Source organism: Bradyrhizobium sp. Ec3.3 (genome assembly GCF_000472925.1).
Classification (GTDB): domain Bacteria; phylum Pseudomonadota; class Alphaproteobacteria; order Rhizobiales; family Xanthobacteraceae; genus Bradyrhizobium.
This window is the reverse complement of the sequence record NZ_KI421477.1, coordinates 25,910-141,252: the sequence shown is the minus strand read 5'-3', so window position 1 is coordinate 141,252 and position 115,343 is coordinate 25,910. Positions and strand designations below refer to the sequence as shown.

The 115,343-nt window shown below is 64.5% G+C and carries 97 protein-coding genes and 2 pseudogenes (1 of these 99 cut by a window edge); 52 read left to right on the top strand and 47 right to left on the bottom strand.

Annotated features, from left to right (window positions below):
* Nucleotides 1–929 carry the 5' portion of a tyrosine-type recombinase/integrase gene (locus tag YUU_RS0146580; RefSeq protein ID WP_371260614.1) on the bottom strand. It extends 412 nt beyond the left edge of the window, so only the first 929 of its 1,341 coding nucleotides appear in the window; its start codon is at nt 927–929; its stop codon lies off the left edge, out of view.
* Nucleotides 930–1,479: 550 nt separating this feature from the next.
* A complete protein-coding gene (locus tag YUU_RS0146575) occupies nt 1,480–2,352 on the bottom strand; it encodes an SDR family oxidoreductase (RefSeq protein WP_027528237.1) in 873 nt (290 codons plus the stop codon).
* A gap of 105 nt (nt 2,353–2,457) precedes the next feature.
* Between YUU_RS0146575 and YUU_RS0146570 the strand changes: the two genes are divergently transcribed.
* Both YUU_RS0146570 and YUU_RS0146565 read left to right on the top strand, forming a co-directional pair.
* On the top strand, nt 2,458–3,270 hold the full coding sequence (locus YUU_RS0146570) for a crotonase/enoyl-CoA hydratase family protein (RefSeq protein ID WP_027528236.1): 813 nt from the start codon (nt 2,458–2,460) through the stop codon (nt 3,268–3,270).
* Between the two features lie 204 nt (nt 3,271–3,474).
* Nucleotides 3,475–5,022, top strand: coding sequence for an acyl-CoA synthetase (locus YUU_RS0146565; protein WP_027528235.1), 1,548 nt, complete (start codon nt 3,475–3,477; stop codon nt 5,020–5,022).
* A gap of 101 nt (nt 5,023–5,123) precedes the next feature.
* Here YUU_RS0146565 and YUU_RS58100 read toward each other — a convergent pair.
* From YUU_RS58100 to YUU_RS0146555, 3 genes and pseudogenes are all read right to left on the bottom strand, one after another.
* Nucleotides 5,124–5,294 (bottom strand): annotated as a pseudogene (locus YUU_RS58100) (arylsulfatase); the annotation flags it as partial.
* Entirely contained in the window at nt 5,295–5,432 is a 138-nt protein-coding gene (locus YUU_RS62225) for a hypothetical protein (RefSeq protein ID WP_245288335.1), read from the bottom strand.
* Between the two features lie 68 nt (nt 5,433–5,500).
* Nucleotides 5,501–5,791 (bottom strand): hypothetical protein, encoded by a 291-nt coding sequence (locus YUU_RS0146555; RefSeq protein ID WP_027528234.1) that lies wholly within the window; start codon nt 5,789–5,791, stop codon nt 5,501–5,503.
* A gap of 220 nt (nt 5,792–6,011) precedes the next feature.
* Here YUU_RS0146555 and YUU_RS0146550 point away from each other — a divergent pair, with 220 nt between their 5' ends.
* Together YUU_RS0146550 and ppc are read left to right on the top strand one after the other, a co-directional pair.
* Nucleotides 6,012–6,416: a YccF domain-containing protein gene (locus YUU_RS0146550; protein WP_027528233.1), complete on the top strand. Its 405-nt coding sequence runs from the start codon at nt 6,012–6,014 to the stop codon at nt 6,414–6,416.
* A 237-nt stretch (nt 6,417–6,653) separates the two neighbouring features.
* Nucleotides 6,654–9,464 carry a phosphoenolpyruvate carboxylase gene (ppc, locus tag YUU_RS0146545; RefSeq protein WP_027528232.1) on the top strand — a complete coding sequence of 937 codons (2,811 nt, stop codon included), beginning with the start codon at nt 6,654–6,656 and terminating at the stop codon, nt 9,462–9,464.
* A 60-nt stretch (nt 9,465–9,524) separates the two neighbouring features.
* Here the strand turns inward: ppc and YUU_RS0146540 are convergent, their stop codons facing one another.
* The 3 genes from YUU_RS0146540 to YUU_RS0146530 all read right to left on the bottom strand — a co-directional run bounded on the left by YUU_RS0146540 (nt 9,525) and on the right by YUU_RS0146530 (nt 12,155).
* Nucleotides 9,525–10,439, bottom strand: coding sequence for an SDR family NAD(P)-dependent oxidoreductase (locus tag YUU_RS0146540; protein WP_027528231.1), 915 nt, complete (start codon nt 10,437–10,439; stop codon nt 9,525–9,527).
* Between the two features lie 159 nt (nt 10,440–10,598).
* Complete coding sequence (locus YUU_RS0146535; protein WP_027528230.1) at nt 10,599–11,738, bottom strand: thiolase; 1,140 nt, start codon at nt 11,736–11,738, stop codon at nt 10,599–10,601.
* A 3-nt stretch (nt 11,739–11,741) separates the two neighbouring features.
* Complete coding sequence (locus tag YUU_RS0146530; protein ID WP_027528229.1) at nt 11,742–12,155, bottom strand: Zn-ribbon domain-containing OB-fold protein; 414 nt, start codon at nt 12,153–12,155, stop codon at nt 11,742–11,744.
* 202 nt (nt 12,156–12,357) lie between these two features.
* Between YUU_RS0146530 and YUU_RS0146525 the strand changes: the two genes are divergently transcribed.
* From YUU_RS0146525 to alkB, 4 genes are all read left to right on the top strand, one after another.
* A complete protein-coding gene (locus YUU_RS0146525) occupies nt 12,358–13,707 on the top strand; it encodes an amidase (RefSeq protein WP_027528228.1) in 1,350 nt (449 codons plus the stop codon).
* Nucleotides 13,700–14,386: a DUF2848 domain-containing protein gene (locus tag YUU_RS0146520; protein ID WP_027528227.1), complete on the top strand. Its 687-nt coding sequence runs from the start codon at nt 13,700–13,702 to the stop codon at nt 14,384–14,386. The genes YUU_RS0146525 and YUU_RS0146520 overlap by 8 nt, the downstream gene beginning before the upstream one ends.
* Before the next feature lie 128 nt (nt 14,387–14,514).
* Nucleotides 14,515–15,261: a 2OG-Fe(II) oxygenase gene (locus YUU_RS0146515; protein WP_027528226.1), complete on the top strand. Its 747-nt coding sequence runs from the start codon at nt 14,515–14,517 to the stop codon at nt 15,259–15,261.
* Between the two features lie 9 nt (nt 15,262–15,270).
* Nucleotides 15,271–15,924: a DNA oxidative demethylase AlkB gene (gene alkB, locus YUU_RS0146510; protein ID WP_027528225.1), complete on the top strand. Its 654-nt coding sequence runs from the start codon at nt 15,271–15,273 to the stop codon at nt 15,922–15,924.
* 111 nt (nt 15,925–16,035) lie between these two features.
* Here the strand turns inward: alkB and YUU_RS0146505 are convergent, their stop codons facing one another.
* The 6 genes from YUU_RS0146505 to hpaH all read right to left on the bottom strand — a co-directional run bounded on the left by YUU_RS0146505 (nt 16,036) and on the right by hpaH (nt 22,437).
* On the bottom strand, nt 16,036–17,661 hold the full coding sequence (locus YUU_RS0146505; protein ID WP_027528224.1) for a thiamine pyrophosphate-dependent enzyme: 1,626 nt from the start codon (nt 17,659–17,661) through the stop codon (nt 16,036–16,038).
* 21 nt (nt 17,662–17,682) lie between these two features.
* A complete protein-coding gene (locus YUU_RS0146500; RefSeq protein ID WP_027528223.1) occupies nt 17,683–18,552 on the bottom strand; it encodes a fumarylacetoacetate hydrolase family protein in 870 nt (289 codons plus the stop codon).
* A gap of 3 nt (nt 18,553–18,555) precedes the next feature.
* On the bottom strand, nt 18,556–19,539 hold the full coding sequence (hpaD, locus tag YUU_RS0146495; protein WP_027528222.1) for a 3,4-dihydroxyphenylacetate 2,3-dioxygenase: 984 nt from the start codon (nt 19,537–19,539) through the stop codon (nt 18,556–18,558).
* 131 nt (nt 19,540–19,670) lie between these two features.
* Nucleotides 19,671–21,209 (bottom strand): 5-carboxymethyl-2-hydroxymuconate semialdehyde dehydrogenase, encoded by a 1,539-nt coding sequence (gene hpaE / locus YUU_RS0146490; RefSeq protein WP_027528221.1) that lies wholly within the window; start codon nt 21,207–21,209, stop codon nt 19,671–19,673.
* On the bottom strand, nt 21,202–21,600 hold the full coding sequence (locus tag YUU_RS0146485) for a 5-carboxymethyl-2-hydroxymuconate Delta-isomerase (protein WP_027528220.1): 399 nt from the start codon (nt 21,598–21,600) through the stop codon (nt 21,202–21,204). The genes hpaE and YUU_RS0146485 overlap by 8 nt, the downstream gene beginning before the upstream one ends.
* 30 nt (nt 21,601–21,630) lie before the next feature.
* Nucleotides 21,631–22,437 carry a 2-oxo-hept-4-ene-1,7-dioate hydratase gene (gene hpaH, locus YUU_RS0146480; RefSeq protein ID WP_027528219.1) on the bottom strand — a complete coding sequence of 269 codons (807 nt, stop codon included), beginning with the start codon at nt 22,435–22,437 and terminating at the stop codon, nt 21,631–21,633.
* Between the two features lie 114 nt (nt 22,438–22,551).
* Between hpaH and hpaR the strand changes: the two genes are divergently transcribed.
* From hpaR to YUU_RS0146415, 13 genes are all read left to right on the top strand, one after another.
* Nucleotides 22,552–23,073: a homoprotocatechuate degradation operon regulator HpaR gene (gene hpaR / locus YUU_RS0146475; RefSeq protein ID WP_027528218.1), complete on the top strand. Its 522-nt coding sequence runs from the start codon at nt 22,552–22,554 to the stop codon at nt 23,071–23,073.
* A 162-nt stretch (nt 23,074–23,235) separates the two neighbouring features.
* Nucleotides 23,236–24,321 carry a malate/lactate/ureidoglycolate dehydrogenase gene (locus YUU_RS0146470; protein ID WP_027528217.1) on the top strand — a complete coding sequence of 362 codons (1,086 nt, stop codon included), beginning with the start codon at nt 23,236–23,238 and terminating at the stop codon, nt 24,319–24,321.
* Between the two features lie 126 nt (nt 24,322–24,447).
* Nucleotides 24,448–25,224, top strand: a complete 777-nt coding sequence (locus tag YUU_RS0146465; protein ID WP_027528216.1) for an HpcH/HpaI aldolase/citrate lyase family protein — start codon at nt 24,448–24,450, stop codon at nt 25,222–25,224.
* Between the two features lie 164 nt (nt 25,225–25,388).
* Complete coding sequence (locus tag YUU_RS0146460; RefSeq protein ID WP_027528215.1) at nt 25,389–26,912, top strand: UxaA family hydrolase; 1,524 nt, start codon at nt 25,389–25,391, stop codon at nt 26,910–26,912.
* Between the two features lie 167 nt (nt 26,913–27,079).
* Nucleotides 27,080–30,349 carry a DUF2126 domain-containing protein gene (locus YUU_RS0146455; protein ID WP_027528214.1) on the top strand — a complete coding sequence of 1,090 codons (3,270 nt, stop codon included), beginning with the start codon at nt 27,080–27,082 and terminating at the stop codon, nt 30,347–30,349.
* Between the two features lie 27 nt (nt 30,350–30,376).
* Entirely contained in the window at nt 30,377–32,896 is a 2,520-nt protein-coding gene (locus tag YUU_RS0146450) for a circularly permuted type 2 ATP-grasp protein (RefSeq protein WP_027528213.1), read from the top strand.
* Nucleotides 32,893–33,771 (top strand): transglutaminase family protein, encoded by an 879-nt coding sequence (locus YUU_RS0146445; protein ID WP_027528212.1) that lies wholly within the window; start codon nt 32,893–32,895, stop codon nt 33,769–33,771. The genes YUU_RS0146450 and YUU_RS0146445 overlap by 4 nt, the downstream gene beginning before the upstream one ends.
* A 181-nt stretch (nt 33,772–33,952) precedes the next feature.
* Complete coding sequence (locus tag YUU_RS0146440; protein WP_027528211.1) at nt 33,953–34,780, top strand: HD domain-containing protein; 828 nt, start codon at nt 33,953–33,955, stop codon at nt 34,778–34,780.
* 130 nt (nt 34,781–34,910) lie between these two features.
* Nucleotides 34,911–35,804, top strand: coding sequence for an alpha/beta fold hydrolase (locus YUU_RS0146435; RefSeq protein ID WP_027528210.1), 894 nt, complete (start codon nt 34,911–34,913; stop codon nt 35,802–35,804).
* Nucleotides 35,805–35,922: 118 nt separating this feature from the next.
* Nucleotides 35,923–36,549, top strand: a complete 627-nt coding sequence (gene folE, locus YUU_RS0146430; RefSeq protein WP_027528209.1) for a GTP cyclohydrolase I FolE — start codon at nt 35,923–35,925, stop codon at nt 36,547–36,549.
* 25 nt (nt 36,550–36,574) lie between these two features.
* Nucleotides 36,575–38,098 (top strand): FAD-dependent oxidoreductase, encoded by a 1,524-nt coding sequence (locus YUU_RS0146425; protein ID WP_027528208.1) that lies wholly within the window; start codon nt 36,575–36,577, stop codon nt 38,096–38,098.
* Nucleotides 38,099–38,228: 130 nt separating this feature from the next.
* Nucleotides 38,229–38,804 (top strand): HdeD family acid-resistance protein, encoded by a 576-nt coding sequence (locus YUU_RS0146420; protein ID WP_027528207.1) that lies wholly within the window; start codon nt 38,229–38,231, stop codon nt 38,802–38,804.
* A gap of 75 nt (nt 38,805–38,879) precedes the next feature.
* Entirely contained in the window at nt 38,880–39,104 is a 225-nt protein-coding gene (locus YUU_RS0146415; protein ID WP_027528206.1) for a lipopolysaccharide assembly protein LapA domain-containing protein, read from the top strand.
* 9 nt (nt 39,105–39,113) lie between these two features.
* On the opposite strand, the gene YUU_RS0146410 is transcribed toward YUU_RS0146415, so the two are convergent.
* Nucleotides 39,114–40,853 carry a methyl-accepting chemotaxis protein gene (locus YUU_RS0146410; protein ID WP_027528205.1) on the bottom strand — a complete coding sequence of 580 codons (1,740 nt, stop codon included), beginning with the start codon at nt 40,851–40,853 and terminating at the stop codon, nt 39,114–39,116.
* A gap of 305 nt (nt 40,854–41,158) precedes the next feature.
* Here YUU_RS0146410 and YUU_RS0146405 point away from each other — a divergent pair, with 305 nt between their 5' ends.
* The 4 genes from YUU_RS0146405 to YUU_RS0146390 all read left to right on the top strand — a co-directional run bounded on the left by YUU_RS0146405 (nt 41,159) and on the right by YUU_RS0146390 (nt 47,663).
* Nucleotides 41,159–42,541, top strand: a complete 1,383-nt coding sequence (locus YUU_RS0146405) for an ethanolamine ammonia-lyase subunit EutB (RefSeq protein ID WP_027528204.1) — start codon at nt 41,159–41,161, stop codon at nt 42,539–42,541.
* A 174-nt stretch (nt 42,542–42,715) separates the two neighbouring features.
* Nucleotides 42,716–44,302 (top strand): B12-binding domain-containing radical SAM protein, encoded by a 1,587-nt coding sequence (locus YUU_RS0146400; protein ID WP_027528203.1) that lies wholly within the window; start codon nt 42,716–42,718, stop codon nt 44,300–44,302.
* A gap of 6 nt (nt 44,303–44,308) precedes the next feature.
* Nucleotides 44,309–45,091, top strand: coding sequence for an ethanolamine ammonia-lyase subunit EutC (gene eutC, locus YUU_RS0146395; protein WP_027528202.1), 783 nt, complete (start codon nt 44,309–44,311; stop codon nt 45,089–45,091).
* A gap of 205 nt (nt 45,092–45,296) precedes the next feature.
* Nucleotides 45,297–47,663, top strand: coding sequence for an RND family transporter (locus YUU_RS0146390; protein WP_027528201.1), 2,367 nt, complete (start codon nt 45,297–45,299; stop codon nt 47,661–47,663).
* Nucleotides 47,664–47,690: 27 nt separating this feature from the next.
* Here the strand turns inward: YUU_RS0146390 and YUU_RS0146385 are convergent, their stop codons facing one another.
* Both YUU_RS0146385 and YUU_RS0146380 read right to left on the bottom strand, forming a co-directional pair.
* A complete protein-coding gene (locus tag YUU_RS0146385) occupies nt 47,691–48,524 on the bottom strand; it encodes a hypothetical protein (protein ID WP_027528200.1) in 834 nt (277 codons plus the stop codon).
* Nucleotides 48,525–48,593: 69 nt separating this feature from the next.
* Nucleotides 48,594–49,091 (bottom strand): hypothetical protein, encoded by a 498-nt coding sequence (locus YUU_RS0146380; protein WP_027528199.1) that lies wholly within the window; start codon nt 49,089–49,091, stop codon nt 48,594–48,596.
* Nucleotides 49,092–49,550: 459 nt separating this feature from the next.
* Here YUU_RS0146380 and YUU_RS0146375 point away from each other — a divergent pair, with 459 nt between their 5' ends.
* From YUU_RS0146375 to YUU_RS0146350, 6 genes are all read left to right on the top strand, one after another.
* Nucleotides 49,551–49,793, top strand: coding sequence for a hypothetical protein (locus tag YUU_RS0146375; protein ID WP_027528198.1), 243 nt, complete (start codon nt 49,551–49,553; stop codon nt 49,791–49,793).
* Between the two features lie 182 nt (nt 49,794–49,975).
* On the top strand, nt 49,976–50,860 hold the full coding sequence (gene hpnC, locus YUU_RS0146370; RefSeq protein ID WP_027528197.1) for a squalene synthase HpnC: 885 nt from the start codon (nt 49,976–49,978) through the stop codon (nt 50,858–50,860).
* Nucleotides 50,850–51,689 (top strand): presqualene diphosphate synthase HpnD, encoded by an 840-nt coding sequence (gene hpnD, locus YUU_RS0146365; protein ID WP_027528196.1) that lies wholly within the window; start codon nt 50,850–50,852, stop codon nt 51,687–51,689. The genes hpnC and hpnD overlap by 11 nt, the downstream gene beginning before the upstream one ends.
* A complete protein-coding gene (gene hpnE, locus YUU_RS0146360) occupies nt 51,689–52,945 on the top strand; it encodes a hydroxysqualene dehydroxylase HpnE (RefSeq protein WP_027528195.1) in 1,257 nt (418 codons plus the stop codon). The genes hpnD and hpnE overlap by 1 nt, the downstream gene beginning before the upstream one ends.
* Before the next feature lie 53 nt (nt 52,946–52,998).
* Nucleotides 52,999–54,957 carry a squalene--hopene cyclase gene (shc, locus tag YUU_RS0146355; protein WP_027528194.1) on the top strand — a complete coding sequence of 653 codons (1,959 nt, stop codon included), beginning with the start codon at nt 52,999–53,001 and terminating at the stop codon, nt 54,955–54,957.
* Nucleotides 54,954–55,688: a phosphorylase gene (locus tag YUU_RS0146350; RefSeq protein ID WP_027528193.1), complete on the top strand. Its 735-nt coding sequence runs from the start codon at nt 54,954–54,956 to the stop codon at nt 55,686–55,688. Before shc ends, YUU_RS0146350 begins: the two co-directional genes overlap by 4 nt.
* A gap of 97 nt (nt 55,689–55,785) precedes the next feature.
* Here the strand turns inward: YUU_RS0146350 and hpnH are convergent, their stop codons facing one another.
* Together hpnH and ispH are read right to left on the bottom strand one after the other, a co-directional pair.
* Nucleotides 55,786–56,934, bottom strand: coding sequence for an adenosyl-hopene transferase HpnH (gene hpnH, locus YUU_RS0146345; protein WP_027528192.1), 1,149 nt, complete (start codon nt 56,932–56,934; stop codon nt 55,786–55,788).
* 35 nt (nt 56,935–56,969) lie between these two features.
* Nucleotides 56,970–57,896 carry a 4-hydroxy-3-methylbut-2-enyl diphosphate reductase gene (gene ispH / locus YUU_RS0146340; RefSeq protein ID WP_027528191.1) on the bottom strand — a complete coding sequence of 309 codons (927 nt, stop codon included), beginning with the start codon at nt 57,894–57,896 and terminating at the stop codon, nt 56,970–56,972.
* A 430-nt stretch (nt 57,897–58,326) separates the two neighbouring features.
* Between ispH and YUU_RS0146335 the strand changes: the two genes are divergently transcribed.
* The gene (locus tag YUU_RS0146335) at nt 58,327–60,915 is read left to right on the top strand and encodes an MMPL family transporter (protein WP_027528190.1); all 2,589 of its coding nucleotides are present in this window, start codon (nt 58,327–58,329) and stop codon (nt 60,913–60,915) included.
* Here the strand turns inward: YUU_RS0146335 and YUU_RS0146330 are convergent.
* Nucleotides 60,883–61,488 carry a DUF2147 domain-containing protein gene (locus YUU_RS0146330; protein WP_027528189.1) on the bottom strand — a complete coding sequence of 202 codons (606 nt, stop codon included), beginning with the start codon at nt 61,486–61,488 and terminating at the stop codon, nt 60,883–60,885. The genes YUU_RS0146335 and YUU_RS0146330 overlap by 33 nt on opposite strands.
* 124 nt (nt 61,489–61,612) lie before the next feature.
* Between YUU_RS0146330 and hpnO the strand changes: the two genes are divergently transcribed.
* Nucleotides 61,613–63,004 (top strand): aminobacteriohopanetriol synthase HpnO, encoded by a 1,392-nt coding sequence (gene hpnO, locus YUU_RS0146325; RefSeq protein ID WP_027528188.1) that lies wholly within the window; start codon nt 61,613–61,615, stop codon nt 63,002–63,004.
* Nucleotides 63,005–63,225: 221 nt separating this feature from the next.
* Here hpnO and YUU_RS0146320 read toward each other — a convergent pair whose 3' ends face one another.
* From YUU_RS0146320 to YUU_RS54605, 5 genes are all read right to left on the bottom strand, one after another.
* Entirely contained in the window at nt 63,226–63,987 is a 762-nt protein-coding gene (locus tag YUU_RS0146320; RefSeq protein WP_027528187.1) for an anti-sigma factor, read from the bottom strand.
* A complete protein-coding gene (locus tag YUU_RS0146315; RefSeq protein WP_027528186.1) occupies nt 63,984–64,535 on the bottom strand; it encodes a sigma-70 family RNA polymerase sigma factor in 552 nt (183 codons plus the stop codon). The genes YUU_RS0146320 and YUU_RS0146315 overlap by 4 nt, the downstream gene beginning before the upstream one ends.
* A 103-nt stretch (nt 64,536–64,638) precedes the next feature.
* Nucleotides 64,639–64,962 (bottom strand): cupredoxin family copper-binding protein, encoded by a 324-nt coding sequence (locus YUU_RS0146310; protein ID WP_027528185.1) that lies wholly within the window; start codon nt 64,960–64,962, stop codon nt 64,639–64,641.
* 24 nt (nt 64,963–64,986) lie between these two features.
* Complete coding sequence (locus YUU_RS0146305) at nt 64,987–65,925, bottom strand: metallophosphoesterase (protein WP_027528184.1); 939 nt, start codon at nt 65,923–65,925, stop codon at nt 64,987–64,989.
* Nucleotides 65,925–66,743 (bottom strand): DUF4336 domain-containing protein, encoded by an 819-nt coding sequence (locus tag YUU_RS54605; RefSeq protein WP_371260613.1) that lies wholly within the window; start codon nt 66,741–66,743, stop codon nt 65,925–65,927. The genes YUU_RS0146305 and YUU_RS54605 overlap by 1 nt, the downstream gene beginning before the upstream one ends.
* A gap of 330 nt (nt 66,744–67,073) precedes the next feature.
* Between YUU_RS54605 and YUU_RS54600 the strand changes: the two genes are divergently transcribed.
* Nucleotides 67,074–67,556: an L-2-amino-thiazoline-4-carboxylic acid hydrolase gene (locus YUU_RS54600; protein ID WP_035665312.1), complete on the top strand. Its 483-nt coding sequence runs from the start codon at nt 67,074–67,076 to the stop codon at nt 67,554–67,556.
* On the opposite strand, the gene YUU_RS0146290 is transcribed toward YUU_RS54600, so the two are convergent.
* On the bottom strand, nt 67,553–68,446 hold the full coding sequence (locus YUU_RS0146290) for an alpha/beta fold hydrolase (RefSeq protein WP_027528183.1): 894 nt from the start codon (nt 68,444–68,446) through the stop codon (nt 67,553–67,555). The two genes, YUU_RS54600 and YUU_RS0146290, sit on opposite strands and share 4 nt — an antisense overlap.
* 12 nt (nt 68,447–68,458) lie before the next feature.
* Complete coding sequence (locus tag YUU_RS0146285) at nt 68,459–70,078, bottom strand: GMC family oxidoreductase (RefSeq protein WP_027528182.1); 1,620 nt, start codon at nt 70,076–70,078, stop codon at nt 68,459–68,461.
* A gap of 209 nt (nt 70,079–70,287) precedes the next feature.
* Here YUU_RS0146285 and YUU_RS0146280 point away from each other — a divergent pair, with 209 nt between their 5' ends.
* A complete protein-coding gene (locus tag YUU_RS0146280) occupies nt 70,288–71,460 on the top strand; it encodes a M20 aminoacylase family protein (protein ID WP_027528181.1) in 1,173 nt (390 codons plus the stop codon).
* A gap of 72 nt (nt 71,461–71,532) precedes the next feature.
* Here YUU_RS0146280 and YUU_RS0146275 read toward each other — a convergent pair whose 3' ends face one another.
* Complete coding sequence (locus YUU_RS0146275; protein ID WP_027528180.1) at nt 71,533–73,155, bottom strand: inorganic phosphate transporter; 1,623 nt, start codon at nt 73,153–73,155, stop codon at nt 71,533–71,535.
* Between the two features lie 108 nt (nt 73,156–73,263).
* Nucleotides 73,264–74,661, bottom strand: coding sequence for a UdgX family uracil-DNA binding protein (locus YUU_RS0146270; protein WP_027528179.1), 1,398 nt, complete (start codon nt 74,659–74,661; stop codon nt 73,264–73,266).
* A gap of 167 nt (nt 74,662–74,828) precedes the next feature.
* Between YUU_RS0146270 and YUU_RS0146265 the strand changes: the two genes are divergently transcribed.
* The 4 genes from YUU_RS0146265 to YUU_RS0146250 all read left to right on the top strand — a co-directional run bounded on the left by YUU_RS0146265 (nt 74,829) and on the right by YUU_RS0146250 (nt 81,435).
* Nucleotides 74,829–75,620 carry an ImuA family protein gene (locus YUU_RS0146265; protein WP_027528178.1) on the top strand — a complete coding sequence of 264 codons (792 nt, stop codon included), beginning with the start codon at nt 74,829–74,831 and terminating at the stop codon, nt 75,618–75,620.
* On the top strand, nt 75,511–77,106 hold the full coding sequence (locus YUU_RS0146260; protein ID WP_035665309.1) for a DNA polymerase Y family protein: 1,596 nt from the start codon (nt 75,511–75,513) through the stop codon (nt 77,104–77,106). Before YUU_RS0146265 ends, YUU_RS0146260 begins: the two co-directional genes overlap by 110 nt.
* Complete coding sequence (locus tag YUU_RS0146255; protein WP_027528176.1) at nt 77,103–80,588, top strand: error-prone DNA polymerase; 3,486 nt, start codon at nt 77,103–77,105, stop codon at nt 80,586–80,588. Before YUU_RS0146260 ends, YUU_RS0146255 begins: the two co-directional genes overlap by 4 nt.
* 139 nt (nt 80,589–80,727) lie before the next feature.
* A complete protein-coding gene (locus tag YUU_RS0146250; RefSeq protein WP_027528175.1) occupies nt 80,728–81,435 on the top strand; it encodes a hypothetical protein in 708 nt (235 codons plus the stop codon).
* Between the two features lie 121 nt (nt 81,436–81,556).
* Here YUU_RS0146250 and YUU_RS0146245 read toward each other — a convergent pair whose 3' ends face one another.
* On the bottom strand, nt 81,557–81,844 hold the full coding sequence (locus tag YUU_RS0146245) for a hypothetical protein (RefSeq protein WP_027528174.1): 288 nt from the start codon (nt 81,842–81,844) through the stop codon (nt 81,557–81,559).
* A 56-nt stretch (nt 81,845–81,900) separates the two neighbouring features.
* On the opposite strand from YUU_RS0146245, the gene YUU_RS0146240 reads away from it, so the two are divergent.
* From YUU_RS0146240 to YUU_RS54595, 5 genes are all read left to right on the top strand, one after another.
* Entirely contained in the window at nt 81,901–83,301 is a 1,401-nt protein-coding gene (locus YUU_RS0146240) for a CoA transferase (protein WP_027528173.1), read from the top strand.
* Nucleotides 83,302–83,456: 155 nt separating this feature from the next.
* Entirely contained in the window at nt 83,457–84,698 is a 1,242-nt protein-coding gene (locus YUU_RS0146235) for an efflux RND transporter periplasmic adaptor subunit (RefSeq protein WP_027528172.1), read from the top strand.
* Between the two features lie 57 nt (nt 84,699–84,755).
* On the top strand, nt 84,756–87,872 hold the full coding sequence (locus YUU_RS0146230) for an efflux RND transporter permease subunit (RefSeq protein WP_027528171.1): 3,117 nt from the start codon (nt 84,756–84,758) through the stop codon (nt 87,870–87,872).
* 113 nt (nt 87,873–87,985) lie between these two features.
* Nucleotides 87,986–89,398 (top strand): hypothetical protein, encoded by a 1,413-nt coding sequence (locus YUU_RS0146225; RefSeq protein ID WP_245288333.1) that lies wholly within the window; start codon nt 87,986–87,988, stop codon nt 89,396–89,398.
* Nucleotides 89,399–89,414: 16 nt separating this feature from the next.
* A complete protein-coding gene (locus YUU_RS54595; RefSeq protein ID WP_051390295.1) occupies nt 89,415–90,299 on the top strand; it encodes a methylenetetrahydrofolate reductase in 885 nt (294 codons plus the stop codon).
* On the opposite strand, the pseudogene YUU_RS0146215 reads toward YUU_RS54595, so the two are convergent.
* Together YUU_RS0146215 and YUU_RS0146210 are read right to left on the bottom strand one after the other, a co-directional pair.
* Nucleotides 90,287–91,242: pseudogene (locus YUU_RS0146215) on the bottom strand (amidohydrolase family protein). The gene YUU_RS54595 and the pseudogene YUU_RS0146215 overlap by 13 nt on opposite strands.
* Before the next feature lie 51 nt (nt 91,243–91,293).
* Nucleotides 91,294–91,851 carry a hypothetical protein gene (locus YUU_RS0146210; protein WP_027528168.1) on the bottom strand — a complete coding sequence of 186 codons (558 nt, stop codon included), beginning with the start codon at nt 91,849–91,851 and terminating at the stop codon, nt 91,294–91,296.
* Between the two features lie 93 nt (nt 91,852–91,944).
* Here YUU_RS0146210 and YUU_RS0146205 point away from each other — a divergent pair, with 93 nt between their 5' ends.
* The gene (locus YUU_RS0146205) at nt 91,945–93,543 is read left to right on the top strand and encodes an FAD-binding oxidoreductase (protein WP_027528167.1); all 1,599 of its coding nucleotides are present in this window, start codon (nt 91,945–91,947) and stop codon (nt 93,541–93,543) included.
* A gap of 95 nt (nt 93,544–93,638) precedes the next feature.
* A complete protein-coding gene (locus tag YUU_RS0146200) occupies nt 93,639–94,418 on the top strand; it encodes a hypothetical protein (protein WP_027528166.1) in 780 nt (259 codons plus the stop codon).
* Nucleotides 94,419–94,425: 7 nt separating this feature from the next.
* On the opposite strand, the gene YUU_RS59935 is transcribed toward YUU_RS0146200, so the two are convergent.
* The 7 genes from YUU_RS59935 to YUU_RS0146165 form a co-directional block, all read right to left on the bottom strand.
* The gene (locus tag YUU_RS59935; RefSeq protein ID WP_156944952.1) at nt 94,426–94,764 is read right to left on the bottom strand and encodes a hypothetical protein; all 339 of its coding nucleotides are present in this window, start codon (nt 94,762–94,764) and stop codon (nt 94,426–94,428) included.
* Nucleotides 94,742–95,842 (bottom strand): hypothetical protein, encoded by a 1,101-nt coding sequence (locus YUU_RS54590; RefSeq protein ID WP_051390294.1) that lies wholly within the window; start codon nt 95,840–95,842, stop codon nt 94,742–94,744. Before YUU_RS54590 ends, YUU_RS59935 begins: the two co-directional genes overlap by 23 nt.
* On the bottom strand, nt 95,835–96,254 hold the full coding sequence (locus YUU_RS0146185; protein ID WP_027528164.1) for a hypothetical protein: 420 nt from the start codon (nt 96,252–96,254) through the stop codon (nt 95,835–95,837). Before YUU_RS0146185 ends, YUU_RS54590 begins: the two co-directional genes overlap by 8 nt.
* A 33-nt stretch (nt 96,255–96,287) precedes the next feature.
* Entirely contained in the window at nt 96,288–97,256 is a 969-nt protein-coding gene (locus YUU_RS0146180) for an alpha/beta fold hydrolase (RefSeq protein WP_198031984.1), read from the bottom strand.
* Between the two features lie 199 nt (nt 97,257–97,455).
* Nucleotides 97,456–98,886 (bottom strand): TolC family outer membrane protein, encoded by a 1,431-nt coding sequence (locus tag YUU_RS0146175; RefSeq protein WP_027528162.1) that lies wholly within the window; start codon nt 98,884–98,886, stop codon nt 97,456–97,458.
* A 174-nt stretch (nt 98,887–99,060) separates the two neighbouring features.
* Nucleotides 99,061–99,840: an enoyl-CoA hydratase gene (locus tag YUU_RS0146170; RefSeq protein WP_027528161.1), complete on the bottom strand. Its 780-nt coding sequence runs from the start codon at nt 99,838–99,840 to the stop codon at nt 99,061–99,063.
* Between the two features lie 149 nt (nt 99,841–99,989).
* Nucleotides 99,990–100,634 (bottom strand): hypothetical protein, encoded by a 645-nt coding sequence (locus YUU_RS0146165; protein WP_027528160.1) that lies wholly within the window; start codon nt 100,632–100,634, stop codon nt 99,990–99,992.
* Nucleotides 100,635–100,921: 287 nt separating this feature from the next.
* Between YUU_RS0146165 and YUU_RS0146160 the strand changes: the two genes are divergently transcribed.
* Nucleotides 100,922–101,467 carry a sigma-70 family RNA polymerase sigma factor gene (locus YUU_RS0146160; protein WP_027528159.1) on the top strand — a complete coding sequence of 182 codons (546 nt, stop codon included), beginning with the start codon at nt 100,922–100,924 and terminating at the stop codon, nt 101,465–101,467.
* Between the two features lies 1 nt (nt 101,468).
* Nucleotides 101,469–102,107, top strand: a complete 639-nt coding sequence (locus tag YUU_RS0146155) for an NrsF family protein (RefSeq protein ID WP_027528158.1) — start codon at nt 101,469–101,471, stop codon at nt 102,105–102,107.
* Between the two features lie 6 nt (nt 102,108–102,113).
* Here the strand turns inward: YUU_RS0146155 and YUU_RS0146150 are convergent, their stop codons facing one another.
* Together YUU_RS0146150 and YUU_RS0146145 are read right to left on the bottom strand one after the other, a co-directional pair.
* Entirely contained in the window at nt 102,114–103,214 is a 1,101-nt protein-coding gene (locus YUU_RS0146150; RefSeq protein ID WP_027528157.1) for a DUF2336 domain-containing protein, read from the bottom strand.
* Between the two features lie 63 nt (nt 103,215–103,277).
* Complete coding sequence (locus YUU_RS0146145) at nt 103,278–104,435, bottom strand: GGDEF domain-containing protein (protein WP_027528156.1); 1,158 nt, start codon at nt 104,433–104,435, stop codon at nt 103,278–103,280.
* Between the two features lie 473 nt (nt 104,436–104,908).
* On the opposite strand from YUU_RS0146145, the gene YUU_RS0146140 reads away from it, so the two are divergent.
* From YUU_RS0146140 to YUU_RS0146125, 4 genes are all read left to right on the top strand, one after another.
* Entirely contained in the window at nt 104,909–105,478 is a 570-nt protein-coding gene (locus YUU_RS0146140) for a sigma-70 family RNA polymerase sigma factor (RefSeq protein ID WP_027528155.1), read from the top strand.
* The gene (locus YUU_RS0146135) at nt 105,475–106,173 is read left to right on the top strand and encodes a hypothetical protein (protein ID WP_027528154.1); all 699 of its coding nucleotides are present in this window, start codon (nt 105,475–105,477) and stop codon (nt 106,171–106,173) included. The genes YUU_RS0146140 and YUU_RS0146135 overlap by 4 nt, the downstream gene beginning before the upstream one ends.
* A 12-nt stretch (nt 106,174–106,185) precedes the next feature.
* The gene (locus YUU_RS0146130; protein WP_027528153.1) at nt 106,186–107,886 is read left to right on the top strand and encodes a S8 family serine peptidase; all 1,701 of its coding nucleotides are present in this window, start codon (nt 106,186–106,188) and stop codon (nt 107,884–107,886) included.
* Nucleotides 107,887–108,369: 483 nt separating this feature from the next.
* The gene (locus YUU_RS0146125) at nt 108,370–108,867 is read left to right on the top strand and encodes a TIGR03809 family protein (RefSeq protein ID WP_156944951.1); all 498 of its coding nucleotides are present in this window, start codon (nt 108,370–108,372) and stop codon (nt 108,865–108,867) included.
* A gap of 138 nt (nt 108,868–109,005) precedes the next feature.
* Here YUU_RS0146125 and YUU_RS0146120 read toward each other — a convergent pair whose 3' ends face one another.
* The 6 genes from YUU_RS0146120 to YUU_RS54585 all read right to left on the bottom strand — a co-directional run.
* Entirely contained in the window at nt 109,006–110,376 is a 1,371-nt protein-coding gene (locus YUU_RS0146120) for a TIGR03808 family TAT-translocated repetitive protein (RefSeq protein ID WP_027528151.1), read from the bottom strand.
* A gap of 216 nt (nt 110,377–110,592) precedes the next feature.
* Entirely contained in the window at nt 110,593–111,240 is a 648-nt protein-coding gene (locus tag YUU_RS0146115) for a pyroglutamyl-peptidase I (protein ID WP_027528150.1), read from the bottom strand.
* Nucleotides 111,237–112,226: a methylmalonyl Co-A mutase-associated GTPase MeaB gene (gene meaB, locus YUU_RS0146110; RefSeq protein WP_027528149.1), complete on the bottom strand. Its 990-nt coding sequence runs from the start codon at nt 112,224–112,226 to the stop codon at nt 111,237–111,239. The genes YUU_RS0146115 and meaB overlap by 4 nt, the downstream gene beginning before the upstream one ends.
* Nucleotides 112,227–112,307: 81 nt before the next feature.
* Nucleotides 112,308–113,291 (bottom strand): tripartite tricarboxylate transporter substrate binding protein, encoded by a 984-nt coding sequence (locus YUU_RS0146105; RefSeq protein WP_027528148.1) that lies wholly within the window; start codon nt 113,289–113,291, stop codon nt 112,308–112,310.
* A 132-nt stretch (nt 113,292–113,423) separates the two neighbouring features.
* Entirely contained in the window at nt 113,424–114,248 is an 825-nt protein-coding gene (locus YUU_RS0146100; protein WP_051390299.1) for an RsiV family protein, read from the bottom strand.
* Nucleotides 114,249–114,410: 162 nt separating this feature from the next.
* Nucleotides 114,411–115,343, bottom strand: a 933-nt coding sequence (locus tag YUU_RS54585; RefSeq protein ID WP_035665304.1) for a methylmalonyl-CoA mutase family protein, incomplete at its 5' end; no start/stop codon positions are given.

Here is a 115,343-nt window from a genome sequence, read left to right as displayed (position 1 = left end):
CTGGTCAGCGCCTCCTTGATGATCTCGACCGCGAGATTTGATAGCGGCTGCTGGATCACGCGGCGCTTCTTGACTCGCTTCAGCGGCACGTCAAAGCGGGGATGCTCGCCCTTGAGATCGAACAGCTCGTTCCGGTGTGCGCCGAGCAGTTCATTCGAGCGCAGCATGGTGACCAACTCGAACTTGAGCGCCAGCCGGGTCCGGCGGTCCCATGGCAAATCCTCGCGGTCGAGGCCGTGCCAGAAAATCCTGATCTCCTCCTCGGACAATACCCGCGTGCGCGGATGCTCCGGGTCAAGCTTCGGCAGGTTGACGCAGGGGCTGGCGGTCACGTAGTCGCGGCCTGCTTCCGCCGCCCAATTGAATAGCGCCGACGCCGCTTTGCGCATCTGCCGCGCATTGCTGGTTGACGGGACGCCGAACTTTCCGGCGACGATGTCGTTCGAGAGCGTGGCGATATTGTGCTTGGTGACCTCGGTGGCGAGTTTCTTTCCCAGCCGGGGGCTTAAAAACCGCCGCAGATTGCTCGCGGTCGTCTCCCAACTCTCCAGCCGGGGCCGCATCTCGCCGTCCGGCTTAATGACCGGCGTTTTCATCCATTCGATCCGCTCGGCGATGATGTCGTCGACGGCCCGGCCGCGCTTGGTCTTCAGGATCTTCTGTTGCCGCAGGCCCTCGGCGATGTTCTCGCCGTTGCCGAGACGGGCCTTGAGCGCATAGACGGCACTGCGGGCGTGCTCGACGGTGAAGGTCTCGGGGTTATAGACGCCCAACACGGTCGAGCGCTGCTTGCCGTCGGCCGGGTCGGTGAACTTGAAATTGAACGTCGTCGTGCCCGCCGGGATGATGCTGCCGTAGAGACCGGGGCATTTGCGGTCGTAGAGCTTGACCCGTTTGGCGACACGCTTCTTGCAGAGGCGGTCGGTCAGAATGAGGCTGCCGTTGCGCGCCCGCTTGCCAGCGGGCCCATTGATGGTGGTAGTTTCATGTGGTTTCGGCTCCTAAGGCTTGAGACCAAAGGGCCCGGCTTTTGGGGTTTCAGTTTGTCGTGCGGACGCTGAAAGCCCTAGGGCCGGGCCCTAGATTTGGCGAAGCCCGCAGAAACAGCCCGCAACAAGCCTAAGCAAAAAGGCCTACTTTCAAAGCGTTTTCTTAGTTTCGGCGGGTTTCACCGAATACCAAAATAATGCCCTGTGGTTATGGGTCCCGGGCTCGCGCTGTGCGCGCCCCGGGACGACGATTGAGATCAATTCACCCGCCGGTCCTTCCCCGCTCTATCCGGCTCGCGCAGTTGGCGCCGGAAAGTCTTCGCGCGAAGACAAGGTAAAGGCTGGATGGTTTCGTGTCCCGGACGCGCTGCAACGCGGAGCGTTGCTGCGCAGAGCCGGGACCCAGACTTGATGTGGCCGAGATGGGCCCCGGCTCAGCAGCGCACCACGCCGCAAGTGCGGCGCGCTGCGCTGCGTCCGGGGCACGAGGTCACCCCCGCGCGGCCCGGTCCTTCTCGTTTTGCGCCTTGATACTCTCGCGGGCGGTGTTCCAGTCGTCGTCGCTCCAGTCGCGGAGCTGGTAGAAATTGCCGCCCATGGCGAGCGCCTGCGCGCCGTCCATGGCGATGGTCTCGCCGTTGATCCAGTCGCAGCCGCCGGAGATCAGGAACACAGCGAGGTTCTGTAGTTCCTCCATGGTGCCGACGCGGCCCATCGGGTTCATCGCCTTGGTGCGCGCGCCGGCCTCATCGCCCGGCTTGATGCGTTTGCTCATGCCCTCGGTTGGAATTTCGCCGGGCGCGATCGTGTTCAGCCGGATGCCGTGGCGGCCCCATTCGGTCGCAAGCGACATCGTCATGGCGTGGATCGCCGACTTGCTCATCGCCGACGGCACGACGTAAGGCGAGCCGTTGCGCACCCAGGTCACGGTGATCGAGACGACGTTGCCCGGCTGCTTCGCGGCGATCCAGCGCTTGCCCACCGCGTGCGTCACGTAGAACGTGCCGTGCATGACGATGTTGGCGACTGCATCGAAGCCGCGCGGCGAGAGCTCTTCCGTGCGCGAGATGAAGTTGCCGGCGGCGTTGTTGATGAGGTCGGTCAGCGCGCCATCGCGAAAGATGTTCTCGATCATCTCCTCGACCGCGAGCGCGTTGCGGATGTCGACCCCGTGGCTGGTGACGCGGCCGCCGTAGAGATCCATCAGCTCGGTCGCGGTCTCGTCGCACACGATCTTGCGCCGGCCACAGATGTGCACCTCGGCGCCGAGCTGGAGAAAGCGCGCCGCCATCGATTTGCCGAGACCGGTGCCGCCGCCGGTCACAAGGATGCGCCGGCCGGCCAGAAGATTTTCCTTGAACATGGCGTTTCCCTCGGTGGATTTATGAGTTAATTGGTCGATTGACTAAATCCGGCCGCCGCCTTTCTGTAAAGCGGCTGCCGTTCAAGATCAGGGGAGAATTCGTCGATGGAAGAGCGCGTCTCGATTTCGATTTCGGAAGGCGTCGCCGACGTGCGCCTTGTGAGGGCGGACAAGATGAATGCGCTGGATCAGACGATGTTTCAGGCATTGGTCGACGCAACCGACCGTCTTTCCAAAGAAAAAGGCGTGCGCGCCGTGGTGCTCTCAGGCGAGGGGCGGGCGTTCTGCGCTGGCCTCGACATGGGTCGTTTTGCCGCCATGAAGGAGAAGGGCGGCAACGGAATTCCGGGTGGCGAAAATCGCGATCTCACCGCGCGCACGCACGGCAAGGCGAATTTTGCGCAGCAGGCGGTGTGGGGCTGGCGTCAGCTCCCGGTGCCTGTCATCGCGGCGGTGCATGGCGTCGCCTTCGGCGGCGGCTTCCAGCTCGCGCTCGGCGCCGACATGCGCTTCGTCGCGCCCGATACGCGGATGTCGATCATGGAGATCAAATGGGGCCTCGTGCCCGACATGGCGGGCACGCCGATCCTGGCTTCGCTCGTGCGAGACGACATTCTGCGCGAGCTCACTTACACGGGGCGCATCTTCTCGGCGCAGGAGGCGATGTCATACGGCCTCGCAACGCGTATTTGCGATGATCCGCGCATCGCGGCGCTCGAAGTCGCGCGCGAGATCGCCGGCAAGAGCCCGGATGCGATCCGCGCGGCAAAGCGCATGCTGAATACTCTTTCGGTCGATCCGGCTCCCGCGCTGCTCGCCGAATCCGTCGAGCAGCAAAAACTGATCGGCAGTGCGAACCAGACCGAAGCCGTTCGGGCCAATATGGAGAAGCGCGCACCGAGGTTTGCTGATGAATAAATTGACTCTGTCATTCCGGGGCGATGCGACGGGACCGCGCGAGCGCGGCCCGGAGCATCGAGCCCGGAATCCATAACCACCATCGGGAGTATGGATTCTCAGATGCGCAATTGCGCATCATAGCTCGCGACTTCGTCGCGCCCCGGAATGACGACCGCATTGTGTCCACGCCCTTAAAACCCGACGAAAGATCGGAAAACAACAATGAGCGAAACGTCCCAACTCTTCCTTGGCCTCGCCTCCGGCGAGCGTCGCCGCAGCAACGCCGCAGTCGCCGACCGCGCGAACCGCATCGCAAGCGGCCTCGCCAAGTTCGGCGTCAGACAAGGCGATTGCGTCTGCATGCTCATGCGCAACGACATCGCCTTCCTGGAAGCCGCCTACGCGGCGATGCGGCTGGGTGCCTACGGCGTTCCGATCAACTGGCATTTCAAACCGGACGAGATCAACTACATCCTGCAAGACTCCGGCACGCGGGTTTTGATCGCGCATGCCGACATGCTGCATAGCCTGCGTGAGGCGATCCCTGAAGGCGTCATCGTGCTCAGCGTGCCGACGCCGCCTGAGATATTGAACACCTACAAGATCGATCCCGGTCATCCGGCAACACCGGATTTTGCGATCGATTTCGAGGCATGGCTTGCGCAATTCCAGCCCTATGACGGTCCCGTCGTGCCGCAGCCGATGAACATGATCTACACGTCGGGCACCACGGGCCATCCGAAGGGCGTGCGCCGGCACGCGCCGACGCCGGAGCAGCAAGCTGCCGGAGAGCGCATGCGCGCGATGATCTATGGCCTGAAGCCCGGATCCCGCGCGCTATTGCCGGGACCGCTCTACCATTCCGCGCCGAACTCGTTCGGCATTCGCGCAGGGCGGCTCGGCGGCGCGCTGGTGCTGATGCCGCGGTTCGAGCCGGAAGAGTTTCTGGCGCTGATCGAGCGCTTTTCGATCGACACCATCTTCATGGTGCCGACCATGTTCATCCGCCTGATGAAGCTGCCCGAGGCGGTGCGCGAAAAATACGACGTCTTCTCGCTGCGCCATGTGATCCACGCCGCCGCGCCGTGCCCGCCCGACGTCAAGCGCGCCATGATCGAATGGTGGGGGCCGGTGATCCACGAATTCTACGGCTCGACCGAATCCGGCGCCGTGACCTTCGCCACGTCAGAGGATGCGTTGAAGAAGCCCGGCACGGTCGGCAAAATCTCACCCGGCGCCGAGCTGCGTTTCATTGGCGAAGATGGCCGCGTGCTCGATGTCGGCGAGATCGGCGAAATCTATTCGCGCATGCGCGAGAGCACGGACTTCACCTATCACAACAAGCCGGACAAGCGCACCGAGATCGACCGCGACGGCTTCATCACCTCGGGCGATGTCGGTTATATCGACGCGGACGGCTACGTCTTCATCTGCGACCGCAAGCGCGACATGGTGATCTCGGGCGGCGTCAACATCTATCCGGCCGAGATCGAAGCCGTGCTGCACGCCATCCCCGGCGTGCACGATTGCGCGGTATTCGGCATCCCCGATGCCGAGTTCGGCGAGGCGCTGATGGCGGTGGTCGAACCGCAAGCCGGCGTGATACTGGATGAGGTTTCCATCCGCGCCAGCCTGAAGGCACACTTGGCCGACTACAAGGTGCCGAAGCACGTGGAGATCCGAGCCCAATTGCCGCGCGAAGATTCCGGAAAAATTTTCAAGCGCCGCCTGCGCGACCCCTATTGGGAGCAGGCGGGCCGGAAGATCTGATAGGACCGAACAGCGGGCGCGGAGTCCTGTGAAAGCCAACGGGGCCGCGCCTCGCGCGGGCCCGCCGGCCAAGGGCGTATTGATTCATCCAGTTGAATGAGCTATTTGGCCATTGCCGTCCTGGCTGCCTCTATCGTGGCTTTCACCGCATCGAGATTGAAGCTCGCACCCCGCTGCATTGGCGGAAACTCGATCGCGGTCTGAGCGAGCTTCTCGACTTGCTGCTGAACGAATACGAACCGCCAGAATTCGTATTTGAACCAGTCGAAATATTATTGTGCCCCGAACTTGGTCCCGCTGTCGGGCCACCCCGTGCGCTCTGCAACGGCGGTGCTGGCCATCAACATATCGCGGCGATTGAGCTTGCTCTTGTCTGAGTTCGAGTTGTTTTCGTTGATCGATTTGGGCATTGCTTTCTCCGGCTGCGGGATGGACCTGAACCCGGCATGGCTTATCGCGCCCTTGATCGACGATGTGGCTATCGCAATTGCTCCACCTTTGCAGCCATGTCGGGATATCGGCTGATCCTGTACGTTGCGTTGTCACACGTCAGAACCCAGACCTCGTGATCCGGCTTTGATCGCGCGGTGTCCCGGTTCGCACGCTGTGGCTTGTTGCAAACGATACCTTGGCTGCGGATTTGAGCTGCCAGCATGTCCTTCGGCGTTTCGTCGGCAGCTTTTGCGATTGAGCGGAAAGGCACGCTGTCCGACAGCGGACCTCCAACGAGCAGAAAAGTTGCGATCGAGAGGTACTTGAACTCGCGCATGGCGAAATCTCCTCACGCGCCAAATTGAAACTAGAAGTCGCATCCTGCGATGTTGATTTAGATCAATCGAGATGTGCTTCGCTTCATTTCCGACGAGCCTCGCCGCCACGAGTGGGTGGCGAAAGTTGCGCGTGGTCAAACGGGAGCCGATCTCGGAGATGTCTTCGCAGCGATAGCTTTCGGGCTTATACAAGCACGATCATTGACCGCGGATTATCCCATGGCTCCGGTTTCTATCCTGCTCAACTTGCTCTGGATTCTCATCGGCGGTGCCTGGATGGCGTTCGGCTGGCTGGTGGCTTCCGTCATCATGGCCATCACCATCGTCGGCCTGCCCTGGGCGCGGGCGGCGTTCAACATCGCCGTCTACACGCTGCTGCCGTTCGGCTCAAAGGCGGTGCGGCGCGACGAGGTCACCGGCGCGAGCGATATCGGCACTGGCCCGCTCGGGTTGCTTGGCAATATCATCTGGTTCCTGCTCGCCGGCTGGTGGCTGGCGCTCGGCCACCTCGTTACCGCCGTGATCCTGGCGGTTACCATCATCGGCATCCCCTTCGCCTGGGCCCATCTGAAGCTCGCGGGCATCGCGCTCTGGCCGATCGGCAAAGCGATCGTACCGGCCTAGCGCCGACGGGCCACAATATCTTGTGTTTCTGGTTGGATACGTCGGGCAAGCCCTACTTTGCATGGGGTTGATTTCGAGGAAATGGAAGTCCGCTTGCACCGTTCGGGCAAACCAATCTGTACGACTTTGCCCGTTTGGCTCCGGTGTGCACCGCCTCCAAGTTTATCTTGCACCGCGGCAAAAAACTTGCACACTCGCTGGGCCGGGAAGCCAAGGGACTTCGAAGGGAATTTAGCCATGTCCCTCCAGACCGTACCATCGGACGCAGCGATCGACCGTTCCAACCGCGCCGAGGAGGCCCAGGCGCTGGAGGCGGATGTCCGGCTGCGGGACGATATCCGCCTGCTCGGGCGCATCCTCGGCGACACGGTACGTGACCAGGAGGGCGCGGACGTGTTCGACCTGGTCGAGCGCATCCGCCAGACCTCGATCCGGTTCCACCGTGACGAGGACCGGCTCGCCCGCCGCGAGCTCGAGCAGATCCTCGACAGCATGTCGATCCCCGATACTCTGCGCATCGTCCGCGCCTTCAGCTATTTCTCGCACCTCGCCAACATCGCCGAGGACCAGAACAACATCCGCCAGATGCGCGCCCGCAGCGCGGCCAAGGAAACTGGATCACGCGGCGGATCGGGCGTACTGGCCGAGACGCTGGGCCATGCCAAGAGCGCGGGCGTGGGCGCCGACGCGTTACGCAACTTTTTCAAGGAGGCCCTCGTCAGCCCGGTGCTGACGGCGCATCCGACCGAGGTCCGCCGCAAGAGCACCATGGACCGCGAGATGGAGATCGCGGCGCTGCTGGACAGCCGCGAGCGCCTTGCCATGACGGCAGACGAGGCCGCGGCCAGCGACGAGCAGTTGCGGCGCGAGGTGCTGACGCTGTGGCAGACCAATCTGTTGCGCCGGACCAAGCTCACCGTGCTCGACGAGGTCGGCAACGGCCTGTCGTTCTATGACTACACCTTCCTTCGCGAGGTCCCGCGCCTCATCAACGCGCTGGAGGACCGGCTGGAGGAGGGCGGCGAGCAGGCGGCCGCCGAGCTCGCCTCGTTCCTGCGCATGGGAAGCTGGATCGGCGGCGACCGCGACGGCAATCCGTTCGTCACCGCCGACGTGATGCGCGGCACGCTGCGGCTGCAATCGAGCCGGGTGATGCAGTTCTATCTCAACGAGCTGCACGTGCTCGGCTCGGAATTGTCGATCGCGGCGCATCTCGCCGACGTTTCCGAGGAGCTGCGCGCGCTCGCCGAGCGCTCGCCCGACACTTCGCCGCACCGGAGCGGCGAGCCCTATCGCCTCGCGGTCTCCGGCATTTATGCCCGTCTGACCGCGACGGCCGAAAAGCTCCAGGTCGAGATCACCCGCAGGCCGGTCGGCAAGGGTGCGCCGTACGAGAGCGTCAGGGAATTGCAGGCCGATCTCGACGTGCTGCACCGCTCGCTGATCTCGAACAATGCCCGCGTCATCGCCCGCGGCCGCTTGCGACTGTTGCGGCGCGCGGTGGATTGCTTCGGCTTCCATCTGGCAAGGCTCGACATCCGCCAGAACTCGGCGGTGCACGAGCGCACCATCGCCGAGCTGATCGATGCGGCAAACCCCGGCATGTCCTATCTCGCGCTCGGCGAGGAGGCGCGCATTGCGCTGCTCACCAACGAATTGCGCAGCACGCGCTCGCTGGTCTCGCAATTCGTCAAATACAGCGACGAGACGATGGGCGAGCTCAACGTCTTCCATGCCGCCGCGGAAGCACATGCGAAGTTCGGCTCGGACGCCATCCCCCAGTGCATCATCTCGATGTGCAAGGGCATGTCGGACATGCTCGAAGTGGCCGTTCTGCTCAAGGAGGTCGGTCTCGTCAATCCGTCGGGGCGCAGCGCCATCAACGTCGTGCCGCTGTTCGAGACCATCGAGGACTTGCAGGCCTCCTCCGGCATCATGGACCGCATGCTCTCGCTGCACGACTACCGCCGTCTGGTCGACAGCCGCGGCAGCGTGCAGGAGGTGATGCTCGGCTATTCCGACAGCAACAAGGATGGCGGCTTCGTCACCTCGGGCTGGGAGCTCTATAAGGCGGAGATCAATCTCGTCGAAGTGTTCGAGCGCCATGGCGTGCGCCTGCGCCTGTTCCACGGCCGCGGCGGCTCGGTTGGCCGTGGTGGCGGACCGAGCTATGACGCCATCATCGCGCAGCCGGGTGGCGCTGTGAACGGCCAGATCCGCATCACCGAGCAGGGCGAGATCATCTCGTCGAAATATTCCAACGCCGAAGTCGGCCGCAACAATCTGGAGATCCTTGCGGCTGCGACGCTGGAGGCGAGCCTGTTGCATCCGCGCCAGAGCGCGCCGCGGCGCGAATATCTGGCCGCGATGGATGAACTGTCGAGCCTCGCATTCAAGGCCTATCGCGGCCTCGTCTACGAGACCGACGGCTTCGTCGATTATTTCTGGTCGTCGACCGTGATCAACGAGATCGCGACGCTCAACATCGGCAGCCGCCCGGCCTCGCGAAAAAAGACCCGCGCGATCGAGGATCTGCGCGCGATCCCCTGGGTGTTCTCGTGGGCGCAGTGCCGCCTGATGCTGCCTGGCTGGTACGGTTTTGGCAGCGCGGTCGAGACCTGGATCGCGGAGCACCCCGACAAGGGCATGCCGTTCCTCAAAGAGCTCTACAAGGAATGGCCGTTCTTCCGCATGCTGCTGTCGAACATGGACATGGTGCTCGCAAAGAGCTCGATCGCGATCGCCTCGCGCTATGCGGAGCTCGTGCCGGACGAAGCCTTGCGCGAGAAGATTTTCGGCCGCATCCGCCGCGAATGGCATTCATGCATCGAGACGCTGCTCGATATCATGGGCCAGGACCGGCTGCTCCAGGGCAACCCTCTGCTCGAGCGCTCCGTGCGCCACCGCTTCCCTTATCTCGACCCGCTCAACCACGTGCAGGTCGAGCTCTTGAAGGAGCACCGCGCGCAGAATCCGGACGAGCAGGTGCTGCGCGGTATTCAGCTCACCATCAACGGCATCTCGGCGGGCTTGCGGAATACGGGCTAGCTTCACCGCCTGTCATTCCGGGTTCGGCTCTGCGAGCCGCCCGGAATGACAGGCGGATGTTCACACCGGATCCCAGGTGAAGATGTCGGCCGAGCGATCGAGCTTGTAGAACGAGCCCTTGAGCGCCGGCATCGCATGCTCGGCGATCGACTGCGGCGTCCAGCCGTCGCTGCTCTGGACCGAGCGGATGGGGCGCGACTGGCTCATCAGGAAGATTTCGTTCATGCGCACGGCAAAGATCTGCCCGGTGACGTCCTTGGCGGCGTCACTGAGGAGATAGGCGACGACCGGCGCGATCAATTCGGGCCCCATCTTCTGGATTTTCGCGACGCGCGCCTTCTCGGCCTCGGTCTCGGTCGGGATGGTGCCGATCATGCGGCTCCAGGCGAACGGCGAGACGCAGTTCGAGCGCACGTTGAAGCGGTTCATGTCGAGCGCGATCGACTTCGACAGGCCGACGATACCGAGCTTGGCGGCGGCATAGTTGGCTTGGCCAAAATTGCCGATCAGACCGGAGGTCGAGGTGAAGTGCACGAAGGAGCCGCTCTCCTGCTCGCGGAACAGCCGTGCGGCGGCGTGGGAGACGTAGAACGAGCCCATCAGGTGCACCTTGATGACGGCCTCGAAGGCTTCCACGCTCATGCGGTGGAAGATCATGTCGCGCAGAATGCCGGCGTTGTTGACGACGCCGTCGAGCCGGCCGAAATGATCGGTCGCGGTCTTGACGATCTTGCTGGCGGGAATGGCTTCCGCGACGCTCTCGAAATTGGCGACCGCCGTGCCACCGCGTTTCTTGATCTCCTCGACCACCTCCTCGGCGGGTGCGGCGCTGGAGCCCGAGCCATCCGATGCGCCGCCGGGATCGTTGACGACGACCTTGGCGCCCTCGGCCGCGCACAGCAGCGCGATCTCGCGTCCGATGCCGCGCCCTGCGCCGGTGACGACGACGACCTTGTCCTGCAGTGAATTCGTCATGTGGGTTCTCCGCTATCGATCCAACTTCCGTCGTCATTCCGGGATGCGCCGCAAGGCGCAGGCCCGGAATCCATACTCCCGATCGTGGTTATGGATTCCGGGCTCGTCACTTACGCGACGCCCCCATTGCGCAATTGCGCAATGTGGAATGACAGATGCCTACCTTTCGTTCGTAAACACGATAGTGCCGCTCGCAGCGAACATGCCGCCGACGCCGTGGCACACCGAAATCTTTGCGTTGGGCACCTGCGCCGGCGCGATGCCGCGCATCTGGCGCACGCTCTCCTGCAGCGCGTACATGCCGTACATGCCCGAATGCATGTAGGAGAGGCCGCCGCCATTGGTGTTGATCGGCAGCTTGCCGCCCGGCCGCGTGTTGCCGTCGGCAATGAAACTGCCGGTCTCCTCATAGGGCATGAAGCCGAGATCGCCGAGGCCGAACAGGGGCAGATGCGCAAAGGCATCGTAGATCATGAGATGGTCGACGTCCCCATGCGCGATGCCGGCTTCCTTGAAGGCAAGGGGCCCCGCGACCTTGAAGGCACGCGAGGAATTAAAGGTCCCCATCTGGCTGACCATCGGCGTCTCGACGCTCTCGCCGGTGCCCATGATGTAGACCGGCTTGCTCGGAAAATCCTTGGCGCGGTCGGCCGAGGTCAGGATCAGCGCGCCGCCGCCGTCGGTGACGAGGCAGCATTGCAGCAGCCGGAACGGATAGGCGATCATGCGCGAGTTGAGGACATCAGCGATCGTGATCGGCTCCTTCATCATCGCGCGCGGATTCTTCGCCGCCCATTCCCGCTGCACCACCGCCACCATCGCAAGCTGCTCGTGGGTGATGCCGTAGGTCTTCATGAAGCGCAGCACGGGAATCGGGAACATGCTGGGTGGCCCGTACACGCCGAAGGGGGCTTCGAACTGGCCGTTGAGGCTGTCCGGCGCGGTAAAGCGCGGCTGCTTGCCGATCATCGACTTGCCGCTCTCGGCATGGGTGATCAGCACGGTCTTGCACAGGCCGGCCTCGATCGCTGCGGCCGCGTGACGGACATGCAGCATGAACGAGCAGCCGCCGACCGACGTACCGTCGACCCAGGTCGGCTTGATGCCGAGATAATGGCAGACCTGCTGCGGGGTCTCGACGGCGGTGGCAAAGCCGTCGATGTCGCAGAGCTTCAGTCCAGCGTCCGCAATGGCATTGAGCGCTGCATCCGCATGAAGCTGGAGCTGCGACATGTTGGGGATGACGCCGAGCTCGGTTGTTTCGGCCGCGCCCACGACGGCGACTTGGTTCCTGCGCATGGCCTATCCCTTCGCCGGACGGAACACGGGGAGGGTGATGGCGTCGTCGAGCTTCTGGAAGGCGACCTCGAGCTTCATGTCGAGCTCGAGCGCTTCCGGCGTCTGCGGACAGTCGATGATGTTGCTCATCATCCGCGGTCCCTCCGCAAGCTCGACCACCGCGATCGCGTAAGGCGGCGTGAAGCCCGGCGCGGCGGGGCGGTGATTGATCACGTAGCTGTAGAGAAAACCCTTGCCGCTCGCCTTGAAGACAGAGACTTTGCGCGAGGCGCAGGAGGTGCAGAACGGACGCGGCGGGAAATAGACATGCGCGCAGGCGTCGCAGCGTTGCAGGCGCAGCTCGCCCGCTTTCGTGCCGTCCCAGAAATGCTGTGTCTCCGGCGTCGGTTTCGGTCGCGCGCGCTGCGGTTCGGCCATTGCGGCAGATCCTCCCAAGCAAGTCCTCCCCATGGCACAGGCTTCGCGCCTGCCCGTTTCGATCTTGATGCGACAATTGACTATTGGGCGTCAACGGTCCAGCGATGTGTGTGCATGGTAAGTATACCGCCGCGCGCACAATGCTTGTGTCGAACTGAGTCAGCGCGATAGATTGCGCGTGCCAATATTCCGTGAGACAGACATGCCCAACTTTCCGACACTGGCGAAGCTTGCCGAAGACCTCGAGAGCGGCCGTACGACCTCCCGAAAGCTGGTTGAGGAATGCCTCGCCAGGATCGCCGATCCGGCCGGCGAAGGCCAACGTACCTTCGTCCATGTCGACAAGGCAGCGGCGCTCGCCGCGGCTGATGCGATGGATGGCTTGCGCAAGGCCAACGCGGTGCCGTCGCGCTATGCCGGCATTCCGATCTCGATCAAGGACCTCTTCGACATCAAAGGACAGACGACGCGCGCCGGCTCCCGCGCGCTCGACGATTCCGATCCGGCGGAGCACGACGCGGCGGTGGTGGCGCGGCTGCGCCGCGCCGGCTTCGTGGTGATGGGGCGGACCAACATGACCGAGTTCGCCTATTCCGGCATCGGCATCAATCCGCATTTCGGCACGCCGAAGGGCGCCTGGAACCGGGCCGAGGGCCACGTGCCCGGCGGCTCGTCATCCGGCGCGGCAGTGTCCGTGCTGGACGGCATGGCGCATGCGGCGCTCGGCACCGATACCGGCGGCTCGTGCCGGATCCCGGCGGCCTATAACGGCATCGTCGGCTACAAGCCGACGCAGCGTCGCGTGCCGCTCGATGGCTCAGTGCCGCTGTCATTCTCGCTCGACAGCATCGGCCCCCTGGCGCGAACGGTCAGTTGCTGCGCCGTACTCGACGCCGTGCTGGCGGACGAGCCGATCGTTCCGCTCAAGCCGCGGCCGGTGAAGGGCATGCGGCTTGCGGTGCCGACCACCATTGCGCTCGACGACCTCGACACGGCCGTCGCGCAGACCTTCGAGCGGGCGCTGGAAGCGCTCGCCAGTCACGGCGCTACCATCGAGCGCATCGAGATGTCGGAATTCCACGACATCGGCCCGATGAACGCCAAGGGCGGCTTTGCGGCCGCCGAAAGCTACGCCTGGCACCGCTATCTCATCACGGCCAAGGGCGACGTCTATGATCCTCGCGTCGCGGTGCGGATCATGCGCGGCGAGGCGCAGAGCGCGGCCGACTACATCGATCTCCTCAACGAGCGCCGCTCGCTGATCGCGCGGGTCAATGCGCGGATCGCGCCCTATGACGCGTTGGTGCTGCCGACCACTGCCAATACGCCGCCGAAGATCGCCGACCTTGCTGACGACAAGGCGTTCACCACGGCTAACTTGCGTGCCCTGCGCAACTGCACCCTGATCAACATGATCGATGGCTGCGCTATCTCGTTGCCTGCTCATCGCGAGGGTGATGTTCCCGTCGGCCTGATGCTGGCGGGCGCCGGCGGATCGGACCATCGCATTTTCGAGCTTGCTGCCGGCATGGAGGCCGTGATCCGTGTTTGACCTGACCTTCACCGTCGACGCCCAGGACACGACAACGCCGCTGACGCTTGCGATTGACCAGGCCGTTATTGCCGGCTGGACCGGCCGCGATCCCGTCGCGCGCGACAAGCACATCGCGGAGCTCGAGGCGGTCGGCGTTGCGCGGCCCGCGTCGACGCCGATCTACTACCGCGTCTCGGCGCGGCGGCTGACGATGGAAGACAGCATCGAATGTTCCGGCGGCGAGTCCTCCGGCGAGGTCGAGTTCGTGCTGATCGGCTGGCAGGGCCGCATCTTCGTCGGCTGCGGCTCCGACCACACCGACCGCAAGGTCGAGGCCTACAGCGTGACCGTCTCGAAGCAGATGTGCGACAAGGTCGTCGCGCCCGTGTTGTGGGAACTCGAGGACGTGATCGGCCACTGGGACAAGATGGTCCTGCGCTCGTACGCTTGGATCAACGGCGAGCGTGTGCTCTACCAGGAGGGCACGCTGGATGCGATGCTACCGGTTGCCGAGCTGATCGCGCGCGGCTTCGACGGCAAGAATCTGCCTGACGGTTGCGCCATGTTCGGCGGCACCTTCGCCGCCAAAGGCGGCATCCGCCCGGCCGACCGCTTCGAGTTCGAGCTGGAGGATCCCGTGCTAAAGCGCACGATCAAGCACGGGTATGACGTGGTGACGTTGCCGGTGTTGGGCTGACCGATCGCGCCGTCATTGCGAGCGCAGCGCAGTCTGGATTGCTTCGTCGCAGGGGCTCCTCGCAAGGACGGGGAGACAGTCGGAAATCGGGTGGCGGCGGGCGGACCAGTCCTGCGAAAGTCGTAGCCATGACAGCAACAGCGCGCAAATCACCTCATAAGCCATCCGTCGACCTCGCCGCCCACGTCGACACCCTCGACTGGTCCCAGATCACCGCCGAGCTCGACACCCAGGGCTGTGCCGTCCTCAAGGGCCTGCTCACGCTGGACCAATGCCGCGCTATCGCCACGCTCTATCCGGACGACTCCAACTTCCGCAGCCGCATCGTGATGAGCCGCCATGGTTTTGGCCGCGGCGAGTACAAATATTTTTCCTATCCGCTGCCCGATCTCATTACGCAGCTCCGGCCGGCGCTGTATGCGCATCTGCACGGCATCGCCAATCGCTGGAACGAGGCGATGGGAATCGATATCCGTTATCCCGCGGCGCATTCGGCGTTCCTGAAGCGCTGCCACGAGGCGGGCCAGAGCCGGCCAACGCCGCTACTGCTGCAATACGAGGCCGGCGACTACAACTGCCTGCACCAGGATCTCTATGGCGAGCACGTGTTTCCGATCCAGGTCGCGATTCTGCTTTCCGAGGCCGGGCGCGATTTCACCGGCGGCGAGTTCGTGCTGACTGAGCAGCGTCCGCGCATGCAGTCGCGCGCCGAGGTCGTGCCGCTATTGCAGGGCGATGCGGTGGCTTTTGCCGTGCATCATCGCCCGGTGCAGGGGACGCGCGGCACGTATCGGGTTAATCTGCGCCATGGTGTCAGCCGGATTCGGTCCGGACAGCGCCACACGCTGGGTGTGATCTTCCATGATGCAAAGTGAGCGCGATCGTTGACGGCGGATTTGTTCGATATTCTCGCCGAGGCGCAGCCGTCGCGCGAAGACGTCGGGGACGGAGCCGTGCTGCTGCGTGGATTTGCGGGGACGATCGAGCACGAGCTGATCGCCGCCGTCCGCGCGATCACGGCGCAGTCGTCGTTTCGGCAGATGACGACGCCCGGCGGCTACCAGATGTCGGTGGCGATGACGAATTGCGGCGAGCGCGGCTGGATCACCGATCACACCGGTTATCGCTATGATCCGATCGATCCGTTGTCCGAAAAGCGGTGGCCGGCGATGCCGCCGATATTCCGAGACCTGGCGAGACGCGCGGCCGAGGAGGGAGGTTTTCCCGGCTTCGCGCCGGATGCGTGCCTCGTCAATCGCTACGAGCCGGGCACGCGGCTGTCGCTGCATCAGGACAAGGACGAGCTGGATCTCTCAGCGCCGATCGTGTCGGTCTCGCTCGGGCTTCCCGCGATCTTCCTGTTCGGCGGCATGGCACGTAGCGACAAGCCGCGCCGCCTCCGTTTGGTGCACGGCGATGTCGTGGTGTGGGGCGGATCCTCCCGGCTCGCCTATCACGGCGTCGCGCCGCTTGCCGACGGCGAGCATGCGCTGCTCGGCCGTCAACGGATCAATCTGACCTTCCGCAAGACGCGCTGACGGTTCCGTTGTCATTCCGGGGCGCGCGTTGGCGCGAACTATGGTGCGCGATTGCGCACCTGAGAATCTCGAGGTTCCGGGTTCGATGCTACGCATCGCCCCGGAACGACATCACGGCTTCGGCGGATGAATGAACGCCCAGGGGCTGACTTCCGAGTCGCGCGGCACTTCGATCGACAGCAGATACGGCCCGCCATGGACGAGCGCCTTTTCCAGTGCGGCCTCGAAATGATCCGGTGAGGTCACGCGCGCGGCCGCGACGCCAAAGGACTCCGCGAGCTTGACGAAATCCGGGTTGACGAGGTCGGACGCCACCACGCGGCCGTCAAAGCGCTCGCGCTGGTCGCGCCGCACGTTGCCATAGGCGTTGTTGTTGAACAACAGCGTCACCACGGCGATGTTGAACTGCACGGCGGTGGCAAGCTCCTGCACGCCGAACATGAAGCCGCCGTCGCCGGTGATCGCAACGACCGGCCTGTCGGGATTGGCGACCTTGGCGCCGAGCGCAGTAGGGAAGCCGGAGCCGAGCGTGCCCTGATAGCCCGAGGTGATGAAGGTGCGCGGCTCGTAGATCGGAAAGCCGTACCAGGAGGCGAAGCCGACCTGCGACAATTCATCGGTGACGATCGCGTTTGCCGGCAGCACCTCGCGCAGGATGTTGAGATACGCCATCTGCGGCTGGATGCGCTGGATCTCCACTTGCGCGGAGGCGGAGGCCTCACGGATCGCGGCGCGGCGGCGATTGGTCTTGCTGTAGCCAACTTTGCGCACGGCAGCGACGAGATCTGCGGTCGCGGCCTTGGCATCGGCAATGACCGGCGCGTCGGCCGGATAGCGTCGCATCTCAACCGGGTCGATATCGATCCGGATGCTCTTCAATCTGTCCGGACGATAAGGCCAGCGCGACATGGTCGGCAACTCCAGGCGCGTGCCGATGCCGATCATGAGATCAGTGTTCGGCCACAGCTTGTAGGCGGCCGCCATGGTGAGCCCGAGCTCGTGCGCATTGGAGACGATGCCGCGACCGCTTCGGAACGCGACGACGGGGGCATCGATCATCTCGGCGAGCTCGAGGATCTCCTCGCGCGCATCGATTGCGCCGCTGCCGACGAAGATCATCGGCGCCTTCGCAGCCTTGATCAGGCTAGCGGCCTGCTTCACGGCGTCAGGATCGGGTTGCGGTGGAGGCAAGGGCGCAAACACCTGCGCAGACGCCGTGTCGGCGCGCTGCGTAAAGATGTCCCAGGGCATCTCGACCGAGGCGGGGCCGCGACGTCCCGACAGCATCTCCTGGAACGCGCGCGCGACGACCGTCGGCGCGTTGGCCGGCGCTTCGATTCTATCAGCCCATTTCACATAGCTGCGCAGGGTCGCGAGCTGGTCCGGCATTTCATGCAGGTGCCCGCGGCCCCTGCCGAGAAAGGCCGTAGGCACCTGGCCGGTGACGCACAGCACCGGCTCGTTGCAGCCGAAGGCGGTGAGGAGCGCAGCGCTCGCATTGAGCACGCCGGGGCCGGGCACCACGCTGAACACGCCGGGCCTGCCGCTCGCGCGCGCATAGCCGAACGCCATGTAGCCGCAGGCCTGCTCGTGCCGCGCGCCGATCACCTTGAGCTGTGCCTGGTGGAAGGCGTCAAACAGCCCATAGACCTGCGCGCCCGGCAGGCCGAACACGGTGTCGACGCCATGCGCAACAAGGCCGCTTACGATCGCTTCGCCGCCGGTGAGGGTGGTCATGGTTGTCTTCCAATCCAGATGTCAGGCTTCGTCGACGACGCCGTTGCGCAACAGGCCGATGCCGTCGGCTTCGACTTCGATGACATCGCCGGGCTTCAGATAGCGCGGCGGATCGAAGCGCGCGCCGGCGCCGGTCGGCGTTCCCGTGACGATGATGTCGCCGGGGACGAGCGTTGCGAACGTCGAGATGTAGTTGATGAGGTAGCGGAACGGGAAGATCAGCCGGCCGGAGCGGTCGTCCTGCCGGAGCTCACCGTTGACGCGCGTGGTCAGACGCACATCGGCAAGCTGGGATTCCTGCGTGTAGGGCACGAGCCACGGGCCGAGGCTGCCGCTGGAATCGAAATTCTTGCCTTGGGTGACGTTGAACTTGGCGTGCCGCAGCCAGTCTCGCACCGAGCCCTCGTTGCAGAGCGTGATCGCCGCGACATGGTCGAGCGCCGCGGCTTCCGGGATGTGCCGGCCGGCCTTGCCGATCACCAGCACGATCTCGCCTTCATAGTCGAGCTGCGCGGATGCGCGTGGGCGCACCAGCGGGGTGTCGTGGCCGACGAAGGAGCGGGGCGAGCGCATGAACATGCTCGGATATTTCGGTGCGTCCTGGCCGTCCTTGTACTCGGCATTGCGGTCGGGATAGTTGACGCCGATGCAGATGATCTTTTCCGGCGCAGGCACGGGCGGCAGCCAGGTGATGTCGGCGATCGCATGATCCGGCGTACGGCCGGCAGCTTCTTCTGCAAAGCTTGCCAGCTTGCCGGCTGCGATCACCTCGCGCAGTGTCGGATAGTCCTTGGCGTGGCGCGCGGAGAGATCGACGATGCCGCCGTCGACGACGGCACCATATTTGGTTGCACCCTGGACGGAATAGGTGGCGAGGCGAGGGGCTGTCATCACTCAGTCCGCCACCAGCACGTCGGCCACGAATTTGGGCTCGCGCACGGCCTGTCCCGTGAACGGCGAGCCCTGCTCGAACCACGAGCGCGGGGCGGGCGCGCCCCACAGCGTCTGCCGGCGCGGATCGCGCAGCGACCAGCGCAGCGGCTCATGGTCGTGATCGCCCGTAAAATAGTCGCTGGTGTAGAGCTCGAGGCGATGGCCGTCGGGGTCGCGGACATAGAGGAAGAACGCGTTCGAGATGCCGTGGCGGCCTGGACCGCGCTCGATGTTCTTCACGAAGCCCGCCGAGGCCATCACGTCGCAGAGATGGATGATGTTCATTGCCGTCGGTGTCCAGTAGGCGAAGTGATGCAGGCGCGGGCCCTTGCCGTTGGTGATGGCGAAGTCGTGGACGTTGCCCTTGCGATGCATCCAGGCGGCGGCGATGCGGCCGTTCGGCCCATCCTCTTCGGCATATTCGGTGAGGCGGAAGCCGAGCCGCGCGTAGAAATCGACGGTGTCCTGCACTTCGGCTGCGAAGACGTTGAAATGATCGAGCCGCTGCGGGTGGCATCCCCTGTAGAGATCGTAGCGCCGGAGCAGATGTGGCCGCTTCTCCATCGATGCGTAGAGCTCGATCTGGAAGCCGAAGGGATCGGTGAATTGCAGCGTGCGACCCTGGAAGGGCTGGTCGACGAAGGCGTGCTTGAGGCCGTTCTCGGCGAGGAACGCCGCCGCCTTGTCGAGATCCTTCTCGTTGCCGACCTTGAAACCGAGGCGGTTGCAGGCTGGCACGGCGGCCTTTCGCAGTACCAGCGAATGATGCTGATGCTCTTCCGCACCGCGCAGGTACACGACGTTGTCGTCGGCATCCTCGACATGCAGTCCGACGGTGGTCTCGTAAAACTCGCGGCTGAGCTTCAGATCGGTCACGTCGAGCACGGCGTGGCTCGAGCGGATGATGTTGAACGGCGGCTCGAAGACGTGTTGCGGTGCGGGCATTGGTTTCCCCTCTCTAAGCCCGTCATTCCGGGGCGGTCCGTCAGGACCGAACCCGGAATCTCGAGGTTCCCCGATGCGCAATTGCGCATCTGTGGTTCGACGCTTTGCGTCGCCCCGGAACGACGGTGGTTCTAAATTCCCAGTTTCTGAATCTTGTGCGTGCCCCGCGCAAGCGAGACGTGCTTGGTTTCCATGTAGAAGTCGAACGAATAGTCGCCGCCGTCGCGGCCAATGCCTGAGGCCTTCATGCCGCCGAACGGCGTCGGCAGATGGCGGACGTTCTCCGAGTTCAGCCAGATCATGCCGGCTTCGAGCGCGTCCGCGACGCGTAGCGCGCGGCCCATGTCGTTGGTCCAGACATAGCCGGTGAGGCCATAGCGGATGTCGTTGGCGATCTCGATCGCGTCGGTCTCGTCGCGGAAGGGGAGTACGGTAAGGAACGGGCCGAACACTTCCTCCTGCGCGACACGCATCTTGCTGTGTGCACCGGTCACCAGCGTCGGCTCCACGTAGTGTCCGCCGCCCGGGCCGTCATAGGCCTTGCCGCCGACGGCGATCACCGCGCCGTCCTGCCGCGCGACGTCGAAATAGGAGCAGACCTTTGCGAGGTGTCGGTCGTGGATCAGCGGCCCGATTTCGGTTGCGGGATCGAGGGGATGACCGACCTTGAGCGCCTTCACGCGCTCGGTCAGCTTCTCCACGAACTTCTCCGCGATGTTCTGCTGGATCAACAAACGGCTCGACGACGTGCAACGTTCGCCATTGAGCGAGTAGATCATGAACACGACGGCATCGAGCGCGCGGTCGAGATCGGCATCGTCGAACACGATCACCGGGTTCTTGCCGCCGAGCTCGAAATGCACGCGTTTCAGCGTGGGCGCACCTTGCTTCATGATCGCCGAGCCCGTCGCGCTTTCGCCGACGAAGCCGATCGCCTTGATCGCGGGGTGCTCGGTCAGCGCCTTGCCAGCCTCTTCGCCGAAGCCATGCACGGTGTTGAGCACGCCATCGGGGATGCCGGCCTGCGTTGCAAGCTTGGCCAGCAGATCGGCGGTGACCGGCGACCACTCGGCCGGCTTGTGCACGACGGTGCAGCCGGCCGCGAGCGCTGGGGCGATCTTCCAGGTCGAGAGCATGAACGGCGTGTTCCAGGGCGTGATCACGCCCACGGGGCCGATCGGCACGCGCGTGGAGACGTTCCAATGCTCATCGCTCGGCGTGTTGAGGCCGTCGCGAGCCTCTGCGCATTTGTCGGCGAAGAAGCGGAAATTCTCGGCCGCGCGGATCGCGGCCTTTGCCATGAAGCGATAGGCCTGGCCGGTGTCGATGCATTCGAGCACGGCGATGTCGTCGGCATTGTCCTCGATCGCGTCGGCGACCCGATGCAACAGCTTGCGCCGCATCGCAGGGCCCATGTCGCGCCAGGACTTGAAGACAGTCGCGGCAGCGGTCGCGGCGCGGTCGATATCCTCGGCATTGCCGCGGGCAACGCTCGCGAGCGTGGCGCCATCGACCGGCGACTTCGTCTCGAAGGTCTCGCCCGAGATCGAGGCGACGGTCTTGCCGCCGATCATGTGACCGATGCCGTCGGCCCGGAGCTTCTTCAGCAGCGGCGCCGTGCGCTCGCGGTTGGCCTGGAACACATCGGCTTTCGGCATGGGCTTATCCATGGGCAGCCTCCACTTTCAGGGCGTCGTGGATGTTGTTGCGCTTCCAGCTCGTCTCCTTGTCGTTGATCTGCATGTCGAACGACAGGGCGAACTTCGAGCTCGCGAAGACGGGATCAAGATGCCTGGAGAGCGCCTGGAAGACGTGCTCGCCAGCTTTCTGGCGTGTCGGCAGGTCACGGCCCTCGCCGATGCGCAGTACCATGTCGAGAAAGGCAAGGTCCTTTCGACCGTCTGCGATTGCATAAGACTCACATCTGATCGCGCGGACGCGGATGCCGCCGAGCGGGAAGATGCCGGTCTCGACCGCCGCCTTGCGCACGACCTCGCACAGCGCGCTTATATCGACGCGGTCGTCGAGATTGGCCGAATATTCGATCGTGAAATGCGGCATGGCGGTTTCGCTTCCTGTGCTTCTTGTTTGTCAGGCGAAGTAGCAGTTCACCGAGCCGTAGGCGCCATAATCGGCTTGAATTGTGTCGCCCTTGCGGGTCTCGATCGGACGGATGAAGGAGCCGGCGAGCACGACCTGCCCCGGCTCGAGCGCAAGGCCGAGCGGCGCGATCTTGTTGGCGAGCCAGGCAACGGCGGTCGCGGGATGATTGAGCACGCCGGCCGCTAGGCCGGTCTCCTCTAACTGGCCGTTCTTGAAACAGAGCGCGCCGATCCATCGCAGGTCAGCCTCCAGCGGGCGGATTGGCCGGCCGCCGAGCACGATGCCGGCATTGGCCGCATTGTCGGCGACGGTGTCGAAGATTTTTCGCGTTGCCTTGGTCTTGGGATCGACACGCTCGATCCGCGTGTCCAGAATTTCCAGCGCGGGCACCACGAAGTCGGTGGCGTTGAGCACGTCGAACATCGTGCAGTCGGGGCCCGAAAGCCGCTTGCTCATGATGAAGGCAAGCTCGGCTTCCACACGGGTGCCGATGAAGCGATCCGTCGGCACCAGCCCGCCATCGGCAAAGAACATGTCATCGAGCAGCACGCCGGAATCCGGCTCGTCGATGCTGAGGGCGCTCTGCATCGCCTTCGAGGTCAGGCCGATCTTGTGGCCTTTGACGATGCGCCCCTCAGCGAGCTTGATGTCGACCCACGCCTTCTGAATCGCGTAAGCATCGGCGATGGTGATCGCCGGATAGTCCTGCGAGAGCTGCCTGATTTGCGTGCGCGTCTTCTCCGCCTGGTGCAGACGCCTCGCGCAGCTCAGAATATCGTCCTTGGAAAGCGCCATCTGTGATCTTACAAATCGTGGTGCCGAGAGATACTTAACATGTTAAATGAATTCGTCAAACCCAATTCGGGTTTGCTGCAGTGCAAACATTTTGGGACTTGAGCGCGGGGCGTCATGGCGAAGAAGAAACCGACTGATCCTGCGAACGGAAGCGGGCCTGCCGCCCGACAGGTGCCGATGCGCGAGTTCTCGCGCTCGCTGCCGATGTCGTTGTTGAGGGCGCGCGAGGCGGTCATGCGGCAGTTCCGTCCTTCGCTGCGCCAGCATGGCCTCACCGAGCAGCAATGGCGCATCCTCCGCGCGCTCGCGGCCATCGGCGCGGTCGAGGTCACGGAACTCGCGCGTACGGCGTTTCTCCTCGGGCCCAGCCTGTCGCGCATCCTGCGCGATCTCGAAGCCCGCCACTTGATCGAGCGGAAGACGGCGAAAGAGGATCAGCGCCGCAGCATGGTGTCGATCTCCGAGAAGGGCGTGAAGCTGATGGCGGTCGTGGCGCCGACATCGGAAGCGATTTACGCCGAGATCACGCGACGCTTTGGCACACGCAAGCTCGCTGATCTTCAGGAGATGCTGGGCGAGCTCGAGCAGAGCCTTGCAGGACTTGGAAGCGCGGACGAGGCAATAGCCGAGGAGTGAAACCAGATATGCGCGCGCAAGCGGCGAGAACCATGGACACGGCCGCTTTTTTTCGCTCAAAGTGCCGCCCAAGCCGATCTGCCCAAAATCGGCGCCGCCACTGATGCCGCATCTCAGCGGCCTCATCCGGCAGGGAACAAGGAAGAGGCAAACAGGCCCGTTATGGTCACCATTCAGGTTCAGAAGCTGATCGACTTCGTCACGGAGGTGTTTTCGCATGCGGAGTCGTCGCCGGAAGAAGCCAGGCGCATCGCGACTTATCTGACGACGGCCAATCTCACCGGCCATGACAGCCACGGCGTGATCCGCGTGCCCGTCTATATCCGCTGGAAGAAGACTGGGAATGTGGTGCCGAACCAGAGCGCCGAGGTTGTGCTCGATACGCCCTCGCTCGCGGTGGTCGACGGCAAGTTCGGCTATGGCCAGACGGTTGCGCCGCAAGCGGTGAAGATCGGCATCGAGAAGTGCAAGAAGGCGGGCCTCGCCGCGGTCGCCCTGCGTAATGCCGGCCATATCGGCCGCGTCGGCGACTGGGCCGAGATGGCTGCGGCTGAGGGGCTGGTCTCGGTCTATTTTGTCAACGCTGCCGGCTCGCTTCTGGTCGCGCCGTTCGGCGGCGTTCAGAAGCGGCTGTCGACTGCTCCCTATTGCGTCGGCATTCCGCGCGAGGGCCAGGATCCGATCGTCCTGGACTTTGCGACCTCGATCGTCGCCGAGGGCAAGGTGCTGGTCGCAAGCCGCGGCGGCAAGAAGCTGCCCAAGGGCGCGCTGGTCGATTCCGACGGCAGTTTAAGCGAGGACCCGGTCGTTCTCTATGGGCCGTATACGCCCGACGGCCAGCGCGATCACACCCGGGGGACGGGCGCGATTCGCGCCTTTGGCGAGCACAAGGGCTCGGGCCTTGCGTTCATTTGCGAGCTGCTCGGCGGCGCGCTGACCGGAACCGGCGCCACCTCAGGCGGTCGCCGCTTCGCTAACGGCATGCTGGCGTTCTTTGTCGACCCCAAGGTGATCGACACGTCCGATGTTTTCGACGCCGAAGTGTCGCGCTATGTCGACTTCATCCGGGCCACCAAGCCGATGGCCGGCGTCGAGCAGGTCCTGATCCCCGGCGACCCCGAACGGAAGACCCGGGCCGAGCGCACCAGGAACGGCGTGCCCTTGCCGGATGACACCTGGGCGGCGATAGTCAATACCGCCCGCGATGTCGGTGTCAGCGAGGTCAGCATCCAGAGGGCGACGAGCTAGTTCAATTTCGTCATTGCGAGGAGCGCCAGCGACGAAGCAATCCAGAGTGTTGCCGCGGACGGATTCTGGATTGCTTCGCTTCGCTCGCAATGACGGCGAGTAAGACCAACAGGGAAGGAAGGCAACGTGGCGAATAAAGTCAAAGAGATCTGGAAGTCGGGCAAGGCCGTGGTCAATGCGTGGCTCGCGATCCCCTCCGGCTTCTCGGCCGAGGTGATCGCGCAGTGCGGCTTCGACAGCGTCACCGTCGACATGCAGCACGGCGTGCAGGACTATCTGTCGATGGTTCAGTGCTTCCAGGCGATGGACAAGCATCCCGTGACGCCGATGGTGCGTGTGCCCTGGAACGAGCCCGGCATCATCGGCAAGGTGCTCGATGGCGGCGCCTATGGTGTGATCTGCCCGATGATCAATACGCCGCAGGAGGCCAGGAACCTCGTCTCCTATTCCAAATATCCGCCGAAGGGTGTGCGCTCCAACGGGCCGATCCGCGCCGGCATGTATGGCACCGCGGGCACTTACCAGAAGACGGCGAACGACGATACCGTGCTGCTGCCGATGATGGAGACCAGGACCGCGGTCGAGAACATGGAAGCGATCCTCGACGTCGAGGGCATCGACGGCGTCTATATCGGCCCGTCCGACCTAGGCTTCTCCTACGGGCTCGAGCCGAAGCTCGACCGTACCGAGCCGGAGATCCTCGCGATCTACGAGAAGATCATCAAGGAATGCGGCAAGCGCGGCCTCAACGCGGGCATCCATTGCAGCGGCGCGGAAGGTGCCGCGCGCGCGATCAACATGGGCTTCAAGCTGGTGACGCTGTCGAACGAGGTCGGTCTGATGTCGACCTACGCCAAGATGCAGGTGAACCAGACCCGGAAGGATTCCGGCGGCAAGGCTTGATCTCGCGAGTCCCGAACGCGGTGCAGCGCCATAAGCGGGTCGTTGCACCGCAGAGCCGGGACCCAGTTGCCGACGTCATGCGTGGGCCCCGCATCAGCAGCGCACCGCTTGCGCGCTGCGCAGCATCCGGGGCACGATACTTTTGAAGACCAAGGAGAACGATCATGACCCCAGCCCCCGTCATCCGCCTGCATCCCGATGATGGCGTGGTGATCGCGCGTGCCAGTCTGCCACCCGGAACGGTGGTGGCTGACGGCGTGACGACGGTCGACCGCATCCCGTCCGGGCACAAGGTTGCGATCAAGCCGATTGCGGTGGGCGAGCCGGTCAAGCGCTACGGTCAGATCATCGGCTTTGCCACCGCGCCGATTGCGCCCGGCCAGCACGTGCACACGCAGAATTGCGGCATGGGCGATTTTTCCAAGGACTATGCCTATTGCGCCGACGTCAAGCCGACGCCGAATTTCGACCTGCCGGCGACCTTCGAGGGCATCCGCCGCCCCGACGGCCGCGTCGCCACGCGCAACTATATCGGCATCCTCACCTCGGTGAATTGCAGTGCGCATGTCGCTGGCCTCGTCGCCGACGTCTTCAAGAAGAATCCTTTCACCGGTGAAAATCCGCTGGCCGAATTCCCCAACGTCGATGGCGTCGTTGCGCTGACCCACAAGACCGGTTGCGGCATGACGCAGAACGAGCCGCTGGCGCTGCTTCGCCGCACGCTCGGCGGCTACGCGCGGCACGTCAATTTCTCGCACGTGATCGTGCTGGGCCTTGGTTGCGAGGTGAACCAGATCGGCGGCTTGATGGAGGAGCAGAAACTCGCCGGGCGCTTGCGCGCGATGGACATCCAGGAGGTCGGCGGCACCCGCAAGACGGTCGAGGCGGGCGTTGCCTTCGTGCGGGAGGCGCTCGCTGACGCCAACAACGTGAAACGTGAAGCGGTACCGGCGAGTGAGCTGACTGTGGCGCTGCAATGTGGCGGCTCGGACGGCTATTCCGGTGTATCAGCCAATCCCGCGCTCGGCGCGGCCAGCGATCTCATCGTGCGTCACGGTGGCACCGTGATCCTGTCGGAGACGCCGGAGACATATGGCGCAGAACATCTGCTCACGCGCCGCGCGGTCAGCCGCGAAGTCGGCGAAAAGCTCGTCGATCTCATGCGCTGGTGGGAAGAATATACCGAGCGCGAAGGCGCCGAGATGAACGCCAATCCGAGCCCCGGCAACAAGGCCGGCGGCCTCACCACGATTCTCGAGAAGTCACTCGGCGCGATGGCCAAGGCGGGCACTACCAATCTCGTCGACGTGCTGCGCTATGCAGAGCCGGTGACGAAGAAGGGCTTTGTGTTCATGGACACGCCCGGCTACGACCCGGTTGCCGCGACCGGCCAGGTTGCAGGCGGCGCCAATCTCGTTTGCTTCACGACGGGCCGCGGCAGTGTGTTTGGCTGCAAGCCCGCGCCGTCGATCAAGCTTGCGACCAACACGCCCATGTACAAGCGCATGGAAGAGGACATGGACGTCAATTGCGGCACCATCCTCGAAGGCTCCGAGACGGTCGAGCAATGCGGCCAGCGCATCTTCGATCTCATTCTGAAGACGGCCTCGGGACAGCCGACCAAGAGTGAGAGCTTCGACTTCGGCGGCGCCGAGTTCGCGCCCTGGGTGATCGGCGCGACGATGTGAGAGAGGCGAATAGCGAATAGGGGGTAGGGAATAGAGGATTTACTCGACTATTCGCCATTCGCGACTCGCCATTCGCACGCCTTGTAGGCACGCGCTGCCCGTTGTTAGTGCTTGATCGCGATGACATCAGGTGTTCTGCTTAAAAAAGCTGCTGGAGCACCGCATCCGTGTCGATCTACGTCGCATTACACCACGTCACGCACTACAAGTATGACCGTCCGATCGATCTCGGCCCGCAGACCATCCGCTTGCGGCCGGCGCCGCATACGCGGACGCCGATCCTGAGCTATTCGCTCAAGGTCACCCCGCCTAATCATTTCGTGAACTGGCAGCAGGACCCGCAAGGCAATTGGCTGGCGCGCTACGTTTTTCCGGAGAAGACGACGGAGCTGAAGATCGAAGTCGATTTCACGGCGCAGATGACCGTGGTCAACCCGTTCGACTTCTTCGTCGAGCCCTATGCCGACAGCTTTCCGTTTCAGTACCCCAAGGATCTGAAGACCGAGCTCGCGCCCTATCTCGAGACCATCACGCCCGGTCCGCTGTTTGCCGAATATCTTGCGTCGATCCCGCGCGAGGCCAGCAACACCGTCAACTTCCTGGTCGAGCTCAATCGCAAGCTCCAGGAGCGGGTGCGCTACATCATCCGCATGGAGCCTGGCGTGCAGACGCCGGAGGAAACGCTCGCCTCAGGCGCAGGCTCCTGCCGTGACTCCGCCTGGCTCCTGATCCAGACGCTGCGCCATCTCGGTCTCGCGGCGCGCTTCGTCTCCGGTTACCTCATCCAGATCCGTCCCGACATCGATCCGATCGAGGGACCACCCGAGGTCGAGAAGGATTTCACGGACCTGCACGCCTGGGCCGAGGTCTATCTGCCAGGTGCAGGGTGGATCGGCTTTGACGCCACGTCCGGCATGCTGGCAGGCGAGGGGCACATTCCCGTAGCCGCGACGCCGCATTACCGTTCGGCCGCGCCGATCTCCGGCAGCGCCGGCTTTGCCGAGGTCGAGTTCGCTTTCGAGATGAGCGTGAAGCGCATCCGCGAAGCGCCTCGCATTACAAAGCCTTTTTCTGATGAAGCCTGGGCCCGGCTTAACGAGCTCGGCGAGCAGGTCGACGGCGACCTCGCCGCGCAGGACGTGCGGCTCACCATGGGCGGCGAGCCGACCTTCGTGTCCGTCGACGATCTCGAAGCGCCGGAGTGGAACACCGAGGCCGTCGGCCCGACCAAGCGCGCGCTCGCCGACGATCTGATCCGCCGTCTGCGCACGCGCTTTGCGCCGGGCGGTCTGCTGCACTACGGGCAGGGCAAATGGTATCCGGGCGAGAGCCTGCCGCGCTGGGCCTTTGGCTTGTATTGGCGCAAGGACGGCGTGCCGATCTGGAAGAATGCCGACCTGATCGCGAAGGTCGAAACTCCCCGCCGCGCCGAGGTCAGGGACGCCGAAGCCTTCATGGAGGGCACGGCGGCGCGGCTCGGGCTCGATCCCGGCTACATCATGCCGGCCTATGAGGATCCCGCCTATTGGCTGCAGAAGGAAGCCGACCTTCCCGTCAGTGTCGATCCCTCCGATTCCAAGCTGTCGGATCCGGAGGAGCGCGCGCGCATGGCGCGGGTGTTCGACCAGGGGCTCGGCACGCCGCGCGGTTTCGTGCTGCCGGTGCAGCGCTGGAATGCGCCGCCGCGCTGGCGCAGCGAACGCTGGGGGCTCCGGCGCAGCCATCTGTTCCTGACGCCGGGCGACTCGCCCTTGGGGCTGCGGCTGCCGATGGGCTCGCTCGGTTACGTCCCGCCCAATCAATATCCCTACGTCATCGAGCAGGACCCGATGGAGGTGCGCAAGCAACTGCCGGTGTTCAGCCGCATGCCGCGGCCGCCGTCGCCGCCGCGGGTGGCGCCTGAATATCTCAATATGACGATCCCAGTGCGCACCGCGATGGCGGTCGAAATCCGTGACGGTGTGCTCTGCGCCTTCATGCCGCCCGTCGAGCGGATCGAGGATTATCTCGAGCTGATCGCCGCGCTCGAAGACACCGCCGAGGAGATGCAGCTTCCGGTCCATGTCGAGGGCTATCCGCCGCCGTTCGATCCGCGTATCGACGTCATCAAGGTGACGCCCGATCCCGGTGTGATCGAGATCAACATCCAGCCGGCGAAGAACTGGCGCGAGGCGGTCGACATCACGTCCGGTCTTTATGAGGACGCTGCGAAGGTGCGGCTCGGTGCCAACCGCTTCCTGGTCGATGGTCGCCACACCGGCACCGGCGGCGGCAATCACATCGTGGTCGGCGGCTCGAGCCCGCAGGACTCGCCGTTCCTGCGCCGGCCCGACCTGTTGAAGAGCCTCGTGCTGTACTGGCAGCGCCACCCGTCGCTGTCCTATTTCTTCTCCGGCCTGTTCATCGGCCCGACCAGCCAGGCGCCGCGCATCGACGAGGCGCGCCATGACAGCATCTACGAGCTCGAGATCGCGCTCTCGCACGTGCCGCCGCCGGGCTACCAGACGCCGCTCTGGCTGGTGGACCGTCTGTTCCGGCACCTGCTCGTCGACATCACCGGCAACACCCACCGCGCCGAGATCTGCATCGACAAGCTCTATTCGCCGGAAGGCCCGACCGGGCGGCTCGGCCTGGTCGAATTCCGCGCGCTCGAGATGCCGCCCGATCCGCGCATGTCGCTGGCCCAGCAGCTCCTGATCCGCGCGCTGATCGCAAAGCTCTGGCGCGAGCCACAAGCCGGCAAGTTCGTACGCTGGGGCACGGCGCTGCATGACCGCTTCATGCTGCCTCACTTCATCTGGGAGGATTTCGTTGACGTACTTTCTGAGTTGAAGCAATCCGGCTATCCCTTTGAGCCGGAATGGTATCTGGCCCAGCTCGAATTCCGTTTCCCTGCCTTCGGCCGGGTCCATCATGGCGGCGTGACGCTGGAATTGCGCCAGGCGCTGGAGCCCTGGCATGTGCTCGGCGAGGAGGGCTCGGCCGGCGGCACCGTGCGCTACGTTGATAGTTCAGTTGAGCGGCTTCAGGTGAAGGCGGAAGGCTTCATCGAGGGCCGCCATGTCGTGACCTGCAACGGCCGCCGCCTGCCGATGACCCCGACCGGCCGCTCGGCGGAAGCCGTGGCCGGCGTCCGCTTCAAGGCCTGGCAGCCAGCCTCCGGCCTGCATCCGACGATACCCGTCCACGCGCCCCTGACGTTCGACCTCATCGATACCTGGAACGGCCGCTCGCTCGGCGGGTGCGTCTATCACGTCGCCCATCCCGGGGGCCGCAACTATGACACCAAGCCGGTCAACACTTACGAGGCCGAGGCGCGGCGGCTTGCGCGCTTCCAGGACCACGGTCATACGCCAGGTCCCAGCCAGCCGCCGCCGGAGGAACGCACAATTGAGTTTCCGCTGACCCTCGACTTGCGCACGCCGCTCCTGCATTGAGTATGGTGATGCTGCAGGGAGTGGTGCATGGGCGAAGGCGCGACCGACGGAGAAGGCCAGGCGGGCAGGCGCCTCAGCCAGCGCCGCGTCGCGCAATGGGTCCGCGACTATAGCCGTCTGCCCGGCATCCCCGACGAATTCCTGGGTCCCGATGGCGCTCCGCGCGCCGTCTGGAGCCGTTTCTTCGACGCCTTTGGTGCGCTGGCGCCCGACGAGATCGAGCGGCGCTTTGCCATGGCCGACCGCCATTTGCGCGAGGCCGGCGTCACCTATCGCGCACCGGGCGACAGCGCCGACCGGCCCTGGTCACTCAGCCACCTGCCGCTCCTGATCGACGAGGCCGACTGGCAGCAGCTCTCGGCCGGCATCAAGCAGCGTGCCCAGCTACTCGAACTCGTGCTGCGTGACATCTATGGCGAGGGCAGGCTGGTCGCCGAGGGTGCGCTCCCTGCCGCCGCGATCGCCGGCAGCCCCGAATATCTGCGGCCCGTCTGCGGCGTGGCGCCGCCCGGCGGGCGGTACCTGTCGATCTACGCCGCCGATGTCGGCCGCGGGCCCGACGGGCGCTGGTGGGTCCTCGGCGACCGCACGCAGGCGCCGTCCGGGGCCGGCTACGCGCTGGAGAACCGCCTCGTGCTGTCGCGTGCCTTCGCCGACCTCTACAAGTCGATGAACGTGCCGCGCGTTGCGCCGTTCTTCGAGGCGTTTCGGGACTCACTTCGCGCCAGCGCCGATCGCGACGAGCCGCGCATCGGCGTGCTGTCGCCCGGCAGCTTCAGCGAGACCTACTTTGAGCACGCGACGCTGGCGCGCTATCTCGGCTTCCTGCTGGTCGAGGGCGACGATCTCGCGGTCAGCGACAACCGCATTCACATCCGCACCGTCGCAGGCCTCAAGCGGCTCGACGTGCTCTTGCGCCGGGTCGATTCCAATTCGCTCGATCCGCTCGAGCTCGATGCGTCCTCGCGGTTGGGTGTGCCCGGGCTGGTCGACGTGTTGCGCAAGGATGGCGTCGTCGTCGCCAACATGCCCGGCTCGGGCGTGCTGGAGGCGAGGGCGTTGCTCGGCTTCCTGCCGGCGTTGAGCCGTCGCCTGCTCGGCGAGGAATTGAAGATGCCGCATATCGCGACCTGGTGGTGCGGCCAGCGCTCGGCGCGCGAGGAGGTTTTGGCACGGCTCGACGAGGTCGCAATCGAGGGCGCCTATCGCCGTGGCGTTCCCGGCTTCCACAGCACGGGACCTGTGCTTGCGAGCGAGCTCGACGCATCCGAGCGCCAGCGCCTGATCGACGCCATCGGCGGGCGCGGCATGGATTATGTCGGCCAGGAGGTGGTGCGGCTGTCGACGATGCCTGTGTGGGAGCAGGGGCAACTCACGCCGCGCCCCTTCGTGCTGCGCGTGTTCGCTGCCGCCACGCCCGACGGCTGGACCATCATGCCCGGCGGCTTCTGCCGGATCGCCGAACAGGCCGACGCGCGCGCCGTCTCGATGGGCGATGGAGCGCGTGCCGCCGACGTCTGGGTCGTTTCGGAGAAGCAGGTCTCGACCGCGACGCTGCTGCCGGCAACCGACAAGGTGCGGATCCGTCGCATCGCGGGCGTGCTGCCGAGTCGTGCGGCGGACAATCTGTTTTGGCTCGGCCGCTATCTCGAACGCGCCGAGGCCACGCTGCGGCTGGTGCGCGCGCTCGGCTCGCCGATGCGCGGGCCCAACAACAAGGGCGCATCGGCCGCGATGCAGTCGGCCGAGCGCATCCAGCGCATCCTCGTCGCCTGGGGCGCGATCTCCCAAGCCTCGCGCACGGCTCCTGGACGGATCGCCGCCGAAGCACTGCAAAGCCCTGACCGTTTCGGCTCTGCGCTGTCGCTGGTGCGGGCCGCGCAACGCACGGCAACCGGCCTGCGTGAGCGCTTGTCGCCCGATGCCTGGCAGGTGATCACCGAGATGGCCGAGCGGCTCGCCTATGAGGTCGAGGACGACGACAGCGTGCTCAGCGCTGCCGAGCTCACCTTGCAGGAGCTCGCGAGCTTCGCCGGCCTTGCGCAGGAGAACATGAATCGCGCTGCCGGCTGGCGTTTCCTCGACATGGGGCGCCGCGCCGAGCGCGCCATCAACACCACGCGCTTCGCGCGACAGTTCGCCTATGACGAGGCGGGCGATGAGGACCTCGACGTGCTACTGACGCTGGTCGATTGCCAGATCACCTATCGCTCGCGCTATCTGCTGGCGCCGGTGCTCGCGCCGGTACGCGATCTCGCGGTGCTCGACACCTACAATCCGCGCTCGGTCGCCTTCCAGGTCGCAAGCCTGAACGAGCACATCGCAGCGCTGCCGAGCCTGAAGGAGTACGGCCTGATCGAGAAGCCGCAACGACTTGCAGTCGCCGTGCAGGCGATGCTCGCCACAGCCGAGGCGGAGAAGCTCGAGGTCAAGTCGCTGTTCTCGCTGGAGCAGGACTTGCTCAACCTGGCGGAGGCGATCGGGCTGCATTACTTCCCGCATGGCCCCAATGCCAGCCGGCCGGAAAAGCTGACGGGGCTGGCGTGATCTACGACATCCGTCACGTCACGACCTATTCCTACGAGAGTCCGGTCAGCTTCGCCCGCTGCACGCTACGGCTGGAGCCGAAGAGCGGCGACGGGCAAGAGCTGATCTCGCACCACGTCGAGATCCGGCCGCGGCCTGCGGACCGCCATGCCAGGCGCGATTTCTTCGGCACGCTGACCGAGAGCGTCGTGATCGAAGTTTCGCATCGCAATTTGCGCATCGATTCCCGCTCCCGCGTGTCGGTGTCGCGAAATCCGCCGCCGCGCGATGCCTTCAGTCCGCCCTGGGAAAGCATCCGTGACATCGCTTTCGAGGCGACGAGCCTCGGGCCATCGTCACCGGTCGGCTACGTGTTTGCGAGCCCTCTGGTGCCGGTGCTGCGTCCCGTCAGCGCCTATGCTGCGATGAGCTTTGCGCCCGGCGGCGGTATCCTCGCCGGCGCCGTCGATCTGATGCATCGTATCCGCAGCGAATTTCGCTACGACCCGAAGGCGACGGTGATCTCGACGCCGCTCAACGAGGTGTTCGACAAACGCCACGGCGTCTGCCAGGACTTTGCCCATGTGATGATCGCCGGGCTTCGCGGGCTCGGGCTGCCGGCGGCCTATGTCAGCGGCTATTTGCGCACCATCCCGCCGCCCGGCCAGCCGCGCCTGCAAGGCGCCGATGCCACGCACGCCTGGGTGTCGCTATGGTGCGGGCCTGAGCTCGGCTGGGTCGGGCTCGATCCGACCAACGATCTCCTGGTCGCCAACGATCACATCGTGCTCGCGGTTGGCCGCGACTTCTCCGACGTCTCGCCGGTCGACGGCATCATCGTCGGCTCGCCGAAGCAGAAGCTCGGTGTCGCCGTGGACGTGCTGCTGGTGGAGTAGGGATTATCACCAGATGCACCGCTGACCACGGGAAGACCGTCGCGCAACACAAATCTTTTCGCTACGTCGCCATTGGAGATTTGGTCAGCCGGGCCGAGATGGGCTATGCTGCCCCCGGGGCGAGGAGAAACGAGGCGTCAGGAGTTGGCGTGGGAACACCACCGACGGCGGGGCTGCATCCATGATCACGTTACCGAGACTGGCTGCCGAATCTCTGGAAAAGCTGCTCGGCTCGTTCATGCGTCGCCGGTACGACGAGTCCTCCGCGAGGACGATCGAGGGCGCGACACGTACGGCGATGGAATGTATCGGCAACAGCGATGCGCTCTATCACAATATCGAGCATACGATGCTCGTGACACTGGCGGGCCACGCCATCCTGAATGGCCGATATCTCCATACCCACATGGAGGCGGAGGATTTCATCCACGTCCTGATCGCCTGCCTTGCCCATGACATCGGCTATGTGCGCGGCCTGTTCGAGGAGGATGATAAGGATGGCTTCCTGATCGACGCCGCCGGCACCAGGATCGCGCTGCCGCGTGGTTCCTCCGATGCCAGCCTGATGATGTATCACGTCGACCGATCGAAGCTTTACGTGATGCGGCGGCTGCAGCACATTCCGGGGCTCGACCCGGAGCGCATTGCCCGCGCCATCGAAGGCACGCGGTTTCCGGCCCGGGACGGCCAGGACTACGATGCCGACGCCTCGATCCTGCGCGCTGCTGATTTTATCGGCCAGCTCGGCGATCCCAACTACCTGCGCAAGGCCAACGCGCTCTACTATGAATTCGAGGAGGTCGGTATCAACCGCCAGCTCGGCTACGACTCGCCCGCCGACATCGTGCATCGCTATCCGCAATTCTATTGGGACAGCGTCGCTCCGCATATCCAGACCGAGATCGGCTATCTCAACCAGACCGACATCGGCCGGCAGTGGATCGCCAACCTCTACAGCAACGTGTTCCGCGCCGAGCGCGACATTCCGCTGTCGGGACCGCAGAAGTAGGTCGGAGCCTTGTAGCCGCGTAGCCCGCATGAGCGGAGCGACATGCGGGTTGCTCGCTCCGCGGTCCCGGATATCGCTACGCTCATCCGGGCTACAATATCGTTTTTTTTGCAAGAGGGTTGTCGCAAGAATGCAACCGAAAACAGTGACCGCCGGCGTTCTCGAAATCGCCTATCTCGAATTCGGCGCGCCGGATGGCTGGCCCTGCATCATGGGCCATGGTTTTCCCTACGACGTCCACGCCTATGCAGAGACCGCGACGCTGATCGCGCAATCCGGTGCGCGGGTGCTGGTGCCGTCGCTGCGCGGATACGGCGGGACGCGGTTTTTGTCCGACAAGACGTTGCGCTCGGGCGAGCAGGCGGCGCTCGGCGCTGACCTCCTGGCGTTCATGGATGCTCTGAAGATCGAGCGCGCAATGGTCGGTGGTTATGACTGGGGCGGGCGCGCGGCCTGCGTGGTCTCGGCGCTCCATCCGGAGCGCGTGGTCGGGCTCGTCTCCGGTAATTCCTACAACATCCAGAACATCGCGCGATCGATGGAGCCGGCTTCGCCGCCGGAGGAAGCCGCGCTCTGGTATCAATATCTCTTTCACAACGAACGCGGCCGGCGCGCGCTGGAGCGCAACCGGCGCGGCTTTGCCCGCCAGCTCTGGTCGATGTGGTCGCCGACCTGGGCGTTCGATGATGCGACGTTCGACCGAAGCGCAGCTGCCTTCGACAATCCGGACTTCGTCGACGTCGTGATCCACTCCTACCGGCATCGCTATGCGCTGGTCGAGGGCGATCCCGCCTATGCGGCAATCGAGGCACAGCTTGCCATGCAGCCGCCGATCCGCGTGCCGACGATCGCGATCGACGGCGATCACGACGGCGTCATTCGTGGCACCGCCCATCACGCGCACAAGTTCGAGGGCTCTTTCGAACGGCGCGTGTTCAACGGGGCAGGTCACAACCTGCCGCAGGAGCGGCCCGCCGAATGGGCGCAGGCCGTGCTCGACCTGCGCAAGGCCGCAAACAGGTAAGCCTGGTTCCGAGCCGCTCTGATTTTTCCCCTATCCCCGGAACCTTTTTCCGTTGGCGCCGTCCAAGCCTTGGTACCGCGACGCAATTGCCAGCGGCTAGTCAGGGGGAGGAGTTCATATGGAAAGACAAGCGCGACGGCTGGAACGCGTTGCACTCGCGCAAGCGCCGGCAGAGGTCCCGAGCCAGGCGGAGGTCGAGGACGCCGTCCGTACCATGATCCGCTGGGCGGGCGATGATCCCGCACGTGACGGCCTGCGCGAGACGCCGGACCGGGTGGCGCGTGCGTTTCGGGAATACTTTGCCGGCTACGAGCAGGACCCGACCGAAATCCTGCAAAAGACTTTTGAGGAGATCGAGGGCTATGACGAGATGATCGTGCTGCGCGGCGTTCGCTTCGAGAGCCATTGCGAGCACCACATCGCGCCGATCGTCGGACGTGCCTGGGTCGCCTATATTCCGCAGGGGCGCGTCGTCGGCATTTCCAAGCTCGCGCGGGTGGTCGACATCTACGCCAGGCGCCTCCAGATCCAGGAAAAGATGACGGCGCAGATCGCCAACTCGATCAATGACGTGCTGAGGCCGCAAGGCGTCGGCGTGATTATCAAGGCCACGCATCATTGCATGACCACGCGCGGCGCGCACAAACCGGGCACCGATCTCGTCACGAGTCGCATGCTCGGCGTGTTTCGCGATAACGCGTTGACGCGGCAGGAGCTGCTGGGCCTCGCCAACTCGGACGATTGAGACGCAAAGCCACGGGAGACGGCGCATGAGCGATGAGAAGAAGCCGAGTGGACCCGATCTAGCCAAGGGCGTGAACCTCGCCGATTTCAACAACGGAAAGCTGCTCGGCCATGTCGGTGGCGAAGACGTTCTCCTGGTGCAGCTCGGCGCCGAGGTCGTGGCGATCGAACCGGCTTGCACGCACTATCATGGTCCGCTCGCCGAGGGGCTCGTGGTCGACGACACCATCCGATGCCCCTGGCATCACGCCTGCTTCTCGCTGCGCACCGGCGAGGCGGTCGCAGCGCCGGCGCTGAATGCGCTGGCGGTCTGGGAGGTCGAACGCGAGAAGGACGAGATCATCGTGCGTCGCAAGCGAGAGGCGCCACCACAGGCCGCGCCGCATCGCTCCGCGCCGACGCCGGACCGGTTTGTCATCGTCGGTGGCGGCGCGGCGGGATTTGCAGCGGCCGAAATGCTTCGCCGCGAGGGCTTTGCCGGCAGCATCACCGTGCTCAGCAACGACAGTGCCTTGCCGGTCGACCGGCCGAACCTGTCGAAGGACTATCTGGCTGGCAATGCGCCGGAAGATTGGCTGCCGCTCCGGCCAGAGGATTATTACGCGGACGCAGGCATCGAGCTCAGGCTCGACACTTCCGTCGCCGCGCTCGATCCGAAACAACGTCATGTGACGTTGGGCAACGGCGACAAGGTGCCGTTCGACCGGCTGCTGCTGGCGACCGGCGCCGAGCCCGTGAAGCTACAGATTCCTGGTGCCGACCAGCCGCATGTCCACACCCTGCGATCGGTCGCCGACAGCCGTGCCATCATCACGGCAGCGGGCAGCGCCAAACGCGCGCTGGTGATCGGGGCGAGCTTCATTGGCCTCGAGGTCGCCGCCTCCTTGCGGGCGCGCAAGCTCGAGGTTCACGTCGTCGCACCGGAGGAACGGCCGATGGAGCGCATCCTGGGAGCCGAGATGGGCGATTTCGTCCGTGCTCTTCATGAAGAGAACGGCGTCCATTTCCACCTCAGGGACACCGTGGAGAAACTCGATGGCCGCCGCGCGCACCTGAAAAGTGGCGGCGTGATCGAGGCGGACCTCGTGGTGGTCGGCATCGGTGTCAAGCCGCGCCTCGAACTGGCCGAGCGGGCCGGGCTTGCGATCGATCGCGGCGTGACGGTCGATGCTTACCTCGAAACCAGCGCGCCCGGCATCTTTGCGGCCGGCGACATCGCGCGCTGGCCGGACCCGCATTCTCGGACCAACATTCGCGTCGAGCACTGGGTGGTTGCCGAGCGGCAGGGGCAGACCGCGGCGCGAAACATGCTCGACCGGCGCGAACGCTACGACGCCGTGCCGTTCTTCTGGAGCCAGCACTATGACGTGCCGATCAATTATGTCGGCCACGCCGAAGGCTGGGAAGACATCAAGGTCGACGGCAGCATCCCGGGCAAGGACTGCTTGCTCCGGTACCGGAAAGGCGGCCGTGTGCTCGCGGTCGCGTCAATTTATCGCGATCTCGACAGTCTGAAGGCCGAGCTTGAGATGGAGCGGTCGCGCGCCTGAAGCGCGCCTTGGCGGCCTTGACCTGTATCAACGGTGGCGCCTGCGGCGGCTGCTCTTCTGGCTGTCGCCCCCGCCGGGCTCATGCTATCCTGACGTGTGCCGTGGGGGCTCGCATGTAGGAGTGGCCGTCATGACAACTGCTTCGGATATGTCTCACAGACTAGGCTTGGGCTCCGGCATCGCGGCGTTGCGCCCGAAATGGGGCTGGATCGTCGCGCTCGGCGTCGTCTACGTCATTGCCGGCTTCATTGCGCTCGGCAGCGTGGTGATCGCGACGGTCGCGAGCGTGCTGGTGGTCGGCGTTATGATGATCGTGGCTGGCGTGACCGAGGTGATCGGCGCTTTCCAGATGAAGAGCTGGGGCAAGTTCCTGATCTGGGCGCTGCTCGGCGTTCTCTACGTCATCGCGGGCTTTTTGACCTTCGAGAACCCGCTGTTTGCTGCGGTGCTGCTGACCCTGTTCCTCGGTGCCTCGCTGATCGCTTCCGGCGTCGTCAGGCTGTTTCTTGCCTTCAGCATGAAGCGGGAGAGCCCCTGGATCTGGGTCGCGCTCTCGGCCGTCATCACGCTGTTGCTCGGCCTGTTGATCCTGGCTCGCTGGCCGGTCAACAGCGTCTACATCCTCGGCCTGTTCCTCGGCATCGACCTGATCTTTGCCGGCGCGGGCTGGCTGAGCCTCGGCTTCAGCCTGCGGCGCGGCACTTAAGGCGCGCGAGGAAGGGCTGATTTTCAAGTCGCGGTTGACCGCGCGATGCTGCGCGCGGCCGAAGGGGAGTGCTTCATGCGTTGGGTCTATCTCGCCATCATCATCCTGTTCGCGGTCGCGATCGTGGTGTTCGCCGCGCAGAATTTCGAGACCGTGACGGTCTCGTTCTTCAGGGTGAACCTCAGCCTGCCGCTCGCGGTGCTCACCGTCGTCGTCTATCTGCTAGGCGCGGTGACCGGCGGAAGTCTGTTCGCGCTGCTGCGACGCTCCTACAAGGGCTCCTGGCGCAGCGTCGAATGATGCGGGGAGCTAGCTCGCCTTGGCGATGTGGCGCTCGGCCGGGCCCGAGCGCAAATTCTGGAAGAATTTTTCCACCTCGCGCGACAGGGTTTCGGCCGTTGCGGTCAGGCTGCCTGCCGCGGTCAGCACGGAGGTTGCCGCGGTGTCGGTCTCGCCGATGGCGTCGCGCAGCGAGGTGATGTTGGCGACCAGGGTCTCGTTGCCTTGCGCAGCGGATTGCGCGTTGGCGGAGATTTCGCGGGTCGCGGAGTCCTGCTGGCCGATGGCGCCTGCGATGGCCGAGGTGACGTCGTTGATCTCGCGCACAGCGCCGCCGATCTCGCGCACGGCCTCGACCGCGTTGCGGGTCGAGGACTGGATCATGCCGACGTTCTCGCTGATCTCCGCGGTCGCCTTCGCCGTCTGCCCCGCGAGCGCCTTGACCTCATGGGCGACGACGGCAAAGCCGCGGCCGGCGTCGCCGGCGCGCGCCGCCTCGATGGTGGCGTTGAGCGCGAGGAGGTTGGTCTGCTCGGCGATCGCCTGGATCAGATTGAGCACGCCGTCGATGCGCTGTGTGGCGGCTGCCAGGCTCTCGATCTCGGAGATCGATTTCTCGGTGCGCTGGCCTGTCTGCTCGACGGCGCTCGCCGATTGCCGCACCTGACGGCCGATCTCCTCGACGGATGCCGACAGCTCTTCCGCCGCACCCGCCACCGCCGTGACGTTGTGCGAGGCCTGCTCGGTGGCGCTCGCCGCCGTACCGGCGCGCGTGTTGGCATCTGCCGTGACGCGGGTGATGGTCTGCGCGGTCTCGCGCATCGCCGACGCGTTGTCGGCGAGGCCCCGCATGACCATGCCGATTGCTTCGCGGAAGGCCTCGACCGAGGTCTCGATGTGGCGAGCGCGCTCGTCGCGCGCCGCGGAGTCCTGGGAGACCTGCGAGGCGAGGTTGCGATTGCGGTCCATCGCCTCCTGAAAAATCCGGATCGCGCGCGCCAGCGCGCCGATCTCGTCGGCACGCTCGGTATGCGGCACCACGACATTCTCTTCGCCGTCGGCGACCCGCTTGATGGTCGCGGTAATCGCCGAGAGCGGACGGGCGATCGAGCGCGCGATGATGACGATGCCGATGACGACGAGCGCCAGCGCGACGCCGCCGAGGCACGTCAGCACGAAGGAGAGCGTGCGATTGGTCTCGGTCTCCTGCGCAATCTGCTTGGCGCGCTGGGCGTAGACCTTGGACAGCGCCTCGAGATCCTTGTTCAACGCCAACCGCACGCTGCGATTGGCGTCGTTGTCGCCCCATTCGCGGCCAGCAGCCGGACCGATCTCATAGGCGCGGCGAACCAGTTCTTTCCGGAAGTCGATGAACTGCTCGATGCGCTTCTTGAACGTTGCGAACTGCTCGGCGTCGTCGGTCCTGACGATGGCTTCCCAGCCCTTCACCACGCCGAGGATCTCGTCGTTGAACTTGAGCAGGCCGTCCCCGAACTTCTTCACGGCCTTTGGATCCGTCGACATGTAGACGCCGCGGGATTCCATCACCACGGCGTAAACCAGCGAGTTGACACGCTCGACGTTGAGCGCTGCCGCGTTCGCGGTCTCGATCGCAGCCGTGAGCTCGGCACCGCGGCGGCTGTTGTAGTCCGACAGCACCGCGATCCCTGCGGTGAGCAGCGCAAACAGCGCGAAAATCGAATAGAGCCTGGTAGCAAGGGTGAAACGGCCTGCCAGGCCGGCGGCATTCCCAGTGCGGTCAGTTGTCATGGCTTCCAGCGATCCGAATGGCCTTTACGTGCGATCGGTGAGCACGAACGGTAAAATTGATACAAAACTATGCAGAATGAAGGTGGACGCGCCGTTAACGCGCCCGGGTTGCGTGTCCGTCCTTTGTCTTAGAAAATACAAGGGATATCAGTCTGTTGGAGACGCTGTCGGTTTTGGGCAATGCGCGTCCGGGGATAGGCTGACATGCTGCAAAGATCGGCATGCACGGCTGCCGCCAGGCACGTATTCCTCGGAGCTGGGTTAGGTCTGCATCGGCCATTGGCCGACTGACGCCGGAGGGGCTTTTGGTCTACCGCCACACTATCGATGCCACGACCTATGTTTTCGCCGATCTGCGCGACCTCCTGGCCAAGGCGACCCCGCCGCGCTCCGGTGACCGGCTGGCCGGGATCGCGGCTGCCAGCGCCGAGGAGATGATCGCGGCGCGGATGGCGCTCGCCGACGTTCCGCTTGGCCAATTCCTCCAGGAAGTGGTGATCCCCTATGAGGCCGACGAGGTCACGCGCCTCGTCATCGATACCCACGATAAGAAGGCCTTCGCGCCGGTGGCCGCGCTTACCGTCGGCGGCTTCCGCGACTGGCTGCTGTCGGACGCCGCGACGACGGAAGGTTTGCGAAAGCTGGCCCGCGGCATCACGCCGGAGATGGCGGCCGCGGTGTCGAAGCTCATGCGCAACCAGGATCTGATCCTGGCGGCCCGCAAATGTGAGGTGATCACATCGTTCCGCAACACCATCGGGCTGAAGGGGCGGATGAGCACGCGGCTCCAGCCCAACCATCCCTTCGACGACGCCAAGGGCATCACCGCCTCGATCCTTGACGGCATTCTGCTCGGCGCGGGCGATGCCTGCATCGGAATCAACCCGGCGAGCGACGACCCCGCGACCATCGGCCAGTTGCTGCGGCTGCTCGACGAGATCATCTCGCGGCTCAACATCCCGACCCAGAGCTGCGTGCTCACCCATGTGACGACGACGCTGTCGCTGATCGGGCAGGGCGTGCCGGTCGACCTGGTGTTCCAGTCGGTCGCCGGGACCGAGGCCGCCAACCGCAGCTTCGGCATCGATCTCACTTTGCTTGGCGAAGCCCACGAGGCCGGGCGGTCGCTGAGGCGCGGCACGGTCGGGCAGAACGTGATGTATTTCGAGACCGGCCAGGGCTCGGCGTTGTCGGCCAATGCCCATCACGGCGTCGACCAGCAGACCTGCGAGGCGCGGGCCTATGCGGTCGCCCGCGCGTATCAGCCCCTGCTGGTCAACAGCGTGGTCGGCTTCATTGGCCCGGAATATCTCTATGACGGCAAGGAGATCATCCGCGCCGGGCTCGAGGATCATTTCTGCGGCAAGCTGCTCGGCCTGCCGCTCGGGGTCGACATCTGCTACACCAACCATGCCGAAGCGGACCAGGACGACATGGACAATCTCCTGACGCTGCTGGCTGCCGCCGGCGTCACCTTCATCATGGGGGTGCCGGGCGCCGACGACGTCATGCTGAACTATCAGTCGACCTCCTTCCATGACGCGCTTTATGTCCGCGACGTCTTCGGCCTGCACCGCGCGCCGGAGTTCGACGACTGGCTGGCGAAGAGCGGGATTGCGGGTGCCGATTTCCGGCTTGCTCGTGATGCGGGGCTGCTACCCGATTTTGCCTCACGCCTGATTGCTTGAAGCCGGCCCGAATTTCGCATGATCACGGACAATCAGCGTGAACCGGGGAAACCATTGCGGCGTCTCATGAATTAGGCCCATGCCACAATATTGAGGAATTTCGGGCCCAGCGTTACGTTATGTGTCTCTATGTCTGTTCTGCACGGTTTGTAGAAGGTCGTTGGGGGAAGTTCGATGCGCGCTGAAAGCAACGGAACGGTCCGGCACATTCTCTGCGTCTTTCCGCGCTACACATCGTCTTTCGGCACATTCGAGCACGCCTATCCCCTGACCGATGGCGTCAAGGCCTTCATGCCGCCGCAGGGGCTGCTGCTGATCTCCGCCTATCTGCCCAGGGAGTGGCAGGTGAAGTTCGTCGACGAGAACCTCCGTCCGGCGACGAAGGAGGAGTTCGAATGGGCGGAGGCGGTCTTCGTCAGCGGCATGCACATCCAGCGCCAGCAGATGAACGACATCTGCCGCCGCGCCCATGAGTACGATCTGCCGGTCGCGCTCGGCGGCCCATCGGTCAGCGCCTGCCCGGATTACTATCCGTCCTTCGACTATCTCCATGTCGGCGAGCTCGGCGATGCCACCAATGAGCTGATCGCGATCCTGTCGCGCGACATCGCGCGCCCGGCGCAGCAGGTGGTGCTGACGACCAACGACCGCGTGCCGATGGCGGAGTTTCCGATACCCGCCTACGAGCTTGCGGAGGTGAAGAAATACTTCCTCGGCAGCATCCAGTATTCCAGCGGCTGTCCCTACCAGTGCGAGTTCTGCGACATCCCCGGCCTCTACGGCCGCAACCCGCGCATCAAGACGCCGCAGCAGATCATCGCCGAGCTCGACCGCCTGCGCGAATGCGGCATGACCGACACGGTCTATTTCGTCGACGACAATTTCATCGGCAACCGCAAGGCGGCGATGGACCTGTTGCCGCATCTGATCGAGTGGCAGAAGAAGACCGGCTATGTGATGCGGCTCGCCTGCGAGGCGACGCTCAACATCGCCAAGCGCCCGGAAATCCTCGAGAAGATGCGCGAGGCCTATTTCATCACCATCTTCTGCGGCATCGAGACGCCCGATCCCGACGCGTTGCACGCGATGCAGAAGGACCACAACATGATGGTCCCGATCCTTGAGGGCGTGCGTACCATCAACTCCTACGGCATGGAGGTGGTGTCCGGCATCATCATGGGGCTCGACACCGACAAGCCGAACACGTCGGATGCGCTGCTTTCGTTCGTCGAGGAATCCCGCATTCCGCTGCTCACGATCAACCTGCTCCAGGCGCTGCCGAAGACGCCGCTGTGGGACCGGCTCGAGCGTGAGGGCCGGTTGATCAACGATGAAGGCCGCGATTCCAACGTCAACTTCCTGTTGCCCTATGACGATGTCGTGGCGTCCTGGAAGTTCTGCATGGAGCGGGCCTACGCGCCCGAGAAGGTCTATGCGCGCTATCAGCACCAGTGTGACTACACCTATGCCAACCGCATCAAGGTGCCGGTGCCTGCGGAGATGAAGACCTGGCCCAACATCAGGCGCGGTCTCGTCATGTTGCGCAACATCTTCTGGAAGGTCGGCGTGCTCGGCGACTACAAACGCGTGTTCTGGAAGTTTGCGCTGGGCCGGATCAGGCGCGGCGATCTCGAAGGCCTGATCGGGTGCACCATGATCGCGCACCATCTCATCACCTTTGCGCGCGCGGCATCGAGCGGCCAGCAGAACGCGTCGAACTACTCGCTGCGGCTGCGCGAGGCGTCCGTTCCCGCTGAATGATGCGACATGTCTAGCCCTGCCGTTCCGAGCCGCCCGACCCTGGACCTGCGGACGTTGACGCCCGCGCGCGTGGCGCTCGGGCGCAGCGGGGCGAGCCTGCCGACCAAGCCGCTGCTCGACTTCACGCTCGATCACGCGCGCGCCCGCGACGCCGTGCATGCCGTCTTCGATGTCGAGCGGATGATCGCCGAACTCGCCGAGTTCGGCGTTCCCGCTGTTGCGACGAGGAGCCGCGCCGCCGATCGCGGCGACTATCTGCGGCGGCCGGATCTCGGACGCCAGCTCGAGCCGACATGCGCCGAGCATCTCGCGTCGCGCGCCGCGGATCCCGGCCGGCTTGTAATCGTGATCGGCGACGGATTGTCGCCGACGGCGGTGCATGCGCACGCGATTGGGTTGTTGCGCGCGCTGCTGCCGGACCTCGCCGATACGCCGCCTGTCGCAGTTGACCACATCGTTGTCGCCTCAGGCGCACGTGTGGCGCTGGGCGACGAAATCGGCGCCATTCTCGGCGCAGCCATGGTCGTGATGCTGATTGGCGAGCGGCCGGGCCTGTCGGCCCCCGACAGTCTCGGGGCCTATCTGACCTTTGCGCCAAAACCCGGCCGTACCGATGCCGAGCGCAATTGCGTCTCCAACATCCATCGGGCTGGGCTCAGTTGTGACGAGGCAGCCTTCAAGATCGCCTGGCTGGTCCGCGCAGGCCTGTCGCGGGACGTGACCGGCGTGGCGCTGAAGGACGAGAGCGGCGATCTGCCGGCGCGAATCGGCACAGCGCTGCCAGAATGAGCCATCAAGGGCCGAAATTGCCGCATCTTGATCGATTTTGTTGCCCAGCGCGCGCTTGCGAGGGGGCGTGCCGACCTGCTAAACCCCTCGCGGCGATTTCCCGCGCTTTTTCAAAGGGCAAGCCTCCCATCTGTGTGGCGTTTTCCAGCCGATATGCGGGGCGCATAAGCTCACCAACCGAGCCGATTTAGGAACTGGACAAGGCATGCTCGAAAAGCACAGCGAGAGTGAGGTTCATGTCGACAAGGTCGAGCAGGGACCTTCGTCCTCCATCGCTTTTGGACTTGAACGCATCGGGCTGATTGCCGTCCGCGCGCCGGTCCTGTCCTGCCTGATCCTGATCGCACTGATCGTCGGTGCCGTCTTCGGCATCGAGCGGATCAAGATCGACGATTCGCTGTCGCAGCTGTTCCGCTCCAACACGCGGGAATTCCGCCAGTACGAAGAGGTGACGAAGAAGTTCCCGGCCGAGGAGTTCGACGTCCTCGTCGTGGTCGAGGGCAAGACCTTGCTGGCGCGCAACAACCTCGAGAAACTGCGTGACTTCGTCACCGACATGCAGCTGGTCGAGGGCACGCGCGGCCTGGTCTCGCTGTTCTCGGCACGCCAGGCGCCGGCGCCGGGCAAGCTGCCGGCGGCGCTGTTCCCGGCCGAGCTGCCCGAGGGCGCGGCCTATGACCAGTTCATCGAGACCGTCAAAAACAACGAGATCATCCGCGGCAAGCTCTTGTCCGAGGACGGCACGCTCGCGCTGATCGTGCTCTCGCTCGATCCCGAAGTGGTCGCCTCCAGCAAGCTGACCAAGACCGTCGGCGACATCCGCGCGCTGATGAAGGAGGATCTCGGCGACACCGGCCTCAGCGTGCAGCTTTCTGGCGTGCCGGTGATGCAGCTCGAAATCCGCAACGCGGTCGAGCGCGACGGCCTCACCTACAACATCCTCGGCATTCTCGCCGGCTGCATCATCGCGATCATCTTCTTCCGCAAGATCTCGTTCATGGTGGTGGCGGCATTCCCGCCGATGATCGCGATCCTGATCGCGCTCGGCGCGCTCGGCTGGGCCAACTTCAATCTCAACATGTTCCTGAACGTGATGACGCCGCTCATCATGGTCATCAGCTTCTCGGACTCGATGCAGCTCACCTTCGCCGCGCGCGACCGGCTGATCGCGGGCCAGGACAAGTTCACCGCGTTCAAGAACGCGGTGCTGGTGGTGGGCCCGGCCTGCGTGCTGACACACGGCACCGCCGGCATTTCCTTCATCGCGCTGCAGTTCTCCGACTCCGACCTGATCCGCAAGTTCGGCGAGGCCGGCCTTGCCGCCACCATCATCGCGCTGGTCACGGTGCTGTCGCTGGTGCCGGTGTTCGGCGTTCTCTTCGTGCGCAACGAGAAGATCTTTGCGGTCAAGTTCCAGAGCGCTGATGCCGGTGTGCAGGCGCTGCGCAATTTCTGCTACTGGATCGCGGTGCGCATGGTCGGCCGGCCCGGCCTGTTCAGCCTGATTGCGCTGCTGTTCGTCGCCAGCCTCGGCGTCATCTACGCCAATCTGCAGCCGCGCTACCGGCTCGCCGACCAGGTGCCGGACAAGCGCCAGGCGGTTGCCGCCAGCAACCGGCTCGACGCCAAGCTGACCGGCGCCAACCCGGTCAACGTGCTGATCACGTTCCCCAAGGGTGAATCGCTCTATTCGCCGGAGACGCTGCAAACCATCGCGGATGTGCACGCGACCGTCGAGAAGGCGGCGGGTGTCGGCAACGTCTGGTCGCTGGAGACGCTCCGCCGATGGCTGGCGGAAAAGGCCGGCAGCGACGATGTCGCGACCCTGAAGGAATACGTCAACGTCATCCCCGAGCATCTGGTGCGGCGTTTCATCGACGCCGAGCAGGATGCGGTGGTCGTGGCCGGCCGCGTGCCGGACAAGGACTCCAGCCAGCTCTTGCCGATCGTCGACAAGCTCGATGCCGAGCTCGACGCCGTCCGCAAGAAGCATCCCGGCTACGAGGTCGCCGTCACGGGTCTCGCCGCCATCGCCGCGCGCAACTCGGCCGGTATGATCGAGAAGCTGAACCGCGGCCTGACTGTCGAATTCGCGCTGGTCGCGATCTTCATTGGTCTCGCCTTCCGCTCCTGGGTGGTGATGTTCGCCTGCATCCTGCCGGGCATCTTTCCGGTCGTGATGTCCGGAACGGTGCTGTGGGCGATGGGCGAGGGGCTGCAATTCGCCAGCGTCGTCGCGCTCACCGTCTCATTCGGCCTTGGCCTCTCCGCAACCATCCACTTCCTCAACCGCTTGCGATTGGAGAGCAAGCCGGGCGTCGGTTCGGCGCTCGCGGTGGAGCGCGCGACCGTGCTGGTCGGCCCGGCGCTGATCCTGACCACGGTGGTGCTGGCCTGCGGCCTCGTCGTCACCGTGTTCTCGGACCTGCCGTCGCTGCGGCTATTCGGCTGGCTCAGCGCCTTCTCGATGGTTGCAGCGCTCGTTGCCGACCTCTTCATCCTGCGCCCGACGGCGATGTGGCTGATCAACCTGCACGAGAAGCTGCAAGGGCCGGACAAGCGCGCGATCTGAGCGAGGCGGCTTCATGCCGCCTCTTGCTCACGCCTCGATACGGACGATCCCGTACGGATTGAACTTGAAGTCGTCCTCGCGGTATTTCGTCTCGTGTGAGACCGCGAGCTTGCGCGCCTCGAGCGTCGCCTCGATGCCGCGTTCGGCCATCTCGTTGGCGATCTCCTCCATAATCATCACGGTGCCCCAATCGCCGTCGCCGGCTCTGGCGACATAGACCTCGGGCAGGCCGACGAGGTGGTAACCGACCGTCTCGTTGTAGCGCTCGCCGCTGAGCGGGCGCTTGGCGAAGGCGAGGCGGCACGCTTTGGCCAAAGCGGGAGTCACGGCAAGACCCTGGCCGGTTGTCGCGCCCTTGCGCGCCTGATCAGCCAGGTTTCGCCAACGCTCGAGGCCATGCGCGACCCCCGCGCTCTCGCCTTTCACGGCCGTCGCGCCCGCTTCTATCATCTCCTCGACGATGCGCAGGGCCGCCGCTGAATAGGCAACCGTCTTCTGCTGATCCATCGGAGGACTCAGCACGTAGAGCACCGACTTGTGGTTGACCACGGCCTGCTCATCGGCGGCCGTCCAGGCCAGCGGAAACACGCGATCCCAGCAGACAGAAAACGACCGTGGCATATGCGGATCGGGCTTGGCTTGCGAATAGGTGCGGTCGATCTCGAAGCCAAAATCCTCGATCGTCTTCACGACGTCCTTCGGCGGATGCAGCAGGCTTTCGTCCTTGCCGAGAAAGCAGAGCACGTGACGCGGCTTGACTGCGGGCGCTTGCATTTCCGTCACCGGCGCATCACCCGCGAAGGCGGCATGCGGGGCGAGGAAGCCGACCGCCTTGAGCAGGGTTCTGCGAATAGGGTCCACGTCATGAAAAACCCCCGGCTCGCGAGAACCAGGGGCCATGTTGTCCAGTCAACGGGTGAGGGAAGCGCTTCAGCTCTTCACCATGGTGATGTTGACGCCGCGGATCTCGCCCTTGGAGCTGATCTGCACCGTTTGCTTGTTGCCGTTGGTGCGCAGCGTCAGGTTAGCGGCAAAACCGTTGGCCTCGACGAACACGTCGATCTGGCCGCCGCCGGCGGTGCCCTGCAGATTGCCGAAGATGTTGCGGCTGGCTTCGCTCCAATTGCCCGAAATGCGGTCGCCCTGGCTCGTCACGTCGCTGGTGAGGTCGAACTTGTAGCTGTCGCTAGCACAGTGCAGCGCCTGCTTCAGGCCGAGACCGCTGGCCGCGACCTTGTAGTCCGCCTTGCAGCGGATGCGCTCGGTCGAGCCGTCGGACAGCGCCACGGTGCCGGTGCCCGACCACGCGCCGTCAAAGCCGGCAAAGGGTCCGGACGACTGAGCATGGCTCGCCGAAACCGAGAAGAGCAGCGCGGCGCCAATGCCTGCCGCCTTGATCGCCAGTCCAGACCGTCCAAAGAATTTCATGTTCGAATATCCCGTTTTTTGAATGACGTTCGCTCCTAACAGAACGTCTCGCCGCATCGAAGGTTTAGTGTCCCCATCTGCTGGCAGGTTCAAACCATAACCCTGCGAGGTGTCAGGACGGCGAACGATTGCGGCCGTTTTCGCCGTTCCGCGCAGGGTTTCAGCTGTGCCTTTTCGATGACGTGTGCAAGGGCTTGCGATGCATGTCTGCAACAGGTCCATGGCAAAACACCGGCTGCCTAAATAATCGCATAGTATCAATCCCTTACATCTGCCAATGAAGGCCGTGTGAAGGTGCGATCTGGTGGATTTGGTGCCAATTTGGCCGCATTTACCAGTGCTTGTGCTGTCTCCACTGCTGCGCGCTCCGCGGCAACGCCATCAGAACAATCCGTTCCGGTCGTCCGCCCTGTGCTGTCCGGGAACGGAGAGATTCTGCCGCCAGAATGAAGGACTACAATGCGTAAATATCTCCTCGCTCTCACCCTGCTGTCGGCATCCCTTTCGACCGCGGCGTTCGCCCAGCAGCCCCAGCAGGGGCGCGGCACCGCCGAAGAGCAGAAGGCCTGCACGCGCGACGTGCAGAAATTCTGCCGTCCGGTCATCGATCAGGGCGATTTCACGATTCTGGCCTGCTTGAAGGAGAATCGGGCCAAGATCTCGCAGGCTTGCGATCAGGTCCTGAAGACCCACAACCAGTAAGCTTTCGCGGGGCCCGTGGAGCGTTCACGGGCCCGCCTTTGCGGCGGCCTCGATTCGTGAGGGCAGGGACCCGCGAGACAGGTTGGTTTTGCGGGCATATTCCCCTATATGGGGGCCGCGACGGCTCGGCCGGGCGCGCCTAAAAAAGCCTTCCTGTTCAGACGATTGTTAACCAGTCCTCGATGACCTCTGCGAGCGAATTGCGATCCGGCAAGGGTGACCGCGACGAGAATTTTCCCGTCGCGTCGTGGATTATTCATCCGCGTCACCGCGCGCTGATCCTCGCCTTCTACAATTTCGTCCGCACCGCCGACGATATCGCCGACCATGCGACGTTGCCGCCTGAGGAGAAGCTCGCCTATCTCGACCTGCTCGAGGCCGAGCTCAACGGCAACGGCGACACGCAGGCCGAGGCCGTCGTTCTCCGCCGTGCGCTGGCCGAGCGCGGTATGCCGCCGCGTCATGCGCTCGACGTGTTGATCGCCTTCCGCATGGACGTGACGAAGCTGCGCTACGAGACCTGGGACGAGGTCATCCACTACTGCCGCTATTCGGCGATGCCGGTCGGCCGCTTCATGCTGGACGTGCACGGCGAGGCGACCTCGACCTGGGTCGCTTCGGATGCGCTCTGCGCCGCCTTGCAGATCAACAATCACCTCCAGGATTGCGGCAAGGATTTTCGCGCGCTCAACCGCGTCTATCTGCCGCGCGATGCGCTGGCCGCAAGCGGCGCCTCGGTCGAGCAGCTCGGCGGCGATCATTCGCCGCCGCAGATGCTGGCCTGCCTCCAGGCACTCGCCGCACGCAACGAAGAGCTCCTGAACGAGAGCAAGTCGCTTTCCGCGGAAGTGCGGGACTTCCGCCTGGGCGTCGATATCTCGGTGATCCAGGCCTATGCCGACCGCATCGTGCGCCTGCTCAAGGTGCGCGATCCCCTGCGCGAGCGTGTGCATCTGAACAAGCTCGAGCTCCTTACCTTCAGCCTCGCTGGCATCGCCGGTGAAATCGGCCGCCGCGCCTTAGGGCGCAGGCCAATCTCCAATCCGGGGCCGGCGCATGACGCTTGAGGCGACCACGCCCGGCGCCAGTTATGGCTCGACCGCATCCGGCAGCTCGTTCTACGCCGCGATGCGGATCCTGCCGCGCGACCAGCGCGAGGCGATGTTCCAGATCTACAGCTTCTGCCGCCAGGTCGACGACATCGCCGATTCCAACGGCCCGCGCGATGAACGTCTCGCCGCGCTTCAGGAATGGCGCAACGACATCGATGCGCTCTATCAGGGCCATCCGCCGGCGCGGCTCTCCGACTACGTCGCTTCCGTGAAGACCTTCGGACTGAAGCGGGAGGATTTCCTCGCCATCGTCGATGGCATGGAGATGGACGTGCCGCAGGACATCCGCGCGCCGGACATGGCAGTCCTCGATCTTTACTGCGATCGCGTCGCAAGTGCCGTGGGACGCCTGTCGGTGCGGGTGTTCGGCATGCCGGAAGAGGATGGCATCCTGCTCGCCTATCATCTCGGCCGCGCGCTCCAGCTCACCAACATCCTGCGCGACATCGACGAGGACGCCGGCCTCGGCCGGCTCTATCTGCCGCGCGAAGGCCTGCTGCATGCCGGCATCACCTCCAATGATCCGCAGCGCGTGATCGCCGAGCGCGCCCTGCCAAAGGTCTGCCTGCCGCTCGCCCAGCGCGCGAAAGCGCATTTCGAGAAGTCGGACGAGATCATGGCGCGCAACAAGCGCCGCGCGGTGCGTGCGCCGCGGATCATGTCGAAATATTATCACGCCATTCTGGACCTCTTGCTCGAACGCGGCTTTGCCGCGCCCCGCACGCCGGTGCGTGTATCCAAGATCACACGTATCGCCATCCTACTCCGCTACGCAATTTTCTGATGTCAAAGACAGCTCACATCATCGGCGCCGGAATTTCCGGCCTCTCTGCTGCCGTGCGGCTCGCCAATGCCGGCTTCAAGGTCGCCGTGCACGAGGCGACGCAGCAGGCTGGCGGCCGCTGCCGCTCCTATTTCGACGGCGCGACCAATCTCGTCATCGACAACGGCAACCATCTCCTGTTGTCGGGCAATCGCCACGCGCTCGCCTATGCGCGCTCGATCGGCACCGAAGCGGGGCTGGTGGGCCCGGCGCGCGCGCAGTTTCCCTTCGTTGATCTGAAGACGGGGCAGCGCTGGCAGCTCGATCTCGGCGACAGCCGCCTGCCGGGCTGGGTGTTCGACGAGAGCCGCCGTGTCCCCGACACCGGACTGACCGACTATCTCAAGCTCGCGCCGCTGATCTGGGCGTCGGAGGAGACGCTGGTCGGCAAGTCGATCCCCTGCGAGGGCGTGCTGTATCAGCGCCTGGTGCAGCCGCTGTTGCTCGCGGCGCTCAACGTCGATCCGCCCGAGGGTTCGGCGGGGCTTGCCGGCGCGATCGTGCGCGAGACGTTGCTCGCCGGCGGCCAGGCCTGCCGCCCGCTGATCGCGCGCGACGGTCTGAGCGCTGTGCTGATCGAGCCCGCGGTGAAGTTCTTGACCGAGCGCGGTCACTCCGTGCAGCTCGGCCACGAGCTGCGCTCGTTCACGACCACGGACGGCAAGGTCAGCGCGCTCAATTTCGGCGGCGAGGACGTCGTCGCGATCGCGCCAGACGATGTGATCGTGATGGCGGTGCCGCCACGTGCCGCCGCTTCGCTGCTGCCGGGTGTGAAAACGCCGACGCAATTCCGCGCCATCGTGAATGCGCATTTCCGCTTTGAGCCGCCGCCGGGCTCGGCCCCCATCCTGGGCGTCATCGGCGGGGTCGTAGAGTGGCTGTTCGCGTTCCCGAACCGGCTGTCCGTCACCATCAGCAATGGCGACCGGCTGGTCGAGATGCCGCGCGAAGAACTCGCGCAGACGATCTGGAACGATGTCTGCATGGCGGGCGGCGTTGCCGGCGAGCTGCCACCCTGGCAGATCGTGCGCGAGCGCCGCGCCACCTTTGCCGCCACGCCCGAGCAGAATGCCTTGCGTCCCGGGCCGGTCACCGCGCTGAAAAACCTGTTTCTTGCCGGCGACTGGACTGCTACGGGATTGCCAGCAACCATTGAGGGATCGGTCCGGTCCGGCGATCGCGCCGCCGATTTGGTCCTGGCCGCACAGCGGACCTGACGGGCTTTGGTCCCGGTCAATTATCCAGACAACTATCGGAGATATCGAGCGAGATGCATTCCGTGAACAAGAGCGCGACTACCCGCGAAGTCTTGGAATCGAGCATTGCTTCGGCCACGCAAGGGTTGCTCGGCTTCCAGCAATCCGACGGCCATTGGGTGTTCGAGCTCGAGGCCGATTGCACCATTCCGGCCGAATATGTCCTGTTGCGGCATCATCTTGCCGAGCCGGTCGATGCCGCGCTCGAGGCCAAGATCGGCAACTATCTACGCCGTGTGCAGGGCGCCCATGGCGGCTGGCCCTTGGTGCATGACGGTGAGTTCGACATGAGCGCGAGCGTGAAGGCCTACTTTGCGCTCAAGATGATCGGCGATTCCATCGATGCGTCGCACATGGTACGGGCGCGCGAGGCGATCCGTTCGCGCGGCGGTGCGATTCATAGCAACGTCTTCACCCGCTTCACGCTGGCGATGTTCGGCGTGGTGGGCTGGCGCGCAGTGCCGGTGCTGCCGGTCGAGATCGTGCTGTTGCCGTTCTGGTCGCCGTTCCACCTCAACAAGATCTCCTATTGGGCGCGCACCACCATGGTGCCGCTGATGGTGCTTGCGGCGCTCAAGCCGCGCGCGCGGAATCCGAAAGGCGTGGGCATCGACGAGCTGTTCCTTCAGGATCCGCGCTCGATCGGCATGACTGCCAAGGCGCCGCACCAGAGCATGGCCTGGTTCGTGCTGTTCCGCTCGCTCGATGCCATCTTGCGCGTCATCGAGCCGATGTTTCCCAAGAGCCTGCGCAAGCGCGCGATCGATGCGGCGCTCGCCTTCACCGAGGAGCGGCTGAACGGCGAGGATGGCATGGGCGCGATCTATCCGCCGATGGCCAACATCGTCATGATGTATGACGCGCTCGGCAAGGACGAGAGCTATCCGCCGCGCGCGACCACGCGCCGGGGCATCGACAAGCTGCTCGTGATCAGGGACGACGAAGCCTATTGCCAGCCCTGCGTTTCGCCGATCTGGGATACGACGCTCAGCGCTCACGCGCTGCTCGAGGCCGGCGGCACACAAGCCGTACCGGCTGCGAAGCAGGGCCTCGACTGGCTGATCCCAAAGCAGGAGCTCGATGTGAAGGGCGACTGGGCGGTGAAGCGGCCCGAGACGCGTCCCGGCGGCTGGGCCTTCCAGTACAACAATGCCCACTATCCCGATCTCGACGACACCGCCGTCGTGGTGATGTCGATGGACCGCATGCGCAAGGAGCACGGCACGGCCGGCTATGACGCCGCGATCGACCGCGGCCGGGAATGGATCGAGGGCATGCAGAGCGACGATGGCGGCTGGGCTGCCTTCGATGTGAACAACCTCGAATATTATTTGAACAACATCCCGTTCTCCGACCATGGCGCGCTGCTCGATCCGCCGACCGAGGACGTTACCGCGCGCTGCATCTCGATGCTGGCCCAGCTGGGCGAGACCGAGAAGACCAGCAAGCACATGGCCGATGGGGTCGCCTATCTCCGGCGGACCCAGCACCCGGAGGGCTCCTGGTACGGCCGCTGGGGCATGAATTTCATCTACGGAACGTGGTCGGTGCTGTGCGCCCTGAATGCGGCCGGCATCGGCCACACCGACCCGATGATTCGCAAGGCCGCCGACTGGCTGGTCTCGATCCAGAACAAGGACGGCGGCTGGGGCGAGGACGCCGTCAGCTACCGGCTCGACTACAAGGGCTGGGAGGCCGCTCCCTCGACCGCCTCGCAAACGGCATGGGCCTTGCTTGCTCTCATGGCGGCAGGCGAGGTTGATCACCCGGCCGTCGCCCGTGGGGTGGAGTACCTGATTGCAACACAGAACGAAAAAGGACTGTGGGACGAGCAGCGGTATACCGCCACAGGCTTCCCCCGCGTGTTCTATCTACGTTATCATGGTTACCCGAAGTTCTTCCCGCTGTGGGCGCTGGCGCGGTATCGGAACTTGCGGAACACCAACAGCAGGGTGGTAGGGGTCGGAATGTGACTTTGGGGACGGGGGACGGGGGCTCCGCGGGTAATGCAATAGACCTGCGGCCGATACTTATTGTGACCGGTCTGGTTCAGGAGGCCCGCATCGCGGCCGGCCCTGGCATGGCCGTTATCTGCTCTTCCAGCAGCCCGACGCAGCTGCGGGCGCTTCTCACGGTGGTGGATCCCGAGAGCATCCGGGGCGTGATCTCGTTCGGCGTGGCCGGTGGGCTCGATCCCACGCTCCGCTCGGGCGACGTCGTGGTCGCGACCGAGGTGCTGGCGGGCGATGCCCGCTGGGCCGCCGGCCTGTCGCTCAGCGAAGACCTCATCGACCGCCTGACCTCCGGACGGCGCCGCGTTGTGCGCGGCAGCCTCGCCGGTGCCGAGGAAGTGGTCACGGGCAGCTCCTGCAAGGCGGCGCTGCACTCCGAGACCGGGGCGGCCGCCGTCGACATGGAGAGCCATATCGCGGCTGCCTACGCCGCCGAGGCAGACCTGCCGTTCGCCGCACTCCGGGTCATCAGCGATCCCGCCCACCGCGCCTTGCCGGCGCTGGCGCGCGAGGCGATCAAGCCGAATGGCCAGATCGACGTGGCGACGATCTTGCGCGGCCTCGTGCGCAATCCGGGCACGCTGCGCGCGCTGGTCTCCACCGGCATCGACTTCAACCGAGCACTGCGTTCCCTGCGCGTCAGCCGCGATTTCCTGATCGGCAGCGATGGGCCTGTTCCCGAGACCGTCTGAGCGGTTTTGAACCGGACAAACTATTCGAAGCGGACAAACAAAAAAGGCCCGATCGCAACGCGATCGGGCCTTTTTGTTGCCGTCGATGTCCAGCCGCTTACGCGGCGGTCGAGGCCTTCTCCTGGGCGGCGAGCGCCTCGTCGCGGCGGATCTCGGAGAGCTTCTTCTGGACCTGCTCCGAGAAGATGTACTGCGCCGGACGCTGCTTGGAGAGGTCGATCTCAGGCGCCATCGGACCCGAGGTCTTGACGCCGCGCATTGCGACCCAGGCCGCCTTGATCGGGTTCGTCAGCGCCGCCGTGGCCGCCGTCGGCTCGTAGCCGCAATGCGCCATGCAGTCGGCGCACTTCTCATACTTGCCGGTGCCGTAGGAATCCCAGTCGGTGGTCTCCATCAGCTCCCTGAAGGTCTTGGCATAGCCTTCGCCGAGCAGATAGCAGGGCTTCTGCCAGCCGAAGATGTTGCGCGCGGGCATGCCCCAGGGCGTGCACTCGTATTCCTGGTTGCCGGCGAGGAAGTCGAGGAACAGGCCGGAATGCATGAAGTTCCACTTCTTGCCCTTGCCCATCGCGAAGACGTCGCGGAACAGCTTCTTGGTCTTGGTGCGGTTGAGGAAGTGCTCCTGGTCCGGCGCGCGCTCATAGGCGTAGCCGGGCGACATCGAGACGCCGACGCCGAGCTCGGTGGTGAAGTCCAGGAACTTTGCGATCTCTTCCGCCGGATGGCCATCGAAGATGGTCGCATTGACGTTGACCGTGAAGCCGCGCGCCTTCGCCGCCTTGATCGCGGACACGGCGCGGTCGAACACGCCCTTCTGCGACACCGCCTTGTCGTGGTGATCCTTCAACCCGTCGAGATGCACCGAGAAGAACAGGTACGGGGAGGGTTCGAACAGGTCTAGCTTCTTTTCGAGCAGAAGCGCGTTGGTGCAGAGCGAGACGAACTTCTTGCGCGCCACCAGGCCGCGCACGATCTCGCCGATCTCCTTGTGGATCAGCGGCTCGCCGCCGGGGATCGCCACCATCGGCGCGCCGCATTCGTCCGCGGCGTCCCAGCACTCCTGCGCCGTCATGCGGCGGTTGAGGATCGCGTCCGGATAGTCGATCTTGCCGCAGCCGACGCAGGCGAGATTGCAGCGAAACAGCGGCTCCAGCATCAACACGAGCGGATAGCGTTTGCGGCCAAGCAGTTTCTGCTTGACCAAATAGCCGCCGATACGCATTTCCTTGAAGAAGGGTATTGCCATCACACATTTCTTTCTGGGCTTGGAATTCAGGTAGGTCAGCTTGCGGCGAGTTCCGCCGGAAGCCGAAATTCGATGTTTTCCTCGCGCCCTGGCAGCACCGAGACCGAAACCGGTCCGATCCGTCGCAGGGCTTCGATCACGTCATCCACGAGAACCTCAGGTGCCGAGGCGCCGGCTGTGATGCCGACGGTCTTGGCGTCTTTCAACCATTCCGGATTGAGCTCGCGGCCATCGGCGACCAGATAACTCGCCACGCCGGCCTCAGTGCCGATTTCGCGGAGCCGGTTCGAGTTGGAACTATTGGCAGCGCCCACCACCAAGATCACGTCGACCAGCTTACTTAAATCCCTTACCGCAGATTGGCGGTTCTGTGTCGCATAGCAGATATCCCGGATGTCAGGGCCTTGAATATCTGTAAATCGGGCCTGGAGGGCCGCAATAATGTCCCTGGTGTCGTCCACCGACAGCGTGGTCTGGGTGATGTAGGCCACTGGCCGATCGGCCGGCAGCATCAGGGCCTTAACCTCTTCGACGCTCTGGACCAGCAGCACGGGGCCCGGAACCTGGCCCATGGTTCCCTCGACCTCGGGATGGCCGGCATGGCCGATCAGTATCAGGGTACGGCCCTTGGAGATGTAGCGTTTCCCCTGATTGTGAACTTTCGTGACCAAGGGGCAGGTCGCGTTCAGCACAGGAAGGTCGCGCGCGGCAGCCTCTTCCTCGACGCTGCGCGCCACGCCGTGGGCGCTGAAAACAGTCATTGCCTTCGGCGGAACCTCGGACAGCTCCTCGACGAAGATCGCGCCCTTCTGCTTCAGGCTCTCGACGACGTATTTGTTGTGTACGATCTCGTGGCGCACATAGACGGGCGGGCCGTACTTCTCCAGCGCCCGCTCCACGATCTCGATGGCACGCACCACGCCGGCACAAAAGCCGCGCGGCTGCGCTAGATAAATTTCCATAGGGTGTCCATCACGCAAGTTGCACCAAATCCGTTCAGTTGTCCCCGGCGGCACCCCGATACTCACCAATAGTGGAATATCCGCACCATTGGTTCCGCACCGGTGGTAGCCGCCCACCCGTCCGTTTGGCCCCAAGCGCATGGAGGCACAGGGCCTTGTGTCAAAAAAACGGCCGCGATGGAAGGCGGATCGCGTCCTCGGTTCCATTAACGGTACTATGATGCGGCAAGGTTAAGGCAGGTCCTCACCCCTTCGTCACTTTACCGCCTCAACTGGCCGTCTATACCCGCCCGCGCGATCGTTGACTTCCGTCAATTCCTCGAACCTCCCGACGGGTCAAACCGCCCAAAACAGCGATAGGTTTCGCCGGGGAACTCCGATAAACAGCGGGCGTTTCCGGCAAGCTGTTTGAAAGCCAGAAAGAATAGATGTGCTGCAAACTATAGTCGTTGCGATCGTCCGAGCCTGCACCCGATTTGCCACCCTCGTCGTTATCGCCGGGCTCCTGCTGGCGGTGGGCGCGGGCTACTACGCGGCGCGCCATTTCGCCATCAACACCGATATCAACTCGCTGATCGCGCAAAATCTCGACTGGCGGCAGCGCGACCAGGCCTTCGATCGTGCCTTCGATCGCGACGCCACCATTCTGGCCGTCGTCGAGGCGGCGACGCCCGAGATGACGACGGCTGCGGCCGACGCGCTCTACGCCAAGCTGAGGGACGACAAGACCAATTTCGTGTCGATGCAGCAGCTCGGCACCGGCGAATTCTTCGAGAAGAACGGGCTGCTGTTCCTGCCGACCGAAGAGGTCGGCAAGATCACCGGCCAGTTCGAGTCGGCAGCGCCCCTGATCGAGATCATGGCGGGCGATCCCTCGATCCGCGGCCTCACCGGCGCGCTGGAGACCGGGCTTGCCGGCGTCAAACGGGGCCAGGTGAAGCTCGACAACACCGAGCGTCCCTTCAACCTGATCGCGCAGACGGTTGAGACGGTCCTGAACAAGGGCAACGCAATCTTCTCCTGGCGCGAGCTCGTCAGCGACAAGCCGCTCTCCGACTCGGACAAGCGCGCCTTCATCGAGTTCAAGCCGGTCCTCGATTACAACGCGCTCGAGCCCGGCAAGGGCGCGACGGATGCGATCCGCAAGGCCGCGGCCGACCTTGATTTCCCGACCAAGTACCAGGCGCGGGTGCGCCTGACCGGTCCGGTCCCCATCGCCAATGAGGAATACGCCACGGTGCAGGAAGGCGTCGTCGTTAACGGCATCGGCACCGTCCTGGTGGTGTTGCTGATCCTCTGGCTCGCGCTGCATTCGGCGAAGATCATCTTCGCCGTGTTCGTGAACCTGTTCGTCGGGCTCGCGATCACGACGGCCGCAGGCCTGATGATGGTCGGCTCGCTCAACCTGCTTTCGATTGCCTTCGCCGTGCTGTTCGTCGGTCTCGGCGTCGATTTCGGCATCCAGTACAGCGTCCGCTATCGCTCGGAACGCTACAAGGTCAATGATCTCACTTCTGCGCTCGTGCTGGGCGCCAAGCGTTCGGCGATCCCGCTGTCGCTGGCCGCGATGGCGACTGCCGCAGGCTTCCTCTGCTTCATGCCGACCGATTACAAGGGTATTTCCGAGCTCGGCCAGATCGCCGGTGTCGGCATGCTGGTGGCGTTCCTCTCCTCGATCACCGTGCTGCCGGCACTGTTGAAGCTCTTGAACCCGCCTGGCGAGAAGGAGCCGGTCGGCTACGCCTTCCTGGCGCCGCTCGATCACTTCCTGGAGAAGCACCGCGTGGTGATCGTGGGCGGCACGCTGCTCCTCGCCGTCGGCGGCCTGCCGCTGCTCTACTACATGAAATTCGACTTCAATCCGATGAACCTGCGCAACCCCAGGGCGGAGTCGATCGCGACCTTCCTTGACCTGCGCAAGGATCCGAACACCGGCGCCAACGCCATCAACGTGCTGACCAATTCGGAAGAGCAGGCGACGCAGATCGAGGCGAGGCTCGAGAAGCTGCCGGAGGTGCTGCGGGTGATGTCCCTCGACAGCTTCGTGCCATCGGATCAGGCACCGAAGCTGAAGCTGATCGCGCAGGGCGCCAAGGTGATCAATCCCGCGCTCAACCCGGATCAGGTCGACGCTGCGCCTTCGGACCAGGAAAATGTCGACTCGCTGAAATCCTCGGTCGAGGCCTTGCGCAGGACTGCAGGCAACGACAAGGGACCCGGTGCTACCGCCTCGCGGCGGCTTGCGGATGGGCTCGAGAAGCTGGCCAACGCGGACGAGGCGACCCGCAACAAGGCACAGGACGTCTTCATTACGCCGATGAAGATCGTGTTCGATCAGCTCAGGAACGCGATGCAGGCCGAGCCGGTCACGCTGAAGTCGCTTCCGTCTGATCTGGTCAATGCCTGGAAGAGCAAGGACGGCGTGATCCGCGTCGAGGCGCTGCCGCGCGGCGATCCCAACGACAACGACACCTTGCGCAAGTTCGCCGCGGCGGTGCTCGCAGCGGAGCCGATGGCGATCGGCGGTCCGGTGTCGATCCTGAAATCGGGCGATACGGTCGTGCGCGCCTTCATCATGGCGGGCATCTATGCGCTGGTCGTCATCAGCCTGCTCTTGTGGATCACCTTGCGGCGCTTCACCGACGTGCTGATGACGCTGGTGCCGCTCCTGGTTGCGGGAGCCGTGACGCTCGAGATCTGCGTGTTGATCGGGTTGCCGCTCAACTTCGCCAATATCGTCGCCTTCCCGTTGCTGCTCGGCGTCGGCGTCGCCTTCAAGATCTACTATGTCGTGGCTTGGCGCTCCGGCAGGACAAACCTGCTGCAGACCAGCCTGACGCGGGCGATCTTTTTCAGCGCGCTGACGACGGCGACCGCGTTCGGCAGCCTGTGGCTGTCGAGCCATCCCGGCACGTCCAGCATGGGCAAGCTGCTCGCGCTTTCGCTGGTGACGACGCTCGCCGCCGTGCTGCTGTTTCAGCCGGCCCTAATGGGCAAACCCCGCAATCTCAGGGAGTAGGCAGATGTCGCCAACGGGATCGGCGGCAGCCTTCTGACCGGGTTTTGCGCTCGCGCCGGTGCTCTTGGGAGCGGCAGGTGCTGCCATCTTGGGCGCGGCGCCGGTGGTCTTCGGCGCGCCCTTGGCCATGCTGTTGGCGGGGCTCGACGGGATCGGCGGCCCGACCCGGGTCCAGGTCTCGCCGCCACAGAGAAAGCCGAGCACGCAGCCCTTGATCTCGAGCTGGTCCGTGCCAGCGGGTGTGATGGTCGACGCGTAGAGCTGGCCATCCTTGGCGTTGTAGACTTGGCCCTCCCACTGGTCGGCGCCGGCCTTCTTCTTCATGTCGATCAGGATCGCCATGCCCAGGGTCGGCCTGCTCTTTTTTGAGACATCCGGGTTGTTCTCATCGCGGCCGCCGGGGGTCTTCTCCCAGGACACCGCGCCCCACATGCTGCCATTGCATTGCGCCACGCGGATGTTGGCGACGCCGTCGGCGACCCGCCAGTCGCCGGTCGGATCGGCCGCGAAGGCCGGGTTCAAACAGCTGAAACCGCTAACCAGTATTATTCCGGAGTAAAGGGCCAAACGCATGATAGTTCCTTGGCAGTGCAACATGATTTAAAGCTGTGCTTGCGAAGATGGTCCGAAAAAGGGCAAAAGGCCGCAACGACCGTTTTCTGTTGACGACACGACCATCAACCGAAGTATGTAGCGGATGCACACTCCAAATCCAGACATGGCCCAGCTCTTTGCTGACCGCGAGGCGCAACGCAGCTCCCTGCATACGCGTCACCTGAACGAGCAGTTCGTTCGGGTGCTCAAGACCATCGGTTATGACGTCGGCTTCCAGAAGGGGCAGGGGCAGTACCTCTACGACCGCGATGGCGCGCGCTATCTCGACCTGCTGTCCGGCTTTGGTGTGTTCGCGATCGGCCGCAACCATCCCGTGATGCGCGAGGCGCTGAAGAGCGTGCTCGACGCCGATCTGCCCAATCTCGTTCAGTTCGACGTCTCGACGCTCGCCGGCGTGCTCGCCGAGCGGCTGCTCAAATATGTGCCCTATCTCGACAAGGCGTTCTTTGCCAATTCGGGTGCGGAGAGTGTGGAAGCGGCGATCAAGTTTGCGCGCGGTGCCACCGGGCGCCCAGGCATCGTCTATTGCGCCCACGCCTATCACGGCCTGACCTACGGCGCGCTGTCGCTGACGGGGGACTCGAATTTCCGCAGCGGCTTCGAGCCGTTGCTGCCCGGCTGCACCTCGATCCCGTTCAACGATCTCGCCGCGCTGGAAAAGGCGCTGTCCTCGCGCGAGGTCGCAGGCTTCATCGTCGAGCCGATCCAAGGCAAGGGCGTCAACATGCCCACCGACGAGTTCCTGCCGGGCGCGGCTGCGCTCTGCAAGAAATACGGCACGCTGTTCATCGCCGACGAGATCCAGACCGGCATGGGCCGCACCGGCCGCTTCCTCGCGGTCGAGCACTGGAATGTCGAGCCCGACATGGTGCTGCTGTCGAAGTCGCTCTCGGGCGGCCACGTGCCGGTCGGCGCGGTGCTGACGCGGAAAAGCATCTTCGACAAGATCTTCAACCAGATGGACCGTGCGGTGGTGCACGGCTCGACCTTCTCCAAGAACGACCTTGGGATGGCCGCCGGCATCGCCACGCTGGACGTGATGGAATCCGAGAAGCTCATCGAGGCTGCCGCCAAGCGCGGTGCCGAGCTTCGCCTCGCGCTCACCCGCATGGTGCCCGGCTATGAGCTGATGAAGGAAGTGCGCGGCAAGGGCCTCATGATCGGCATCGAATTCGGCCCGCCGAAATCGCTGCGCTTGAGGGCGTCCTGGAACGTGCTGGAGACGGCGAACAAGGGCCTGTTCTGCCAGCTCATCACCGTGCCGCTGTTCAAGGACCACAAGATCCTGACGCAAGTCGCCGGCCACGGCAGCCACACCATCAAGCTGCTGCCGCCGCTCACCATCACCGAAGAAGACTGCAACTGGATCGAGAAGGCGTTCGACGACGTCATCGCCGGCAGCCACAAGGTCCCCGGCGCGATCTGGTCGCTCGGCAAGACGCTGGTGGACAATGCGGTGAGGCGGTCGGCGTAGGCAGGCTTACTTTGCCGCAATAGCGATCGGGATTGCGACCACCTATCGGTTCCACGATCCTGGCGAAAGCCAGGACCCATACCGCGTGATCTCTCATAGAACTTCGGGGCTAGTACCGATCACAGAACTGCATTCTGTGGTAATGGGTCCTGGCTTTCGCCAGGACGACCTTGGAAAGGATTTGCGCGCCAGCAACCACGTTGTTGTGGTTCGACGGAACCTTACCCCTCCACATTCGCCTTCATCGCCCTCTCGAACTTGTCGACGAATTCCGCGAGCTCGTCGGCGCCGATATCGCTGACGGCCCAGAAGTTCAGGCCGCGGTCGCCCCAGCGGCGGCAGTTGAAGCCCTGCATGGTCTGGGTCTTCGGCGGGCGGTGCTCGGCGCTTGCGGTCTGCGACACGAACAGGTTGATGATGTGCTGGCGGCGCCGGTAGATCACAGCGCCGATCGCGCGGGCGTCGATATAATCGAGCCGGCCGCCGACCAGCGTAAAGCCCTGCGCGGTTAGGTCGATCACGGGCGGGGCAACGTCGAGCTTGCCGTTGAACCACGGTTTTACGGTGTGCTGGTCGGTGGAGACGACGTCGGTCAAATGACCGGCCTGAAGCGAGCGCAGATGCGCGGAAACGACCTCGGACAGGATGCGCTGCTGGTCATCCTGGCGCAGCACGATGGCCACGAGGCCGGTGGCGGCGAGCGCCGAGACCGCCGAGCCCATCGCAAAGCCGCGCAGCACCGCGCGGCGGCTCTGCTGGCGCGGCTGCGGCAGCGAGGCCTCGATGCGGGCACGCAAGTTTGCCGGCGCGGTGTAGCGCAAATCGGTATCGGCGAGCACGTGCTTCATCTCGCGCTGGGCGGCGAGCTCGGCCGCACAAGCCGGGCAGGCCGCGATGTGCGCCTCGACCTCGCTGGTATGGCCGGCGTCGAGCTCGCCGTCGATCAGTGCGTGAAGCAGAAGCTTTGCCTCGTCGCAGGTCATTTCGGTTGCTCCTCTTCCGCCATCCAGGCTGAGCGCAGCATGGCGCGGGCGCGGGCAAGGCGGGACATCACGGTGCCGATCGGCGCGCCGACGGCGTCTGCGATTTCGCGATAGGACAGGTTGTTGATCTCCCGCAGCACAAAAGTTTCCTTGAACGGTTCGGCCAAAGCCTCGATGAGTTTTCTGATCGCCGTCGCGTCACGCGTGCGCAGCATGTCAATTTCGGGATTTGCTTCAGTCTCGCGCCAGATCGGCGGCTGCTCGGCCGCTTCGGGAATATCCTCGATCGCCGCGGGCGAATGCGCCCGACGCGCATATTCGGCATTGCAGACGTTGCGCAGGATTGCGAACAGCCACGGCTTCATCGCCGGGCCGCGATAGCTGTCGAAATGCTTCAGCGCGCGCAGGTAGCACTCCTGCACGGCATCCTCAGCATCCGAGGCGTCACGCAGCAGATAGCGCGCGAGCGTATAGACGTCGTCCAGATGCGGCAGCGCCGCTTCACGGAAGCGCCGCGCCTTGTCGGGATCGTCGCTGGTGGAGGGCATCGCCGCTCGCTTTGCCTTTTCGCCGGTGCCGGCTTTCGACGCGCGCGCCCGGCCAGCGTCAATCCACTGGCCGGGCAGGATGGTGATGCCTTGGTTTGAGCCGTTACTCAACCTTGATCAACCCCGTCATGTGGGGATGCAGCGAACAAAAATACTTGTAATCGCCGGCCGCCGTGAAGGTGAACGCGAATTTGTCGTCGGTGTCGAGCGTCTTCGACCTGAACTTGCCGGCCGAGACGATGGTGTGGGGGATATCGTCCCGGTTGATCCAGGTGATGGTGGTGCCGGTTTTCACCGTGAGCTCGGCCGGCTGGAAGGTGAAATTGTCGATATGCACCTCCATGTCGTCGGCGCGGGCGTTGGTGATGGGCAGCAGCACGGCCGCGGCCACGGCGACACCGAAGTCGCGGCGATTGAGAGTCTTCATGGTCAGCTTCCGTTCAGCCTTGAATCAACCTTGGAGCGGCGTGTCGATGATGGCGAGGCGCTGATCGCCTTGCTTGAAGTTGATGCTGGCGACCCCGAGCATGGAGCGCAGCTTTGCGTCCTCGACCTTCATCGGGCCGGGTGAGGGGGCAGCTCCGGGCGCGGGCTGCGGGAAGGCGGTGGAGCGTGCGGTGTGGAAGGTGACGTTGCCCTCGACCTTCTGCATCACCTGGTGGATGTGGCCGTTGAGCACGGTGACCGAGCCGAAGCCCTTGACGTATTCGAGCGCGCGCGCGCCGTCCTCGGTGCCCCAGCCCCATTGCGGATAGACGGTCCAGAGCGGGATGTGGGCGAACAGCACGACCGGAGTGGATTTCGATTTGCCGCGCAGATCGTCCTCGAGCCATGCGAGCTGCTCGGTGCCGAGATTGCCGAGCCCGCCGGCCTTGAGGTCGACGACGTTGACGAGGCCGACGAAATGCACGCCGCCGGCATCGAACGAATACCAGCCCTGGCCCTTGGTGCCGCGACCATAGCGATCGCGATAGAACTTCACCTCCTCGTCGAGGAAATCATGCTCGCCCGGCACGTAGTGCACGTCGAGCTTGGTCTGCGAGATGATGCGCTCGGCATTGTCGAACTCGGCGGCTTTCGACAGGTGGGTGATGTCGCCGGTGTGGATCATGAAGGACGGCTTTGCCGGCATCGCATTGATCTTGTTGACGGCCTCCTCCAGCGTGCCGAGCGCGTTGGGATTGGCCGGCTTGTCGAAGCCGACATGGCTGTCGCTGATCTGGAGGAAGGTCATGCCGGGCGCTTCTGCGGCCTGGACGGAATCGACGATGCCGAGCGAGCGCGGCACGCCGCCCGTGATGGTCCAGAGCACCCCGGTGCCGGCCCAGGTCATGCATTCGAGCACCTTGCGGCGGTTGACGCCGTCGTCCCCGTGGTCGTGTCCGCTCATCACGCCTCTCCTTGCGCCCGGAATTGGGCTTCGGAGGAGGTGATCGGGGGAGGGGCGGGTTTATTCCTGGATGGGATGACGATTTCGTGAGCGAGGGCCGCAAGTCCAGCGGCCTCAGATCTGCCGCTTAAGGGCTCAGCCACGCAAATGCGCGCCGCAAAAAATGCTGATGCATCCGTCTCGATCGGCGTTCCGTGGGCCATCAGTACTTTTTCGGCAGGCCACGCGAGAACGCGCGTGAGGGCTTCTCGCGCCACGCGTCGGTTGGCAAACGCAATCCGGAATTTGTACGGCACCGACGGCTCGGGCCCAACCATGCGATCCAGCTTCGCAACGGTCGCCCGCCACCCCGACAGCAGATGAGATGGAATTTGTTGGAGGAGATCGGTGAAAAGTACGGTTCGGCTCTCAGCATGAAAGAACACCACCTCCGTCGTGATCAGATTGCCGCGCACCTGGACCTGATCTATCTGCCCGGCCCAATCCGCGTTCGGTACATCGCCGAGGTCGGTGTCGAAGCTGATATCGGCGCGCCTCTGTCGCAGGCCAGGCGGGGCGTGGAGCTTGGCTCCGGGATAGGCGCGCTTCCACTCGGGAAGAAAGAGATGATGAAGTGAATTGGGCGCAACGATGTGCCGGACCTGGCCAACGGCATCGACGGCTTCTCGCAAGCTCTCCGTGATCTTCGTCGGTGACCAGACGAAAAGGCTTTGGTCCGGGAGCCTCATGACAGCCATTCGGGTGTGATAGTGAAATCCCGCGACCGAGACGTTTGGACCATCTGCGATCCAGATATCGCGACCGAATTCCGTCAGCATCGTCAAGCCAGCACCTCGAATGTCCTCAACGCCTCAACGGCCGAAAGGCGATGCCCTAGATGTGTGTGAGGAGCCTGCGGAGCGCCCGGACCTCACGGCATCCGGCCAGTCCTGGCAGCATCACGGGCTGAGGTGACGTGCCGATGCTCCTAACGCTCGCAGACCGTTCAGGGGAGGAACCGATAGCCCATCGCACAAAGCGTCCTCTCGCTCCGGAAGCGCACATCTTCGTGGCATAGAAAATCTAAGTCAACGCTTCAGAAGATCTGGTTTGATCCGTGGATGGCGGCGTGAAACAAACATGTCAGTCCATGAAAGAGGCGGTCGACAATGGTTGATACGAGCGAAGTTGCCATCAGCCACCTGCAGCGCCGGAAGATCGAAGGGCGCGTGCTGATTCCGTTCATTCAGGTGTTGCGCGACCGATTTGGTCAAAGCGCAATGCGCGAAGTCGTTGACGAAACGATACGTCGGCTCGCCGCCGAGGACGGCGCGAGGTGGGCGGCAGCCTATGGAAAGTCAACTGCGTCGCTGCGAACCGTGGCGCAGGAGCTCTGGGCCGGCGGTGGCGGCATGGATGTCACGGTGGTCGCGGAGTCCGAAGATCATCTCGATTTCAATGTCACGCGCTGTCAATACGCCGAGTTCTACAAGGAGCTGGGTCTCGCGGATCTCGGCGCCCGCGTCCACTGCAATCGAGACCATGCCATGCTGGCCGGCTTCAACGACGAACTCGAGCTGTCCCGCAGCCAGACGATCATGGAAGGCGGAGCCTGCTGCGACTTCAGGTTTCGCAAAGGGCCGCAGGGCTAGGCCGAGAACTCCAGCACGGCCTGCACCACGAGGGCCGGCGCCTCCTGCGCCACACAATGGCCAACGCCGTCGAAGGTCTCCGCACTGACGCGCGGAATGAGCGACACCGCGCGGGATGCCATCTGCTTGTAGATCGCGCCCGACTTCTCGGCGGTCGTAATGCGCACCGGGCAGTCGATCTCGGTCAGGTATCCGAACGGGTTGCCGCGCGTATCGCCCGTGTAGATCTGCTCCATCGCTTCGAAGATGGGACGCAGGATCGCGGACTCGATCTCGGGTGTACAGCAGAGCCGCACCCGACTATCCGCGAGGGGGTTGAAGCCGTGCTTCACATAGGCCCAGAGCGAGGCCTCAGTCCAATCCGCAAATGCAGGCGCGGCACGGTAGCGCTTGAAGACGGCATCAAAACCGTCGAACTCGCGCTGGCGCCGCAGCACGCCTTGCACGGCAGCGCTCGCCCATTCGCTCAATCCCGCCGATGCATCGCGCGGCTGGCGCGGGTCCATCACGGTCGGCTCCATCACGAACAGGCGCGTGAAACGGGCGGGCAGGAGCTTTGCCGCGAGCAGCAGGTCGGTCGCGCCGGCGCTGTGGCCGATGCCGTAGATGTCGGAGAGATCGAGCGCTTCAATCACCCGGCAGATATCGTCGGCGTAATCGAGGAAGTGATAGGCGCCGGGCTTGTGGCTCGCGCCGTGGCCGCGGCGATCAAGCGCATAGACGGTGTAGCTCGATGCGAGATCGTGGGCGACTTCGTTCCAGACGTCGGCGACGAATCCGGTGCCGTGAAGCAGCAGCGCGGGCGGCTTGCGCCGCTCTCCCTCTCCCCACTGCACCAGCGCAATCTGCGCGCCGGCGGGTCCGATCGAATGGTGATGCTGAGTGATCATGCCGCGGTGCGTTTACTTCGCATCTTCCAAAATCATCGTCGCGCCCTTTTCGGCGATCATCGCAGTCGGTGTGTTGGTATTGCCTGACGTGATCGTCGGCATGATCGAGGCATCGACGATGCGCAGGCCGCCGAGGCCGTAGAAGCGCAGGCGTTCGTCGACGACGGCCATCGGATCGTTGGCCGTGCCCATCTTCGCCGTGCCGACGGGATGAAAGATGGTGGTGCCGATATCACCGGCGGCTTTGGCGAGCGAGGCATCGTCATCGCCGACGGAGGGGCCGGGCAGATATTCGCTCGGGTGATATTTTGCCAGCGCCTTCTGCTGCATCAGGCGGCGCGTGGTGCGGATGGCGTCGGCGCCGACCTGGCGGTCGTCTTCGGTCGAGAGGTAATTCGGCGCGATGATCGGCTTCTCGTCCGGCGTCGCCGCGCGCAGGCGTACGGAGCCGCGCGAGGTCGGCTGGAGATTGCAGGCGCTGACCGTGATCGCGGGGAAGCGGTGCAGGGGATCGCCGAACTTGTCGAGCGAGAGCGGCTGCACGTGGAACTGGATGTTGGCGCGCGAGCGCGTCGCATCGGAACGGGTGAAGATGCCGAGTTGCGACGGCGCCATGGTGAGGGGACCGCGGCGGCGGAAAGCATAGTCGAGCCCCATCAGGCCGCGGCGGAACAGATTGTAGTAGGTTTCGTTCAGCGTGCGCACGCCCTCGACCTTGTAGATCGCGCGCTGTTGCAGATGGTCCTGCAAATTGCGTCCCACCCCGGGCCGGTCCATCACGATGTCGATGCCGAGCGGCGACAGCCAGTCGGCAGGTCCGATGCCGGTGCGATGCAGGACCTGGATCGAGCCGATCGCGCCGGCCGAGAGGATCACCTCGCGCCTGGCGCGCGCCTCGATGGTCTCGCCATTCTGGATGAAGCGCACGCCGACGGCGCGGCCCTGCTCGATGATGAGACGATCGACGAGCACGTGCTTCTCGAGCCGCAGATTGGGCCGGTTCAGCGCGGGCTTGAGGAAGCCGCGCGCCGAGGACCAGCGCCGGCCGCGCTTCTGGTTGACGTGGAAATAGCTCGTGCCCTCATTGTCGCCGGTGTTGAAATCCGGGATGCGCTTGATGCCCATCTCCTCTGCGGCATCTCCGACCGCGTCGAGAATGGTCCAGGACAGCCGCGGCGCCTCGATGCGCCAGCCGCCGCCGACACCGTGATGCTCGCTCGGCCCAAGAAAGTGATCCTCCAGCCGCTTGAACAGCGGCTGCACGTCATCATAGCCCCAGCCAGTGAGCCCGAGCTGGCGCCAATGGTCGTAGTCGGCGGCTTGTCCCCGCATCGAGATCATGGCGTTGATCGCCGAGCAGCCGCCGATCACCTTGCCGCGGGGATAGGCGAGTGCGCGGCCGTTCAGCCCGGGCTCGGCCTCGGTCTTGAACATCCAGTCCGAGCGTGGGTTGCCGATAGCGAAGAGATAGCCGACGGGGATGTGGAACCAGATCCAGTTGTCGTCGCCGCCGGCCTCGAGAATGAGGACGCGGTTCTTCGGATCAGCCGAGAGCCGGTTGGCGACGATGCAGCCCGCCGTGCCGGCCCCGACGACAATGTAGTCAAACTCACCTTCGAGCCGCCTTGGCATTCTGCTTCCACCCAGATGGTCGACATGCCCAGGCTCGGTCTTTGGCTTGTCCCGGGCATTCACGCGCTTGCCGTCCTAATAGTCGGTCGTGGATGTCCGGGACAAGCCCAAGCATGACGGCGGGCAAGGCCATGTCCGAAGCAGTTAGGTGGACCGCCGCTTGCATGGTAGACAGTCCTGTATTCCCAACTGAAAGCTTGAGATCCTCCATGCCCATCGTGAACCGCGTCGCCGACCTTCAACCTGACATCCAGGCCTGGCGGCGGGACATCCATCAGCACCCGGAGCTGCTGTACGACGTTCACCGCACCGCAGCATTCGTTGCGGACCGCCTGCGCGAGTTCGGCTGTGATGAGGTTGTCACCGGCATGGGTCAGACCGGCGTGGTCGGGCTGATAAAGGGCAAGAAGCCGGCGGGCGAGGGCATCAAGACCATTGGCCTCCGCGCCGACATGGATGCGCTGCCGATCGAGGAACAGACCAACCTGCCTTACGCCTCGAAGAATCCGGGCAAGATGCATGCTTGCGGCCATGACGGCCACACCGCGATGCTGCTCGGCGCGGCGCGCTATCTCGCCGAGACCCGCAATTTCGCCGGCGATGCGGTCGTGATCTTTCAGCCAGCCGAGGAGGGCGGCGCGGGTGGCGCGGCCATGGTCAAGGACGGGCTGATGGAGCGTTTTGCCATCGACCAGGTCTACGGCATGCATAACGGCCCCGGCATTCCCATCGGCTCGTTCGCGATCCGGCAGGGGCCGATCATGGCGGCGACTGACGAGGTTGACATCAAGATCGAGGGTCTCGGCGGCCACGCCGCGCGCCCGCACAAATGCGTCGATTCCGTTCTGGTCGGCGCGCAGGTCATCACGGCGCTGCAGTCGATCGTCGCGCGCAGCATCGATCCCCTGGATTCGGCCGTGATCTCGATCTGCGAATTCCACGCCGGCAATGCCCGCAACGTCATTCCGCAGACGGCTGAGCTCAAGGGCACGATCCGCACGCTGACGCCGGAGGTACGCGCTCTCGTCGAGAAGCGCGTGCGCGAAGTGGTGGCGGGCGTGGCACAGATCACCGGCGCGAAAATCGATCTGCACTACAAGAGGAATTATCCGGTGGTGAACAATCATGCCGCGCAGACCGAGATCGCGCGGACGGTGGCCAAACAGGTCGCAGGCGATGCCAATGTGCATGAGATGCCGCCGCTGATGGGCGGCGAGGATTTTGCCTATATGCTGGAAGCGCGCCCCGGCGCCTTCATCTTCTGCGGCAACGGCGACAGCGCAGGTCTCCACCACCCCGCATATAATTTCAACGACGAAGCGATCGTCTACGGCACGTCGTACTGGATCAAGCTGGTGGAGAATTCTTTGGCAGCGTCGTAAGCGCGCAAGTCAGGCCAAAATGAAAAGGGCCCGCGCGATGCGCGGGCCCTTTGTCGTTGAGTGGCGTAGCGCTCAGAACACCCGCGAGAACACGTAGTAGAGCACGCCGGAGATGATCATCGCGGCCGGCAGGGTGAGCACCCAGGCCATCGCGATGTTGCGGATCGTCGCCCATTGCAGGCCCGAGCCGTTGGCCGCCATCGTGCCGGCGATGCCGGACGACAGCACGTGCGTGGTCGAGACCGGCAGGCCGTAGACGTCGGCGGCGGCAATGGTGGCGGCTGCGGTGATCTCGGCGCAGGCGCCTTGCGCGTAGGTCAGGTGCGTCTTGCCGATCTTTTCGCCGACCGTGACGACGATGCGCTTCCAGCCGACCATGGTGCCGAGCCCAAGTGCGATGGCGACCACGATCTTCACCCAGCCGGGGATGAACTTCGTGGCGCTGTCGAGCGAGCCCTTGTAGGCGGTGAGCACGGCGACGTCGTTGGCGCTGAGCTCGGCCTCCTTGTCCTTCATCAGGAAGCGGATTGCTTCCGAGACGAGGTACATGTCATTGCGGGTGTTGCCGACGACTTCGGCCGGCACCTTCGCCAGCGATCCGTAGGTGGTGACCTGCTTTGCGATGTCACGCACGAGCACGGCGAGCGACGGGAACGTGCCGCCGTTGACCTCGTGTTGAGCGACGTAGTTGGTCACTGCGGGCCGCGGATTGCCGATGACGTTGTAGCCGGCGGCCTTGGCCTCGATCACCTTGCTCGCGGCCTCCGAGTTCGCGACGAACGCCTCGATCTGGCTCGCCGGCAGTGCGCGATTGAGCGCATAGGCCGTCGGCACGGTGCCGATCAGGATCAGCATGATCAGGCCCATGCCCTTCTGGCCGTCATTGGAGCCGTGGAAGAAGCTCACCAGCGTGCAGGTGAGGATCAGGATGCCGCGGATCCACCACGGCGGCGGCTGGTCGCCCTTCGGCTCGCCAAACAAAGCGGGCGTTGCGCGCAGCAGCACGGTGCGCAGGATCAGGAGCAGGCCGGCGGCGAGCGCGAAGCCGAACAGTGGCGACAACAGCAGCGCCTTGCCGATATTGGTGGCCTGGGTCCAGTCGACGCCCGAGGTGCCGCTGCGGCCGTGCAGGACCGCATTCATGATGCCGACGCCCATGATCGAGCCGATCAGCGTATGCGAGCTCGACGCCGGCAGGCCGAAATACCAGGTGCCGACGTTCCAGATGATCGCCGCGATCAACAGCGCGAACACCATGGCAAAGCCCGCGCTGGAGCCGACCTGGAGGATCAACTCCACCGGCAGCAGCGAGACGATGCCGAACGCGACCGCGCCGCTCGAGAGCAGCACGCCGAACAGGTTGAACATGCCGGACCAGACCACGGCGACGTGGGCGGGCAGCGAGCGGGTGTAGATGACGGTTGCGACCGCATTGGCGGTGTCGTGAAAGCCGTTCACGAACTCGAAGCCGAGCGCGATCAGCAGCGCGACGAAGAGCATGAGGAAGGGCGCAATGCTCTTGACCTGCGTGCCGGTCGCATCGACGTCGACCCAGATGCTGTAGGCGACGAAGAGCAGCGCCGCGGCGATGACCCCCATGTAGATAATGCCGGTCAGCGGATGAAAACCGCGGTCGAGGTCGGGGCCCCTCCGCAAGGCCGGCTCGATGGAGCCGGGTAAAGCAAGGTCACTCATTGAAAACTCTCCTGTCCCTGTGCCCCGACTTTGCGCGCGGCATGTGACAGGCAGTTGAAATGACGACGTTTCTCCACGGGTATCCGCTGCGGCGCAGCGTGAGTTACATCACGCTGCCCGTGCCGATTTTTCCCGGAATCCGGCTGCGATCTTCAGGTCGTCGACAAAACGCTGATATTCCAGCTCCTTGGCCTCGGGGTCCGGCAGCCGCAGCAGATAGGACGGGTGCACCGTCACCAGCGCCTTGCGGCCGTCGGCAAGATCGATCAGCCGGCCTCGGTTCTTGCCGATCGGCGTGATCTTGCCGAACACGCTTTGCGCGGCGGTCGCGCCCATCGCGACGACGAGGCTGGGCTGGAGGGCCGCCAGTTCCCGTTCATACCATTGCCGGCAGGCGCGGATCTCCGGCGTGTTCGGCTTCTGGTGCAGGCGGATTTTTCCGCGCGGTACAAACTTGAAATGCTTCACCGCGTTGGTGACATAGACCTTCCTGCGATCGACGCCGGCCTCTTCCAGCGCGCGATCGAGCATCATTCCAGCGGGCCCGACAAAGGGGTAGCCAGCGAGGTCTTCCTTGTCGCCGGGCTGTTCGCCGACCAGCATGATGGTGGCGCTCTTCGGGCCTTCACCGAACACGGTCTGCGTCGCATCCTTGTAGAGAGGGCAGGCGCGACAATGCGCGGCTTCCTCGCGCAGCGTTTCGAGATCATCGGCGGCGGGTTTGCGTGGCATGGCTGCCTCCGGACGCGGCGTGCTCCGTCCGCCGGTCCAACGTTCGGCATCGGCGAGCAGAGGTTCAAGTATCGAGGCTTCCGGGAGGTTCCTCGCGCGCTTTTTTGGCGCTTCCGGTGCGATCGGCCGGTCGGTGCGGAAGTGGCGCCGCCAGGTTTCCTCCAGGCGGCTTGGTGCGGGCATCTCCGTCTGGCTGATCCCCGGGGTGAACGAGATCACGTGGCCGTCCCAATGGGCGCAGATGTCGGGCGTGAGGATCGACCAGGGCATGTCCGCATAGCGGCGCGCGAAGAAGGGCGCCGCGAATTCGACGATGTGATGCTCCGGCACGAACCAGGCGGCGTAATGCGCCTTCTGCTCGCGTCCGATCTCGCGAAAACGGATGACATCGCGCATCCGCTGCACGTCGCGATGCACGCTGTTTGCCATCGCGGTGGCCAGCGCCACATCAGGGTCAGTCATCCGTCCCAAGAGGTCATGATCGGCCTTCAACCGCCACAGCAGGCGATAGAGCAGCGCAAAGCGTTCGCTGTCGCGATTGAGGATCGCGACGCGCGCAAGCTCGATGAAATTGGCCGGCACGTTGAAGGTGCTTTCGATCTCGATCGGCGGCAGGCTCGGCGCTTCGGACAGGCCGGGCGGCATTTGATCTTTGATCTGGCCTTGCACGCCCCACGTCACGTCCACGGGGGCGATGTGATGCAGTGCCAGCGCGCGCGCGGCTTTGCGCCAGCCGTCGAAATCCGTCTCATGATCGAGGGTGATGAGGTACATGGCACTTGAATCCTCTTGATTTCGCTCATGAATCCGAGAGCCCGCCAATTCGATTGACTCCAGCGGCGCTGTTAGCTTTATATTAGAACATATCATGAACAAATGAGCCAGCCGATCGTTTGTCTTTCTGACGATCCTGGCGACCATCACGAGAAGGAGCGGCGAGCATGAGCGCACGCACAAGCGCGCTTGCGGCTTTGCGCGGCCAGATCGAGCGCATCGAGACGTCGGATGCCGCGCATCATCGCGATCGCGTAGCGCTCGGCCACCCCCAGGCAGATCTGGCCTTGCAGGGTGGGCTGGCACGTGCGGCGATCCACGAAGTGTTTTGCGAGGGACGCCAGGGCACGGCCGCGACGGGTTTTGTCACCGGACTTGCGGGGCGCGTGATGGCGCATCGCCCGCTGCTGTGGGTGCGGCAGGATTTTTCGGAAATCGAGGCAGGCGCACTGTCGATGAGCGGGCTTGCCGAACTCGGCCTCGATCCGCGCCGCGTGGTGATGGTGCGCGCTGCCGATATCGAGAGCGCGCTGCGGACGTCAGCCGATGCGCTTGCCTGCGATGCGCTGGGCGCCGTCGTGCTCGAGCTCTGGGGCGAGACGAAACAGTTCGATCTCGTGGCGAGCCGCAAGCTGACGCTTGCAGCCCAGGCTTCCGGCGTGACCGGGCTGCTGCTGCGGATGGCAGCAAACCCTCTGCCGTCGACCGCGGAAACCAGATGGATGTTGCGGGCGGCGCATTCACCGCCGGGACCTCAGTGGAGCGCCTGGGGCGCGCCTTGCTTCGATGCCGAGCTCGTTCGCAATCGTCATGGCCCGGTCGGCCGGTGGATCATGGAATGGAAGTGTGATGAGTGCCTGTTCAGTGAATCGTCGGCGTATCCTCAGCCTGTGGCTGCCGCGCCTGCCCATCGATCGCATCAAGCGCCTCTTGTTGGTGAGCGGCGTCGAGCTGGGTAAAAATGAACCGAGCATTGTCGTCGCCAAAGAAAACAATGCGCTGTTGATTTATGCCCTCGATGAAGCGGCCTCGCGCCTCGGCCTGCATATCGGCCAGCCGCTGGCGAACGCCCGCGCGATCTGTCCGGAATTAAAAGTTTTCGACGCCGATGTCGCGGCGGATGCCAGGACGCTCGAGGATATCGCCGACTGGTGCGACCGCTTCACGCCGCTGGTGGCGCTCGATCCCCCGCATGGCCTCTTCCTCGACATCACCGGCTGCGCGCATCTGTTCGGCGGCGAGGCCAACCTGTTGCAGGCGCTCGTCCGTACACTGGTGCGGCAGGGTTTTGCGGTCAGCGCGGCGATCGCTTCGACCTCGATCTGTGCGCGCACGCTGACGCGGCAGGCACCTAGCACCATCGTCGCCGATGGCGCCGAGGCGGAAGCGATCAGTGCCTTGCCGGTCTCCGCGCTCGGCGCGGATGACGCCATCACCACGGGTCTACGCCGCGCCGGCCTGAAGACCATCGGCGACGTCGCTTCGCGCAGCCCCCATGAGATCACGGCGCGCTTCGGTGCGCGCTTCTCGACGCTGCTCGCGCATGCGCTGGGGCAGGGCGATGCGCCGATCAGCCCGCGAAAACCGCTGCCTGACTACATCGTGGAAAAACGCTTCGCCGAGCCGATCGCAACCGACACCATGATCGCGATGACGCTGTCGCGGCTTGCGGATACGCTGATCGCCTCAATGGAGAAGCAAGGCAAGGGCGCGCGGCGGCTGGAGGCGTCCTTCTTCCGCACCGACGGCATGGTGCGCGCGATCATGGTCGAGACAGGGCGGCCGGTGACGCGAAGCGCAGTCGTCGATCGTCTCTTTCGCGAGCGGCTGGATGCGCTCGCCGATCCCCTCGATCCCGGTTTCGGCTTCGACATGGTCCGTCTCTCGGCGAGCCGCACCGAGATTGTGGTGCAGGAGCAGTGCGATCTCGATGCGCACGTCCATGACAATGACGAACTCGCCGCGCTGATCGACCGCATCGCCGCGAGGATCGGCGGAAAGCGCGTCGTCGTACACTTGCCGCAGGATACGCATATTCCCGAGTGCGCGGTGCTCGCCGCGCCTGCGCAGCATCATCTCGCCGCTGCCGCGCAGACTGAATGGCCATCGCGCGTTGAGAGCGAGCCGCCGCTACGCCCGTTGCGGCTGTTCGATAGACCGGAACCGATCAAGGTGCCGTTCGCGACCGTGCCGGACGGAGCGCCACATCAATTCACCTGGCGGCGCGCGCTGCATGCGGTGGTGCGGGTGGAAGGGCCCGAGCGCATCGCGATGGAATGGTGGCGGCAGGACGGCAAGCAGCTCACGCGGGACTACTTTCGTGTCGAGGATGCCGAAGGCCTGCGGTTCTGGATCTTTCGCGATGGTCTCTACGACAGCGAGCTCGTGGACGAGGAGGGCAGGTCCGTTCCCGCCAACTGGTATGTGCACGGTCTCTTCGCATGAATACGCCAGCCTATGCCGAGATCGGCATCACCACCAACTTCTCCTTCCTGCACGGCGGGTCGGATCCGCGCGCCTATGTGCATCAGGCCAGCATTTTGGGCATTCCCGCGATCGGGATCGCCGATCACAATACGCTCGCCGGCGTCGTCCGCGCCTACAAAGAGCTCGACAATACGGAAGTGCTGCACAAGCCAAAACTCCTGATCGGCGCGCGCATCGTCTTCATCGATGATACGCCCGACATCCTGGTCTATCCGCGCGATCGCGCGGCCTATGGTCGGCTCTGCCAGCTTCTCACCAGGGGCAAGCGTGGCGATGACATCACGCGGATCGAGAAAGGCGAGTGCCATCTCACCTTCGCCGATCTCCTGGAGTTTGCCGAAGGCCAGCTTTTGGTCCTGACGCTGCCGCATCGCTTTGACGCGGGGCAAGCGTTAAATGTTCTGGGAAAACTGAAGACAAGCCGCGCCGAGGGCGTGTGGCTGGCGGCGAGCCTGCTCCATCGCGGCGACGACCGGCGTCGCCTCGCGCGGCTCGATGATCTCGCAGTGAAGGCAAAAGTGCCGCTGCTCGCGACCAACGAGGTGCTCTATCACCATCCCGCGCGCCGCCCCTTGCAGGACGTGCTGACCTGCATCCGGGAAAAGACCACGATCGAGGCGATCGGGAGGAAGCTTGAGGCCAATGCCGAACGGTTTTTGAAAACACCCCGAGAAATGGCGCGGCTGTTCCGCGATTTCCCTGCGGCGATCGCAGAAACCATGCGCTTTGCAGGCGCAATCGACTTCTCGCTCGACCAGCTCAAATACCAATATCCGGACGAGCCGGTGCCGCCGGGCAAGACCGCGCAAGGGCATCTGGAGGACCTGACCTGGGCCGGCGTGCAGACTTATTTCGGCGGCAAGATCGACGACAAGCTCCGCGCCACCCTGCACAAGGAGCTCGTGCTGATCGCCGAGCTGAAATACGCGCATTATTTTCTCACCGTGCACGACATTGTCCACTATGCGCGCAGCCAGAACATTTTGTGCCAGGGCCGCGGCTCGGCGGCGAATTCGGCCGTGTGTTACGTGCTCGGCATCACCTCGGTCGATCCGACCAAGGTCGATCTGTTGTTCGAGCGCTTCATCTCCAAGGAACGGCTGGAGCCGCCTGATATCGACGTCGATTTCGAACATTCGCGGCGCGAGGAGGTGATGCAATATGTCTATCGCCGCTACGGCCGCCATCGCGCCGCGATCATCGCGACCGTCATCCACTACCGTCCACGCAGCGCCATCCGCGATGTCGGCAAGGCGCTGGGCCTGACGGAGGACGTCACGGCGGCGCTCGCCGACACGGTATGGGGGAGCTGGGGCAAGGGCCTCAACGACATGCAGGTCAAGCAGGCCGGGCTTGATCCCAACAATCCCATGATCAGCCTCGCGGTCGAGCTTGCGACCGAGTTGATCGAATTCCCGCGCCATCTCTCGCAGCATGTCGGCGGCTATGTGCTCACGCAAGACCGTCTCGACACCTATGTGCCGATCGGCAATGCCGCGATGGACGACCGCACCTTCATCGAATGGGACAAGGACGACGTCGACGCGCTCAACATGATGAAGGTCGACGTGCTGGCGCTGGGCATGCTGACCTGCATCCGCAAGAGTTTTGACTTGATCGACCAGCACAAAGGTCAGCGGTGGGTTTTGGCGAGCGTCCCGCAGGACGATCCCAAGGTTTACGACATGCTGTGCCTCGGAGAATCGCTCGGCGTATTCCAGGTCGAGAGTCGCGCGCAGATGAATATGCTGCCGCGCCTGAAGCCGCGGACCTTCTACGATCTCGTCATCGAGGTCGCGATCGTGCGCCCGGGGCCGATCCAGGGCGACATGGTGCATCCTTACCTGCGGCGGCGGAACGGCCAGGAAAAAGTGAGCTATCCATCTCCGTCACCGGAGCATGGCGACAAGGATGAGCTCTACAAGGTGCTGCACAAGACGATGGGCGTGCCCCTGTTCCAGGAGCAGGCGATGCGGATCGCGATCGAGGCGGCAAAATTCACCTCCGAGGAAGCCAACGGCCTGCGCCGCTCGATGGCAACCTTCCGCAATGTCGGCACCATCGGCAAGTACGAGGACAAGCTGATCGGCAACATGGTCGCGCGCGGCTACGACCCCGACTTCGCCCGGAGCTGTTTCGACCAGATCAAGGGCTTTGGCTCCTACGGCTTTCCGGAGAGCCATGCCGCGAGCTTCGCCCAGCTCGTCTACATCTCGTCCTGGCTGAAGCATTATCACCCCGACGCGTTCTGCTGCGCGCTGTTGAACTCGCAGCCGATGGGCTTTTATGCCCCGGCACAGATCGTCGGCGACGCCCGCAAGAACGGCGTCGAGGTGCGCGAGATCGACGTGTCCTTTAGCTTCGCGCAGAACACGCTGGAGAACACCGACGGCAAATATTGCGCCGTGCGCTTGGGCTTCCGCCAGATCGACGGCTTCCATTGGCTTGATGAGGATGAGGAGAGGCTGAAACACTCTCAGCTGTCATTCCACATTGCGCAAGTGCGCAATGGGGGCGCGCCCACAACACCGTCATTCCGGGATGGTGCGTTAGCACCAGACCCGGAATCTCGAGATTCCGGGTTCACGCTCCGCGTGCCCCGGAATGACAACGTGGAGAGAGTTCAAGACTGGGCCGACCGCATCGTCGCCGCGCGCAACCGCCGGCCCTTCACCTCGCTCGAAGACTTCGCCCGCGACACCGGTCTGCCCAAGCGCGCGCTGATCCTGCTGGCGGATGCCGACGCCTTCCGCTCGCTCGGGCTCGACCGCCGCGAGGCGCTGTGGCAGGTGCGGCGCCTGCCCGACGACGTGCCGCTGCCGCTGTTCGAGGCGGCCACCGCGCGCGAGCAGCCGGACGAGCACGCAAAACCGCTGCCGGTGATGCCGCGTCCGGAGCAGGTCGTCGCCGACTACCAGACCATCCGCCTGTCGCTGAAGGGCCACCCGATGGAGTTCCTGCGCGAGATGTTCACGCGCGAGCGCGTCATCGCCTGCAAGGACGTCAGTCATGAGAACGAGCGGCGCCGCGTTCGCTGTGCCGGCGTGGTGCTGGTCCGGCAGCGGCCGGGCAGCGCCAGCGGCGTCGTGTTCATGACGCTGGAGGACGAAACCGGCATCGCCAATGTCGTGGTGTGGCCCAAGATCATGGAGCAATACCGCAAGGAGGTGATGGGCGCGCGCCTCATCCTGGTCGAGGGCTATATCCAGAGCAGCCCCGAAAAGGTGACGCATCTCATCGCCCAGCGGATGGTCGACCGCTCGCACGATCTGGTCGGGCTCGCCAATGATGCGTTAAGCCGCAAGCACCCGGTGCCAGCGGGCGCCGCCTTGATCGAGCCCCTCAACGACGACCGCCGCGACCACCTTGATGCGCCCGCGCAGAAAATCCGCCACCCCCGCGATGTGAGGATTTTGCCGCCGTCGCGGGATTTTCATTGAGGCGTCATCAACCATCGCAGCAATCGGCCAATCCCACCCGACGATCGATACGATTTGAATTAAGCCTCTAAGCAAGCTGAAAGCAAGATACGCCTATATATCGTTCGCGGAGCGCGATTTGGACATGATGGGGTGATGTTTGCAGCAACTCAAATCGCCTCAACGATCGCGCGGCCTCGCCGTCGCCGCAACGCCGGACCGAAAACCCTCCCGCGTCGACAAGCTGGGCGTCTGGTTGTCCAAAGCTATCACAATCGAGCGGCTTTGGGTTGGGACGACCGAGAGCAAGCCCTACCCGGCGCGGCGCCGCGTGGAAGAGGCCCTGCAGATTATCAAGCGCCATGACGCGCTCAACTATTCCCGCATCATCCGCCACCTCGATCGAATATGGGTGCACCTGCTCCCCAGCGCTCAAGCGCACTACGATCGGTCGTTGAACGCTTGCGTACTCGATGAACGTTATGTTCTCAAGGACACAATGACCCTTGAGCAGCTCGCTTCCACCATCGTACATGAAGCGACTCATGCTCGACTCGAGGGATGGGGCATCCAGTATCTCGAAGGAAGGCGCGCTCAGATCGAAGCGATCTGTCTCCGGCGCGAGCTCAACTTCCTTACGAAGACGCCTAACAGCAAGTTCTTGCGGGATGAAATTGTGCGTACATTGGAATGGTCTGCCGGCGATCATGAGTTTTACTCCGACCAGAGCTTTCAACGGCGACGTCAGGAAGGCGAGGTCGAAACATTGCGCTACCTGAACGCGCCGAACTGGCTCATGACATGGGCGAGTTGGCTGATCCGCAGACGACGCGAGCGCGCGTCTGCGTTGCCACGGTCACAGTCTTAGCCGCCGTAGGTGGGCAATGGGGCCTGAGCGCCGTGCCCACCATTTTTCAATTCATATCTATAAAAAGCGGTGGGCACGCTTCGCTTTGCCCACCCTACGATTTCCGAATGGGTTTCGACCGTCACTCCGGCGCCGCGCCCACGGGCGGGCCGCCGGGCGGGCGATGCAGAAAGGTGAGCGACGCGAAGGCGCCGACCCAGGAGCCGATCGCGGCGAAGACGACGTAGGTGGCGTTCTCGGTGTAGCTGATCACGGCGTAGGAGGAGAGCAGGTACCAGATCGCGCTCCAGGTCGCCGCCGGCACGCGCTTGCGCGCGACCACGGCGGAGGTGAACATGACGTAGACCGCATCGGTGGCGGCGGTGGCGAGCAACACGGCACCCGCGGTGAGGGGATCGATGGCAGCCATTGCAGTCCTTTCCGTGCTAATGCGATGTTGCCGAAATTATCGGGAGAGCAATGGCCATGCAAAGCCCCGCCGACATCCTGAAGGACATCTGGACCTCCGCCGGCGGCGAGGCCGCTGTGGTCGAGCGCGTGCGGCTGAGCGGCGAGGAGCCGCAAATCCCGTCCTCATTCCGGGTCGCCGCTGCGGCGCAGGCCAGCGTTGCTGCGGCGGGACTCGCTGCCGCTGAGATATGGAAGTTGCGCGCGGGCGAAGCGCAGGATGTCATTGTGGACATGCGCCATGCCGTCGTCGAATGCCGCTCCGAACGTTACTTGCGTGTCGACGACAAGCCGCCGCCACCGGCATGGGACGCGATCGCAGGAATCTACAAGGCCGGTGACGGCCGCTTTGTCCGCTGCCACACCAATTTCCCGCACCATCGCGACGCCGTCTGCAAGGTGCTCGGTTGCGAGGCTGAGCGCGAAAAGGTGCAGGCCGCGCTGATGCAATGGAAAGGTGAGGACTTCGAAACCGCGGCTCATGCGGCGGGCGGCGTCGTTGCCTTGATGCGCTCTTATGACGAATGGATGGCGCTACCGCAGGCGCGCGCGCTGGCCGAGCTGCCGCTCGTCTCGATCGAGAAAATCGGCGAGGCATCGCCGAAGCCTTGGCCCAAAGGCGATCGTCCGCTCGCTGGACTGCGCGTGCTCGATCTGTCCCGAGTCATCGCGGGCCCCGTTGCGGGCCGTACGCTTGCCGTCCACGGCGCGGATGTGCTGCTGGTGTCCGGCCCCGAGCTTCCCGCCATTCCCTGGCTCACCATCGACACCGGACGCGGCAAGCTCACGACCTTCATCGAGCTCAAGAGCGATGCGGGGCGCAAGCAGCTGCGCGCGCTGCTCGCGGAGGCCGACATCTTTTCGCAGGGCTATCGTCCACGATCACTCGCCACCCTCGGCTTCGCGCCGGAAGATGCCGCGCGCATCAATCCCGGCATCGTCTATGTCACGCTGTCGGCCTACGGCCATGCCGGTCCCTGGGCGGAGAGGCGCGGCTTCGACTCGCTGGCGCAGACCGCAACCGGCTTCAACCACGCAGAGGGGCAGGCCGCGGAGGTCGAAGGACCGAAGGAATTGCCCGCGCAGATGCTCGACCACGCCACCGGCTATCTGATGGCCTTCGGCGCGATGATGGCGAAGGCACGTCAGGCCCGCGAGGGCGGTAGCTGGCACGTGCGCGTGTCGCTGGCGCAAACCGGGCGCTGGTTGTGGAATCTCGGCCGACTCGCGGACGGCCTGAAGACCCCGGATCTTACGGGGGCGGCCATACATCCTGCGTTCATCAAGACCATGCCATCCGGTTTCGGAACGTTGAAAGCGGTCAGCCATTCGGCGATGCTGTCGAAAACCCCGGCCGATTGGCTGCGCCCGGCAATGCCGCTCGGCAGCCACCCGCCGGAATGGCCGAGCCTTAGCTGACACGAAGCTGACATAGAACTGACGTGGCAAAATTTTAACGCAAACCGAAAGGCGACCCGCGTTTTTTAGGTTGTCTGAAATCGCAAATCGGCACTATTAGCGCGACCGATGAGGCAGGTATCTTGCTGAAATCATCGCGAGAATGACCGGGGCCCATGTTAGTCAAAAATACCAAGCAATTGCAGGTATTTACAAAGCAACGGCTGATCGCGTCCGTAGTTTTACTGATGCTCGCCGCTGGCGGCGCCGCTTACCTCTACGCGGGGGGCAAGGAAAAGAACCACTCGGAAGTCTCCAGCCAGTCGCGCAAGAACGCGCAGAACTTCACGCCGACGCCGTCCGAATGGGCAACGCTGTCGATCGAGCCGGTGAACCAGAAGGCCTTCCGCGCCGAATATGTCACCGAGGGCAAGGTCGCGGTCGACGAGGACCGTTCGACGCCGGTGTTCTCGCCCTATGCCGGGCGGGTCACCAAGCTGCTCGTGAAGCCCGGCGAGAGCGTCAAGCAGGGCCAGCCGCTATTCCTGATCGAGGCCGCCGACACCGTGCAGGCCCAGAACGATTTCATCACGGCGATCACCTCGCAGAACAAGGCAAAATCGGCGCTCGAGCTCGCCGACATCCAGTTCAAGCGCGCCAAGGATCTCTATGAAGGCCACGCCGTTCCGCTGAAGGATTATCAGCAGGCGGAAGCGACGCAGGTGCAGGCGCAGAACGACATGCGCTCATCGGTGACGGCGCTGGAAGCCGCCCGCAACAAGCTGCGCATCCTCGGCTTCACCGACGAATCGATCAAGGCGTTTCAGGACAAGGGCAGCATCAATCCGGAGATCACGATCTACGCGCCGATCTCGGGCACGGTCGTGCAGCGCAAGATCGGCCCCGGGCAGTATGTCAGCGCCGGCGCCAGCGATCCGGTGTTCGTGATCGGCGATCTCTCGACCGTGTGGCTCACGGCGTTCGTGCGCGAGAGCGATGCCGCCGCCGTCTGTGTCGGGCAGGACATTACCGTGAATGTGATGGCACTGCCGGGCCGTCCCTTCACCGCCAAGATCAATTACGTCGCCGCCGCGATCGATCCCAACACCCGCCGTCTTCTGGTCCGCGCCACCATCGACAACAAGGAAAATCTGCTGAAGCCGGAGATGTTCGCCAACGTGACGATCTATTCGGCCGGCGATCGCGCGGCGCCTGCGGTGCCGAAGCAGGCCCTGATTTATGAGGGCGACCAGGTCCGCATCTGGGTCGCGCGCGAGGACAAGTCGGTCGAGCTGCGCCAGATCAAGATCGGCCTCGTCAACGGCGACCTCGTCGAAGTCACAAGCAATCTGAAACCGGGCGAGCAGATTGTAACCAAGGGCAGCCTGTTCATCGATCGCGCGGCCTCGGGCAGCTAGCGCATGATCATGCGCCATCAAAACTGCCGTTAGCGCACAGCGAAAAACTGACCTGTAATGGATCGCCTCGTCGCCCTTGCCGTCAATCGCCGCTACCTGATGGTCGGCCTGTTCGTCGCCGTGCTGATCGGCGGCCTGATCGCGTTCAACCAGCTCAATATCGAGGCCTATCCCGACCCGACGCCGCCGATGGTCGACATCGTGACGCAGAGTCCGGGCCTGTCGGCGGAGGAGATCGAGCGCTACATCACGATCCCGATCGAGACCCAGGTCGCAGGCCTGAAGAACCTGACGACTATCCGCACCATCTCGCTCTACGGACTGTCCGACGTCAAACTCCAGTTCTCCTTTGCCTACACCTATGACGAGGCGCTCCAGCAGGTCTTGAACCGCCTGGCGCAGCTCGCGCCGCTCCCCGGCAACGTGCAGCCGCAAATCTCGCCGCTCAGCCCGATCGGCGAAATCTTCCGCTATCGCCTGGTCGGCCCGCCGAACTACAGCGTGCTCGATCTGAAGACGATCCAGGACTGGATCCTCCAGCGCCGCTTCCGCGCCGTGCCCGGAGTGATCGACGTCACCGGGTGGGGTGGCAAGACCAAGACCTACGAGCTCCAGGTCGATTTCAACAAGCTGATGGCCAACGGCCTGACGTTGCCGCAGCTGCTCCAGGCGGTGAGCAATTCCAACGTCAATGTCGGCGGCAACACCGTCAATATCGGCTCGCAATCCGCCGTGGTGCGCGGCGTCGGCCTGATCCGCTCGATCGACGACCTCGCCAACACCATGGTGGCGCAGACTGGCGGCAACCCGGTGCTGGTCAAGGACGTCGCGACCGTCACGGTCGGCGAGAAGCCGCGGCTCGGCATCGCCGGCCTCGACGACAGCGACGACATCGTGCAGGGCATCGTGCTGATGCGCCGCGGCGAGCAGAGCACGCCAACCATCAAGCGCGTCGAGCAGCTCGTCGCGCAGATCAACAACTCGACCATCCTGCCGCCCGGCGTGCGCATCGAGCGCATCTACGACCGCAAGGACCTGATCGACCTCACCACCCACACCGTGCTGCACAACATGGTGGTCGGCATTTTGCTGATCGTGCTGTTGCAGTGGATCTTCCTGGGGGATCTGCGCAGCGCGCTGATCGTCGGCGCCACGATTCCGTTCGCGCTGTTCTTTGCCGTGATCATCCTGGTGCTGCGCGGGGAGTCCGCCAACCTGCTGTCGGTCGGCGCCATCGATTTCGGCCTGATCGTGGACGCAACCGTCATCATGGTGGAGGCCATCTTCCGCCGCCTGACGCAGACCACGCCGCTTTCCGAGCTCGAGCATGCCTCGCCGGAGACGCTGTTCGGCATGAAGAGCCATGCCATTCTGTCGGCCGCAGCCGACGTTTCGCGCTCGATCTTCTTTGCCGCGGCCATCATCATCGCGGCGTTCCTGCCGCTGTTCACGCTCTCCGGCGTCGAGGGCAACATTTTCGGCCCGATGGCGCGCACCTATGCCTATGCGCTCGCCGGCGGCCTGCTTGCGACCTTCACGGTAACGCCGGCGCTGTCGGCGATCATCCTGCCTGCGCATGTCGAGGAGACCGAGACCAGGATCATGCTGTTCCTGCACCGGATCTACACGCCGGTGCTGCATTGGGCGGTCAGCAACCGCAACATCGTGCTGGGTGCCGCCATCGGCCTCGTCGTCATGACGCTGGCGCTCGGCCGCCTGCTCGGCCTCGAATTCCTGCCGAAGCTCGAGGAAGGCAACCTCTGGATCCGCGCCACGCTGCCGCCGACCATCTCGCTCCAGGAGGGCAACACCTACGTCAACGAGATGCGCAAGCTGATCCGCGCCCGGCCGGAGGTCGAGTCCGTCGTGTCGCAGCACGGCCGTCCCGACGACGGCACGGATGCCGCCGGCTTCTTCAACGCCGAGTTCTTCGCGCCGCTCAAGCCGGCAAGCGAATGGCCCGGCACCCATGACAAGGAAGTGCTGACCGCGGAGTTGCTCAAGCAACTCGACGACCACTTCCCCGGCGTCGAGTTCAACTTCTCGCAATATCTGCAGGACAACGTGTCGGAAGCCGTCTCCGGCGTGAAGGGCGAGAACTCGATCAAGCTATTCGGTAGCGACCTGAAGGCGCTGACCGACACTGCCAACAAGATCAAATCGGTGCTGTCGACGGTGCAGGGCGTGACCGACCTTGCGGTGTTCACCTCGCTCGGACAGCCGACGATCCAGATCGATATCGATCGCGCCAAGGCCGCGCGCTATGGCCTGGCGCCCGGCGACATCAACGCGACCATCAAGGTCGCGATCGGCGGCGACACTGCGGGCGATCTCTACGAGCCGGGCTCGGACCGCCATTTCCCGATCATCGTTCGCCTGGCGCCGGAATACCGCAAGAGCGCCGAGGCGATCCAGAATCTGCGCATCGGCGCGCCCGGGCCGAACGGCACCGTCACGCAGATTCCCTTGAGCGAGGTTGCCACGATCAGCCTCGTCTCGGGCGCGGCCTATATCTACCGCGAGCAGCAGGAGCGCTATTTGCCGATCAAGTTCTCGGTGCGCGAGCGCGACCTCGGCAGCGCGATCCGCGAGGCGCAGCAGAAGATCGCCGAGCAGGTCCAACTGCCGCCGGGATCGCACATGGAATGGGTCGGCGAGTACGGCAACCTCCAGGACGCTATTCGGCGGCTGTCGATCGTGGTGCCGATCTCGCTGGCGCTGATCGGCATCCTGCTTTGGTTCAATTTCGGCTCGATGACCGACACGCTGCTCGCCATGAGCGTGATCCCGATGGCGATCTTCGGCGGCGTACTGGGTCTGCTGATTACCGGCACGGCGTTCAGCGTCTCCGCGGCGATCGGCTTCATCGCGCTGTTCGGCATCGCCGTGATGGATGGCATCATCATCATCTCGCAGTTCAACCAGCTCATTGAGGAAGGCCTTGACCGCATGACAGCGGTGGTGCGCACCGGTGAGTTGCAGCTCCGCCCGGTGCTGATGACCTGCGTGGTCGCCGGCGTCGGGCTGCTGCCGGCCGCGCTGTCCGAAGGCATCGGCTCGCAGGTGCAAAAGCCGCTCGCGGTCGTCGTCGTCACCGGCATGATGCTGGCGCCGATCGTCATCCTGGTGACGCTGCCGGTCCTGATCTCCTTCTTCTCGCGCCGCGCCCGCTAGTTTAATCCCCCTGTGGGCACACGCCCACAATTCCTGCCCACTCGGTTTGTGGTTGACGAACTCCCCCAGCGTTCCTTGATTAGAGGCAAGGGAAACCGCGGGAGAGACCAGCCATGCGGATGGAGGAACAGGCGGGCAGGGGGGCCGCCACGGCGGAGCAGATCCTGGGCGAGATCCGGGACTATTGCCGTGCGACCCGAACGGCGGAATCGACCTTCGGCCGGCTCGTCGTCAATGACGGCAAGCTGGTATCCCGCCTGCGCGACGGTGCCAGGATCACGACAGGCACGCTCGACAAGGTGCGCGCCTATCTCAGCGAGCACCGGCCGGAGCCATCAGGCAGCCCCGCGACCGTCGCGCTGAAGGCGGCCAATGGCGTGGCGCCCGTGGTCGAGGCCGCGCCGCCCGGCTTCCGCTTCTTCGACAACCGGCAAAAATATCTCCTGTTCGTCTCGACCTGCAGCGAGAAGACCGAGGTCGCCAACCGCATCTCGCTGGAGATCTCCAATCTCCAGCCGTCGCCGCCGGCGCTCAGGCTGTTCGACGCCGGCTCCGGTGACGGCACCGTGCTGTCGCGGGTGATGCGTGCGCTGCATGCGCGCTTCCCCGCAATGCCCCTTTATGTCGTGGCCAAGGAGATCTCCTACGAAGACGTCCGCATGATGCTGGAGAAGATGGCCGACCGCCTGTTCGAGCATCCCGCAACCGTGCTGGTCGTGACCAACCTCTATTACGGCGAAGCGCCCTGGCTGACGCCGCGCTCGGCGACCGCGGCGCAAGGCCTCCTGTGGAAGGACGTCGCACTCGCGGGCAACACCGCGCATGGCTTTGCCGAGCAGATCGGCGAGCTCGAGCCGTTCCTCGCCGAGAACTGGCGCGCCGGCATCAGCCAGAAGACCGGCAATCCCGTCTATATGCGGCCGGTGATCCTGACGCTCAGGCGCGAAGACCATTCCTTCCTGCTCGATCCGATCATGCCGCGGCCCGGCCGCGTGATGGCCGACTACGATCTCGTTATCGCCTCACAGCCCTACCGGGCGCGCGCCAGCGTCGAATTCAAGGCCTCGAAGGTGGTGACGCCGCTGGTGCGGTCCTTGCGTCCCGGCGGTCGTCTGATCGGCATCCATTCCCATGGCCGCGATCCCGGCATGGAGATCATCGACCAGGTCTGGCCCGGCGATGATCCCTTTGGCACCGACCGTTATGCGATCCTGCGCGAGGTCAAGCGCGAGCTCGGCTCGGCGGCGCGGCACTACAATTTCAATGCGTCGTCGGATGCGCGCGCGATCTTCCGCTACCGCATGCACACGCTGCCCGATGAAGTCTCCGGCCCGATCGGCACCTCGACACTGTTCGCGGCCTGGAACGCTGCGATCTATGTCGCGCAGATCGAGGACGACAGGCTGTCCGAGGTCGTGCGTGACGGCCGCTATCTCGAGGCGACCGATCGCGTGGTGAGAAAACACGGCGGGCTCTGGTTCAACGACGAGACCTATGTGATCTCGCGTCGCCGGGCGCCGGCGTAAACGATCGGAGCGCGCGATGACGATGACGCTCGAACAGTCTCTCTCCGGCGATCTCGCTGCACTTCTGCCGAAGGCGTCGGTGGAAATCTCCTCGCGCGGGCATCAGCTCGACGAGCTGCACGAGCATTTTTCGCCCGACATCGATGTCAGCATCACCTTCCTGCCGGGCGACCACTACCAGCACAATGTCGAGACTGCCGCCGCGCTGCGCCGCGCCGGCTTCAACCCCGTCCCGCACATCGCGGCGCGCGAGATCACCTCGCGCGAAGCGCTGGACGATTTCTTCCGCCGGCTACGCGGCGAGGCCGACGTCCACCGCATCCTCCTGATTGCCGGCGACCTCGCCATCGCCAAAGGGCCGTTCAAGTCGAGCCGCGATGTCGCCGCAAGCGGCCTGATCGAGGCGCACGGCTTCTCGCGCGTCAGCGTCGCCGGCCATCCTGAGGGACATCCCTATCTCGATACGGCGCAGACGATGAAGTCGCTCGCCGCATCGCGCGACTGGGGCAGGGAGCGGCAAGTTGCCGTCGACATCGTCACGCAGTTCTGCTTCGAGGTCGCGCCGATCCTTAACTGGCTCGGCGAGCTTCGCATCGCAGCCATCGATCTTCCCGTGGTGATCGGCTTCGCGGGTCCTGCGAGTCCGGCCACGCTGATGAAATTCGCACTCCGCTGCGGCGTCGGCAATTCGATCCGCGCCGTGCGCAATAAGATCGGCCGCTATGGCCGGCTGCTCACCGAGACGGGGCCAGACGAGGTGGTGCGCGGGCTCGAGGCCGCACCGAAGTCCGCGACCTCGCAGATCATCGGCTTCCATTTGTTCCCGTTCGGTGGTCTCCGCAAATCCGCGCGCTGGCTGAACGAGCACGCCAGCGTGCCAGGCGCCCTTCAAAATCGGTAAAGCCGCGCTGGATTGTCGACCAGAATCTTCTTGCGGATGTCTGCATCCGGCGCCCACACCGGGAGCTGGTTGAGCAGGCGGCCGTCGTCGATCTGGTAGAGCGGGGCGATGTCCGTGGCCTTTCGTCCTTCGACGTGGCTGGAATCCGGATGTGGCCAGTCCGTACCCCAGACGATGCGGTCGGGGTTCGCCGCGATCAGCGCGCGGGCGAACGGCACCATGTCCTGGTAGTCGGGCGCGAGCTTTGACGAGCGATAGGCGCCCGAGATCTTCACATAGGCCTTGCCCGATTTTACGAGCTCGAGGAGGTCGGAAAATCCGGGCTGGTCCATCCCTAGCGATGCCACCAGGCCGCCGAAATGATCGAACACCGCCGGCACCGGCGCGGCCGTCACGAGGTCCTTGATCGCGGAGATCATCGGCAGCGTGGTGTAGAGCTGCACATGCCAGCCGCGCGACTTCATGCGTTCTACGGCTGCCGTGAAGCGTGCGCGCCCGACATTGGGATCGCTGATGCCGCCGGTTGCCAGATTAATGCGGATGCCGCGGAAGCCGTCCTCTCCCATCGCATCGAGCTGGGCCTCCGTCGTCTTGTCGTCGATCACGGCCACCCCGCGTGCGGTCGCGCCGCGGGCCTTCATGCCGAACAGGGTGGACGAATTGTCGGTTCCGTAGACGCTCGGCGTCACGATCACCACGCGCTCGATATGCAGCGCCTTGTGCAGCGCCACCATCTCCTCTGGTGACGCCGGCTCCGGCGTATAGACGCGGCCGGCGAAGGAGGGGAATTTCTCGGGATCGCCGTGGATGTGGGTGTGGCAGTCGCAGGCATGGGCCGGGACGTCGAAATTGACTGATGTCGACGGCTGCGACGCCCGGGCATGGGCTTTGCTGGTCATTCGGCAGCCAGGGAGGCGAGCAGAACGCTGCGTCGGGTGAGCATGGTTGTCTCCTTGCTTCGTTGTTCCGAGAACGTATCGGCGACGATATCACATCAGCCCGGCAGTCGCCGCACGTCGCTGCATAGCTGTTCGACAAGTTCTGCAAGGGGCCTCGCGCCGTCGACGCGCACGACCGGGCAGGGCAAGCCTGCGAGCCACGCCTCATGCTTTGCGAGATTGCGGCCTTCGCGGTCGCCGGCCTCGTAGTGCGAGGCCCATTCGATGAAGGCTTCGGTTTCCTCATGGCGCCAGCCATCGGGCGCGACTGCGGCTGCACCGAAATGCGTGGCCTCGCGGGCGCGCAGCCGTGTCAGCCGCACCTCGCGCGGCGTGACCACGAAGACGACGAGATCGAAATGCGCGACGAACTCGTCGCCCCAGCCGGTGACCGATCCGCTCAGCACCCAATCGAGGCGTGGCAGGAACATCTCGCGCATCAGACGCAGGCGCTCAGGGATGGGGCGAAGGGTCTGGTAGGGCGGCGCGGTCGGCAGCCAGAAATAATCGTCGCTGTCGTGATGCGGCAGTGCAAGCCGGTCCGCAAGCGCCCGGCCGAGCGTCGTCACGCCGGAGCCCGACGCTCCCGTCAGATGAATGCGGCAGCTTTTCATGATCGCTTCCCGAGAATGACTTGAACCCAACGGCTGGCGGTTTGACTAATGATCCGCGCTCCCGGATCATCTCCCTCCCACCGGAATCACTTTATGCAAAAATCTTTTGGCAAGTTCAAAGCAGGCGTCTCGGCCGCTGCCGTCCTCGTCGCGCTGTTTGGTGTTTATGGCTTCCGCAAGCTTCAGGCGCTGGCGGCCGATCCGACCGGTCCGAAGGACTGCCGTGCTGCGGATGACATCGGCGAGCAGGGCAAGGTCGAGCTGGAGAAGGTGAGGGCGATCGCGCCGCTTCAAGGCGTGAAGTGGTCCCAGCTCGGCGGCAGCATCAATGATGCGAGCTGCCTCAACCGCACCGAGATTTTTGGCGTGGTCGAGGTGCATAGCGTCGATGATATCGCCAAGACGCTGGCATTCGCCCGCGCCAACAAGCTCCCGGTGACGACGGCTGGCGTGCGCCATTCGATGGGCGGCCAGGCGTTCCGCAAGGGCGGCATCGTGCTGGACATGCGCGGCTTCAACCGCATCACGCTCAACGAGGCGGCGCACAGCGTCACCGTGCAGCCGGGCGCGACCTGGCACGACATTCAGATCGCGCTGCATCCGCGCTTTGCTGTGCGCGCGATGCAATCGACCGACATCTTCAGCGTCGGCGGCTCGATCTCGGTCAATGCCCACGGCATGGACCACCAGGCCGGCGCGCTGGCCCGCTCGATCAAGGCGATGAAGGTGATGCTGGCCGACGGCTCGATCAAAAACGCCTCGCCGACGGAGAACCAGGAGCTGTTTAACCTCGTGGTCGGCGGCTACGGCCTGTTCGGCGTCATTGTCGAGGCCGAGCTCGATATCGCCGACAATGCGGTCTACCAGACCGGACGGCGCGTGCTGGACTACAAGGCGTTTCCGGCGCTGTTCGCAGGCGAGATCGAGAAGGACACCAACATCGGCCTGATGTACGGCCATCTCTCGACCGCGCCGAGCAGCTTTCTGCAAGAGATGCTGCTCTACACCTACACCAAGGTCGACGGCAGCGATTTCGCGATCGAGGAGCTCGGGGAGGTCAGCAGCACGAAGCTCCGGCGGCTCACCATCAACCTGTCCAAGCAGGGGCCATTCTTCCAGGAGCTGAAGTGGCTGTCCGAGAAGCAAATCGAGCACCGGATGGAGACCTGCACGGTCACCCGCGCCAAAGCGATCGCCTCGGGCGAAGCCTGCCTCGTCAGCCGCAACAATCCCATGCACGACTCCGTGCCGTACTTGCGCAACGCCTTGCAGGACGAGACTGACATTCTCCACGAATACTTCATCCCGCGCAAAAACTTCGTCGCGTTCGTCGACGGCATGCGCAAGATCATGCTCGACAACAAGACCAACCTGCTGAACGCGTCGGTCCGCGTCGTGCACAAGGAGGAGAATTTCCTCACATACTCTCCGGAGCCGGCGTTCTCGCTGGTGCTCTACATCAACCAGCCGACGGATGATGAGGGCAACCTCCGCATGAAGAAGGTGACGGAAGAGCTGATCGATCTCACCATCGCCAATCAGGGACGCTTCTTCCTGCCGTACCAGCTCTATTATTCGCGCGATCAGCTCAAGAAGTCCTATCCGCAAATCGACGACTTCTTCGCGGCCAAGCGCAAGTACGACCCGGCCGGTCTCTTCACCAACACGATGTATCAGAAATACGCCTCCTAAGCCGCCGCCACCGCCTCGGCGGATTGTGAGCGCCCCTTATTTGCGAGCACAGCGCATGACCAGATTTGATACTGCTCTTTTGGGCCGTGCCGGCAATGGCGCTGGACGCAGAGGACGCGCGAATATCTGACGATATCGCGCTGACGAAGGCCACCATTTCGTTGCTGGCAGGGAAGGATCTTGCGGCGTTCCGAGAGCGCCTCGATCCACGTATCGGTCAAGCCCCCGACGACAAGCTGCGTCAGATGTCAGACCTGATCGGCGCGAGCGAACCGACCTCGATCGAGACGATCTCGGCGACCGGAACCCACTTCGTTCAAAGCGGCGACGGCAACAGCAACAGCCGGATCATCTTGGAATACACGTTGACCGGCAAATGGGTGATCGTGGACGCAACGATCAAGACGCAAGGCACCTCAAAGCGGTTCACTGGCCTCTTCATCACCTCCAATACCTTGCCCCTGAGGGAGCTGAACGCGTTTCATTTCTTCGGCAAGGGGCCGGTGCAGTACCTGTTTCTTGCTGGTTGGATATCCGTGATCGGACTCACCGCCTGGGCGATCGCCATCGCCTTCAGGCGGCATACCGGCTGGCGCAGGTGGGCGCTCATCGTCGCGATGCCGTTGGGGCTCACGCCGACTCTCGCGGTGAATTGGAACACGGCGTACATCTGGGTGATGGAGGCCGCCAGCAACTCGGCTGGCGAGGTCATTCCAATATTTGCTGTTCGCTATCCGATGGCCCTGTTCAGCCAAAACGAGCTTCGCGTTCCATACCTTTACGTGTCGGCCCCACTCATCGCCTTCGCCTACTTGATCTGGCGCTGGGTGCAGAGGCGACGGCCGCTGGCATTGCCTGCGAACGAGGCAAGTTGACGACGCGTCAGCTTCGCTTGGGCACGAGCCCGTTGCAGCCGCCGGCCTGCTCGGCATCGAGCACCAGCAGGGCGCCGGCGGCGTAGAGCCGGCCGACGAAGTCGGCGGCGTTGGAGCGGGCGATGGTGACGTAGGCGTACGAGGCCAATACGCGACCGTCGGCCTTCGCGATTGCCGCGATCGCCTGCGCCTGTGGCCCGATCACGGCCAGCGAGCGGCCGGGCGCGGAGCCGAAAGTCAGGGCAACGACAAGCGCAAGCCAGCCCGCGACGACGAGCGAGACCGCAAACGCGACCCTGCGGAGCGGCCGGGGTGTCGTCCGGCTAGTAGTCGTAGAAGTGCTCAAGGCTCGCACCCTTGGTCGTCAGCTCGCGCTTGATCTCGACGAGCCGGTCGATCCTAGCCTTAAGGCCGGCCCTTCGGAAGCCGGGTTTGGCGTCCAGATCCAGTGAAAACAGTTCCGTAGTGTCGGGAATATCGAGAGCCGTTCCTTTCGGCGCGATCACGGTGATGAGGATATCGTGATTGCCGGCGATCTCCGCCAGGCGGTGGCCGCCATCGAGCAGCTTGTTCAAAATCTCGCTCAGCGCCTTGTAGCGCGGCGCCTGCACGAGCTGCCAATCCGGTGGCAGCGTCCGGACCGGGGTGATGCGTGGCTCGGCGCCAAGCACGTCCTGCGGGAGCGTCGCGACCACGAACATGATGTCGCGTGGCTCGTCGTCATCGCTGGCATCGAGCGCCTTCTGAATCGCGGCGGCGTAGCCGATCTTGACGAAATACTCGGTGCCGAGCGCAAAATTGCGCTCCCACGTGCGCAAATCACTCGGCGTCGGTGCCGAGATCGCCGTTAGCCCGTTCAGCGTGTCGCGGAACGGATATTTGTACCAGGGAATGGTGTAGAGGAAGGCCGCATAGTCCTGCAGCACCGCGCGGGCATATTCATCCTGCGGCGTGAGCTTCTCGCCCCTGATCCATTCGAACGCGCGCCCGATCGTGTTCTCGTAAAATCCCTTGATCGCGTATTCGGCGGAGTAGCTGATGCCGATGACGTAGATCATCATCTTCACGTCGAAGCGCGACTCGGCGCTCGCCGGGACCGCGCGGTTGATGGTGCAGAAGCTCTGCCAGAAGCCGAGGATGTGACGCAAATAGCCGAAATGGCTTTCGCTCGATTGGTCGAGGAAACGGCCAAAATCCTCGAAGGAATAGACGATGTACCATTCGGGGAAGGTGAAATAGGTGTTGTCGAGCGGCCGGCGATAGCCCTTCTCGCCGATCGGCGGCAGCGGGTCTGCGGCCGTCACCGCAGATGCAATGTCGGATGTGGGCTGGCAGGTCCCCTCGATATAGGCGAGTGGCCCCAGGATCGCGACGACGATCAGGACGACTAGCGTGAGGACGATGCGACGCAAGCGCTTAAGCATGGGCCGGGCGTGTGCGCGGTGCGAGGAGATAGCCGATCAGGATGGCAAGCCCGCCGAGCCCGAGATGCGGCGCATTGGCGAAGATGCGGGTCGACAGCGGCAGGTTCAGCACGCCGTTGATGAGGATGCCGAAATCGAGATAGCCGCTGCCGGTGAGGAGGCCGAGCACGCCATCGGCGAAATAGAAGACGCCGAAGAGCTGGAAGAACAGCTCGGATGCGCGTCGCGAGGTCAGCGCCGAGGCAAGGGCCCACAGCGCGGAGACGAGATGCAGGCCGTCGGCGTACCAAGTGCGGCGAAACAGGCCGAAGATCATGTCGTTCTGGTCGATGAAGGCGGGGATGTAACCGGTCAGGATCACGAAACCAAGCAGTGCGGCATAGCCAAGGGCGCACAATCTGATGATGTCCATGAGTCCTCCGGTGAGTTCGAATCTTGATCGAGTTTAGAGTGTCCCGAGCGCCTTGAGCAGGGCGTCATTGAACTGGCCGGGATTTTCGATCTGCGGAATGTGACCGAGTCCGGGCAGCAGAGTGAGGTGCGCCTGGGGCAGCAGACCATTCAAGTCGCGCGCCTGGGCGAGCGGCGTCACGGTGTCCATCTCGCCCCAGAGGATTGCGACGGGCTGCTTGAGCCGCGCGTAGGCGCCGCGGTCGGCGCTGATCGCGCCGCGATCTGTACCTGCGAAATAATAGACCCAGTCGGCAATATCCGATGTCGAGTTCTGGCGTGTCAGTGGCCGCTGCAGGACCTCGACATATTCAGGCAAGGCGCGATCCTTTTTCGCGATCAGCGATTGCAGCAGCATCTTCGTGGCAAGTGGATTAGTGACCGTCAGTGACACCAGCATTTCACGCAGCCATTTCGGACGCAGCGCTGCCGGTGGATCGGACGGTTCGGCCGTCAGCCCCAGCGCGGCGTCCACCAAGACCAGCGCGCGGGCGCGCGCCGGGAAGCGCAGCACAAGCTCAATCGCGGCACCGGCACCGAAGGAATGGCCGACGATGATCGCGGGTGCTGCATTGAGCTTCTCGAGCACGTCGCTGACGCGCTCGGCCTGATCCTGTCGCGTGTAGCCGCCCGGCCGATCCGAGAAGCCGAACGGCGGCAGGTCGAGCGCGATCACGTGATAACCGCCGGCGGCGAGCGCTTCGCTCGTCGCCCGCCACAACTCGCTCCAGGCCGCCGTGCCGTGAAACAGCACGACCGGAATTCCGGCCGGCGGGCCTTTCTCCTGAATGAACACGTCACCCGAGCGCGTCGTCACCCAATGCCCGCTCGACGGCGCGTGATCGGCACGGCCTTTTGTCTCGCGAGCGGAAGCCGCGAGCCGGAATGCGATGACCGCTGCGACGACCAGCAGCACGAGGGCGCCGCACAGCTTGGCCGCACCTCGAGGAATTCCAGTGATCAAAAGGCCTCGCGGGATGAGTCGGTTGATCTTGGACCGCTACTCTAGCGCGAGTTGATTTGGCGTTGAAGCGAACCGCGGTCGTGGGCCCCGCTCACGATGGAGTGGTGCTGCTGATTTGCCCGACGCGTCAAATCCTGGCCGGCGAAGCCATTCTACTTTGCATGGGGTTGTTTTCGATGTTTTGAGGAGCCTACCCGATTCACTGCCCCGACGGCGTGCGCAGGCCGTGCCAGGCGTCGCGCACCTGGTGATAGTGCACTTCGGGCAGATAGTCGGGCGTGTTGAGGCTCAAGGTCTTGACGTCGAGGTGGCCGACCGCGCTGAGCAGCGTGTAGGAGGCGATGACGCGGTCGCGCAGCGCGCCGATCAGGCGGGCCTTGGCCTGGATCAGGTCGGCCTGCGAGTTCAGCACGTCAACGGTGGTGCGCTGTCCGCCGGCGGCTTCGCGCTGCACGCCCTGCAGGGCGACGGTCGCCGCCTTCACCTCGGACTCCGAGGCTGAGACCGCGATCTTGGCGCCTTCGTTCGCCACCCAGGCGCTGGTCGCGGCGGTGCGCGCCTGGTTGCGCACCTGGTCGAGCACGAGGCGGCTTTGCGCCGACACCTCCTTGGCCTGCCGGGTTTGCGAGGCGGCCGTGCCGCCGTCATAGATCGGCGCGGTGACGTTGGCGACGATGGAGGCCTGGTCGGTGCCGAGGGTACTGAGCGTCGGGTCGGCGTCGCGGCTGCGGCTGGCGCTGCCCTGCACATTGGCGCTCGGTAGCAGTGCGCCTTCGGCGACGCGGATATTGGTGGAGGCGACGTCGACGTCGAAGCCTGCCGCCATCACCGCCGGGTGCTCGCGGATCGCCATGGCGAGCGCGTCCTCGCGGCTCTTCGGCAGATAGCGGTCGACGACCTCGGCGGGCCGAAGCTGCGACGGTGGGTTGCCGATCACCTGGGCGTAGGTCGCCTGGCTGACGGCAAGCGCGACTTCGGCGGCGTTGAGATCGGAAAGCCCGCGGTTGAGGCGCGCCTCGGCCTGCGCCGTATCGGTCGGCGTGACGTCGCCGGCGTTCAGCCGGCGCTGGGTGACGGCGAGTGTCTCGCGCAGGAACGCGACGTTGGAGCGCTGCGCCTCGACCAGCGACTGGTTGGCGAGCACGTTGGTGTAGGCGGTCACGGCATCGAGCAGCACGCCCTGGCCGACATTGCGCAAGGCCTCACGGCCCGACTGCACCTGGAGCTCGGCGACGCGCACGCTGTTGGCGGTACGGAAGCCATTGAACAGGGTCTGCGTCACGGTGACGCCGATGGTCCAGGGCTTCAGCGTCGCGGTCTGGATGGTGTTGTCTGGAAGCAGGTTGCGCACCGATTGCAGGCCGGCGCTCAGGCTAGCCACGATCTGCGGCCGGTAGCCGGCAAGCGCCTGCGGCACGTTCTCGTCGGTGGCGCGCTGGCGCGCCCGCTCGGCATTGAGCTGCGGATTGGTCTGATAGGCTTTTGCCAGCGCTTCCGGCAGCGCTTCGGCCAGCGCAGCGGCCGGGAGGGCGCAGGAAACCGTTAGCGCGGTCCATGTGACAAGGACATGACCCACGCCCGATCGGCGCCGCGTCCTTACGCGGCCAGTTCTGGCGGCACGCCCCTTCATCTGATCCCGTAACAACCCCGGCTATCCGCCCCCGCCGACGGCGGCCCTCTTACCTGTTTAACCAGCGCCGGTCCCGCAGGCAAACTGCCGCGGGTGAATGTCCCATGAAATCCGCGCTTGTTGCAGCTACGTCACAGGATTTTGCGGGAAGGGATGGGGAGCCTTACACCAACCTTACCGATTCTTGTTCAGCGGCTTGCGCTTCTCGATGAACGCGGCCATGCCCTCCGAGCGGTCCTCCAGCGCGAAGGTGGCGTGGAAGAGGTTGCGCTCAACCTGCATGCCCTCGGCGAGCGTGGTCTCGAAGGCGCGGTTCACCGCTTCCTTGGCCATCGCGGCCGCCGGCTGCGACATCGCGGCGATCTTCTCGGCAGCCGCGATCACCTCGTCCATCAGCTTGTCGGCAGGGACCACACGGCTGACGAGGCCGCTTCGCTCGGCTTCCGCCGCATCCATCATGCGGCCGGTGAGGCAGAGGTCCATCGCCTTGGACTTGCCGATCGCGCGCGTCAGGCGCTGCGTGCCGCCGATCCCGGGAATGGTGCCAAGCGTGATCTCGGGCTGGCCGAATTTCGCGGTGTCGGCGGCGATGATAATGTCGCACATCATCGCGAGCTCGCAGCCGCCGCCGAGCGCGTAGCCCGCGACCGCGGCGATCGTCGGCTTGCGACAGCGCGCCACGCGGTCGCCGCCGATGGCGGCAAAATCTTCCGAGAACATGTCGATGAAGCCTTTCGGCTGCATCTCCTTGATGTCGGCACCCGCGGCGAATGCCTTCTCGCTGCCGGTGACGACGATGCAGCCGATCGCGTCATCGGCCTCGAGATCGTCGACGGCGGCGGCGATCTCGCGGAAGACGCCGAAGGACAGTGCGTTGAGCATCTTCGGGCGGTTCAGCTTGATGATGCCGACCGCGCCTTGGCTTTCGACGATGATGTGCTCGAACGTGCTCATGCTCCACCCACGCGTTTTTCGATTTCAGCGGGCAATGTGCCCGTTGGCGGGGTGGGCTTCAAGAGGGCGAAAACGCCTGACGGGACGCGCGAGCCGCGCGTCCCGGAACCGGCTCAGGCCAAGAATCAAGCGAAGAATCAGGCCAAGAATCAAGCCATGAACATGCGCGCGGCCGAGGCCAGCGTCAGGAGCGCGCCGAAGCCGATGAAGATCTTGCCGATCAGCGAGCTCTGGTCCCAGGCCGAGTTTTCGCTGCTCGCGGCAGCCATCACCGGAGCCGGGCGCGGCTGTGCATCGGTCGCCGCGACGGCCTTTTGCGCAGGCGGGTTATCCTGCTGCTGGGTGGCATCATCCGGCTGATCTGACGCGGCCACCTGGCTGTCCGGCGCTGCAGCCGCCTGGTCTGCCGCGGCCTGCAAATTGTCATTGGCCCGCGACGTCATGGCGGTGGCCGCAGCGGCGGTCGGCGTATCGGCGGAGGCGAGCTGCGCATTGGCGTTGGCGACTGCGGGCGGCATGGCGCTGGAGGCCGGCGCGATGCTCTCGGCGGCCGCGGCGTCCTTATTATCGCTCTTGCCTGCCTTGTCGTCGGAGGATTTCTCCGCCGTCTTGCTGGTGTGGTGACGAGCGTGGTGACGCCGAGGCTTGGTTTCTTTGACGGTCTCGCTCGAATTGCTCGCGCTGTCCGACTTGGTGTCGCTCGCGGCGGTCGGTGCAGCCTGTGCGGTGTCCCCGACTGCGACGAAGAGTCCGGCGGCGAGAATCAACGCTACGCGCCCGCTGGCTTTGATCATTGTGATGATCTCCCCAATTGGCCCATCCCGGGGCGAACAGAGACCCCTGGGCGTGACCACAGCTGGGCAAAAAAAGGGAATCTTCGGGCTGGACCGGGCAAAACCGGGGCAATTGGTGGCCCGCAAAGCGCCCGATGGATGCCAGCCGGAGGGATCGGTGTTATGAGCCTCCCCGACTTGCGGGCCGGGCCGGATTCTACACCCTCAGCTTGATCACGAAGTCGTGATCTGGGCGGTGCGGGCGTAACAAATTGAAAGAGCGGCCGAATTGCTAGGTGGGAGCGCGCGTGCGCGGACGTGAGGACGAATGGACCGGCCTGATGCGGTCGGCCATGGCAGGGGATGATGCGGCGTATCATCGCCTGCTGAAGGCGGTCACGCCGGTGCTGCGGGCTGCCGCCCGGCGCGGACTCGCGCGGGCCGGCCAGCCTCCCGATCAAGCCGAGGATATCGTGCAGGACATTTTGCTGGCGGTGCATTTGAAGCGGCATACCTGGGATAGCGAAGCGCCTCTCGCCCCTTGGCTGTTCGCGATCGCCCGCAACAAGCTGATCGACGCGCTAAGGCGACGGGGCAGGCGGATCTTCGTCAATATCGACGATTTCGCCGAGACGTTGCCGGGCGAGGCTCCGCCGGAGACGGCCTCCGCAGGCGAGGTCGCGGCGCAGCTTGCGACACTGCCGCAGCGCCAGCGTGACGTGTTGCAGTCGATTGCGGTCGACAGCGCCTCGATCAGGGACACCGCGTCAAAGTTGTCGATGAGCGAAGGCGCGGTGCGCGTCGCGCTGCATCGGGGGCTGGCCGCGCTTACCGCCAAACTGCGGGACAGATGAGATGGATACCGATCAACTCATTCGCACGCTCGCGGCCGACAACGCTCATCGTGCGCCGAAGGTCGGTGCCGTGCTGGCGCTGTCGCTGCTGGTGGCCGCGCCGCTCTCGATCCTGATCTTCGCCACCTTCCTCGGCGTGCGGCCGGACGTGATGAGCGCGATGCACAATCCGTTCTTCGATATGAAGTTCGCGGTCACCCTGTCGCTCGCGATCCCCGCGATCGCGATCAGTCTGCATCTGTCGCGGCCCGAGGCCTTGATGCGCGGCTGGGGCTGGCTGCTGCTGCTCCCCGTGGCCTTGCTTGCGGTGGCGATCGGCGGCGAGATGATGATGGCGCCTGCGATGCCGATGACGATGCGGCTCGTCGGCAAGAATTCAAGGGTGTGTCTGTCGGCGATCCCTGCGATGTCGCTACCGCTGCTGGCGGGCGCGCTGTTCGGCCTGCGTCACGGCGCGCCGTCGCGGCCCGCGCTTGCCGGCGCGCTCGCCGGCCTTTTGTCGGCGGGGCTGGCGGCGACGCTCTACGCCTCGCACTGCACCGATGATTCGCCGCTGTTCGTGGCGACCTGGTACACGCTCGCCGCCGCGTTCGTGACCGCGATCGGCGCGTTCATCGGATCAAAAGTGCTGAAGTACTAGCACCGGCTACGCCGGTGCCGTGCTCTGCTGCATGCGGTGGAAGCGCAGCACCTGCTGCGCCGTCGAGGTGCGCAGCGCTTCGTAGGTGTCTCGCGCGCTCAAAAGGTCGGTCAAATCGCGGCCGGACAGCTTGTCGCGCATGGCGATGATCGCGCGCACGCTCGACCACGAGAGCCCGGCGACCTTGGCGAGGATCATCACGCCCTCGGTGCGGGTTTCGATCATCATGTTTTCGGCGATCGCAACCGGAACGCCCGCGAGCGCCGCGAGCCCGGCATTGGCCTCGTCGAATTTGCCCTGTTCGGCAAAGGCCGTGACCTGGTGCTCGTTGAGACGGCCGTCATCGAACAGCGATCTCACCAGCGCGCGCGCCATTTCGGTCTGCCGCGTCATGGTCGCCGCGCGAACGCGTTGCGCCGCCTCGTGGACCGCGCTGAGCACCGCGTCGGACTGGCCGGGATTGGCGGCTTCGAGCTTCCTGCGCACGCTCAAGGACGCCTTCGCGATCAGTTTCAGATAATGATGGCGCGGCAGGTCCGGGCGCAGGCCCACGCAAGTTGCGAGGTCGTCGTCGCGTTCGGCGCGTCCGACCAGGTCGCTAAGGCTCTTTTCCGTGAATTGCGCGCCGGGATTCTTGACCGTCGACTGCACCACCTCGTTATCGCCGCGCGCCACCAGCACGTCGGTGAGCGCATCGGACAGCACGCGGCGCATCGAGATGGCCTCGAGATGCGCCTGGCTCTTGCTGCGCGCGATCTCAATCAGGGTCGCTTCGTCGAGCCGTTCCGACTTCGACAGCACAGGGCCGGCGACGTCGATGACGTCGTCGAGCGCGAGCGTGCGGATGGTCACGGCCGGCGCCGTGTCGATCGGTGCCAGGCGCTCGGCGAGCAGCACCTTGGCCGAGGTCTCGATATGTTCGATCAGGCACTGGAAGACGTCGTCGAACACGGCGACCTGGTCGTCCGAATAGTCCACCGCGCCGGTGATGAAGAGATCGGTGACGCGGCGCAGCGTCTCGACCCGGCGCGCAACCGTGCCGTGGGACAGCGTCGCCTGCAATTCGTCGAGCAGGTTTTCGGAAACTTTGGCGGCTTTCGATCTCATGGCCCTGTCCTGGAGCGTTCGGTCCGGGGGCTCTTTCTGCGCCACCGGGCAAAAATGGATTGGTCAGCTGGTCGCAATGCGGTTGCGTCCTTGCGCCTTGGCGGAATAGAGCGCGCTGTCGGCGCGCGCGAGAAATGAGTCGGCATTATCATTGTCGCGCAGCGCTGCGACGCCTGCGGAAATCGTCACATGCATGCCGGGCGCGAATGCGCTCCAGTCGAGCTCGGCCACGATCATGCGCAGGCGGTCGAGCATGCGCATGGCGGCCTCGCCCGACGTGTCCGGCATCAGCAGCAGGAACTCCTCGCCGCCGTAGCGGCCGAAACGGTCGTTGGGGCGGATATTGGCGAAGATGGTGATGGCGAAGGTGCGCAGCACCTCGTCGCCGGTCGGATGGCCGTGGACGTCGTTGATGCGCTTGAACCAGTCGAGATCGATGAGTGCAGCCGAGCAGGGCGCTTTTGCCTCGCGCACGCCGGCGATCTCTTCATCGAGCGCGCGCATGATCGAGCGGCGGTTGAGCGAGCCGGTGAGCTCGTCGAGCTCGGCGAGCTCCTCGATGCGCTGATAGGCGGCCTTCAGCTCGATGCTGCGCCGGTACAGGATCTTGCGTAGCGTGCTGCCGAACAGGCCGAGGAAGGCGCACTGGCCGATCACCAGGACAAAGCACAGCATCGATGCGAGGCGCTCGAGCCGGCTCGTCACCGGCATGCCGATCGGCAGGTCGGAGATCAGGAAGACGAAGCCGAGCCCTATGGTCGCGAGCGCCCAGGTCAGCATCGCCTGCTGCGAGGTCATGCGCAGCGTGCCGAAGGCGAAGATCAGGAACAGCACGCTGATGAAGGCGACCCCGATCGTCGGAACCGCCAGCAGGAAGACGAGCTGGAGCGCCATATGCGCCGAGATCTGGAAGACGGTCAGGTAGTGGTCCCGGTAGCGCTCGCCGACGCCGGCCTCCGACAGCACCGCGAAGCTGCCGATGATCATCAGCCCGCCGAACCAGAACAGCGACGGCACGATCATCGAGATCGCCCCGCCATAGGCGTAGATCAACAGGACGGATGTGCCGAGCGAATAGCTCGCGGCCTGGCCGACATACATCTGGCGCCGCTGCCGCATGCGGCGCGCGACGACCTCTGGCGTGGCCTGGTCGGGAAACAGGACGAGATCCGCGACCTCTGCGGCATTCCGCTCCGGGATGGATGTCGCGGCCGTGCTCATGAACCTGCCATTGGTGAATGTCAGTCCAAAAATCTACGTGGCAAGCCTTTAGGTTTGGTATCCTTGCGGTGCGAATCCGGGCCGGCCGCCCGGGTAAGTGCCTTGATCCGACACGGAAATTAGCGAGCGATTAGGGATTGTCGGCGATAGGCCAGGGAATTGGCCAGGCAATGGGCCACGGATAAGGTCAACGGTAAGGTCCAGAGATACAGTCAATTGGCCGGCGAATACGCTGCACAAGGCTGCGTTATGGATCGAGGCTTGGTAAGATCGGGCCGCGCCCGTGTGCGCTCCGCAGGGAAAAGTTATAGTATTATGTTACCATTTTTAGCGAGCCCCCAGGGGCTGCAAGAATACGCGCGTATGTGGGGTACATCACACATGTCCCCGTGCAACCGCGGTAGGTTGAAGATTCTTGCATCACCCGTCGAACCGCCTGCCGTTTCGACCCGACCAACTTTGCGAGACGGCCTTTGAGCGTGACACAGGCGGCTTCGGACGAAGTCCTTATCGCCCGGATCGCCCAAGGCGACCGGCTCGCTATGCAGGTGCTGTACGGGCGGCACCATGTCAGGGTCTATCGCTTCGGGCTTAGGCTCGTGCGCGATGAGCAGGTCGCTGAGGACCTGATCAGTGAGGTGTTTCTCGACGTCTGGCGTCAGGCCGGAAAGTTCGAGGGCCGATCCGCTGTTTCCACCTGGCTGCTGGCAATCACCCGATTCAAGGCCCTGTCTGCGCTTCGGCGCAGGAAGGATCTTGAGTTGGACGAAGAGGCCGCCAACGCGATCGAGGATACGTCCGACGATCCGGAAACGGCGGTGCAGAAGAAGGATACCAGTGAAGCGTTGCGAGAGTGTTTGACGGCACTGTCGCCGGACCATCGGGAAATCGTCGATCTCGTCTACTACCACGAGAAGTCCGTGGAAGAGGTGGCCGAAATCGTCGGGATACCGGAGAACACCGTGAAGACGCGCTTGTTCTATGCGCGAAAGAAACTGGCCGAGCTGCTCAAGGCAGCCGGTGTTGAGCGAGGCTGGCCATGATGGCATTGAGCAAGAAGATGCTGGAGCAAGAGCCCAGTGAAATTGAGATGCTGCTGCCATGGCATGCTGCCGGCACGCTGAACCCGCGCGACGCGCGCCGGGTCGAGGACGCCCTCGCCGGCGATCCTGAATTGGCGAGGCAGTACGCCGCGATCCGCGCCGAATACGAAGAGACCATCCATCTCAACGAGAGCCTGGGTGCTCCGTCGGCCGGCGCGATGCAGAAACTGTTCGCCGCGATCGATGCGGAGCCCGCACGCGGGCCCGGAGGGCTGTCGCTCTCGACACGCATCTCGACGTTTTTCGCGAGCCTGTCGCCACGCACGCTCGCCTGGTCGGCGAGCCTCGGCGCGATCGCGCTGCTGCTCCAGGCCGGTATCATCGGGGCCGTGCTGGTGAAGAACCAGAGCTCGACCTTCCAGACCGCCTCGCTCTCCACGAACGCGCCGATCACGCGCGAACTCGGTGCCTCGCCTGGGGCGTCGGCGCATGCGCTGGTGCGGTTCACGCCGGACGCGCGGGTCGCCGACATCACCACGCTGCTCGACAGCTACCAGGCATCGATCGTCGACGGCGCCAAGGGCGGCATGTTCCGCCTCCAGTTCAACAAGGCGATGAACAACGACGAGCTTGCCTCGCTGCTCGGCAGGATGCAGCGCGAGAAGATCGTCAACCTCGCCGTGGCGGCCCCCTAAGCGCCGAGAGTCATGAAGCGTAAGTCCGAAAGCGTGTCGAGAGCGGGCGTCTTCGCTTCGTCGATGGGCACAGTTCTCTTGCTTGGCGCTTTCGGCGGCGAAGTCGCGCACGCGCAGGCGATCATGCGCACGCCGACAATCAGCATTCCCTCGCGCGTTCCGACCATCAGCCCGACGGTGACGGGGCGCGGCGGTCCCGTCGTCACCGGGCGGGCGATAACCAGCGTCGATCGCGGACCCAGGGTGGTGCCCCGGCTGACGGCGCGCATGGCCCACACGGCGGTGCTGCCTTACGTGCGCTATTCGCCCAATCTCTATCCGGCCTGTAGCGCGCCTAATCGCGACGCCGACGGAGAATGCCTGGATCAGCCGAGTGCGGCCGGCGGCGGTTCGGGCAAATCGGGCAAGAAGGGCGCCGGCAATTCCGGCCGCAACACGGCGCAGGCGGCGACCACGTCGCGCAGTATCGCCAATGAGTTCGTGGCGGAACTCGACAGCAACCTTTCGACGGCCGATGCCGACGCGCTTGCGCGCAGCCACGGCCTGACCCGCATTGCGTCGGAGAGCTTTCCGCTGATCGGCGCCACCATCGGGCTGTTCCGCATCACCGACGGCCGGCCCTACGACACCGTGCGCCGCGAATTCGCTGCTGCGAACGGCGTGCGCTCGCTGCAGCCGAATTTCCGTTACATGCTTCAGGACCAGAAGGCGGGCGTGCCCGCGGAAGGCGACCCCGCGCAATATGCGCTGGCAAAGCTCCGCCTGCCGGAGGCGCATATGCTGGTCCATGGCGCGAACGTCACGGTCGCGGTGATCGATTCCGGGATCGACACCAGCCATCCCGAGCTTGCCAACTCGATCGCGGACAATTTCGATGCGCTCGGCAGCAAGGAAGGGCCGCACGTCCACGGCACCGGTATCGCTGGTGCGATCGTGTCGCATGCGCGTCTGATGGGGAGCGCGCCCGAGGCGCGCATCATCGCGATCCGCGCCTTCGGCGGCACCACGGGGGGCGCCGAAAGCTCATCCTACGTGATCTTGAGATCGCTGAACTACGCCGCCGAGCACGGCGCGCAGATCGTCAATATGAGCTTTGCAGGTCCGAAGGACGCGGTGATCGAGCGCGCCATCGCGGCGACCGCCGCGCGCGGGCTGGTGCTGATTGCGGCGGCCGGCAATGCCGGCGCGAAATCGCCGCCGCTTTATCCCGCGGCCAATCCCAACGTGATCGCGGTCAGCGCGACCGATGCGCAGGACAAGCTGTTCTCCGCCTCCAATCGCGGCAGCCACATCGCGCTCGCCGCGCCCGGCGTCGACATCTTCCTGCCGGCGCCGGATGGCAAATACCAGATGACATCGGGAACCTCGTTCTCGGCGGCGTATGTCTCCGGCGTCGCGGCGCTGCTGCTGGAGCGCAACTACGCTTTGAAGCCGGAAGCGCTGCGCCTGACTCTTGTAAAGACCGCCCGCGACCTGGGAACGCCGGGCCGCGACGATCTGTTCGGCGACGGCGAGGCTGATGCTTACGCCGCGGTCATGGCGGTTGCGGTCGATGGTGCGACGCCGGTTGCGGCGGTGCCGGGGACAACAAAACGTGAAGATGCGTCGGAACGTCGCGAAGAGCCTGGAACACGCGCGCTGGCGCAACCCTCGTTGTCCAGCGCCGGCGATAAATCCACGCTTTCTCAATCGGATAGACCTGCCGCACGATAGTTGTCCGCAAACATGCGCGGACTGCGAAGGTTAAAAAATCACGCGGCGGGTTTTGAACGTTCGGCTCTGTGCCACGACCAAATGATGTGGGAGCGGTCATCCCTCCCCATCAGTCATATCAGGCGCGAGCGCCCATCCACCCCAAGCGCCCATATGGCTTGACCCGTCCGGTTGTCCCCCCGGACGGGTCTTTTCTTTTTGGCTCTCGATCTTCCGAAGCGCTCCGCCTTTCAGCTCCGGGTTGAGTCAGCGCACATGATCGTTTGCGAATCGCCCGGCGCATTGCGCTGCAAGTCCGCCATGCTTGTGCGGGGCTTGACCACAAAAGCCCACGAAATCTCCGCACGACTACGGAATTTCGCGCCGAAATTTGTGTCGTCGCTGGACAAGTCAAAACTTTTCCACAAAATAATCACGTCACGTCTAAATTGATTCGTCTACGTTGCGTCCCGCGTCCGTTGTTCTCTCCTGACGGGCTCATTCATGACACATCGCCAAGGCGTGGCTCGCGGCCGCGACATCGCGGAGCGCTGGTGCGCACTCGCCGAGCAACGGCTGGAACATCTCACTGAAATGTTCGAGACCGGACGCTGGCGCCGCTATCACTCCGAAGTCGCCTTTCTCGAAAACATCCAGGAAGCCAAGCGTGCCGTGCAGACGTGGCGGGCGCTCGCCGACGGCGCTGACGTGCCCGCGATGAGCCCCGTCGGGACGTTCGCATTGGGCTGGTCGCCGGCGGTCCTGTCACGCGAAACGGTGCGGCGCGAGCACGCCCAGACCGTACAGCCGAAGGCCGTGCACATCGTGCCGGAGACGGTCGTGCCGGTCGGCCTCGCCGGCATGCCCGAACGGCTTGCCGGGATCACCGAAGCCCCGATCGCCCCCGAGCCGGTGCCCGCAATCCCCGAACACGTGGTCGAATTCACCTTCAGCCTCGACGGCATCGAAGCGAAATATCCGCTGCTGCGGAATGCGTTTTAGGTCCGCATCCTCCGTCATTGCGAGCGCAGCGAAGCAATCCAGATTGTCTGCGCGGAACGATTCTGGATTGCTTCGCTGTGCTCGCAATGACGGTGTGGCGTCAGCACGCGCGGCGGAGCCACTTTAGCGTCGTCGCACTTACCGCCGCACCGCATTCCCACCCACTACCACCTGCGCAAACCGTTGCGCACTGTCAGCCGACAAATCCGTTGTCACGGTGCGCGCATGGTCGAGCCCCACGACCGCGCCGAGCGGAGTTTCGGAGATCATGTTGTTGTTGACGAGCGCAGTGCCGGCGCCTGGCACGACGGACACGCCGACGCCGGCGAGGGCCTTGCGGATCACGTTGCCCGAGATCGCGACGTCGCGCAGATACTTGCCCCAGCCCGCGACGATGCCGTAGGACGGCGCGTTCTCGATCACGTTGCCGGTGACGGAGGTGTCCGCCTCGATGTAGATGCCGATGCCGGCATCGTCGTCGGGTGCGGTGCCGATGGGGCGCTTCGGGATCAGATTGCGGATGATGTTGCCCTGGACCACCGCGATGCGGCCGCCTTCGTTGAAATTGCAGACGGAGACGCCGACGGCGGCGCCATCCACCGTGTTATTGGCGATCACCGCGGCCTCGAACGAGAACTCCGAGTAGAGCGCGACCTCGCGCACGTCGCTGATGCTGTTGCCTGATATCTGGATGTTGGAGGCTGAGTTGCCGCGCACCGCCGAGTAATCGCAATTTTTGATGCGGTTGCCGCGCACGATGACGTTGCCAGCGCGGAAGGCGTTGATGGCGTTGCCGTATTGTCCGGACCCGCCGGGGCCGGCCATGATGTCCTCGATGCGGTTGTCGGCGACCAGCGTGCCGTCGTCGCCAATGGCGGTGCGCAGGATCTCGATGCCGTTGTCGTTGGTGCCGAGAATCGTGTTGCGCGAGACGATGAGTCCCTTGGCATCGAACGAGACCACAGCCGTCACGGCGATGTTGGTGAAGACATTGCCCGAAATGTCGCCGGCGATCTGCTCGAGCCAGATGCCGCTGCCGCCGGAGCCGGTGATCTCGCAATCGAGAATGCGGACGTCGCGTCCGCCGAGACAGTGGATGAGGCCGCGCCGTGTCGGCAGCGCAATGCCGCCGCCGTCGAAGGTGATGCCGGCAAGGCCGATCGAGCCGGCGCCTTCGCTGAGGAGGATCGAAGGACCACCGGTGAAGACCAATTTCGTGGCACCGCGCACGCCAACGAGTTGCGAGCCGTTTTGCAGCCGCAGCATACCGGTGCGGTAGATGCCGGGTGGCAGCGCCAGCGGCACCTGCGCGCGCGCCGCGTCGTCGATGGCGCGCTGGAGCGCGCGTGTCTGGTCCTCGCTGCTGCCGGGCCGCACGCCATACTGTGTGGCGTCGCGCCCGAGCACGGACGTCAGAGGGGCTGCGCGCGCGGCATCGACGGGCATGGCCAGCGCACCGGCAACGCCGGCGGTGGAAGCTCCGATGAGATGACGGCGACTGAGGTCCATAACGCGTCCTCCAGCGGACGCGGGACGCATCCGCGAGCGTTAGGTAGCGCAGAAATGGGGCAGGGCGGTTGTAGGCGGCAGAATTGTTCGGGGTAGGGTTAAATGTTTACGCAAACACGGTGCCGTAGGAGCCGAAGGCGTAACCCACCATAGTCTCAACGCGAGTACGGAGCCCGCGGAAGCCAGGGTGGTGGGTTACGCTGTGCTAACCCCACCCTACGCAGCTGCATCCCGGCGCGCCAACTTCACCATTTCCATCAGCATAGCTTCGCCGGCATCGACCAGTTCCTCCAGCGTGATGCGCGGCGCTCCCTTGCGCCGTGCTGCGCCAGTGCGTGCCAGCAGCGGGATGTGGATGAATGCCGCAAGCTTCGGCCCGCCGGCGTTCACGCTCTCGATCGCGCGCCAGCTCAGATAGTTGCAGAGATAGGCGCCGGCATCGCGCGAGGCCCGCGCATCGATCCCGGTCAGTCGCGCGGCCCGCAAGAGCTTTGCGGTGTGCGCGCCGAACATCATCGCGTCCGCGTTTGCCCTGATCGCGCCTTTGCGGGAACGGGTATTGGCGGCATCGGGCCAGAGCATGGTGACGGCGTTACGCGCGCGGGTCTCGATGCGCAGGTACGAGGTGCGCGCGGCGAGGCCGAACATCAGAAGCGCATCGGGCCTCGCCTTCGCGAGGACCTCCGGCAATTGCCGGTCGACCGCGGCATAGGTCACCGGGAAGATGTGGGTCGCAAGCTCGACGCCGTCGAACGCCGGACGGCGCAGCCGCGCCAGCCGCCCGACCAGCGGCTGCGTCGGGTTATAGGGTGCGCCGGGGAATGGACCGAAGCCGGTGAGGAGGACGCGAAGCTTGCCGCTCATTGCAGGAGCTCCATGATGTGCTCGGCGGCGAGCGACGGCGTGACACGGCCGTCGGCCACCTCGGCCTCGATCTTCTTCACCCTGGTGCGGACGGAGGCCTCGGTGCGCAGCCGGGACAGCATGCGCTGCTCCAGCATCGACCACATCCATTTCACCTGCTGCTCGCGCCGGCGCTGGGCGAAATCGCCCGACGCGCTCATCGCCTTGCGATGATCGAGGATTTTTTGCCAGAGTTTTGCGATGCCGTTGCCGGTCAGCGCCGAATAGGTCTCGACCGGCGGATGCCAATGCTCGGAGCGGGGGCTGAGGATGTGCAGCGCGCCGCGATAGTCCGCGGCAGTCATGTTGGCGCGCTTGAGGTTGTCGCCGTCGGCCTTGTTGATCGCGATCATATCGGCGAGCTCGACCAGGCCCTTCTTGATGCCCTGCAATTCGTCGCCGCCGCCCGGCAGCATCAGCGCGAGGAAGAAATCGGTCATGTCGCAGACCGCAGTCTCGGACTGCCCGATGCCGACGGTCTCGACCAGCACGACGTCGGATCCGGCCGCCTCGCAGAGCAGCATTGCCTCGCGCGTCTTGGCGGCGACGCCGCCAAGCGTGCCGGATGACGGCGACGGGCGGATATAGGCGTGCTCGGACGCGGATAGCTGCGCCATCCGGGTCTTGTCGCCGAGGATCGAGCCGCCACTGCGCGCCGAGGACGGATCGACCGCGAGCACCGCGACCTTGTGGCCTTGCGCGATGAGATAGGTGCCCAGCGCATCGATGGTGGTGGACTTGCCGACGCCCGGCGAGCCGGTGATGCCGACGCGAACCGCCTTACCGGTGTCCGGCAGCAGCAGTTGCACCAGCTCGCGCGCGGCCGCTTGATGGTCGCCGCGCCGACTCTCCACGAGCGTGATGGCGCGGGCGAGCGCCGCGCGGCTGCCGGAACGGACGTCCCGGGCGAGGGCTTTGACGTCGAGCGAAGCCTTCTTCTGAGTCATGCCCTGCTTTACAACGGCCGGGCGGGACAGGCGAGGGCCGGGGCCGGGATCAACGCGGCCGGCTTTACCCTGCTCGACACGTTAGCCCTTGGCGAGGCCGGCGGCTTTCATCGCTGCGCCCATCTGGACATCGCTCTTGTCCATGAAGTCGGCGAACTGGCCGGCATCGCGCCACGCCATGCCGAAGCCGCGATTGGCAATGAAGGTCCTGAACTCCGCGGAGTCGAAGATCCTCTTCGCCGTCGTCGTGAGCCTGGCCACGATCTCCGGAGGCAGGCCCTTCGGTCCGCCGATGCCCCGCCAGCCGCCGGTCGAATAGTCGACCCCCATCGCTTCCTTCAGGGTCGGCACGTCGGGGAAAACAGGGTTGCGCGCCTGCGCCATGATGGCGAGGCTGCGCGCTTTCCCGGCATCGATCGTGGCACGGGCCTCGGGCACCGAGCAGGTGGCGAGATCGATGTTGCCAGCCGCAAGATCCTGCATCGCGGGTGCGGCACCGTTCGACGGCACCCAGGCGACCTGGTTGGCCGGCAGTCCCATCGCCTGCATCCAGCCGATCAGTGCGAGATGCCAGATGCCGCCCTGACCGGTACCTGACGCAATGAACTTGCCGGGCGGTGCGTCCTTGATGGCCACGGCCAATTCCTTGGCCGTTCTGTAAGGCGAGGAAGAGGAAACCTGGATGCCCGGCGCGTCCTCGTTCATCATGGCGAGCGGCGTGAAGCTCCGCGGCGTCAGGTCGGTGAGCCCCTGCCAGTGCATCATGGTGAGCTCCACGGTCAGCATGCCGATCGTGTAGCCGTCGGGAGCGGCGGTTGCGATCGCGGTGTGGCCGACGACGCCCGAGCCGCCGACCCGATTGACCACGTTGAAGGGCTGGCCGAGCTCCTTCTCCAGCATCGTCGCGAGAACGCGCGCGGTTGCATCCGTGCCGCCGCCCGCACCCCACGGCACGATCAATGTCACCGGCCGCGCCGGATAGGCCTCAGCGCGTGCCGGCTTGAGTCCAAGAGCGGCGGCAGCGACGGACGATGCCGCGAAGGCGCGGCGCGTGATGGCAGACATGAGCACCTTCCAGAGGCGCCTGTAACGTCGGACGCCCTGTCTATGGCGACACTTTTGGCAGCTTTGCACCAGCGCGGCAAGCCGGCCGGACCAGTTGCGCTGTGAGCAACGCCTCGTTCATGCCGCGACGAATCACTGCCCGTCGTCTTCGTCGCCCTTTGGTCGCATGCCACCAAAAATCCGCGCGCCTTCCGGTGTCAAATAGGGTTTCAGCGTCTCCCACGAGGCGAAGGCGACATATTCGCCTTCGGCGTAGGGGCCGACAGCATAGGGCGGATAGTGGAAGGTGAGACCGGAACTCTTGCCGGCCTCGGTCGAAGGCGCGAGCGTCACGGCGCCGATCTTGAGCAGGCTCGGCTCGACGCCCTTGAACCACTCGTTGGTGGCCGTCTCGCCCGCATCGCGCTTCTTCTTCTCGATTCGCAGCGAGGCGATCACGGCCTTCTGCAGTGCCTTCATCGTCGCGCCGTTGTCGGCGGTCTCGGTGAAGAACGGCCGGATTGATATACGCTTGGCCTGCGCCTTGTCCCACAGGATGGTGTCGACGCCCGAATTCGGATGCGCGCCGTGGGTATCCATGTAGTCGGCGCGGATCAGGCTGACATAGCGGTCGGCAACCACCGAGCGGATTGTGTATTTGCGCTCGAAATCCCAGCCGCCGTTTTGGAAGAATTGCGGATCCTGCTTGCGCGAGGCGGCGGCATCGGCCGCATTCTTCTCGAGCCACTTCTTGCCCTCGGCGAGGCAATCGGCAGCGAGCGCAGGATCGGCCTTGATCTGGTCGTCGAGCAGCACGCGGGCTTCGATGGTCCTGTTCTTGATGATCGCATCGGGCTTGGGATCAGCCGCATGGGACGGCGAGGCGATGACGAGCGTCGCGAGGGCTGAGAGGAACGCGATCCGCAGGAGCAGCCCTGCGCGCGTGGTTGCACGATGATATGTCACATCAGTACCCATGAGTTCATGTTCGTTTTGGACGCCGCCGGCATGACCGCGCCATGACATAGGCGCCACAAGATGAACCGACGCAGAACGCGCCGGGCGGACACCCGCTCGTGAAGGTTGGTCGCCGCAAGGTGCGTTCCGGTTCTCTGCCGGAAAGCCCTTGGCCTCGTTGAGCTACTCCGCAGCGGCGCTATGCCCGAGCCGGGCGTTGAGCTTGTGGATCAGCTCCTCGGCGGCATCAGCGATCACGGTGCCGGGCGGGAAGATCGCTTCAGCGCCTGCTGCATAGAGTGCGTCGTAGTCCTGCGGCGGGACCACGCCGCCGACGATGATCATGATGTCCTCGCGGCCGTGCTTCTTCAGCGCCGCCTTCAATTCCGGCACCGCGGTGAGGTGGGCCGCGGCGAGCGAGGAGACGCCGAGGATGTGCACGTCGTTCTCGACCGCCTGGCGCGCGGCTTCATCGGCGGTCGCAAACAGCGGCCCGATGTCGACGTCGAAGCCGATATCGGCAAAGGCCGACGCGATCACCTTCTGGCCGCGGTCGTGGCCATCCTGGCCGATCTTGGCGACGAGAATGCGCGGACGGCGGCCTTCCGCCTCCTCGAANGCGTCGATCAGCGCCTGCACCTTTTCAACCTGGCTGCCCATGGCGGACGCCTCCCGCTTGTAGACGCCGGTGATGGACTTGATCTCGGCGCGGTGGCGGCCGAACACCTTTTCCATCGCGTCGGAAATTTCGCCGACCGTTGCTTTCGCGCGCGCCGCGTCGATCGCGAGCGCGAGCAGATTGCCGTTGCCTTCGCCCGCCGAGCGCGTCAACGCGGCGAGCGCGGCTTCGACGTCCCTCTGGTTGCGCTCGGATTTGAGCCGGGTCAGCTTGTCGATCTGCAGGCGCCGGACATTGGTGTTGTCCACTTTCAGGATCTCGATCGGCGCTTCGTCCGACGGCNTGTACTTGTTGACGCCGATCACCGNCTGCTTGCCCGCATCGATCCGGGCCTGCGTCTTGGCAGAGGCCTCCTCGATGCGCAGTTTCGGCACGCCGGCTTCGATGGCCTTGGCCATGCCGCCGAGCTCCTCGACCTCCTGGATATGGCCCCAGGC

What these genes read in the sequence shown, in the direction of transcription:
- YUU_RS0146410 (WP_027528205.1), bottom strand. Translation starts at nt 40,853, where the DNA reads ATGACAACTGACCGCACTGGGAATGCCGCCGGCCTGGCAGGCCGTTTC.
- YUU_RS0146185 (WP_027528164.1), bottom strand. Translation starts at nt 96,254, where the DNA reads ATGGACATCATCAGATTGTGCGCCCTTGGCTATGCCGCACTGCTTGGT.
- YUU_RS0146315 (WP_027528186.1), bottom strand. Translation starts at nt 64,535, where the DNA reads ATGCCCTCCACCAGCGACGATCCCGACAAGGCGCGGCGCTTCCGTGAA.
- shc (WP_027528194.1), top strand. Translation starts at nt 52,999, where the DNA reads ATGCATTCCGTGAACAAGAGCGCGACTACCCGCGAAGTCTTGGAATCG.
- YUU_RS0146285 (WP_027528182.1), bottom strand. Translation starts at nt 70,078, where the DNA reads ATGCCAAGGCGGCTCGAAGGTGAGTTTGACTACATTGTCGTCGGGGCC.
- YUU_RS0146485 (WP_027528220.1), bottom strand. Translation starts at nt 21,600, where the DNA reads ATGCCGCATTTCACGATCGAATATTCGGCCAATCTCGACGACCGCGTC.
- YUU_RS0146525 (WP_027528228.1), top strand. Translation starts at nt 12,358, where the DNA reads ATGCCCAACTTTCCGACACTGGCGAAGCTTGCCGAAGACCTCGAGAGC.
- YUU_RS0146535 (WP_027528230.1), bottom strand. Translation starts at nt 11,738, where the DNA reads ATGCGCAGGAACCAAGTCGCCGTCGTGGGCGCGGCCGAAACAACCGAG.
- hpnO (WP_027528188.1), top strand. Translation starts at nt 61,613, where the DNA reads ATGCACACTCCAAATCCAGACATGGCCCAGCTCTTTGCTGACCGCGAG.
- YUU_RS0146230 (WP_027528171.1), top strand. Translation starts at nt 84,756, where the DNA reads ATGGATCGCCTCGTCGCCCTTGCCGTCAATCGCCGCTACCTGATGGTC.
- YUU_RS0146380 (WP_027528199.1), bottom strand. Translation starts at nt 49,091, where the DNA reads ATGAAATTCTTTGGACGGTCTGGACTGGCGATCAAGGCGGCAGGCATT.
- YUU_RS0146245 (WP_027528174.1), bottom strand. Translation starts at nt 81,844, where the DNA reads ATGGCTGCCATCGATCCCCTCACCGCGGGTGCCGTGTTGCTCGCCACC.
- YUU_RS0146225 (WP_245288333.1), top strand. Translation starts at nt 87,986, where the DNA reads ATGCGGATGGAGGAACAGGCGGGCAGGGGGGCCGCCACGGCGGAGCAG.
- YUU_RS0146150 (WP_027528157.1), bottom strand. Translation starts at nt 103,214, where the DNA reads ATGAGATCGAAAGCCGCCAAAGTTTCCGAAAACCTGCTCGACGAATTG.
- YUU_RS0146145 (WP_027528156.1), bottom strand. Translation starts at nt 104,435, where the DNA reads ATGAGCACGGCCGCGACATCCATCCCGGAGCGGAATGCCGCAGAGGTC.
- YUU_RS54590 (WP_051390294.1), bottom strand. Translation starts at nt 95,842, where the DNA reads ATGCTTAAGCGCTTGCGTCGCATCGTCCTCACGCTAGTCGTCCTGATC.
- hpaD (WP_027528222.1), bottom strand. Translation starts at nt 19,539, where the DNA reads ATGCCCGCACCGCAACACGTCTTCGAGCCGCCGTTCAACATCATCCGC.
- YUU_RS0146260 (WP_035665309.1), top strand. Translation starts at nt 75,511, where the DNA reads ATGAGTGCCTGTTCAGTGAATCGTCGGCGTATCCTCAGCCTGTGGCTG.
- YUU_RS0146440 (WP_027528211.1), top strand. Translation starts at nt 33,953, where the DNA reads ATGATCACGTTACCGAGACTGGCTGCCGAATCTCTGGAAAAGCTGCTC.
- YUU_RS0146305 (WP_027528184.1), bottom strand. Translation starts at nt 65,925, where the DNA reads ATGAGCGGACACGACCACGGGGACGACGGCGTCAACCGCCGCAAGGTG.
- YUU_RS0146105 (WP_027528148.1), bottom strand. Translation starts at nt 113,291, where the DNA reads ATGTCTGCCATCACGCGCCGCGCCTTCGCGGCATCGTCCGTCGCTGCC.
- YUU_RS0146515 (WP_027528226.1), top strand. Translation starts at nt 14,515, where the DNA reads ATGACAGCAACAGCGCGCAAATCACCTCATAAGCCATCCGTCGACCTC.
- hpnD (WP_027528196.1), top strand. Translation starts at nt 50,850, where the DNA reads ATGACGCTTGAGGCGACCACGCCCGGCGCCAGTTATGGCTCGACCGCA.
- YUU_RS0146240 (WP_027528173.1), top strand. Translation starts at nt 81,901, where the DNA reads ATGCAAAGCCCCGCCGACATCCTGAAGGACATCTGGACCTCCGCCGGC.
- YUU_RS0146100 (WP_051390299.1), bottom strand. Translation starts at nt 114,248, where the DNA reads ATGGGTACTGATGTGACATATCATCGTGCAACCACGCGCGCAGGGCTG.
- hpaE (WP_027528221.1), bottom strand. Translation starts at nt 21,209, where the DNA reads ATGGATAAGCCCATGCCGAAAGCCGATGTGTTCCAGGCCAACCGCGAG.
- YUU_RS0146565 (WP_027528235.1), top strand. Translation starts at nt 3,475, where the DNA reads ATGAGCGAAACGTCCCAACTCTTCCTTGGCCTCGCCTCCGGCGAGCGT.
- YUU_RS0146375 (WP_027528198.1), top strand. Translation starts at nt 49,551, where the DNA reads ATGCGTAAATATCTCCTCGCTCTCACCCTGCTGTCGGCATCCCTTTCG.
- hpnH (WP_027528192.1), bottom strand. Translation starts at nt 56,934, where the DNA reads ATGGCAATACCCTTCTTCAAGGAAATGCGTATCGGCGGCTATTTGGTC.
- YUU_RS0146500 (WP_027528223.1), bottom strand. Translation starts at nt 18,552, where the DNA reads ATGACAGCCCCTCGCCTCGCCACCTATTCCGTCCAGGGTGCAACCAAA.
- YUU_RS54600 (WP_035665312.1), top strand. Translation starts at nt 67,074, where the DNA reads ATGGTTGATACGAGCGAAGTTGCCATCAGCCACCTGCAGCGCCGGAAG.
- eutC (WP_027528202.1), top strand. Translation starts at nt 44,309, where the DNA reads ATGTCTAGCCCTGCCGTTCCGAGCCGCCCGACCCTGGACCTGCGGACG.
- YUU_RS0146210 (WP_027528168.1), bottom strand. Translation starts at nt 91,851, where the DNA reads ATGAAAAGCTGCCGCATTCATCTGACGGGAGCGTCGGGCTCCGGCGTG.
- hpaR (WP_027528218.1), top strand. Translation starts at nt 22,552, where the DNA reads ATGGCGAAGAAGAAACCGACTGATCCTGCGAACGGAAGCGGGCCTGCC.
- YUU_RS0146205 (WP_027528167.1), top strand. Translation starts at nt 91,945, where the DNA reads ATGCAAAAATCTTTTGGCAAGTTCAAAGCAGGCGTCTCGGCCGCTGCC.
- YUU_RS0146530 (WP_027528229.1), bottom strand. Translation starts at nt 12,155, where the DNA reads ATGGCCGAACCGCAGCGCGCGCGACCGAAACCGACGCCGGAGACACAG.
- YUU_RS0146540 (WP_027528231.1), bottom strand. Translation starts at nt 10,439, where the DNA reads ATGACGAATTCACTGCAGGACAAGGTCGTCGTCGTCACCGGCGCAGGG.
- YUU_RS0146320 (WP_027528187.1), bottom strand. Translation starts at nt 63,987, where the DNA reads ATGACCTGCGACGAGGCAAAGCTTCTGCTTCACGCACTGATCGACGGC.
- YUU_RS0146555 (WP_027528234.1), bottom strand. Translation starts at nt 5,791, where the DNA reads ATGCGCGAGTTCAAGTACCTCTCGATCGCAACTTTTCTGCTCGTTGGA.
- YUU_RS0146120 (WP_027528151.1), bottom strand. Translation starts at nt 110,376, where the DNA reads ATGGACCTCAGTCGCCGTCATCTCATCGGAGCTTCCACCGCCGGCGTT.
- YUU_RS0146570 (WP_027528236.1), top strand. Translation starts at nt 2,458, where the DNA reads ATGGAAGAGCGCGTCTCGATTTCGATTTCGGAAGGCGTCGCCGACGTG.
- hpnE (WP_027528195.1), top strand. Translation starts at nt 51,689, where the DNA reads ATGTCAAAGACAGCTCACATCATCGGCGCCGGAATTTCCGGCCTCTCT.
- YUU_RS62225 (WP_245288335.1), bottom strand. Translation starts at nt 5,432, where the DNA reads ATGCCCAAATCGATCAACGAAAACAACTCGAACTCAGACAAGAGCAAG.
- hpaH (WP_027528219.1), bottom strand. Translation starts at nt 22,437, where the DNA reads ATGGCGCTTTCCAAGGACGATATTCTGAGCTGCGCGAGGCGTCTGCAC.
- YUU_RS0146235 (WP_027528172.1), top strand. Translation starts at nt 83,457, where the DNA reads ATGTTAGTCAAAAATACCAAGCAATTGCAGGTATTTACAAAGCAACGG.
- YUU_RS0146115 (WP_027528150.1), bottom strand. Translation starts at nt 111,240, where the DNA reads ATGAGCGGCAAGCTTCGCGTCCTCCTCACCGGCTTCGGTCCATTCCCC.
- YUU_RS0146310 (WP_027528185.1), bottom strand. Translation starts at nt 64,962, where the DNA reads ATGAAGACTCTCAATCGCCGCGACTTCGGTGTCGCCGTGGCCGCGGCC.
- YUU_RS0146125 (WP_156944951.1), top strand. Translation starts at nt 108,370, where the DNA reads ATGACACATCGCCAAGGCGTGGCTCGCGGCCGCGACATCGCGGAGCGC.
- YUU_RS0146550 (WP_027528233.1), top strand. Translation starts at nt 6,012, where the DNA reads ATGGCTCCGGTTTCTATCCTGCTCAACTTGCTCTGGATTCTCATCGGC.
- YUU_RS0146505 (WP_027528224.1), bottom strand. Translation starts at nt 17,661, where the DNA reads ATGACCACCCTCACCGGCGGCGAAGCGATCGTAAGCGGCCTTGTTGCG.
- YUU_RS0146175 (WP_027528162.1), bottom strand. Translation starts at nt 98,886, where the DNA reads ATGAAGGGGCGTGCCGCCAGAACTGGCCGCGTAAGGACGCGGCGCCGA.
- YUU_RS0146290 (WP_027528183.1), bottom strand. Translation starts at nt 68,446, where the DNA reads ATGATCACTCAGCATCACCATTCGATCGGACCCGCCGGCGCGCAGATT.
- YUU_RS0146255 (WP_027528176.1), top strand. Translation starts at nt 77,103, where the DNA reads ATGAATACGCCAGCCTATGCCGAGATCGGCATCACCACCAACTTCTCC.
- YUU_RS0146265 (WP_027528178.1), top strand. Translation starts at nt 74,829, where the DNA reads ATGAGCGCACGCACAAGCGCGCTTGCGGCTTTGCGCGGCCAGATCGAG.
- hpnC (WP_027528197.1), top strand. Translation starts at nt 49,976, where the DNA reads ATGACCTCTGCGAGCGAATTGCGATCCGGCAAGGGTGACCGCGACGAG.
- YUU_RS0146275 (WP_027528180.1), bottom strand. Translation starts at nt 73,155, where the DNA reads ATGAGTGACCTTGCTTTACCCGGCTCCATCGAGCCGGCCTTGCGGAGG.
- ppc (WP_027528232.1), top strand. Translation starts at nt 6,654, where the DNA reads ATGTCCCTCCAGACCGTACCATCGGACGCAGCGATCGACCGTTCCAAC.
- YUU_RS0146420 (WP_027528207.1), top strand. Translation starts at nt 38,229, where the DNA reads ATGACAACTGCTTCGGATATGTCTCACAGACTAGGCTTGGGCTCCGGC.
- meaB (WP_027528149.1), bottom strand. Translation starts at nt 112,226, where the DNA reads ATGACTCAGAAGAAGGCTTCGCTCGACGTCAAAGCCCTCGCCCGGGAC.
- YUU_RS0146330 (WP_027528189.1), bottom strand. Translation starts at nt 61,488, where the DNA reads ATGCGTTTGGCCCTTTACTCCGGAATAATACTGGTTAGCGGTTTCAGC.
- YUU_RS0146170 (WP_027528161.1), bottom strand. Translation starts at nt 99,840, where the DNA reads ATGAGCACGTTCGAGCACATCATCGTCGAAAGCCAAGGCGCGGTCGGC.
- YUU_RS0146165 (WP_027528160.1), bottom strand. Translation starts at nt 100,634, where the DNA reads ATGATCAAAGCCAGCGGGCGCGTAGCGTTGATTCTCGCCGCCGGACTC.
- YUU_RS0146400 (WP_027528203.1), top strand. Translation starts at nt 42,716, where the DNA reads ATGCGCGCTGAAAGCAACGGAACGGTCCGGCACATTCTCTGCGTCTTT.
- YUU_RS0146460 (WP_027528215.1), top strand. Translation starts at nt 25,389, where the DNA reads ATGACCCCAGCCCCCGTCATCCGCCTGCATCCCGATGATGGCGTGGTG.
- YUU_RS0146415 (WP_027528206.1), top strand. Translation starts at nt 38,880, where the DNA reads ATGCGTTGGGTCTATCTCGCCATCATCATCCTGTTCGCGGTCGCGATC.
- YUU_RS0146390 (WP_027528201.1), top strand. Translation starts at nt 45,297, where the DNA reads ATGCTCGAAAAGCACAGCGAGAGTGAGGTTCATGTCGACAAGGTCGAG.
- YUU_RS0146575 (WP_027528237.1), bottom strand. Translation starts at nt 2,352, where the DNA reads ATGTTCAAGGAAAATCTTCTGGCCGGCCGGCGCATCCTTGTGACCGGC.
- YUU_RS0146435 (WP_027528210.1), top strand. Translation starts at nt 34,911, where the DNA reads ATGCAACCGAAAACAGTGACCGCCGGCGTTCTCGAAATCGCCTATCTC.
- YUU_RS0146425 (WP_027528208.1), top strand. Translation starts at nt 36,575, where the DNA reads ATGAGCGATGAGAAGAAGCCGAGTGGACCCGATCTAGCCAAGGGCGTG.
- YUU_RS0146130 (WP_027528153.1), top strand. Translation starts at nt 106,186, where the DNA reads ATGAAGCGTAAGTCCGAAAGCGTGTCGAGAGCGGGCGTCTTCGCTTCG.
- YUU_RS54605 (WP_371260613.1), bottom strand. Translation starts at nt 66,743, where the DNA reads ATGCTGACGGAATTCGGTCGCGATATCTGGATCGCAGATGGTCCAAAC.
- YUU_RS0146135 (WP_027528154.1), top strand. Translation starts at nt 105,475, where the DNA reads ATGATGGCATTGAGCAAGAAGATGCTGGAGCAAGAGCCCAGTGAAATT.
- folE (WP_027528209.1), top strand. Translation starts at nt 35,923, where the DNA reads ATGGAAAGACAAGCGCGACGGCTGGAACGCGTTGCACTCGCGCAAGCG.
- YUU_RS54595 (WP_051390295.1), top strand. Translation starts at nt 89,415, where the DNA reads ATGACGATGACGCTCGAACAGTCTCTCTCCGGCGATCTCGCTGCACTT.
- ispH (WP_027528191.1), bottom strand. Translation starts at nt 57,896, where the DNA reads ATGGAAATTTATCTAGCGCAGCCGCGCGGCTTTTGTGCCGGCGTGGTG.
- YUU_RS0146470 (WP_027528217.1), top strand. Translation starts at nt 23,236, where the DNA reads ATGGTCACCATTCAGGTTCAGAAGCTGATCGACTTCGTCACGGAGGTG.
- YUU_RS0146280 (WP_027528181.1), top strand. Translation starts at nt 70,288, where the DNA reads ATGCCCATCGTGAACCGCGTCGCCGACCTTCAACCTGACATCCAGGCC.
- YUU_RS0146155 (WP_027528158.1), top strand. Translation starts at nt 101,469, where the DNA reads ATGGATACCGATCAACTCATTCGCACGCTCGCGGCCGACAACGCTCAT.
- YUU_RS0146450 (WP_027528213.1), top strand. Translation starts at nt 30,377, where the DNA reads ATGGGCGAAGGCGCGACCGACGGAGAAGGCCAGGCGGGCAGGCGCCTC.
- YUU_RS0146270 (WP_027528179.1), bottom strand. Translation starts at nt 74,661, where the DNA reads ATGTACCTCATCACCCTCGATCATGAGACGGATTTCGACGGCTGGCGC.
- YUU_RS0146200 (WP_027528166.1), top strand. Translation starts at nt 93,639, where the DNA reads ATGGCGCTGGACGCAGAGGACGCGCGAATATCTGACGATATCGCGCTG.